General features: G+C 40.7%; 99 protein-coding genes, 1 tRNA gene, 1 other RNA gene and 1 pseudogene (1 of these 102 running past the window's edge). 45 read left to right on the top strand and 57 right to left on the bottom strand.

Annotated features, from left to right (window positions below; genetic code table 11):
* The 4 genes from ACE1B6_RS04120 to ACE1B6_RS04105 form a co-directional block, all read left to right on the top strand.
* A protein-coding gene (locus tag ACE1B6_RS04120) for a SecDF P1 head subdomain-containing protein (protein WP_413255966.1) crosses the window boundary here: on the top strand, nucleotides 1-465 show its 3' portion. It extends 207 nt beyond the left edge of the window; only the last 465 of its 672 coding nucleotides appear in the window; its start codon lies beyond the left edge, outside the window; its stop codon occupies nucleotides 463-465.
* A 61-nt stretch (nucleotides 466-526) separates the two neighbouring features.
* Entirely contained in the window at nucleotides 527-1,933 is a 1,407-nt protein-coding gene (secD, locus tag ACE1B6_RS04115; RefSeq protein ID WP_413255965.1) for a protein translocase subunit SecD, read from the top strand.
* Nucleotides 1,930-2,916, top strand: a complete 987-nt coding sequence (secF, locus tag ACE1B6_RS04110; RefSeq protein ID WP_413255964.1) for a protein translocase subunit SecF — start codon at nucleotides 1,930-1,932, stop codon at nucleotides 2,914-2,916. The genes secD and secF overlap by 4 nt, the downstream gene beginning before the upstream one ends.
* A 106-nt stretch (nucleotides 2,917-3,022) precedes the next feature.
* On the top strand, nucleotides 3,023-3,448 hold the full coding sequence (locus tag ACE1B6_RS04105) for a hypothetical protein (RefSeq protein ID WP_413255977.1): 426 nt from the start codon (nucleotides 3,023-3,025) through the stop codon (nucleotides 3,446-3,448).
* Here ACE1B6_RS04105 and ACE1B6_RS04100 read toward each other — a convergent pair.
* Nucleotides 3,429-3,938, bottom strand: a complete 510-nt coding sequence (locus ACE1B6_RS04100; protein ID WP_413255963.1) for a PEP-CTERM sorting domain-containing protein — start codon at nucleotides 3,936-3,938, stop codon at nucleotides 3,429-3,431. The genes ACE1B6_RS04105 and ACE1B6_RS04100 overlap by 20 nt on opposite strands.
* Before the next feature lie 98 nt (nucleotides 3,939-4,036).
* Nucleotides 4,037-4,204 (bottom strand): hypothetical protein, encoded by a 168-nt coding sequence (locus ACE1B6_RS04095; protein ID WP_413255962.1) that lies wholly within the window; start codon nucleotides 4,202-4,204, stop codon nucleotides 4,037-4,039.
* A gap of 130 nt (nucleotides 4,205-4,334) precedes the next feature.
* Between ACE1B6_RS04095 and ACE1B6_RS04090 the strand changes: the two genes are divergently transcribed.
* On the top strand, nucleotides 4,335-4,871 hold the full coding sequence (locus ACE1B6_RS04090; protein WP_413255961.1) for a methyltransferase domain-containing protein: 537 nt from the start codon (nucleotides 4,335-4,337) through the stop codon (nucleotides 4,869-4,871).
* Here ACE1B6_RS04090 and ACE1B6_RS04085 read toward each other — a convergent pair.
* The 3 genes from ACE1B6_RS04085 to ACE1B6_RS04075 form a co-directional block, all read right to left on the bottom strand.
* Nucleotides 4,859-5,665, bottom strand: coding sequence for a Nif3-like dinuclear metal center hexameric protein (locus ACE1B6_RS04085; RefSeq protein ID WP_413255960.1), 807 nt, complete (start codon nucleotides 5,663-5,665; stop codon nucleotides 4,859-4,861). The two genes, ACE1B6_RS04090 and ACE1B6_RS04085, sit on opposite strands and share 13 nt — an antisense overlap.
* Nucleotides 5,666-5,783: 118 nt before the next feature.
* Complete coding sequence (locus ACE1B6_RS04080; protein ID WP_413255959.1) at nucleotides 5,784-6,956, bottom strand: PAS domain-containing protein; 1,173 nt, start codon at nucleotides 6,954-6,956, stop codon at nucleotides 5,784-5,786.
* 281 nt (nucleotides 6,957-7,237) lie between these two features.
* Nucleotides 7,238-9,178: an ATP-binding protein gene (locus ACE1B6_RS04075; RefSeq protein ID WP_413255958.1), complete on the bottom strand. Its 1,941-nt coding sequence runs from the start codon at nucleotides 9,176-9,178 to the stop codon at nucleotides 7,238-7,240.
* A gap of 388 nt (nucleotides 9,179-9,566) precedes the next feature.
* Between ACE1B6_RS04075 and ACE1B6_RS04070 the strand changes: the two genes are divergently transcribed.
* Complete coding sequence (locus tag ACE1B6_RS04070) at nucleotides 9,567-9,776, top strand: DUF4327 family protein (RefSeq protein WP_413255957.1); 210 nt, start codon at nucleotides 9,567-9,569, stop codon at nucleotides 9,774-9,776.
* Between the two features lie 169 nt (nucleotides 9,777-9,945).
* Here the strand turns inward: ACE1B6_RS04070 and ACE1B6_RS04065 are convergent, their stop codons facing one another.
* The 6 genes from ACE1B6_RS04065 to ACE1B6_RS04040 all read right to left on the bottom strand — a co-directional run bounded on the left by ACE1B6_RS04065 (nucleotide 9,946) and on the right by ACE1B6_RS04040 (nucleotide 12,931).
* Nucleotides 9,946-10,137 (bottom strand): hypothetical protein, encoded by a 192-nt coding sequence (locus ACE1B6_RS04065; protein WP_413255956.1) that lies wholly within the window; start codon nucleotides 10,135-10,137, stop codon nucleotides 9,946-9,948.
* Between the two features lie 2 nt (nucleotides 10,138-10,139).
* Nucleotides 10,140-10,613 (bottom strand): type II toxin-antitoxin system VapC family toxin, encoded by a 474-nt coding sequence (locus tag ACE1B6_RS04060; protein WP_413255955.1) that lies wholly within the window; start codon nucleotides 10,611-10,613, stop codon nucleotides 10,140-10,142.
* Between the two features lie 92 nt (nucleotides 10,614-10,705).
* Nucleotides 10,706-11,134, bottom strand: a complete 429-nt coding sequence (locus ACE1B6_RS04055) for an aspartyl protease family protein (protein ID WP_413255954.1) — start codon at nucleotides 11,132-11,134, stop codon at nucleotides 10,706-10,708.
* Complete coding sequence (locus tag ACE1B6_RS04050; protein WP_413255953.1) at nucleotides 11,127-11,342, bottom strand: hypothetical protein; 216 nt, start codon at nucleotides 11,340-11,342, stop codon at nucleotides 11,127-11,129. Before ACE1B6_RS04050 ends, ACE1B6_RS04055 begins: the two co-directional genes overlap by 8 nt.
* A gap of 187 nt (nucleotides 11,343-11,529) precedes the next feature.
* Complete coding sequence (locus ACE1B6_RS04045) at nucleotides 11,530-12,669, bottom strand: restriction endonuclease, SacI family (RefSeq protein ID WP_413255952.1); 1,140 nt, start codon at nucleotides 12,667-12,669, stop codon at nucleotides 11,530-11,532.
* Complete coding sequence (locus tag ACE1B6_RS04040) at nucleotides 12,656-12,931, bottom strand: helix-turn-helix domain-containing protein (RefSeq protein WP_413255951.1); 276 nt, start codon at nucleotides 12,929-12,931, stop codon at nucleotides 12,656-12,658. Before ACE1B6_RS04040 ends, ACE1B6_RS04045 begins: the two co-directional genes overlap by 14 nt.
* A 46-nt stretch (nucleotides 12,932-12,977) precedes the next feature.
* Here ACE1B6_RS04040 and ACE1B6_RS04035 point away from each other — a divergent pair, with 46 nt between their 5' ends.
* Nucleotides 12,978-14,099, top strand: a complete 1,122-nt coding sequence (locus ACE1B6_RS04035) for a DNA cytosine methyltransferase (RefSeq protein ID WP_413255950.1) — start codon at nucleotides 12,978-12,980, stop codon at nucleotides 14,097-14,099.
* A gap of 22 nt (nucleotides 14,100-14,121) precedes the next feature.
* Here the strand turns inward: ACE1B6_RS04035 and ACE1B6_RS04030 are convergent, their stop codons facing one another.
* The 8 genes from ACE1B6_RS04030 to ACE1B6_RS03995 all read right to left on the bottom strand — a co-directional run bounded on the left by ACE1B6_RS04030 (nucleotide 14,122) and on the right by ACE1B6_RS03995 (nucleotide 22,676).
* Nucleotides 14,122-16,941 carry a molybdopterin-dependent oxidoreductase gene (locus ACE1B6_RS04030; protein ID WP_413255949.1) on the bottom strand — a complete coding sequence of 940 codons (2,820 nt, stop codon included), beginning with the start codon at nucleotides 16,939-16,941 and terminating at the stop codon, nucleotides 14,122-14,124.
* 69 nt (nucleotides 16,942-17,010) lie between these two features.
* Nucleotides 17,011-17,817 (bottom strand): FAD binding domain-containing protein, encoded by an 807-nt coding sequence (locus tag ACE1B6_RS04025; protein WP_413255948.1) that lies wholly within the window; start codon nucleotides 17,815-17,817, stop codon nucleotides 17,011-17,013.
* A gap of 13 nt (nucleotides 17,818-17,830) precedes the next feature.
* Nucleotides 17,831-18,190 carry a hydroxyisourate hydrolase gene (gene uraH, locus ACE1B6_RS04020; RefSeq protein ID WP_413255947.1) on the bottom strand — a complete coding sequence of 120 codons (360 nt, stop codon included), beginning with the start codon at nucleotides 18,188-18,190 and terminating at the stop codon, nucleotides 17,831-17,833.
* Nucleotides 18,191-18,234: 44 nt separating this feature from the next.
* Nucleotides 18,235-19,395, bottom strand: a complete 1,161-nt coding sequence (gene hpxO, locus ACE1B6_RS04015) for an FAD-dependent urate hydroxylase HpxO (RefSeq protein ID WP_413255946.1) — start codon at nucleotides 19,393-19,395, stop codon at nucleotides 18,235-18,237.
* Nucleotides 19,396-19,531: 136 nt separating this feature from the next.
* Nucleotides 19,532-20,824 (bottom strand): Zn-dependent hydrolase, encoded by a 1,293-nt coding sequence (locus ACE1B6_RS04010; protein ID WP_413255945.1) that lies wholly within the window; start codon nucleotides 20,822-20,824, stop codon nucleotides 19,532-19,534.
* Nucleotides 20,825-20,883: 59 nt separating this feature from the next.
* Nucleotides 20,884-21,276, bottom strand: coding sequence for an allophanate hydrolase-related protein (locus ACE1B6_RS04005; protein ID WP_413255944.1), 393 nt, complete (start codon nucleotides 21,274-21,276; stop codon nucleotides 20,884-20,886).
* A 220-nt stretch (nucleotides 21,277-21,496) separates the two neighbouring features.
* On the bottom strand, nucleotides 21,497-22,492 hold the full coding sequence (locus tag ACE1B6_RS04000) for a nucleoside hydrolase (RefSeq protein WP_413255943.1): 996 nt from the start codon (nucleotides 22,490-22,492) through the stop codon (nucleotides 21,497-21,499).
* Nucleotides 22,493-22,605: 113 nt separating this feature from the next.
* Nucleotides 22,606-22,676 (bottom strand) — tRNA-Gly (locus tag ACE1B6_RS03995).
* A 339-nt stretch (nucleotides 22,677-23,015) separates the two neighbouring features.
* On the opposite strand from ACE1B6_RS03995, the gene ACE1B6_RS03990 reads away from it, so the two are divergent.
* Entirely contained in the window at nucleotides 23,016-25,349 is a 2,334-nt protein-coding gene (locus tag ACE1B6_RS03990) for a hybrid sensor histidine kinase/response regulator (RefSeq protein WP_413255942.1), read from the top strand.
* Here ACE1B6_RS03990 and ACE1B6_RS03985 read toward each other — a convergent pair.
* The gene (locus ACE1B6_RS03985; protein WP_413255941.1) at nucleotides 25,346-28,933 is read right to left on the bottom strand and encodes a response regulator; all 3,588 of its coding nucleotides are present in this window, start codon (nucleotides 28,931-28,933) and stop codon (nucleotides 25,346-25,348) included. The genes ACE1B6_RS03990 and ACE1B6_RS03985 overlap by 4 nt on opposite strands.
* 523 nt (nucleotides 28,934-29,456) lie before the next feature.
* Here ACE1B6_RS03985 and ACE1B6_RS03980 point away from each other — a divergent pair.
* Both ACE1B6_RS03980 and ACE1B6_RS03975 read left to right on the top strand, forming a co-directional pair.
* Entirely contained in the window at nucleotides 29,457-30,089 is a 633-nt protein-coding gene (locus tag ACE1B6_RS03980; RefSeq protein WP_413255940.1) for a GNAT family N-acetyltransferase, read from the top strand.
* Nucleotides 30,090-30,153: 64 nt separating this feature from the next.
* The gene (locus tag ACE1B6_RS03975) at nucleotides 30,154-30,600 is read left to right on the top strand and encodes a hypothetical protein (RefSeq protein ID WP_413255939.1); all 447 of its coding nucleotides are present in this window, start codon (nucleotides 30,154-30,156) and stop codon (nucleotides 30,598-30,600) included.
* A gap of 34 nt (nucleotides 30,601-30,634) precedes the next feature.
* Here the strand turns inward: ACE1B6_RS03975 and ACE1B6_RS03970 are convergent, their stop codons facing one another.
* The 6 genes from ACE1B6_RS03970 to gor all read right to left on the bottom strand — a co-directional run bounded on the left by ACE1B6_RS03970 (nucleotide 30,635) and on the right by gor (nucleotide 35,924).
* A complete protein-coding gene (locus tag ACE1B6_RS03970) occupies nucleotides 30,635-31,780 on the bottom strand; it encodes a histidinol-phosphate transaminase (protein ID WP_413255938.1) in 1,146 nt (381 codons plus the stop codon).
* A 44-nt stretch (nucleotides 31,781-31,824) separates the two neighbouring features.
* Nucleotides 31,825-32,472 (bottom strand): YqiA/YcfP family alpha/beta fold hydrolase, encoded by a 648-nt coding sequence (locus ACE1B6_RS03965; protein ID WP_413255937.1) that lies wholly within the window; start codon nucleotides 32,470-32,472, stop codon nucleotides 31,825-31,827.
* Nucleotides 32,473-32,715: 243 nt separating this feature from the next.
* Nucleotides 32,716-33,213 carry a Spy/CpxP family protein refolding chaperone gene (locus tag ACE1B6_RS03960; RefSeq protein WP_413255936.1) on the bottom strand — a complete coding sequence of 166 codons (498 nt, stop codon included), beginning with the start codon at nucleotides 33,211-33,213 and terminating at the stop codon, nucleotides 32,716-32,718.
* Nucleotides 33,214-33,219: 6 nt separating this feature from the next.
* The gene (locus tag ACE1B6_RS03955; protein WP_413255935.1) at nucleotides 33,220-33,777 is read right to left on the bottom strand and encodes a hypothetical protein; all 558 of its coding nucleotides are present in this window, start codon (nucleotides 33,775-33,777) and stop codon (nucleotides 33,220-33,222) included.
* Nucleotides 33,774-34,349 (bottom strand): sigma-70 family RNA polymerase sigma factor, encoded by a 576-nt coding sequence (locus ACE1B6_RS03950; RefSeq protein WP_459562968.1) that lies wholly within the window; start codon nucleotides 34,347-34,349, stop codon nucleotides 33,774-33,776. Before ACE1B6_RS03950 ends, ACE1B6_RS03955 begins: the two co-directional genes overlap by 4 nt.
* Nucleotides 34,350-34,520: 171 nt before the next feature.
* On the bottom strand, nucleotides 34,521-35,924 hold the full coding sequence (gene gor, locus ACE1B6_RS03945; protein WP_413255933.1) for a glutathione-disulfide reductase: 1,404 nt from the start codon (nucleotides 35,922-35,924) through the stop codon (nucleotides 34,521-34,523).
* 46 nt (nucleotides 35,925-35,970) lie between these two features.
* Between gor and ACE1B6_RS03940 the strand changes: the two genes are divergently transcribed.
* Nucleotides 35,971-37,560: a mechanosensitive ion channel family protein gene (locus tag ACE1B6_RS03940; protein ID WP_413255932.1), complete on the top strand. Its 1,590-nt coding sequence runs from the start codon at nucleotides 35,971-35,973 to the stop codon at nucleotides 37,558-37,560.
* A 60-nt stretch (nucleotides 37,561-37,620) separates the two neighbouring features.
* Here the strand turns inward: ACE1B6_RS03940 and ACE1B6_RS03935 are convergent, their stop codons facing one another.
* Nucleotides 37,621-38,496: a HEAT repeat domain-containing protein gene (locus ACE1B6_RS03935; RefSeq protein ID WP_413255931.1), complete on the bottom strand. Its 876-nt coding sequence runs from the start codon at nucleotides 38,494-38,496 to the stop codon at nucleotides 37,621-37,623.
* A 255-nt stretch (nucleotides 38,497-38,751) separates the two neighbouring features.
* Here ACE1B6_RS03935 and ACE1B6_RS03930 point away from each other — a divergent pair, with 255 nt between their 5' ends.
* Nucleotides 38,752-40,071, top strand: a complete 1,320-nt coding sequence (locus ACE1B6_RS03930; protein WP_413255930.1) for an FAD-binding oxidoreductase — start codon at nucleotides 38,752-38,754, stop codon at nucleotides 40,069-40,071.
* Nucleotides 40,072-40,143: 72 nt separating this feature from the next.
* Complete coding sequence (locus ACE1B6_RS03925) at nucleotides 40,144-41,490, top strand: (Fe-S)-binding protein (protein WP_413255929.1); 1,347 nt, start codon at nucleotides 40,144-40,146, stop codon at nucleotides 41,488-41,490.
* 133 nt (nucleotides 41,491-41,623) lie between these two features.
* Here ACE1B6_RS03925 and ACE1B6_RS03920 read toward each other — a convergent pair whose 3' ends face one another.
* Entirely contained in the window at nucleotides 41,624-41,938 is a 315-nt protein-coding gene (locus ACE1B6_RS03920) for a hypothetical protein (RefSeq protein WP_413255928.1), read from the bottom strand.
* 126 nt (nucleotides 41,939-42,064) lie between these two features.
* On the bottom strand, nucleotides 42,065-42,193 hold the full coding sequence (locus tag ACE1B6_RS03915) for a hypothetical protein (protein WP_413255927.1): 129 nt from the start codon (nucleotides 42,191-42,193) through the stop codon (nucleotides 42,065-42,067).
* On the opposite strand from ACE1B6_RS03915, the gene ACE1B6_RS03910 reads away from it, so the two are divergent.
* From ACE1B6_RS03910 to ACE1B6_RS03890, 5 genes are all read left to right on the top strand, one after another.
* Nucleotides 42,192-43,256: a WG repeat-containing protein gene (locus ACE1B6_RS03910; RefSeq protein WP_413255926.1), complete on the top strand. Its 1,065-nt coding sequence runs from the start codon at nucleotides 42,192-42,194 to the stop codon at nucleotides 43,254-43,256. The two genes, ACE1B6_RS03915 and ACE1B6_RS03910, sit on opposite strands and share 2 nt — an antisense overlap.
* Before the next feature lie 79 nt (nucleotides 43,257-43,335).
* Nucleotides 43,336-43,950, top strand: coding sequence for a WG repeat-containing protein (locus ACE1B6_RS03905; protein ID WP_413255925.1), 615 nt, complete (start codon nucleotides 43,336-43,338; stop codon nucleotides 43,948-43,950).
* Nucleotides 43,951-44,104: 154 nt separating this feature from the next.
* Nucleotides 44,105-45,052, top strand: a complete 948-nt coding sequence (locus tag ACE1B6_RS03900; protein WP_413255924.1) for a WG repeat-containing protein — start codon at nucleotides 44,105-44,107, stop codon at nucleotides 45,050-45,052.
* A gap of 148 nt (nucleotides 45,053-45,200) precedes the next feature.
* Nucleotides 45,201-46,463, top strand: a complete 1,263-nt coding sequence (locus tag ACE1B6_RS03895; RefSeq protein ID WP_413255923.1) for a cation:proton antiporter — start codon at nucleotides 45,201-45,203, stop codon at nucleotides 46,461-46,463.
* A gap of 6 nt (nucleotides 46,464-46,469) precedes the next feature.
* A complete protein-coding gene (locus ACE1B6_RS03890; RefSeq protein WP_413255922.1) occupies nucleotides 46,470-48,674 on the top strand; it encodes an O-linked N-acetylglucosamine transferase, SPINDLY family protein in 2,205 nt (734 codons plus the stop codon).
* A 39-nt stretch (nucleotides 48,675-48,713) separates the two neighbouring features.
* Here the strand turns inward: ACE1B6_RS03890 and ACE1B6_RS03885 are convergent, their stop codons facing one another.
* Genes ACE1B6_RS03885 through ACE1B6_RS03875 form a run of 3 tightly spaced genes read right to left on the bottom strand, consistent with a single transcriptional unit; the run spans nucleotide 48,714 to nucleotide 50,785 of the window.
* Nucleotides 48,714-49,424, bottom strand: a complete 711-nt coding sequence (locus ACE1B6_RS03885) for a metallophosphoesterase family protein (protein ID WP_413255921.1) — start codon at nucleotides 49,422-49,424, stop codon at nucleotides 48,714-48,716.
* Between the two features lie 54 nt (nucleotides 49,425-49,478).
* The gene (locus ACE1B6_RS03880; protein WP_413255920.1) at nucleotides 49,479-50,645 is read right to left on the bottom strand and encodes a GNAT family N-acetyltransferase; all 1,167 of its coding nucleotides are present in this window, start codon (nucleotides 50,643-50,645) and stop codon (nucleotides 49,479-49,481) included.
* Nucleotides 50,642-50,785, bottom strand: coding sequence for a hypothetical protein (locus ACE1B6_RS03875; RefSeq protein ID WP_413255919.1), 144 nt, complete (start codon nucleotides 50,783-50,785; stop codon nucleotides 50,642-50,644). The genes ACE1B6_RS03880 and ACE1B6_RS03875 overlap by 4 nt, the downstream gene beginning before the upstream one ends.
* A gap of 36 nt (nucleotides 50,786-50,821) precedes the next feature.
* On the opposite strand from ACE1B6_RS03875, the gene ACE1B6_RS03870 reads away from it, so the two are divergent.
* Nucleotides 50,822-51,034, top strand: coding sequence for a hypothetical protein (locus tag ACE1B6_RS03870; RefSeq protein WP_413255918.1), 213 nt, complete (start codon nucleotides 50,822-50,824; stop codon nucleotides 51,032-51,034).
* 174 nt (nucleotides 51,035-51,208) lie between these two features.
* Nucleotides 51,209-51,601, top strand: a transfer-messenger RNA (tmRNA) gene (gene ssrA / locus ACE1B6_RS03865).
* Nucleotides 51,602-51,848: 247 nt separating this feature from the next.
* Here the strand turns inward: ssrA and ACE1B6_RS03860 are convergent.
* From ACE1B6_RS03860 to ACE1B6_RS03850, 3 genes are all read right to left on the bottom strand, one after another.
* A complete protein-coding gene (locus tag ACE1B6_RS03860) occupies nucleotides 51,849-53,540 on the bottom strand; it encodes a tetratricopeptide repeat-containing S1 family peptidase (RefSeq protein WP_413255917.1) in 1,692 nt (563 codons plus the stop codon).
* Nucleotides 53,541-53,594: 54 nt separating this feature from the next.
* The gene (locus ACE1B6_RS03855; RefSeq protein ID WP_413255916.1) at nucleotides 53,595-54,374 is read right to left on the bottom strand and encodes a S1 family peptidase; all 780 of its coding nucleotides are present in this window, start codon (nucleotides 54,372-54,374) and stop codon (nucleotides 53,595-53,597) included.
* A gap of 251 nt (nucleotides 54,375-54,625) precedes the next feature.
* Nucleotides 54,626-55,282: a COP23 domain-containing protein gene (locus ACE1B6_RS03850; protein WP_413255915.1), complete on the bottom strand. Its 657-nt coding sequence runs from the start codon at nucleotides 55,280-55,282 to the stop codon at nucleotides 54,626-54,628.
* A gap of 530 nt (nucleotides 55,283-55,812) precedes the next feature.
* Here ACE1B6_RS03850 and glgP point away from each other — a divergent pair.
* On the top strand, nucleotides 55,813-58,452 hold the full coding sequence (gene glgP, locus ACE1B6_RS03845; RefSeq protein WP_413255914.1) for an alpha-glucan family phosphorylase: 2,640 nt from the start codon (nucleotides 55,813-55,815) through the stop codon (nucleotides 58,450-58,452).
* A 100-nt stretch (nucleotides 58,453-58,552) separates the two neighbouring features.
* On the opposite strand, the gene ACE1B6_RS03840 is transcribed toward glgP, so the two are convergent.
* The 3 genes from ACE1B6_RS03840 to ACE1B6_RS03830 form a co-directional block, all read right to left on the bottom strand.
* Nucleotides 58,553-59,293: a DUF429 domain-containing protein gene (locus tag ACE1B6_RS03840; protein ID WP_413255913.1), complete on the bottom strand. Its 741-nt coding sequence runs from the start codon at nucleotides 59,291-59,293 to the stop codon at nucleotides 58,553-58,555.
* A 51-nt stretch (nucleotides 59,294-59,344) separates the two neighbouring features.
* A complete protein-coding gene (gene bioF / locus ACE1B6_RS03835; protein ID WP_413255912.1) occupies nucleotides 59,345-60,508 on the bottom strand; it encodes an 8-amino-7-oxononanoate synthase in 1,164 nt (387 codons plus the stop codon).
* A 113-nt stretch (nucleotides 60,509-60,621) separates the two neighbouring features.
* Nucleotides 60,622-60,849, bottom strand: a complete 228-nt coding sequence (locus tag ACE1B6_RS03830) for a hypothetical protein (protein WP_413255911.1) — start codon at nucleotides 60,847-60,849, stop codon at nucleotides 60,622-60,624.
* 363 nt (nucleotides 60,850-61,212) lie between these two features.
* Between ACE1B6_RS03830 and ACE1B6_RS03825 the strand changes: the two genes are divergently transcribed.
* Both ACE1B6_RS03825 and ACE1B6_RS03820 read left to right on the top strand, forming a co-directional pair.
* Nucleotides 61,213-63,231, top strand: coding sequence for a putative bifunctional diguanylate cyclase/phosphodiesterase (locus tag ACE1B6_RS03825; protein ID WP_413255910.1), 2,019 nt, complete (start codon nucleotides 61,213-61,215; stop codon nucleotides 63,229-63,231).
* Between the two features lie 8 nt (nucleotides 63,232-63,239).
* Entirely contained in the window at nucleotides 63,240-64,022 is a 783-nt protein-coding gene (locus tag ACE1B6_RS03820) for a radical SAM protein (RefSeq protein WP_413255909.1), read from the top strand.
* Between the two features lie 22 nt (nucleotides 64,023-64,044).
* Here the strand turns inward: ACE1B6_RS03820 and ACE1B6_RS03815 are convergent, their stop codons facing one another.
* Complete coding sequence (locus ACE1B6_RS03815; RefSeq protein ID WP_413255908.1) at nucleotides 64,045-64,701, bottom strand: class I SAM-dependent methyltransferase; 657 nt, start codon at nucleotides 64,699-64,701, stop codon at nucleotides 64,045-64,047.
* A 191-nt stretch (nucleotides 64,702-64,892) separates the two neighbouring features.
* On the opposite strand from ACE1B6_RS03815, the gene ACE1B6_RS03810 reads away from it, so the two are divergent.
* A complete protein-coding gene (locus tag ACE1B6_RS03810; RefSeq protein WP_413255907.1) occupies nucleotides 64,893-65,996 on the top strand; it encodes a tetratricopeptide repeat protein in 1,104 nt (367 codons plus the stop codon).
* A gap of 71 nt (nucleotides 65,997-66,067) precedes the next feature.
* Here the strand turns inward: ACE1B6_RS03810 and ACE1B6_RS03805 are convergent, their stop codons facing one another.
* Complete coding sequence (locus ACE1B6_RS03805; RefSeq protein ID WP_413255906.1) at nucleotides 66,068-67,546, bottom strand: aminotransferase class I/II-fold pyridoxal phosphate-dependent enzyme; 1,479 nt, start codon at nucleotides 67,544-67,546, stop codon at nucleotides 66,068-66,070.
* Between the two features lie 214 nt (nucleotides 67,547-67,760).
* Between ACE1B6_RS03805 and ACE1B6_RS03800 the strand changes: the two genes are divergently transcribed.
* From ACE1B6_RS03800 to ACE1B6_RS03790, 3 genes are read left to right on the top strand one after another with little or no spacing between them, the layout of a single operon-like run.
* Nucleotides 67,761-67,994, top strand: coding sequence for a gamma-aminobutyric acid A receptor, epsilon-like protein (locus ACE1B6_RS03800; protein WP_413255905.1), 234 nt, complete (start codon nucleotides 67,761-67,763; stop codon nucleotides 67,992-67,994).
* A gap of 44 nt (nucleotides 67,995-68,038) precedes the next feature.
* On the top strand, nucleotides 68,039-69,130 hold the full coding sequence (ychF, locus tag ACE1B6_RS03795; protein ID WP_413255904.1) for a redox-regulated ATPase YchF: 1,092 nt from the start codon (nucleotides 68,039-68,041) through the stop codon (nucleotides 69,128-69,130).
* A 39-nt stretch (nucleotides 69,131-69,169) separates the two neighbouring features.
* Nucleotides 69,170-69,946, top strand: coding sequence for a hypothetical protein (locus ACE1B6_RS03790; RefSeq protein ID WP_413255903.1), 777 nt, complete (start codon nucleotides 69,170-69,172; stop codon nucleotides 69,944-69,946).
* A 102-nt stretch (nucleotides 69,947-70,048) separates the two neighbouring features.
* On the opposite strand, the gene ACE1B6_RS03785 is transcribed toward ACE1B6_RS03790, so the two are convergent.
* The 3 genes from ACE1B6_RS03785 to ACE1B6_RS03775 form a co-directional block, all read right to left on the bottom strand.
* Nucleotides 70,049-70,972 (bottom strand): hypothetical protein, encoded by a 924-nt coding sequence (locus ACE1B6_RS03785; RefSeq protein ID WP_413255902.1) that lies wholly within the window; start codon nucleotides 70,970-70,972, stop codon nucleotides 70,049-70,051.
* Nucleotides 70,973-71,083: 111 nt separating this feature from the next.
* Entirely contained in the window at nucleotides 71,084-71,551 is a 468-nt protein-coding gene (locus ACE1B6_RS03780) for a hypothetical protein (RefSeq protein ID WP_413255901.1), read from the bottom strand.
* Nucleotides 71,552-71,616: 65 nt separating this feature from the next.
* A complete protein-coding gene (locus tag ACE1B6_RS03775) occupies nucleotides 71,617-72,555 on the bottom strand; it encodes a glycosyltransferase family 2 protein (RefSeq protein ID WP_413255900.1) in 939 nt (312 codons plus the stop codon).
* Between the two features lie 186 nt (nucleotides 72,556-72,741).
* Here ACE1B6_RS03775 and ACE1B6_RS03770 point away from each other — a divergent pair, with 186 nt between their 5' ends.
* Nucleotides 72,742-73,284, top strand: a complete 543-nt coding sequence (locus ACE1B6_RS03770) for a DUF3172 domain-containing protein (RefSeq protein WP_413255899.1) — start codon at nucleotides 72,742-72,744, stop codon at nucleotides 73,282-73,284.
* A 3-nt stretch (nucleotides 73,285-73,287) separates the two neighbouring features.
* Here ACE1B6_RS03770 and ACE1B6_RS03765 read toward each other — a convergent pair whose 3' ends face one another.
* On the bottom strand, nucleotides 73,288-73,437 hold the full coding sequence (locus tag ACE1B6_RS03765; protein ID WP_413255898.1) for a hypothetical protein: 150 nt from the start codon (nucleotides 73,435-73,437) through the stop codon (nucleotides 73,288-73,290).
* A 313-nt stretch (nucleotides 73,438-73,750) separates the two neighbouring features.
* On the opposite strand from ACE1B6_RS03765, the gene ACE1B6_RS03760 reads away from it, so the two are divergent.
* A complete protein-coding gene (locus tag ACE1B6_RS03760) occupies nucleotides 73,751-74,080 on the top strand; it encodes a hypothetical protein (protein WP_413255897.1) in 330 nt (109 codons plus the stop codon).
* Nucleotides 74,081-74,452: 372 nt separating this feature from the next.
* Nucleotides 74,453-76,978 (top strand): HD family phosphohydrolase, encoded by a 2,526-nt coding sequence (locus ACE1B6_RS03755; protein ID WP_413255896.1) that lies wholly within the window; start codon nucleotides 74,453-74,455, stop codon nucleotides 76,976-76,978.
* A gap of 242 nt (nucleotides 76,979-77,220) precedes the next feature.
* On the opposite strand, the gene ACE1B6_RS03750 is transcribed toward ACE1B6_RS03755, so the two are convergent.
* Nucleotides 77,221-81,138, bottom strand: a complete 3,918-nt coding sequence (locus ACE1B6_RS03750) for an AAA-like domain-containing protein (protein ID WP_413255895.1) — start codon at nucleotides 81,136-81,138, stop codon at nucleotides 77,221-77,223.
* A gap of 95 nt (nucleotides 81,139-81,233) precedes the next feature.
* On the opposite strand from ACE1B6_RS03750, the gene ACE1B6_RS03745 reads away from it, so the two are divergent.
* Nucleotides 81,234-81,851 carry a hypothetical protein gene (locus tag ACE1B6_RS03745; protein ID WP_413255894.1) on the top strand — a complete coding sequence of 206 codons (618 nt, stop codon included), beginning with the start codon at nucleotides 81,234-81,236 and terminating at the stop codon, nucleotides 81,849-81,851.
* Between the two features lie 75 nt (nucleotides 81,852-81,926).
* Here ACE1B6_RS03745 and ACE1B6_RS03740 read toward each other — a convergent pair whose 3' ends face one another.
* Together ACE1B6_RS03740 and ACE1B6_RS03735 are read right to left on the bottom strand one after the other, a co-directional pair.
* Complete coding sequence (locus ACE1B6_RS03740) at nucleotides 81,927-82,121, bottom strand: hypothetical protein (RefSeq protein ID WP_413255893.1); 195 nt, start codon at nucleotides 82,119-82,121, stop codon at nucleotides 81,927-81,929.
* Nucleotides 82,122-82,128: 7 nt separating this feature from the next.
* Entirely contained in the window at nucleotides 82,129-83,481 is a 1,353-nt protein-coding gene (locus ACE1B6_RS03735; RefSeq protein ID WP_413255892.1) for an AAA-like domain-containing protein, read from the bottom strand.
* Nucleotides 83,482-83,904: 423 nt separating this feature from the next.
* Here ACE1B6_RS03735 and ACE1B6_RS03730 point away from each other — a divergent pair, with 423 nt between their 5' ends.
* The 11 genes from ACE1B6_RS03730 to ACE1B6_RS03680 all read left to right on the top strand — a co-directional run bounded on the left by ACE1B6_RS03730 (nucleotide 83,905) and on the right by ACE1B6_RS03680 (nucleotide 97,538).
* On the top strand, nucleotides 83,905-84,030 hold the full coding sequence (locus tag ACE1B6_RS03730) for a hypothetical protein (protein ID WP_413255891.1): 126 nt from the start codon (nucleotides 83,905-83,907) through the stop codon (nucleotides 84,028-84,030).
* A gap of 24 nt (nucleotides 84,031-84,054) precedes the next feature.
* A complete protein-coding gene (locus tag ACE1B6_RS03725) occupies nucleotides 84,055-85,320 on the top strand; it encodes a PrsW family intramembrane metalloprotease (protein ID WP_413255890.1) in 1,266 nt (421 codons plus the stop codon).
* A 169-nt stretch (nucleotides 85,321-85,489) separates the two neighbouring features.
* A complete protein-coding gene (locus ACE1B6_RS03720) occupies nucleotides 85,490-86,302 on the top strand; it encodes a hypothetical protein (RefSeq protein WP_413255889.1) in 813 nt (270 codons plus the stop codon).
* A gap of 477 nt (nucleotides 86,303-86,779) precedes the next feature.
* Nucleotides 86,780-87,415 carry a hypothetical protein gene (locus tag ACE1B6_RS03715; protein ID WP_413255888.1) on the top strand — a complete coding sequence of 212 codons (636 nt, stop codon included), beginning with the start codon at nucleotides 86,780-86,782 and terminating at the stop codon, nucleotides 87,413-87,415.
* Between the two features lie 148 nt (nucleotides 87,416-87,563).
* The gene (locus ACE1B6_RS03710; RefSeq protein ID WP_413255887.1) at nucleotides 87,564-91,865 is read left to right on the top strand and encodes a beta strand repeat-containing protein; all 4,302 of its coding nucleotides are present in this window, start codon (nucleotides 87,564-87,566) and stop codon (nucleotides 91,863-91,865) included.
* A 106-nt stretch (nucleotides 91,866-91,971) separates the two neighbouring features.
* On the top strand, nucleotides 91,972-92,208 hold the full coding sequence (locus ACE1B6_RS03705; RefSeq protein WP_413255886.1) for a CsbD family protein: 237 nt from the start codon (nucleotides 91,972-91,974) through the stop codon (nucleotides 92,206-92,208).
* Nucleotides 92,209-92,398: 190 nt separating this feature from the next.
* A complete protein-coding gene (locus ACE1B6_RS03700) occupies nucleotides 92,399-93,679 on the top strand; it encodes a PrsW family intramembrane metalloprotease (RefSeq protein WP_413255885.1) in 1,281 nt (426 codons plus the stop codon).
* Between the two features lie 112 nt (nucleotides 93,680-93,791).
* On the top strand, nucleotides 93,792-94,217 hold the full coding sequence (locus tag ACE1B6_RS03695) for a hypothetical protein (RefSeq protein WP_413255884.1): 426 nt from the start codon (nucleotides 93,792-93,794) through the stop codon (nucleotides 94,215-94,217).
* A complete protein-coding gene (locus tag ACE1B6_RS03690; RefSeq protein ID WP_413255883.1) occupies nucleotides 94,207-95,379 on the top strand; it encodes a lipase family protein in 1,173 nt (390 codons plus the stop codon). Before ACE1B6_RS03695 ends, ACE1B6_RS03690 begins: the two co-directional genes overlap by 11 nt.
* Before the next feature lie 51 nt (nucleotides 95,380-95,430).
* Nucleotides 95,431-96,960, top strand: coding sequence for an alpha/beta fold hydrolase (locus ACE1B6_RS03685; RefSeq protein ID WP_413255882.1), 1,530 nt, complete (start codon nucleotides 95,431-95,433; stop codon nucleotides 96,958-96,960).
* Nucleotides 96,961-97,055: 95 nt separating this feature from the next.
* Entirely contained in the window at nucleotides 97,056-97,538 is a 483-nt protein-coding gene (locus ACE1B6_RS03680) for a hypothetical protein (RefSeq protein WP_413255881.1), read from the top strand.
* Between the two features lie 216 nt (nucleotides 97,539-97,754).
* On the opposite strand, the gene ACE1B6_RS03675 is transcribed toward ACE1B6_RS03680, so the two are convergent.
* Entirely contained in the window at nucleotides 97,755-99,314 is a 1,560-nt protein-coding gene (locus ACE1B6_RS03675) for a zinc ribbon domain-containing protein (protein WP_413255880.1), read from the bottom strand.
* Nucleotides 99,315-99,403: 89 nt separating this feature from the next.
* Here ACE1B6_RS03675 and ACE1B6_RS03670 point away from each other — a divergent pair, with 89 nt between their 5' ends.
* Nucleotides 99,404-101,212, top strand: a complete 1,809-nt coding sequence (locus ACE1B6_RS03670; RefSeq protein ID WP_413255879.1) for a mechanosensitive ion channel family protein — start codon at nucleotides 99,404-99,406, stop codon at nucleotides 101,210-101,212.
* A gap of 81 nt (nucleotides 101,213-101,293) precedes the next feature.
* Here the strand turns inward: ACE1B6_RS03670 and ACE1B6_RS03665 are convergent, their stop codons facing one another.
* Together ACE1B6_RS03665 and ACE1B6_RS03660 are read right to left on the bottom strand one after the other, a co-directional pair.
* Nucleotides 101,294-102,058, bottom strand: coding sequence for a carbohydrate ABC transporter permease (locus ACE1B6_RS03665; RefSeq protein ID WP_413255976.1), 765 nt, complete (start codon nucleotides 102,056-102,058; stop codon nucleotides 101,294-101,296).
* An 88-nt stretch (nucleotides 102,059-102,146) separates the two neighbouring features.
* Complete coding sequence (locus ACE1B6_RS03660; RefSeq protein ID WP_413255878.1) at nucleotides 102,147-102,731, bottom strand: 5-formyltetrahydrofolate cyclo-ligase; 585 nt, start codon at nucleotides 102,729-102,731, stop codon at nucleotides 102,147-102,149.
* A 249-nt stretch (nucleotides 102,732-102,980) separates the two neighbouring features.
* Between ACE1B6_RS03660 and ACE1B6_RS03655 the strand changes: the two genes are divergently transcribed.
* Together ACE1B6_RS03655 and ACE1B6_RS03650 are read left to right on the top strand one after the other, a co-directional pair.
* Complete coding sequence (locus ACE1B6_RS03655) at nucleotides 102,981-104,042, top strand: mannose-1-phosphate guanylyltransferase (protein ID WP_413255877.1); 1,062 nt, start codon at nucleotides 102,981-102,983, stop codon at nucleotides 104,040-104,042.
* 89 nt (nucleotides 104,043-104,131) lie between these two features.
* Nucleotides 104,132-105,778 carry an ABC1 kinase family protein gene (locus ACE1B6_RS03650; protein WP_413255876.1) on the top strand — a complete coding sequence of 549 codons (1,647 nt, stop codon included), beginning with the start codon at nucleotides 104,132-104,134 and terminating at the stop codon, nucleotides 105,776-105,778.
* A gap of 107 nt (nucleotides 105,779-105,885) precedes the next feature.
* Here ACE1B6_RS03650 and ACE1B6_RS03645 read toward each other — a convergent pair whose 3' ends face one another.
* From ACE1B6_RS03645 to ACE1B6_RS03615, 7 genes and pseudogenes are all read right to left on the bottom strand, one after another.
* Entirely contained in the window at nucleotides 105,886-106,539 is a 654-nt protein-coding gene (locus tag ACE1B6_RS03645; protein ID WP_413255875.1) for a PEP-CTERM sorting domain-containing protein, read from the bottom strand.
* Nucleotides 106,540-106,805: 266 nt separating this feature from the next.
* Nucleotides 106,806-110,630, bottom strand: a complete 3,825-nt coding sequence (locus tag ACE1B6_RS03640; RefSeq protein WP_413255874.1) for a PAS domain S-box protein — start codon at nucleotides 110,628-110,630, stop codon at nucleotides 106,806-106,808.
* A complete protein-coding gene (locus tag ACE1B6_RS03635) occupies nucleotides 110,630-111,616 on the bottom strand; it encodes a GGDEF domain-containing response regulator (protein ID WP_413255873.1) in 987 nt (328 codons plus the stop codon). Before ACE1B6_RS03635 ends, ACE1B6_RS03640 begins: the two co-directional genes overlap by 1 nt.
* 409 nt (nucleotides 111,617-112,025) lie before the next feature.
* Entirely contained in the window at nucleotides 112,026-113,552 is a 1,527-nt protein-coding gene (locus ACE1B6_RS03630; protein WP_413255872.1) for an adenylate/guanylate cyclase domain-containing protein, read from the bottom strand.
* 2 nt (nucleotides 113,553-113,554) lie between these two features.
* The gene (gene cheB / locus ACE1B6_RS03625; protein ID WP_413255871.1) at nucleotides 113,555-114,595 is read right to left on the bottom strand and encodes a chemotaxis response regulator protein-glutamate methylesterase; all 1,041 of its coding nucleotides are present in this window, start codon (nucleotides 114,593-114,595) and stop codon (nucleotides 113,555-113,557) included.
* Between the two features lie 2 nt (nucleotides 114,596-114,597).
* Nucleotides 114,598-115,131: pseudogene (locus tag ACE1B6_RS03620) on the bottom strand (response regulator); the annotation flags it as partial.
* A gap of 82 nt (nucleotides 115,132-115,213) precedes the next feature.
* The gene (locus tag ACE1B6_RS03615; protein WP_413255869.1) at nucleotides 115,214-115,336 is read right to left on the bottom strand and encodes a hypothetical protein; all 123 of its coding nucleotides are present in this window, start codon (nucleotides 115,334-115,336) and stop codon (nucleotides 115,214-115,216) included.
* Between the last annotated feature and the right edge of the window lie 7 nt (nucleotides 115,337-115,343).

Raw genomic sequence — 115,343 nt, 5'->3', positions numbered from 1 at the left:
TTACAAGTCAAACGCACTGAGTTAATCCAGTTAAAACTGCAACAAAGTGAGTTAGAACAAACTAACAATGTGGCAGAAATTGCCCGGATTTCCCAGGAGATTACCCAAAAAAATCAAGAAATACAAGCTTTGTTATATCAAATGTATGAACCTGTTGGTTTAACGGAAAAAAACGTGAAAAATGCTTTAGCTACACCAGATCAAAATAATAGTTGGAGTGTAACAATTGAATTTGATAGTGAAGGAGCAAAAAAGTTTGCGGAATTAACTAAAAGTATAGCGGGAACAGGTCGCACAATTGGGATTTTTCTCAATCAGGAATTGATTAGTACTCCGATCGTGGATGTTCAATATGCCGAAACTGGTATTATGGGTGGTAAAGCCGTGATTATGGGTAACTTTACTGCTAAATCAGCCGATCGATTGGCTGTGCAGTTGCGCGGAGGAAGTTCTGCAAAACGGTAAGTTTTTCGGACAAAATTAACAAAAGAACGCTATTATAACATTTGTTTGTGCGGGTTTTGTTATGGGCAAACAACGTCCTTTATTAGCTGTTATCTTGATTTTAGTGATCGCTGCGATCGTAGTTCTGGTGCAGTTTCCCATTCGTTTGGGGTTAGATTTGCAAGGCGGTTCTCAACTAACGCTGCAAATTAAGCAAACTGAGCAGACAAGGCAAATTACCGAGCAAGATTTAGAAGCGATCCAAAATGTGGTAGAAAAGCGGATTAATGCTTTAGGTGTCTCGGAAGCGGTGGTACAAACTGTAGGTAACAATCAGTTATTGGTGCAGTTACCAGGCGTGAAAGACCCCCAAGAGGCGGAAAGGGTTTTGGGTGGAACGGCGCAGTTAGAGTTTCGTCAGGAGACGAATAAGCCGGAAATTCAGGCACAATTACAAGTAAGACAAACTGAGTTAGCTTTGTTGCAACAACAAAAAGCTGAATTAGCTAAGATCAACGATCCGGCAGCGATCGCTGCTAATGCTGCTCAGATTAAACAAAAAGTAGCAGAAGTGCAAGCCCTACAATTACAAGTTTATGAATCTGTAGGATTGACGGGGAAAAACTTAAAAACTGCTGCGCCACAAACTGACCAAGGTAATCAATGGAATGTGGCGATCGAGTTTGATAATGAAGGAGCAGAAAAGTTCGCTCAACTAACTAAAAATATTGCCGGAACTGGAAGAGCGATCGGGATTTTCTTAGATAATCAATTGATTAGTTCCCCAATAGTTGATGCTCAATATGCCAATACGGGAATTGCGGGTGGTCGAGCGATAATTAGCGGCAATTTTGATACTAAAACCGCTTATGAATTGGCTGTACAATTACGAGGCGGAGCTTTACCTTTCCCAGTTGAAGTAGTAGAAAACCGGACTGTAGGGGCAACTTTGGGAAGAGATAGCGTGCAGCGAAGCATTTACGCTGGGATTGTCGGTTTAGTTTTAGTGTTAATTTTCATGGTAGTTTACTATCGACTACCGGGTGCGATCGCTGATATTTCCCTAATAATTTATGCTTTGCTAACCTTAGCGGCTTTTGCTTTATTAGGCGTGACTTTAACTTTACCAGGTATTGCTGGTTTCATTCTTAGTATTGGCATGGCAGTAGACGCAAACGTGCTAATTTTTGAAAGAACTAGGGAAGAATTAAGGTCTGGTAAAAGTTTATATCGCTCTGTGGAATCAGGTTTTTATCGAGCTTTTTCCAGCATTTTAGATAGTAATGTGACCACTTGGATTGCTTGTGCTGCATTATTTTGGTTGGGTACTGGTTTAGTAAAAGGTTTCGCTTTAACTTTGGCAATTGGGATAGCGGTGAGTATGTTTACAGCTATTACTTGTAGTCGCACATTGATGATGTTGGCAATTACAATTCCTGAGTTTCGTAAGCCAGAATTGTTTGCTCCTAAAACTGAGGTGGTGCGATGAAATTATATGTAAACAAACAACGGAATAAATGGTGGTGGTTGTCGGCTATTATCCTGCTTAGTGGACTAGCTGCCATGCTGATTTCTTGGGCAACTATTGGCGCACCTTTGCGTCCGAGTTTGGATTTTGTCGGTGGGACAAGGTTGCAATTTGAGTTGGATTGTTCGCAAGCTAATAATTGCGATAAACCGATTAGTGTTGCCGAGGTAAGAGAAGTTGTAGAAGCCCAAGGTTTACCAGCTTCAAGTAGTATTCAGTTGGTAGGGAACGATCGCACAGGCTTTTCGATTCGCACTAAATATTTAGATGTAAATGCGCGAACTGAACTGCAATCGGCTTTAGAATCAAAACTGGGTACTTTCGATCAGAAACAAACCTCTATTGACACCGTTGGGCCAACAATTGGCAAACAACTTTTTGCTTCTGGTTTAATAGCATTACTAGTCTCTTTCGCCGGAATTACTGTTTACCTGAGTTTTAGATTTCAGCTTGATTACGCGGTATTTGCGCTAGTAGCTTTACTGCATGATGTCTGGTTAACCTGTGGTGTTTTTGCCATTTTGGGTTTAGTTTTAGGTGTAGAAGTCGATAGTTTATTTTTAGTCGCTTTGCTGACAATTATCGGGTTTTCAGTTAACGACACGGTGGTAATTTACGATCGAATTCGCGAGATTATTACTAAAGATGGCGATCGACCCATTGGCGAAATTGTAGATGATGGCGTAAATCAAACCTTAACCCGGTCAATTAACACCACATTTACCACTTTATTAACCCTGTTTGCCATTTTCCTTTTTGGTGGTGAAAGTCTGAAATACTTTGCCTTAGCCTTAATTATCGGCTTTGGTACAGGTGCTTATTCCAGTCTTTTCATTGCTAGTACCTTGTTAGCTTGGTGGCGAGAACGTACTGGCAGAGAAATTCCTGCTGCGGCAAAAAGTAGCAAACAAACAGATACTACTTCCAGTTCAGAACAGGTTTAAATTTAGTCATTGGTCATTCATTAACAGGCATTTGTAAACTGTTGAAAATTCAATTATTACCAATGACCAATGATCGATGACCAATGACCAAATAATTAATAGAATGATGCAAAAAGATGAAGATAAATTAGAAATAATCAATGCCAAAGGAGATCCAAGTTTTGCGGTACAAGTAGAACGATTACACAAACTTACACTTTATGGCAGATGGTTATTTGTCGGATTTCTTTGGCTGACTGTTGGTATTTTAAGCTTGTGGGCATTGCGTGACGAAATAGCTTTGTTACAACAACATTTTACTTGGGTTGCTGTTAGATACGGTCTAGCATATAATCGTTTACCCGCAATGGGTTTAGGTCTATGTATCGGGATGACCGTAGCAGTAATGCTTTGGCAAAGTCGGAATATTTTAATCGGAATCTCGGCAACAGAAAGGCGACGCTTAGAACAACAAGTGTTCCGCATCCGCCAACAAGGGAAAAGTCATCCCTTATGGAATTTGGTGTGTCAGTCTAAGAAGAACGGCGATTAGTTTGACGGTAACGAGTTTTTAACATCATTCCTCCAACTAACATTAAACCAGCGATAGTTGCAGGTTCAGGAATAGAATTAGGTGTTTCATCAGTAGAAATCCTCACTTTAAAGTCATTGAAATCGATAAATTGAGGTTCTGCTAAAGAACGGTCTTCCAAAGCAACTAATACCGGATTAGCATTAGGATTATTGCCACTAAATTCTGCTTGAATTCCAAATCCTAAAGATGAGTCATTCAAAGCAGTTGTGGAATAAACGGTGGGTTGACCTTCACTTCTCACCGCCAAAGAATAGTTAATATTTTCCATGAAAGTGAAGGTAGCATTACAATTGGGAATAGCTGAAGTACCTGTTCCACAAGTGGTGGAAAAATCGTTAACTTCGCTATCGTATGGGAAAGTTTCTTGGAACAGAGAAGTAAAACTGTCACTTTCTGGATTGTAAACTCCCAAGTTTGATAAATAAGCTGTTACGCATTTAAAAGTCATATTGTAGGGTGCGTCAGATTTAGATATTTTCTTTTCTACATAGGCTTTACCGTCTGACGCACCCTACTCGTTAATAAGTGATTTAAATGCGTAACAGCTTAACTACCTTGGACACTGACAAACTGAAAATTTGCAGTAGTATCTTGGTCAAATCTAATCCCGTCAGTGCTAAATTCTAACACTGCGGCTTGAACGGGAGAAGCAATCAGAGTGAAGATACTTCCTGCTAGTACACTGAGGTAAGTAGAAATGGATTTTACAGGCATGATTTTCCATTCTGAGATTAGGTTGATGCGCTACAAATTTATAAATAACTTGATGGGTTATTCCTCTGCCTTTTGGTCGATATTTAGTTAGTTAAGTTGTTAGCTGATTGCTGATTTTTCCCTAGAGTTTATGAATAAAAAGGCGATTAGAAATGAATATGAAGCTTACAGTGTCCCAGGTTTTTATGAGAAGTTCGGGGATGAATACAGAAACCCTCATGAGGTAATAGTTAAACGGGTTATAGAAGAGTCTGTTAATAGATGGCAACTAAATTGTCAGCAAGTTTTAGATTTAGCTTGTGGGAGTGGGGAAGTTACTTTAGCTTTGCAAAGTTCGGGAGTAACTAATATTACAGGAATCGATCCTTATACTTACAATGCTTATTTTCAACGCACAGGTAAACAGGCTGAAGTTTATACTTTTGAGGATATTGCAGCCGGGGTTTTGACTGGGAGAAATTATAGTTTAATCGTGTGCAGTTTTGCTTTGCATTTAGTGGCTGAATCCCGTTTGCCTTTGCTTCTTTATCAGTTGAGTTTAGTCGGTGATACAATGCTAATTATTACACCGCACAAGCGCCCCCAGTTAAAGGCTGAATGGGGGTGGATATTGTTAGATGAAATTATCATCGAAAGGGTGCGGTGTTGGTTGTTTCAAACTCCGTAAAACCAGCGGAAATCTTCGTCTTTTTCGCTGAGTTTTACTGATTCTACACCTAAGTTTTGAAATTTTTGGACTAAGCGATCGCACGCTGGTCTTTCTGTAGCATAATGTCCGGCATCGATTAAAATTAAATGGCGATCGCGTGCTTCTTGAAATTGATGAAACTTGCAATCCGAAGTTAAATAAACTTGCGCCCCTGTTTTCACCACCGCAGAAATATAACTTGCCCCCGAACCGCCTAAAACCGCGACTTTGGTAATCTTTTGCTGCAAATCTACTGAAGGAGAAAAGATTAAATCAGGCGGCGAAAGGCGAGTTTTAATTTGCGAAAGTAACTCTTGCAAAGTTAAACTGGGTGATAAATTTCCCACTCTTCCATAACCCAATCCATCTTGAGTTGGTGTAATTGGCGTTACTTCTTTTAGCTCTAAAATTTGCGCCAAAACATCAGCCGTACCATCATTAACTTGATCGAAATTAGTATGAGCCGTATAAACACCAATTTGATGAGTAAAAGCTAATTTTATCATTTCCGAAATTGGGTTTCCGGTGCGAATAGATTTTAACGGACTGAAAATTAACGGATGATGAGCAAAGATTAAATTAATCTCAATCCCTTGATTGTGAAGAGAAATTGCTTCTTGCATAACTGCCAAAGTTGGAGTTAAACATATCAAAACCCTAGCTGGTGCATCCAAAATTCCTGGTTCAATTTGCCAACCGCAATTATCCCAATTTTCCTGCCATGCTGGATTAGCCCAATTTTCCCACCAATTGATTAATTCCGCAACTTTCATATATGTAAAGGGTAATCGATAATTTAACTTTATCAGGACAAGGAGACAATCAGAAAAGTATTAACTGAGAAATTTTCCCTTAACTCAAAACTTAAAATTCAAAACTCAAATCTTTCCCTTAAAAGTTAGGATTCTTAATTATGATATGCGATTTACAGTCAAAAGTAATCTCTCCTTGTTGCTGCAACCAGCTAAGTAAGCGGGTAACTGTGACTCTGGTAGTACAGCAAGCACTAGCCAAATCTTCATGGATTAAACGCACGGTTAAGCGTGTTCCTTCGGCTACTGGTTCACCAAATTCTTGTTGTAAAAGCCGTAAAAGATTACGCAATCTATCTTTGACTAATTTTTGACCAGAAATTGCTAATATTGCTTCAGTTTGTTTTAATCTTTGACTGATTCTAGGGAACAAACCTTGGCACAAGTTGGGGTAATTGTTCATATCCGATAAGAAAATAGAGGCTAACTCCACTGTTCTGGATAAAGCAGTTGCTTGGTAAGTTGGTAATGAGGTGAGACTGGAACCGAAAACCATTTCTTTCCCAGCAAATCCCACCAACACTTCTTCTCCGTTTTCCGTAATTGTGGTTAGTTTGACCGATCCTTCGGTGACTAACCAAATTGTGTCTTTAGATAAAGGAATAATTTTTCCTCGGTTATAAGTAAAGGGACGACGCTCAAGGTTGAAATCGCAATCTTTGACTGGTATGTTGTTAAGCGATCGCTTTTCCTGAGAAACATCCCGTAACAACCACCGCAATTCTATTAAATTAGCTTGTTCATCAAACAAAGGTGCTAACCGTAAAGCTGCCTCAAATTCTTCTCGGTGACGCGGTTGGATGCGGAATTCTATTTCTTGTACTCGGTCTTTTAGTTTCTGTCTGTTAATTTCATTACGAAATGAATAACGGTCTGATTCAACTATAAAAACGATTAAAGGTTTACCAATTAAAAACTTCTGTGGTACATTAAAAAAATTGCAAGCAGCACGATTAGCTTCCCGAATTACTCCCTGAGCATCAGTGACTAATTGAGCATCAGGCATGAAATCAAACAAATCTTCATAACGTTGGCGTTCTGCTTCTATCCTCATCCGCGTAACAGCAAGTTCTTCATTTTGAATCATCAATTCATCCACAGCTACTTGTAATTCTTCAGAAATAACTCCCAACTCTTTTAATGCTTGGGCTAGTATCTGTGATTGTGATGAGCTAACGCCAGCATCTTGGAAAAGTTGATTTAATCGGCTATTAACTGTTTCTACCTGCTTGGTGAAAAGATCTACGTTCATAATTCGGATCAACTTTAACCAACTCAGTATTGTTGGGAAGAGTATAAATTGTATTTTTTCAGCAAAAAACTAGCTAATGGTAGATGTATTGAACAAAAATTAAGCTAATGAATAAAAAGGCAATAAATAGATAGGCTCAAATCCTGCCACTGGAAGCTATCCAGCTATTCACTATCGAAAATTTCCCCGCTTTGCTTTTGCTAGGCTAATGATTTTTTTAAGGTTTTTTTAATTCATTTAGAAAAATAATTTCCCTTTACGTCATGCAAGAAATTTTTCGATTAGCTGGTGGGTAGCTCAATGAGAAACTCTGCACCTTTGCCTATTTCCGAGTGACATTCTATTTTTCCCCCATGCTTTTCTGTAATAATTTGCCTACTAATAGATAACCCCAAACCTGTACCTTTACCTAAAGGTTTAGTAGTGTAAAATGGTTCAAACAATTGAGACAAATTTTCCTCAGCTATGCCTTGTCCATTATCTGCAATCCAAATTTTTATCCATTTATCATTAACAAGTTCGGTACTAATCCAAATGGTTGGTGGTGGTAGTTCTGGATTGTTTTCTTTGATTCTTTGTTCTAAAGCGTCAATGGAGTTACCTAATAAGTTAATAAATACTTGGCTAAGTTGCCCTAAAGCACATTTGATTGGGGGGAGTGCCCCATAATTTTTAATAATTTGGATTTCTGGGCGATCGCCTTTTGCTTTCAATCGATGTTGTAAAATTAACAAACTACTCTCAATTCCTTGATGAATATCCGCGAATTTCTTTTTCCCTTCATCCATGCGAGAAAAATTCCGTAAACTCAAAGCAATTTCCCGAATCCGTTCCGAACCAGCGGACATTGCGGATATAATTTGTGGTAAATCTTCCCGGATGTAATCAAACTCAATTTCGCTTTTTTTAGCAGTTATTTCCGCTGTGTCTTCGCTCAAACTGGCAGCGTAAAGTGTTAACAATTCTAGCAAACCTTCTACATATTGAGTTAAATGAGGCAAATTATTAGAAATAGAGTTAACTGGGTTATTTATTTCATGCGCCACACCAGCTAATAATTGCCCCAAAGTTGACATTTTTTCCGTTTGAATTAGTTGAGCTTGAGTTTGTTTTAATTGATGCAAAGTTGTTGATAATTCTAATGCTTGTTTTCTCAGCCTAGTTTCTGAATAACGCAAAGCTGCTTCGGCGTGTTTGCGTTCTGTAATATCTTCAACAGTGCCTTCGTAATAAAGTACATTACCATCATTGTCATAGACTGCGCGGGCATTTTCTGAAATCCAAATAATACTAAGATCTTGACGGTAAACTTGCGATTCAAACTGTGACACAGAACCATGTTTTTCGATCGCAGAGACAAATTCAGCACGACGATTCATATCAACATAAACTTGTTGACCAATATTAGTGATATTGTGAATCATTTCCTCTGGGGACTTGTAGCCATAGATACGTACTAAAGCAGGATTAACATTAAGATATTTTCCATCAGGTGTGCTTTGAAAAATTCCATCGATCGCATTTTCAAAAATACAACGATACTTAGTTTCTGCTTGTACAAGTGCTGTTGTTAATGACTCATGAATCTCTGATTGTGCAGTCATTAAATGATGTACATCTAAGATTTTATATTTGCCTTCTTGATTTTCCACAACAATAGGTTCATACAGTAACTCTGGCGATCGTTGTAAACACTGCTTAGCAGCTTCCACAATAGGAGTATTAATTGGTAAAGTTAAAGTTTCTTTTTTAGTTAACTGATAAATAGCATTAATTGGTAGTTTAGAAAATAACTGCCAACTATGAGGACGACTCATATATTCAAAAAACAGCCGTCGGGAAATTATCCCTATAAATTTATGCTCCTGAGTAATAATAATTCCCGGAAGTACAGAGTGAGCCTTAAAAAGCTTCACTGCTTCCCCCACAGAACAATGCCACTCAATTTCAGAGGAATATAACTGTAACTCTTCTAAAGTAGACTGAGGAAGCAACATTCCTTTTTGCTGCTCCAATATATTTGCATACGTAAAAACCGACACCATTGTTTCATCATTAACTACTTCTTTCATTTCTTGGTGCCAACTAATAGGGTTTGTATATTCTAGGCTAGCGTTTTCCATCATTTGAGAATTGATTTTTTGGCTCAATTCTAATTCTTTCGGTTGCATTACCTGATAATTGTCATCTTCCTGATAGCTGTGACACAGCTTTCTTCCCATAATACACCCGAATTTTACTGAATATCCAAACAATTATTGATTTCTAAATCCTAAATTTGTGTGATCTCACTCACTAGTACGCTGTGACTTGAATCTATTTAAACCTAAAAGAACGTCATAATTTCCACCGCTACAAATTTTGGGAAATTTCCCGGATTTCATATCAAGTAAATTGAAGATAGTTAATTTACCTGCAATATCAGATACCTAAAAAATTCAGTGTTTTAGAAATAAAAACTCAAAAATTTTCAATGTTAAATTTAATACAAAAGCTAATCATCTATCACAAGGTAGATAAGCTCCTATTCTCCAAGCAATAATATGGAGCAATAAGCTAAGAAATTAAAGCCAAAGTTAAAAAATCCCTATAAATCATGTAAGGACAGCGATGATTAAAACAACTTACAACGGCATAGCTACTATCAAAAGTGAAGCTCGTAAATTAGTAAAAAGGGGAATTTTGAACCGACAGCAGCGAATTTACACTCTTTGGAAATACATACCAGCAAGAGATTGGGCATTAATTGAACGTGAGTTAGAAAACAGCGATTTCTTACTAAGGGATTGCATTGGCGATTTGATTGGCTGGGAGGAGTAAGAGACAGGAGGGTAGGTAGGATTAATTCATCCTGAACAGAGAAATTGATACTAAGTACTTCCGACTTTGATTGTATCTGATGGCGATCGATCCACCTGTGGAAATGATTTTGTTTGTTGTTGGGGAGAGGGCGATCGGATTTTTAGCTGTATAAAAACCAAGCTAACTTTCAAGCAGTTGAATGTAGTGATTTGCGATCCTGCTGTTTTGGTTGTTTAAGAGGTGCTGAAATTAATTTTCTGTCGCTCATAGCTTGCCGCTTCCGCAAATCATCACAAATTGCCTTTAAATCATAGTTAAAAGACTTAGCGTGTTCTTCACGAATTTTGTAAATTTCTTCGAGAACTTCATCTTTCCACATATCTAATCTCCCATTAGCTCGTAAGGTGTACAAATAGTTGGTAGTTCATATCCGGTATCAAAGCTAATTTGGGCTAATTTTTTTTGAATTTGAGCATTGGCAATATGTCTACAATTCCAAGTTAACAAATAATCTAAGCCGTAAACTGTAGCTGCTGCAATATGAAGCGCATCATCAGCGGCTTTGGGTGGAAGATTGCTGTTTGAGAGAAATTGATCTGCTAGATTTTGAACATCTGCACTGACTTCAAGTAAGGGAAAATCACGCAGTAGCTCAAGTCGTTTGGTTGCTATCTCTCGATCGCCTCGTGCTACTTCGTCTAAGACGACTTGGGAGATGTAGAGGCTAAATTGAGTACGGCGAGTTTCCCACCATTGTCGTGTAGCTTCTAAATTAGCCATCAGAATCAGATTATTGCTCGGTCTGGCAGTTAAATAGCCAATAATGCTGGTTTCAATATAAACTGTTTCACTCATGCACGGTTTAAGCGATTAATTTTTTCATCTTATCTGATGGCGATCGATCTACCTGTGGAAATGATTTTGTTTGTTGTTGGGGATAATTTCTCTTATTCTGAAGCTACAGATTTTAGACCGATCTCAAACTGCAATTGAGAACGGTAAAAACAAACATTAAACTCCATAAAGAAGTTGACTTGTCCTAAAATGAGTGGCACATTTGTTGCTTGTGTCCAAGCAAAGACAAGTTGTACAGGCTCAAATCGTCCTACAATGGCTTGAACAAGCACGACACGCGCCTCGTATTGCGCCAAATTTCCTGTTAATCTTAGTGCTGTTGTTTGCCGTTCCCATTCGTACCCAAGCTCAACTCCTACCGAATAGGGAAGTACGTTTACACTTGCACCTGTGTCCAATAAACCGGATGCTGTTAGGGAACGTTGTTGATAAACCAGGGTAAGAGGCAAGTATGGACGAAAACTGGCTTCGCCTAATGCTGGATCGCTAGAGACAAATGAATATGGTTCAGGGTTACTCATGATTTTGAGTTTTAGCAGCTTCTAAGACTTTTAACATCGTATCTGCTGCTTCAACTGCATCATAGGGCGACCACACTGGATAAGATTGGTCGGGTTTAATTAGGTCTGTTTCTTGTTGGGCTAGTTGTGAGATTAAAAGTTGAATTACATAAAATTTATCTGCACGACTTAGCTCTCGCAATGTTGAGATTAGTTCTGATGAAACCATGCAAAGCACTCCGGTAAGTTCAGGTTTGCTTTTTTATTTTAAAGTGCCTTGGAGGTGATTGAAGTTTTTGCGATCGATCTACCTGCGAAAATGATTTTGTTTGTTGTTGGGGGGAGGGCGATCGGATTTTTAGCTGTATAACAGTACGGTGGAGTACGTACAATTAATCTTTGATTAGTAGCTTTTATTAATCTGCTTCAACTGAATCATCAAATGGTAAGTTCGACAAAGTTTCTCTAGACTGAACAACATTTTTAATGTGTTCAAAAACTTCATCTTTAACCCGAGCGTTAGTCGCACAGTACTGAAGCTTCTCTAAAAACATAAAAAAAGAAAGTTCTGGGCATAACGCAATCATTGATCTAATAAAATGAACAAGATCTATAAAAACAACATTGACACTTCTCCTGAGCAAAACCGTCTTTGCAATCTGCTCAAGAGAGGAATTTATACACCTTCCACTTGCTCCTATAACGAACGAGATCGACTTTAAGCCATATTGACTAGCTTTGAACGCAGCATGATCAACATCCTGCTCACTGAACTGTTTGTCTTTAACCTCAACTGCTACAAAAATTTCACCGTTTTTCTTGATGTCTATATCTGCTACTTCCTTAGAGGAAGCACCACTTTGATTAACTGGATGAACAATGACCTCAAAAGACTCGAACTGATCGAAATATAAAGAGAGAACAGTCCCCGTCAGGATTGCAGCGACTTGTCCCTCGATTGACTTTTTGACAAACGTCTCAACAAATTCAAGTATTTTCAAATGGGAATCTGCCGACTCTAAAATCTGAGAGAATAGTTCACTTCGAGCAGTTTGTCTTTCGATCGCATACCGTATAGCAATACAGAGTCCGTCAAAAGCCTGTTTAAAGGTTTCTATCTCAGACAGCATTTTGTGAAGTATGAGCAGAAGTTTCCTGTCTTTGCCAGCCCTTACAGCATTTGATGGGGATATTGTGGGAAAGCGGGCGGGCTTATTGAGAAATGGCTCAGGCGAACCCCCCAGTGTACTATTCAGCAATTGACGTTCAAGTGGCACTAAAACATCATGACATAAACTTCGGGCATCATAAGCACCTTCCATATCAGCACCCGCTTGGAGAGCAAGAGCGTTGATGTCTGGATTGGTTGCTTTTCCCAAAAGGGCAGTTACAAGAATATATCTGAAAGTCAGATGTTTCCCTTGGATAATCATTTTGATCTCTGCATCCCAATCTGTTGTGGGAAGTTTGCTAGAATCACCTTGCGCGATCACTATTGCTTCTCGGAGAAGTCTCTCAGCTGCTGTCTTATCTACTATTGGTTTAGGAAGACTCATGTTCAACTCTAGAATTAGTAAACTGGGCGAAGAACTCAGAAGGATCAGCACCAGTAGCGCGAATCCAACGTAATGTTTCCAGAACATCTATTCGGCGTTCCCGGCGCTCTATCTTGGAAACGTCAGGTTGCGTCAAATTGATCTCCTGAGCGATTGCTTTCTGAGAAAGTCTTGCTTTTTCTCTTAAGGAAATGAGCGCATCAACGATCCTGTGGTATTCAGGATCATGAATACTTGAGATAGACTGCTTTTGCCTTTCCATAATTCAAATCTTGATTTGGAGAAGCAAATATGCCAAAATCGCATACATGGAAAATAAAAAGGTTCTATCAGGACTCTCTCTTTTCTCCGGGGCAGGAGGTATGGATGTTGGATTCATTCGTGCAGGGTTCAAGGTTGTTGCTGCTAATGACATTGACAAGGATGCTTGTCTCACATACGAGGCAAACCACCCTGGAACGCTTATAAAGCACGGTGATATTAATGAACACTTAATTAATATTCGTCAGTTCGAGGGGGTTGATCTGGTTTTTGGTGGGCCACCCTGTCAAGGTTTTTCTGTAGCTGGAAAGATGAACCCTAATGACCCGCGAAACCAGTTGTTATGGGTATTTATGAAAGTTGTAGAGTTAACAAAACCTTGGGCTTTTGTATGCGAAAATGTCAAAGCTTTAGCAGTTCTTGATAAGTGGTCTACGATTCGCCAGCACCTTTTTCATTGCGCTAGTCGATTAGGATATACATATAAATTAGTGGTACTCAATTCTGCTGACTTCGGTGTACCACAATCCAGAGAAAGAATGTTTTTGATTGGTTTTCGTGATATTAAAGATATTAGTGACCTAGAAGTACAGTTCGAGCTATATAAGAAGAAAGCTCCAACTGTTAGAGATATTCTTTTACCTTTAGGTGTGGCAGGCTCCGAGAAGAACCAGAGAATATGTAATGCAAAAGTTACTATCGCTGCCAAGCCCGTGATGCGACGTTCTCCCTATGCAGGAATGATGTTCAATGGTCAGGGAAGACCATTAAATCCTGATGGCTACTCCTGTGTTCTTCATGCTTCTATGGGTGGAAATAAAACACCAATTATTGATGAAGATCATTGCTATTTTGGTCAGGATAGTTGGGTTGAATGGTATCACTCTTACTTAATGAAAGGGGGAAAACCATTATCTTTAAATGCTGCACCCAAAAGGCTTAGACGATTGACGGTTGATGAAGCACTAAGAATACAGACTTTTCCACATGATTATCAATTCATTGGTGGACAAAGTTCAATCTACAGGCAAATCGGTAATGCTGTTCCCTGCGAACTAGCACAAGTTGTTGCAGCAGTTGTTCGTCATTATCTTAGCAAGGGTGAAAATGTTACATCACAACCACTTTTAGAAAGCGAAGACAAACCGTTGCAGCTAAAGCTACTTTAAGGATATTAAATCACTGAGTACACTAAATTGACATTCCATTATGCAACGCCTGTATCGCTTGCCATAATCTTTCAGGTGTTATTGGTAATTGTTTAAGCCTAATTCCGATCGCATTTGCAACAGCATTGACGATCGCAGGAGCAACACAATTAATCACAACTTCCCCTACTCCTTTCGCTCCAAAAGGCCCATAAGGATCGGATTTTTCAATCAAAAATACTTCTATTGGTGGCACATCTTTGGCAAGGGGTAAGCGATAAGTACGAAGGTTGGGATTGATGATTTTTCCTAGTTCATTAAAGTGCAATTCTTCGGTTAAAGCATACCCTAATCCCATCACTATTCCGCCAATTACTTGACCTTCACAAATGCGCGGATTAATCGCTTTGCCAATATCAATTGCTTGCACGCAACGCAATATTTTAATTTTTCCCGTTTCCGTATCTACTTCTATTTCTACTCCTAGAACGGCAAAAGTTAAGGTAGAACGTTCTGCTGCATATTCTGATTCTGCTACTAATGGTCGATCGCTAAGTTTAGCTAAATTTTCTAAGTCAATCTCTTGATTAATTGAGTGATTTTTTGATTTAACTAAAATGCCGTTTAATTCCAATTCTTCGGGAACAGCTTGCCAAATTCCGCTAACCTTATTTAATAACAATTCCCGTAACTTTTGGGCAGCTAAAATTACTGCTTGACCTGAAATATAGGTAGTAGCAGAGGCATAAGAACCTGCATCAAAAGGAGTTTCTTTGGTGTCACTAGCAATAATATCAATGTGATCAAAAGTTGTATTTAAGACTTCAGCGGCGATTTGTCTTAAAGTAGTTTCTGCGCCAGTACCAACATCTACTGCACCAGTTCTTAATTCATATCGACCATTTTCTTTCAATGCCATTTTAACTTTTGCTGTATGGATTTTGGCTAATCCACTTCCTTGCATGGCGACAGCAAAACCTACTCCTTGGCGCAAATGTCCGTTAATTTTTGGTGGTGTTCCTGGTTGATATTCTAATACTTCAGAGATTTTTGTTAATGCTTCATCTAATCCACAACTACCGACTATTTTGAAATGTCTTTCAACTCCTAATAGCAGGGAATCTTCGGTGTTAATTAAATTTTGTCGCCGGAATTCTAAGGGATCTAATTTCAACTTTTCGGCTATTTCATCTAATAAACATTCCATTGCAAAAAAGCCTTGGGTTGCTCCGTATCCGCGAAATGCTCCGGCTGGCATTGTGTTAGTATAAACTGAGCGACCGTGAAATTTTTGGTTCGGACAACGATACAATCCTAATGGCATTGTTCCGGTGAGGAAAATTACTTGTGTGCCATGATTTCCGTAAGCCCCTGTGTTGGCGATCGCATTCATTTCCACAGCAGTTAAACTCCCATCTTTCTTCACCCCAATTTTTAGGTGAACCTTCATCGCATGGCGACTATTTGTAGCAGTAAATTCCTCATTGCGGGTAAACGCCCATTGCACAGGACGACCTGTTTTTAATGTTGCTAAAACACAGAGGTCTTCGGTTAAAATTTCTTGTTTATTCCCAAAACCTCCGCCAATATTTGCTTTATAAACTCTGACTTTCTCTTTAGGTAAATTGAAAAGTTGTGCGAGGAGTCGTTGACAGTGAAAGGGAACTTGTGTACTAGATCTAACGACTAATGTGCCATCTTCTTCTAACCAAGTCGTGCTAATATGAGGTTCTAAATGTGTATGTTGGACTGCTGGTAAGTCGTAGGTATTTTCTAATATTAAATCTGCTTCTGCGAATCCCTTAGCTAAATCACCTTTTTCAATCAATACTTCCCCAGAAATGTTATGTTGTGCGTCGTGAATTTGATAAGATTCCGGTTCATCATGAATAATAGGAATAGGAGATTTACTTAACTCCCCAGTCCCCAGTCCCCAGTCCCCAGTCCCCATTTCTTTCACCTTTTCACCCATTGCCAAAACTGGGTCAATTACATGAGGTAAAATTTCATAATCTACTTCAATTAATTGGCAAGCTGTTTCGGCAATTTTGGGTGTTTCTGCGATTACAGCGGCGATGCGATCGCCAATAAATCGTACTTTATTATCTAACAAATAATGATCGTGAGGATCGGGTACAGGTTCGGCGTGTCCGGCAGTTGTGTAGGGAATTCTGCTAACATCTTCATGAGTAAAGATTGCGTGAACTCCGGGTAATTCTTTAGCTTTAGTGGTGTCAATTTTGCGGATTCTGGCGTGGGGGTGGGGCGATCGCAAAACCTTTAAATGCAGTGTTCCTTCTGGTACCCAATCTGGGGTATAAATTGGTTTTCCGGTAACAATTTCATAACCATCTTGTTTGGGAATACTTTGTCCTATTTGGGGACTGGGGACTGGGGACTGGGGACTGGGGACTGGGGAATTATTTAGATTTTTGCCTTTTTTGATGCTTTCAACTATTGCTTGATATCCGGTACAGCGGCAGAGATTTCCATCCATTGTAGCACGAAGTTCTTGTTCTGTGGAAAAGTTCAATTTTTCGGCGGACATAATCATTCCGGGCGTACAAAATCCGCATTGAAATCCTTGTTCGTCGATAAATGCTTGCTGCATTGGGCAAAGTTTGCCGTCTTTTGCTAGTCCTTCGATGGTTGTAATTTGGGTGTTGTTAATACGATGGGCGGGAAAAATGCAGCTATGAATAGGGGTTTGGTTTATCCAAACTGTACAGCTTCCACAGTCTCCTGTTTCGCAAACTTTGTGAGTTCCCATCCATCCTTGTTGGCGAATTAAGGTTAATAAGCTAGTGCCGGGAGGACAATTAATGTTATAGTTTTGATTGTTAATTTGGAATTTTAAAGGCATTTTTTGAACCACGAAGACACGAAGGACACGAAGAAGAAGAAGAAGAAAGAGAGAGTTATATAATAAATTTTAAAATTGTAGCGATCGCTTCATCAAAATTTGGGTAATATGTTGGCGATAGGTGTTGGATACGGTTGTATCGTTGAGATAATTGGTTAATGGAATTGTTTCGTTAAGTTTTTGGGTTATTTCAGTTTGTGTGGGTATTTGTGGAAATTCAATTAATTTGGGTGAGGGTATACAACCGCTAATTGCAAATTTGATTTTTTGGGTATTTGGATTGTAAGCGGCGACTACTGTTGATATAGCAAGTCCGGCGGAAGTTAGACAAATTCTTTGGTAGTTAGTTTGTAGTTCTAAGTTTTCTTTGGGAATGAATATTTTTCGCAAAACTTCTCCTGGTTTGAGGATTGTTTGTTTGATTTCCGTTTGGAATTCTAAGGCGGAAATCCAATAAGGTTCGCCTGATAAAGGGAGGATTTGATATTTCGCATCTAAGAGTATCATTACTGGCGCAAAGGTTCCTGCTGGTATTGCTAAACAAAGGTTTCCTCCGACTGTGGCGACGTTTTGAATTTTGAAAGATGCTAGTTCATTAACGGCGCTTTTTAATGCTTTTACTGATGTCCAATTTTCGGGGAAGTTGTAGTTTAATAATTGACTCATTATACAAGTTGCGCCAATTGTTAAACCTTCGGAGTTAATTTCTATTTCTGACCATCCGAGGTTTTGCAAGTCAACTAAAGTGGTAATTTCGGGTTGCGGTTCGCTGAATAACCAAGTACCACCAGCTAACCAACTCCATCCATTTTTCCAGTTAGTAATTTCTGCTAAATTTTGGGGGATAAGATAAGTTTCTACGTTTGGTAAATCCATCTTGCGATTTAAATTAACTTCCTCGATATGTGCTGTAAGACCAAGGTGATGTTAGCAGCGGAACGTGATAATGTGCTTGGGGATTTGCGATACCGAAACGGATGGGAATTTTATCTAAAAAAAGCGGGTTTGGTAAGTCTTTTAAGTGGTGATTGAAATATTCGCCAACGTGAAAGACTAATTCATAAATTCCCTGTTGAAGTTCGCCCTCAATTAAAGGTGAATCTGTGCGTCCGTCTTGGTTGGTACGAGTGGTTTTTAATAGGGTTTTTTCGTTGGTTTCAGGTGTTATTGACCAAAGTTCGATCGCCAAATCTCGCGCCGGACAACCTTGTGCTGTATCTAAAACATGAGTAGTTAATTTACCTGCCATATCATCTGTGTTTATCTGTGTTCATCTGTGGTTTAAAAAATTCATTAATGCAACGGCCCTCCTAAAATAGTTTTACTAATAGCATTAGTAACATCTAAAGGACTTTCTTGCCGTAATTGTTGATACCATTGCTGCGTAACTTCCGGTTCTTTCCCATGAATTTGATCCGCACGTTTTCGGGCTTTTAAAACAATAGCATTAGCCCGTTCTTTCCGTTCATTTTCATATCTTTTTAGCGCATCTTCCACACTAATATTTGTTGTTAAAAGATAGCGAGTTAACACTTCTGCATCTTCCATTGCTTGACAACCTCCTTGTCCTAAGTCAGGTGTGGTAGTATGGGCAGCATCTCCTAATAAGGCAACTCTACCACGCACAAAAGTTTCTAAAGGGCCGATATCATGGATTTCTAAACGATTAGTTTCTAAGGGATTAATCTGTTTAATTAAGTTTTGCACAACTTGAGGCCAACCTGCGAAAAAATTAGCTAATTCTTTTGATATTGCTTCGGGTGGGGTAGATGTTCCTTTTGGTAATGGTACATCGAAAAAGAAGTAAAATCGATCGCCCCCCACTGGCATCATTGAAGCACGTTTGTTTTCGCCAACGTAGATTATCCAAGTGTTTTTCGGTGCTAAATCTTCACTCGCTTTTACTAACCCATTCCAGTTAACATATCCAGCATAACGAGGTTCAATTTCTGTTCCTAAAATGTAAGGGCGCAAGGTGGAACGCACACCATCAGCAGCAATTAATAAGTCTCCTGTTGCTGTATTTCCATCTTCAAAAATTGCAGTAACGCGATCGCCTAAATCTTCAAATCCTACACATTTGCTACCTAATTTAACTGTGCCGGGAAATGCTTCTAACAGCATTTGTTGTAAGTCTGTTCTGGCGACTGGGTAAGGGCGTTGTCCAACTTCTTCTATTAATGGTTGCAGGCTAATATCATTGAGTAATTCATCTTTATAACTACGATATTGCATCTGATTCATTTGTCCGCCAATGGCAGCCATTCGATCGCCAAGTCCTAATTTATTGAGAACTTTTACACCGTTTGACCAGAGGGAAATTCCGGCACCTGCGGGGCGTAGTTCTTTTACTTTGTCGTATATTTCGACTTGGTAGCCAGCTTTTTTTAAGGCTATTCCTGTTGTTAATCCGCCAATACCAGCGCCAATAATTACAATTTTCAAATCATACATATTTTTTTGAACCACGAAGACACGAAGGACACGAAGGAAGAGAAGAGAGTTATTTTTTAGTTGAAATTGTACATTTTATTTGTTGAATTTAGCTCTTGCGTCTGTTGTTTTAGTCCACTTCAGTGGACTTTCGCTATTAGCCTGCGAATTGATTCGCAGGCGGGTGTTGGGACTGATGCAAAATCTGAGTTGAATAAATTCGATCTAATTGTAGAAATGTTTGTAGTAATACGTTTGTTCCTTGGGTACATTGTTCGGGTGTGGTGTGTTCTTTTGGGGAGTGACTAATTCCTTCGATGCTAGGAACAAATATCATTCCCATGTTGGTGAAACGTCCGATTTCTTGGGCATCGTGTCCGGCGCGACTGGGTAAAATATGATGGGATAATTTTAGTCGATCGCAAACATCTGCGATCGCCTTTACAATATCACTAGCTGCTAAGGTTGGTTCTACCCACAAGTAAGGTTTTAAAGTGATTTTAGTTTGGGTATTAGCGGCAATTTCTATCAACTGTTGTTCTAATTTTGCGATCGAGTATTTAATCCGATCGGCAGATAGATCTCGGATATCAACACTCATTTCTACTTGTCCTGGTACAATGTTGGTAGCATTAGGAAATACGTTAAATTTGCCGACAGTTGCTACTTGATTTCCCGGCTTTTCGTTGCCTAAATTGTTAACTTGTAGAACAATTTGAGCCGCTGCAACTAAGGCATCTTGGCGCATTTCCATTGGCGTAGTTCCAGCATGATTGGCTTTTCCAGTAACAGTAATTATTCCTCTATATGCGCCAACAACGCCTTCAACTACTCCAATTTGTTTGTTGAGATTCTCTAAAATTCCTCCTTGTTCTACGTGCAATTCTATGTAGGCGGCTATTTGCGATCGATCGCGTTTTGCCCTCTCCAACTCATCCCAATTTCCCCCGATTTTCCCTAAACTTTCTCCAATAGATTTACCATCAGCAAGGCGATAATTTTCCAGATTATTTTTAGCTGTTCCCGCCATCGCTTTACTACCAATCATGGTGCTTTCTTCGTCTGTGAAAACAATTACTTCGATCGAATGTTCCAATCTAATATTATTCTCCTTAAATGCTCTCACTATTTCAATTCCCGCTAACACACCTAAAGCGCCATCATAAGGACCTCCATTAGGTACAGTATCAATATGGGAACCTGTTGCTAATGCCGGAAAATTTGCCTGTTTTCCCTGATAACAACCAATCATATTTCCTGCTGCATCAATGCGAACATTCATCCCCGCTTCCCTCATCCAATTCTGCACCAAATTACGCGCAGCAATATCTTCTGGACTAAAGGCAATTCGCGTTACTCCACCATCAGCAACTTGACCAATTTGGGCAAGTGTTTCTATACTTCGGTTAAGGCGATCGCTATTAACAAACAACGGGGAAACTATCATCATTATTGTTACCTGCAAAAAGTAAAACTAAATGACAAATGACCAATAAGTAATAACACTTTTTAACCTGTTACTTTCCCACTATCTTGTTTATATACCGCCCAACCGCCATAATGAGAAATATCAGGCCAATTGTATTTTTTGACTAATTCTTGAGGATAAAGCATCGCAGTTAAAGTTTCGCCATCTTCCAATATTACATCCCCCGGATACATATTTTCTGGTTCATTAACCAAAAGATATTCATATTCCGCTTCTGTCATTTCATAAACTTCCCCCGGAATACTAATTCCCCCCGTTTCCACTTCGTAAATTGCCGGATGCCAACCATTACCCGCTGCGTGTAAACGATACAAAGCTTGGGTTTTTGCAGGTTTAATAAACTTCGCGTTTTGCAAATTCCCGTGATCCGGTTGTCCCCTTAAAGCAGAACCACAAATAAAAATTTTCTTCATCTTACTATTACTTTGAATCATTAACAATTCTCAGTTTACTTGCTATATACAAATTTAGTTTAATAATTTTTGTAATTTATGATACTTTTTTCAGAGACGCAGAGAACACAGACGAAGAAATGAATACTTAAGAACTTTCTAGAGACATTTCTAGATGTTACTAAATCTCCCTCTTCCTCTTTCCTTCGCGTCCTTCGCGTCTTCGCGGTTAAAAAAATTACTAAGAAATTAGAACCTTTAAATCTTCCATCATCACCGCTAAAAGATTAACACTATCAACCTCCATTGCTACCCAAGCATTAGCACCAAATTTCGTCTTATTCCGACTATCAAACAAAGTTTTTCCTCTCGTCCATTTCCCCTGAGTTTCAATCACCACCTCAGCGCGACGAAACAACAAAGTTTCAGGATAAAACAGATAAGCTAAAGTCGCAGCATCATGCACCAAAAAACCTTGTTTTCCTTGCGTTTCTCGAAAAGCAAGGGCAGTTTTAGTCATAAACTCACACAGAGAAACTATAAACTTAGAAATCTCACTTTCCAGGTTAATTTGACTAACTTGTTCAGCCATTTCATTAGTAAAAATTAGCTGTTCAGTCACATCAATTGGAATCACTACAATATCATCTCGACTAGCAAAAACTGTCGCCGCAGCTTCCACATCATAAGCAATATTAAATTCTGCTTCTGGTGCAATATTTCCCGGAACTTTAAAAGCACCTCCCATAATAATAATTTCCTTAGCTTTTTTGAGAATCCCTGGACATTTTTTTTCGGCAGATGCTAAGTTGGTTAAAGGTGCGATCGCCACAACAACAATCTCCCCCGGATTAGCTTGCAACTTCTCAATTAAAATATCATCAGAATCAACCGCATCTTCATAACTAACATCAATTTCTGGCAAAGTATGCGAAAGATTTCCCATCCCATCATTACCATGAATACCCGCTGCATCTTCCAGATCGCTTTTTGATCCCCCAATCACACCTTTGCCAACTTCTATTGCTGCAAAACCTGCTAATTTCAATAGCTTACTTGCCCCAACAAAAGTGTATCTTGCATGAACATTTCCATCAACCGTAGTCACAGCAACTAGTTCCGCAAAACCCTGTTTTACTAAACTCAATAACCACAGCAAAGCGAAAGAATCATCACCACCAGGATCGGTGTCGAGAATAATTTTAGGTTTAGTTTTTTGATTAATTGTCTTTGACACAATACTCCTCTAAACCATTTAGAAACGGTTATATCCTAACTAAGCGACTTACTTTCAAAGCAAGCAACATTTAATTGGTCAAGATGACATTAATGCGGCAAAGATGAGGAAAAAGCGGGCGGCGGGAATCGAACCCGCATTAATAGCTTGGAAGGCTATAGTTTTACCACTAAACTACGCCCGCATTGCGACTGACAACTGAAAAGCTCAGTTTTTTCATCGCTCTAGCTAGGATAGCACAACTTTCAACAACTAGACAATTAATTCGATCGAAAAAAGCAGAAAAACTTCCGGGATAAGTTTCTTATCTGTTCCCCATTCCCTACCCTGACAAAATTTCCCTCCTGAGACTTATAGTCCAAGTGTACTCAAAAGCGGTACTTTCGGCTATATAAGAGTTAAGAGGGAAAAAGTTTTGCCACATCTAGTTTTTCCCGATTAAGATCGGCTTTTCCCCAAACCACTTTGATCGAGACTAAATAGGCGATCGCCGATCGATTCCTGAGCACGCTAGGTGAAAGAGTTGCCGAAAATAAACACGAACCAAACTTCAAAAACTTCTAGCGAACGGGCGCTTTCCCTGCGGTGGCATTTAATTCTACTCATAGCAGGGTCTTTGCTTCCAGTAGTTTTGTTTGCCGTAGCGATCGTCTATAAACTCTCGCAGCAGGAACAAGCAACCTCAGAACGCCGCACCCTTCTAGCTGCCCGTAATTTAGCAGTGACAGTAGAACGGGAAATTGCTAGCACATCTCGGACACTTCAAGCTTTGGCAACATCCGAACAACTTGACCAAGGCGATCTGAAAACCTTTTATAGTCAACTAAAGCGGGTAACACAGACACAACCTACTTGGTTAACTGCAATTCTCCTATCTCCCGACGGTCGCCAGCTGGTTAATAGCAAAAGACCTCTGGGTGAACCATTACCCCCGGCGATCGATCGAGACAGCCTGCGACGATTAACCCGAAAGCGCCACACCGTAGTTGGCAACCTCACCACTGGACCGCAAGGAAATCTTGCCTTCCCAGTCCGCGTTCCCGCAATGCGTAACGGCAAATTGCGCTACATCCTCACTGCTGTAATTACACCAACAGCACTAGCTAGCATCATCGAAGAACAATCTCCCCTAGAAGGAGAATGGACTCGGACAGTGGTTAACCATCGGGGTGTAGTCGTGGCTCGCACTCGGAATCCCGAACTTTTTGTGGGAAAGCAAGGAACACCATCTTTCCTGAAACGGACTGGAGAGAGTAAAGAGGGAGTGTACCGAGATACTACTCTGGAAGGAGAGCAGGTATACGTCGCCTTTAGTCGCATCGAGAAATTGGGCTGGACGGTGGCGGTGACTGTCCCAGTTAAAGTCATTCAAGGGCCTTCGCAAGCAGCAATGTGGCTGGTGATGGGGTCTGGTTTGGTATTGTTATTAGTTAGTGGTACGGGTGCGATCGTCCTGGCAAGGCAGATTTCTCGCAGCATTACTTTATCTGCCGCTGCTGCCGAAGCTTTGGCTAAAGGAGAACAGCCTCAAATTCAGCCTTCACCGATCAAGGAAGTCGCTTTATTAGGTAAGTCTCTGGAATTTTCCGCTAACTTGCTATCTCAACGAGAACAGGATTTAGCAGAAAATTTGCTGCGAGCAGAAGCTGCACGAGAGGAAGCTGAGGCCGCTAATCGCATCAAAGATGAGTTTCTCGCTGTCTTATCTCACGAGTTGCGAACACCTCTTAACCCCATTCTCGGCTGGTCTAAATTACTTCGTAGCGGCAGATTAGATGCCACAAAAACTAATTACGCTCTGGAAACAATTGAGCGTAATGCTAAATTGCAAACTCAACTAATTGAGGATTTGTTGGATGTTTCTCGCATCTTACAAGGTAAGTTAAATCTTCAGATGTTGGTGGTTGATTTAGCTTGGACGATTAATGCTGCACTGGAAACGGTGCGTTTAGCAGCACAAGCTAAGTCTATTCAAATTGAAGTTTTGCTCGATCCGATCGATGGCAAAGTTCTAGGAGATGCTGGTCGTTTACAACAAGTAGTTTGGAATCTGGTTTCTAATGCTGTAAAATTCACTCCAGAGAAAGGACGAATAAAAATTAGATTGCAGCAAGTTGAGAAAAATAAAAATAATTACCAAGATTCTGACTCGTCTGTTCAATCCTACGCTCAAATAACTGTTAGCGATACTGGCAAAGGTATTTCTCCTCAGTTTTTGCCTCATGTATTTGAATATTTTCGTCAGGCAGATTCAACCACAACTCGAACATTTGGTGGATTGGGATTAGGATTAGCCATTGTTCGCCATTTAGTTGAGTTACATGGGGGTACTGTTCGCGCAGATAGTCCTGGTGAAGGACAAGGTGCTACCTTTACAGTTCAGCTACCTTTGTTGGAAAAGAAGGAATTATACGAAGAGATGGAAGATCCATCTGGGCCGTTATCGATTGCTGATTATCCACTTGCTAAAGTGACGGTTTTGTTAGTAGATGATGAAGAAGATGCACGGGATGTGGTTGAGTTCACTCTGCAACAAGCAGGGGCAAAGGTGATAATTGCTCAATCTGCTAGAGAAGCTGTAGAACTTTTTTCGCAATCAAAAATAGATGTACTAGTAAGTGATATTGGAATGCCTTTGATGGATGGCTATATGCTAATTCGGCAAATCCGAAATATGCCAGTAGAACAGGGGAGTCAAGTACCTGCGATCGCTCTGACGGCTTATGCTGGAGAAGTCGATCGACAACAAGCATTTTCTGCTGGTTTTCAACAACATATTTCTAAGCCTGTTCACCCAGAAAAGTTGATCAAAGCGATCGTTAATTTAACTAAAATGTCCGCAAAAGTTCATTTCTAAATATCAACGACAAAAGTCAATACTGTTTCATCTACTCCTTTAAGTTGTAGAGGACTACCTTTGGTAATTTCGGCTTCATCTAAATAATCGGCGACGGCTGCGGAAACTAAGATTGAGTTAGGTGCGGCTAAAGCTTGGAGTCGGGAGGCAATGTTCACCGTGGGTCCGATCGCAGTATAATCGGCTCGTTCGGAACTGCCAAACATTCCTACTACTGCGGTTCCTTGATGGATACCACAGCGAAACTGAATTTCCGGGATACCTTGTTCTCGCCAACGTTGATTAAGTTGATCTAAGTAGTGGTGCATTTGTCTGGCTGTTGCGATCGCACGTTTTACCTGTTCATTGGGTGTCAACTCTTCCGGTGCTCCATACATCGCCAAAACTGCATCACCCATAAATTTATCCACAGTACCACCATTGGCAAATACTGCTCTAGTCATATAATCCAAATATTCATTCAACAACTCAGCAACGCGCCGACTTCTTAAAGTATTAGAAAGTTGAGTGAAACCAACAATATCGCTAAACAAAATTGTGACCAATTTTGGTTCCGGGCGCAAATCTAAAGATAATTCTCCTGTCGCTGCCTTATTCACTAACGATGGTGGCAAAAAGCGTTTTAATACTGATTCGGTGAGATATTTATTTAACTCGCTCAACTTTTGTTCGTTGGCTTTTAGTGCTAATAAATTTCGCACTGCGGCTAAGAGTTCGCGATCGTTAAAAGGTTTAGCTAAATAAATATCTGCCCCTTGTTCTGTGCCTTCAATTCTGGTATCCTCATCAACTTTTGCGGTTAACAAAATAATTGGAGTTGCTTTCACTTCTGGCAAATCTCGAATTCTCCGAATCATATCTAACCCAGAGACGATCGGCATCATTAAATCAGTCACAATTAAATCAGGATGCCTTTCTATAGTGATGCTTAAACCTTCTGCACCATGTCTCGCTGTTAACACTTCAAAACCAGAAGCACGCAAAACTTGAGAAACGTAAGCCCGTAAATCACGATTATCATCTACTACTAAAATTGTCGGGGCGGAAGAATTTGCCCCAGCAGCAGCACCAATTTCTCCGGTTATCTGTTCTAGGCTATTTTCCTCTACTTCTGAAACTTCTAAAATCTCTAAATCTGCTAATTCTACAGCAGCCCGACTAGCTTGAACTTGGGTAGGTACTTCTAATACTTGATCTAAAGGCAAATGGGCGGTTCCTGTTTGTAACCAAACTGTAAAAGTACTCCCTGCGCCATAAATTGATTCTACAGAAATTTGTCCTCCGTGAAGTTCAACTAATTCTTTAACTAAAGCTAAACCTAAACCGCTACCCTCGTAAGAGCGATTAACGGAACCTTCAGCTTGGCGGAAACGTTGAAATAAATGGGGGATTTGTTCGGTACGAATGCCAATTCCCGTATCTTTAATTTGCAGCCGAACATGATCGCCAGCTGGTTCTACTTTAATTGCGATCGCACCTCCATTTTCCGTAAACTTCATGGCATTAGATAACAAATTATAAATCACCTTATCAAATCTTTCTGGGTCTAGATAAACTTTGGGACAGGAGTGAAATTCTGTCACCAATCGCAAACCTTTTTTATCACAATAAGGACGGAAAGATTCGACAATTTGACCTACCATTACCACCACATCGCAAGGGCGAAAACTTGCTTGCATTCTTCCAGCATCAATTCTTTGAATATCCAACAATTGATTAACTAAGCGCAGTAAACGACGAGTATTTCTTAAAGCAATTGCTGCTTGTTCGTAGGGCAGGTCACTTTTTTGAGCTACTGCTGATTCTAACGGCCCCATCATTAGAGTTAATGGAGTGCGAAATTCATGGGAAATATTTTGGAAAAATTCAGTTTTTTGACGGTCTAATTCTAATAATCTTTCGGCTTGCTGGCGAGTTTTCTGATATAGGCGAGAATGTTGAACTGCGATCGCTGCTTGTGCTGCTACAGCCAAAGCTAAATCAATTTCTAGCTGTTGCCATTTTCTTACAGAACTTGCTTCTCGCAGCGTAATACTGCCTATTAATTGCCCATCACAAATCAAAGGTACCATCATTAAAGCCCTTGCCGAAGAGCGCAAAGGTAAATCAAAACCCTGCATTTCTGGCATGGATTCTAAATCATCAATTACTACAGGTTGTTGAGTTTCAATTAACCTTTGTAATACTGGATTTGCGGCAATTGGGACTAAAGATTGTGGCAGTTGAGAAGAAGATGTAAATGTTGAATCCTGGTTATTATTATTTGGGTAATGGGGATTGGGTAATGAAGATTGGGCTGTAGAAGTTGAGGAATTTATCGTAGATATTTCGGTAATTCCTTCCCCATTTTCGATTACCTTTATTTGTCTTTTGTTGTGGTTGTTTTCTAATTCACCAAATTCCACATCGAACACTTGTAAACCCAATTCATGAGCATCATATAATCCCACACATTGAACATATTCATCATCTGGTGTCCATAAAGAAAGAGCGCAACCATCCACATTTAATGCTTCGCCAAGTTGTTTTGTGATGGCTGAGAAAATATCTTTTGGATCGAGACTGTAACGAATGGCATTAGTAATAGTATTAACCAAAGCTTCTCGTTTAGCCATTGCGATCGATCTTTCATAAGCCCTAGCTTGTGCGATCGCCAAAGCCGCTTGATCTGCCACCATAAAAACTAGTTGTACTTCATCATCTTGCCAATGACGAATTTCTGTACACTGATGCAGTGCCAAAACTGCGGTCAATTCTAATTGACAAATTAAAGGTACTACCAAAGAAGAACGAATTCCTACAGCGGCAAAAGCTGCCGATCTTTGTTGTTTTTCTAGACTATCCCCTTGAATTTGCTGATCTTTTGCCACATCCTCAATAACGTGAACATCGAATGTTTCCCAAACAGTTTGAGCCAAAACATCATCGGAAGAGGTAGTAAGTAATGCGTCGTTAGTTGCTAGTGATTTTTCTCCGGTAGCTCGCTTATGATAGACAAAAGATTCATCAGCGATCGTATTATCATGACAAGGACGAATAATACAAATATCTGCCTCCAGCATATGTCCAACTGTATTCACAATTGTTTGCAGGATTTGCCGATGATCGGTACGAGAACGAATAGTATTAGTAACAGTATTAAGTAAAGACTCTTGGCGCAGAGTACGACACAATTCTTGAGTTCGCGCTTTCAAAACATTATGGGTATCTAAAGCTTGTCGCACTACTATTTGCAACGCTTCCGATTCCCAAGGTTTAGTGACGTACTTAAAAACCTTACCACTATTAATAGCTTCTACCAAGTCTTCGACATCAGTATAACCAGTCAAAATAATACGGATTGTGTCTGGGTACTGAGTAGCGGTTAAACTCAAAAACTCAGTTCCACTCATTCCCGGCATCCGTTGATCGGAAATGATGACTGCCACATCTCCTTCTTTGGCTAAAATTTCCAACGCCGCTGTTCCTGATGTTGCTTTCAGGACTTTGTATTCTCGATAAAAAGTGCGATACAGCAGGTCGAGATTATCTGGTTCATCATCAACAACCAGAAGCTTTGGTTTATTAGTGTTTTGGGACTTCATATAATACTCTCCTGCCTCAGCAAGTCATCCCAGAAGGAAACGGTATGATTACAGCGTGCATTAGCTGGTGACAATTTTTAAAAGCTGCAAATACCAAATCTGTTTTATTTTGCCCTTCATTAGCTCTCAACTCACTACTCACCACCAACTACTTTGGGTTCTGGGTGTCCTAACTCAGATATGGGGTGTCAAGAGAGTTTCCTGAAACCGGAAGCTTGAGATGGGAACCCAGTTTACTAACTATTACTTAACTATAAGGAGAAAACACATTAACATTGGTAAGCATTAGGCTATTTTAAAGAAATACTAAGTTTAACATTGCCAATCTCAACTTAACTAGGCAGATTGCCTGTATCCTACTTTGACAATTCTATACTTAGTCTAAGTTATACACCCTTTGTATAATCCTAATGCAGTTGACGGTGACAATCACTAATTTTAGTTACATAAGTGATGATTGTTGCCCTTTAAACTTAAGCATAACTTGGCTTTAGCTTAAGTAAATGTCAAACCCTAAACCGTTGTGAAGCTCTTGTTCTGGTTTCTGAAAAACTTCCAGCAAGAACCGGAGGTAGTTTTGTCTGGTTCTTCTCCTTTACAAATCCGTGCGGCTAAACCCGAAGATTTAAGTTATTTGGCGGATATTCTGGCTAATAGCTTTCACTCTCGCGGGGGTATTGGTGGCTGGTTGTATCCCCTGTTTCGCTTGGGGATATACGAAGATTTGCGCCATCGCTTGCAATCTAGTTCACCGCGTTATGTTTGTCTGGTGGGTATCTACAAGGATTCTCGACTTGAGGATAGTCAAGAGATGAGAAGGGATTATTTGGTGGGAACGGTGGAAATGTCGTTGCGATCGCCTAGTCCTTGGCAGTTCTATAATTCCTCTGGATATCCCTATTTGTCTAATTTGGCAGTGCAGTCTGAGTATCGTCGTCAGGGGGTAGCTCGGCAATTATTACTTGCTTGTGAGCAAACTGCTTTAAATTGGGGTTATCAAGACCTTTATTTGCACGTATTGGAAAATAATTACAAGGCAAGAGGGCTTTATTCTCAGTTAGGCTATCGATTACACCAAGTAGATTCTAATTGGGCTTGTTTGTTGTTGGGAAAACCTCGACAACTTCTGCTACATAAACGTTTGATTAGACGCTAGTCCTCAAAGGCAAAGGGCAAAGTTATACTAAAAACAATTGTTGAGCGTTGAGGACACAGGTATTATGGCTGAAGAATACGAAAATTTGTCTGGCGCTGAAATTACTGAACATTTGCAAAAAGGTAATTTCCTGATGGTTAATCGCTGTAAGCGCAATGGTTTAATTCTCTATAAACCTCACCATACGGAGTTTGCTGGACCTGGGGCTGCTGTTGGTGGTAGGTGTGATTTAGATTGCCAAAGTGTGATTCCTGTGGGTAATATTTCTTTGATTGTTCCAGACAATTTTGAAGAGCGCCAAACTGCTTATAAAATTCGGATTCAGTGGGTCCGATTAATGAAAAAGTCTACGGAATATGACGATCCTTTACAACGGGCGGAAAAGTTAATGTTTCAGTTTGAAAACTTTTTTGATTCTCAAACTTTGGAACAATTACCTGATGAGGCTTTCGCTAGTTTGGTGGGGGTTTTGCCTCAAACTATTAAAGAAATCAGATATCGGGAAGATTAGGAAGGCAGAAGGGATCTAGGGGCAATTGTTTCATTTAAAATTCCCAAGTGTCTAAGGTGGTTTTTAGTCTTTGAATCGATCGCTGATTTTCTTCAGGTGTACCTATAGTAATTCTTAGTCCTCCGCTAATTTGTCGGATTAATGTTCCTTGAGATTTTAGTTTTTGAGTTAATGCGGTTAGTTTAGCGGTTCGATCGCTGTTTGTTGGGGCGAGACGGAGATAAATAAAGTTAGCGGCACTCGGCCAAATTTTTAAGGCTGGATGCCCCGATAAACTGTTAATTAGTTGTTCTCTTTCTGCTAAAATTTGCGGAATTGTTGCCAATAATTCTTGGCGATAATTCATGGCAAACAAGGCAGCTGCTTGGGAAAAACTGGGTAAATTGTAGGGGAGGCGAACTTTTTCTAGGGCGGTGATTAGTTGGGGATGAGCGATCGCATATCCAACCCGATGGGCAGCTAAACGAAAAGCTTTGGAGAAGGTTCTTAAAATCATCCAATTAGGACGTTTTGCTAATTCATTGGCGACTGTAGTTTGACTAAATTCAAAATAAGCTTCGTCAATAACTACTAAAATATTTTCTGGCAAACTCCGCAACCAATCTAATTCTTTCGCTGTTAAAGCGTTGGCGGTAGGTGAGTTAGGATGAACGACAAAAACGAGGCGAATTGGTGGATTTTGGGTTTGATTAATTGCTTCTTGTGCTGCGGATAAATCTATGGCAAAATCAGTTTCGGAACGTCCAACTGTAACTACAGGAATTCCTAATGTTTGGGCGATAATGCCATACATGGAAAAGGTGGGATTGGCGATTAAAACGGCACCTTCTCCTTTTAAACAAGTGGCAATTAAAACTGAGCGAATTAATTCATCGGAACCGTTGCCTACAGAAATGTTATTTAAGTTAATTTCGGTAGTTTGTGCGGATTCGTTGACGTATTGAGCGATCGCATTTTTCAGCGCCACATAACTACCGTCAGGATATCGGTTATTTTCAATAATTTGCTGATAATTCCAAGCAAGTTTTTCTTTTAATTCGCTAGGTAAATCAAAGGGACTTTCGTTAGAATCTAAGCGATCTATGGTAATGTCTGATTTGACTGGTTCGCCAGATGTGCCTCCTGGGTGGGGTTGATAAGCTGTGAGTTGCGCTAAGTCAGAACGAATAAAGTTAAGCATTGGTGGGAAACTGGAAATTATATGTTTAGGTTTAAATTTTACCTCTAAAAGTTGCTGAGTTGGCAAAAGGTGGAAATTTCTTGCCAAATTTCTGGGAAAACATTGGCGAGGGAGTGATCGCTGTCTAGTTCAATTAATTTTATCCAAGGGCGAGAGGCGGCGAAGTTTCTACTAGCTTGTATCGGGATGACTCCATCATTTATCCCGTGAATAATTAAGGTGGGAATTTGGCGTTTAATGTCGGTTTCTGAGTATTGTTTTAAGTCGGTTACGAAGTCGTAGCTTAGAGGGAGCGATCGCTTTTCTCCATAATGATAAACTGGCAAAAATCCTTCAGTATGCCAACTTTTAACTGTTTTCTCTCCCAAAGCAGAAAGCCACAGAGAAAGAAAAGTAAAAGCTGGGGCTAGCAAGACTAATTTTTGACATTGTAGTTCTGTTTCGCCTAACCAAGCTGATGTTAATCCCCCAAAACTAGAACCAATTAAAGTTACTGGCGTTGGTGAAGGAGGAAAAATTGTTCTGACTTGGTGCAGTTGGCGAGTCATTGTTAAATGAGTAAAATCAGATTGATTTAAGTCAGGAATAGTTAAGGGAATCTGGATTTGGTTAAAGCGATCGCGCAAATAATTAGCTTTAGCTGAATTAGGGCTAGAAGCAAAGCCATGCAAATAAATAAACTCAGAAGACATTAGTTTTAAATTTACCTAAATCAAAACGCTGAGATAGAAAATGTTCGTAAGCTGTTACGCATTTAAATCACTTATTAACGAGTAGGGTGCGTCAGACGTTAAAGCCTATGTAGAAAGGAAAATATCTAAATCTGACGCACCCTACAATATGACTTTTAAATGCGTAACAGCTTAGTAGCGACTTTAGTCGTACAGACCTAAATCAAAGGACTGAAGTCCTCACAACGAACCAAAAACAATAGCTTATCTTTGTGGTGGCTGCATTTCTGAAAAGTGAGAATCCCGATATTTGCGCCTTTTGACTCTATTTTGTAAATTTTGTGCTACCTGACGACGTTGTTCGGTAGTCAAAACTTCCCGCATTTCTAAAAGGCTTTCAAAGCGCAAACTTCCTACTTTTTGTTTCAAGGCTTCGACTTGGCGATGTTTTTGCCGTAAGCTATCTATATTAGCGTCACCTCCAAGCATTTGACCTAATTCAAATTGAGCTTGGCGCAAAGCTTTTGATGATGCGGAAATTTCGCCTCTGTACTTATTACTAATTGTCTGCATTCGTTGAGTTTGTGATGCAGTGAGATTGACTCTTTGAATCCATTTAGGAACATCTTGATTAGAACGGTTATTATCTACATTAGAATTTTGGGAAGTAGTTTGAGAAAGCCAAGGTTTAGGACTAGCAATGGCAACTGCGCTAATCGATAAAGTTAAAAACGTAATCACAGACGCACGGCTGAGTAACATGATTTTCTATCTCCTTCTAGTAACTAATTTTGTGCTTCTAGTTGCAGAATAAGCTTTAGCTTCAGCCAAATCAAAGTACTCTTTTTGGATAGTTTCTACTGAGATTTCTGGGGGAATATTATTAACAACTCCATTCCAGTTATTTTCTAAAAAATTCTCTATCTTGACGAGTTCTTGATAATTTATACTCTCATTTCTCTCAAAGTAATAATTGTAATTTTTAGCCTGAAGATTAGAAGATGCAGAAGTTGTATTTAGGTTAGGAGTAGCAGATTGGATGAGAGAATCATTATTAGTAATAGATTTAGTCAACAAGTAATTTTCTCGCCATAAATTACCAGTCCATGCTAAAGCTAAACTAGCAGCTATAGCGGGAGGAACTAACCATAATTTACGAAACCGAGATGAATTATTCGAGGAACGATCGTGCAGTTGTGGGTGGGGAGAAGATGCGATCGCTTGAAAAAGTTTTTCTTCCAATTCCGGGTTGGTAGGGGGAATTTCGGGGCGATTTTGCCTTAAAAACTCTACTAAATTTTGGTCATCATTAGGTAACTTACTCATAGCTGAACTCCTTGTTTTTGGAGAAATTGCCGCATAGCAGCACGGGCATGAAAGAGGCGAGATTTAACTGTTCCCACCGGAATACCCAAGATTTCAGCCACTTCTTTTTGCGGAACTTCTTCTAAGTCATGCAAAACAATTACAGCCCGATGTTCTAAACTTAACTGTTCTAGTGCGCGTTTAACTAAATCCTGATAATGTAATTGCATCAAGTCGGGCGCTGGCGATTGTTTTGGGTCTTGGTTTTCTAATTTGTTATTAAAATTGCGTTGTTGAGCAAATTGCCGTCGCTGATCGCAAGCTACATTCCAGGTAATTCGATACAGCCAGGTAGAAAATTGCGCTGTTTGACGTAGTTGCGGCAAACCTTTCCACGCTCGCAGGAACACTTCTTGCACTAAGTCATCGAGCGCGGATGTTCCGCAAAGTTGGTACAGTGTGGATCTGACTCGCTGCTGATAGCGTCGATAAAGTTGGCGAAAGCTTTGTCGATCGCCTTGCAAGCACTTTTCTGCTAAGTCCGAGTCGGATATGTCTTCAGTTGGCACACCTACACCTGGCACAAGATACACCAATGGTTTCTCCCTCACCCGCTGTTATATATTCAGTTTAGACTGAGGAAACGCGATCGAGGTTCAAAGTTGGGGAGTGGGATGGGGGATTAACTAACGAGAAAAAGCAAATGTAGAGACATTTTGTGAAATACCTCTACATTAAATGCTTATTGATTTTACCAAAAATAGCTAGCGCAGGGTCACAAATTCTTCCGCTGTGGAAGGGTGTATTCCTACAGTAGCATCGAAGTCTTTTTTGGTTGCTCCCATTTTGAGTGCGATCGCCACACCTTGAATAATTTCAGCGGCATTTTCCCCAACTATATGAGCACCTAAAACTTTGTCAGTGTTGCTATCAACTACTAATTTAACCAGAACTTTTTCATCTTTTCCAGTAAAGCTATGGTACATGGGACGGAACCTAGCTCGATAAATTTTGATTGCATCGCCGTACTTTTCTTTAGCTTCCGATTCATTTAAGCCAACTGTAGCGGCTTCTGGTTGAGAAAACACGGCAGATGCTACAGTTTCATGGCTAAAAACTCGCGGATTATCGCCAAATTCCGTATCAGCAAAAGCTCTACCTTCATTAATAGCAACTGGGGTTAAATTAATCCGGTTGGTGCAATCTCCCACTGCAAAAATGTTTGCTTCTGTAGTGCGGCTATATTCGTCAACTTTGATGGCACAATTGGTTGTATAACCATGCAAATTGGGTAAGCTTTGATTATCTTCACATTGGACAATTTCCACATTAGTATTTTCTAAACCGAGAAATGCTAAATTAGGAGCGCGACCAATGGCAAATAGTACTGCATCTACAATGATTTTCGATTCCGTATTTTTTTCTTTGTCCAAATAGGTTACTTCTAAACCGTCTGATACTTTTTCGATTTTGGGCACATAGCTATTGGGGACAACATTAATCCCATGTTGAATCATGGCATCCTGAACATTACTGCGGATTTCTTCATCGAAACCTCTTAAAAAGCGATCGCCACGAATAAACTGAGTGACTTCGCTACCGAGTGCATTCATAATACAGGAAAATTCTACAGCAATGTAACCTGCGCCAATAGCAGCAAAACGCTTTGGTTGTTCTGGTAAAAGAAAGATTTCGCGAGAGGTAATGGTGTATTCTTTGGCTCCCGGAATATCAGGTTTGATTGCTTCTCCACCCACAGCAATTAAAATTTTATCAGCTGTTACTTTGCGATCGCCTACTTTGATGGTGTGAGGATCTAATAAACTGGCATCTCCGGGAATTAATTCCACTCCAGCTTTTTCTAGTAAACTAATATGTAGTTTACTCAATCTTTTAACTTCATTATCTACCCTAGTAACCAGCTTTTGCCAATCAAAACTAGGTTGAACTTCACTCCAACCATAACCAACTGCATCTTCATAATAGTGAGCAAATTTGGAGGCGTAAACCATGAGTTTTTTAGGTACACAACCGCGAATAACGCAGGTACCACCAACGAGATCTCGTTCAGCTATGGCGACTTTTGCGCCGTAGCTAGCTGCACGTTTGGAAGCTGCTAGTCCTCCAGAACCAGCACCAATGACAAAAAGATCGTAATCGTATGACATAAATTGTTATGCTCCCTAAATGAACATTTGGACAAGTTTTATCGTTATGAGTTGGTTGATTCGTTTTGGCTTGAGAAAAATTAGATCTCTGAAGATAATTACCCTCAGTTTTATTTTGGGTTGTGTTTTGTCTGTAATGCCTGTTCTAGCACAACAAAATGCTACTGCTCCTGTTACTCTTGATGGACGAGAGTTATTTAAGCTTAGCCAATTAAATGAGTTTGATGCACAACAACGAGCTAATAATGCTAATCAAATCCTAAATCAAGCTGTGGCATCAAGCAACCCAGTGGAGGTTGGTGTAGAGAGAATAAATAACTTTCCTGTTATTCAGGTGAATGGTGCTAATTTAGTCACAGTTACGGATAAAGATGTCCCAGTTGGAGTTACTAAAGAGGAGCAAGCTGAACGCTGGCAAAAAATTTTACAAGCGGCGATTAACCAAGCACAGAAAGAAAGAAGACCGGGATATAATCGTTATGCAGCTTTGGTTTCTTTGGGATGTGTTTTGGTAGCAATATTTGTTACTTGGTTGTTAAATTGGTTCTGGAAAAATTGGTTAATTCCGTTACTTCCTGCCCCAGAGAGAGTGAGGGAAACTGCTGCACCGCCGAAAGTTCATTTGTTAGCAAAACTAGTTTTAGGGTTATTGCGGCTAGGAATTTGGTTATCTACTTTGCTCTATATTGCTAATTTGTTTCCGCCCACAAGAGTATGGAGTCAAAGAATATCTAATTTTATAGTTTACTCTTTGGCGGAACCGATCGTTAATTTAGGGAATAACTCTTTTTCAGTTATTCAAATTGCGATTCTCGTCGGGTTATTTTTGGGTCTTTTGTCGTTGACTAAAGTGGTACGAAATTTGTTGCGATCGCGTATCCTCCATGTTACCGGAATGACCCAAGGAGATCAAGAGACGATCGCCACAATTGCCAATTACACTTTAGTTTTTATTGGCACAATATTATTGCTGCAACTTTGGGGATTAGACCTTGGCTCCTTAACAATTTTCGCCGGAGTTTTAGGCGTTGGTATTGGTTTAGGCTTACAAGGAATAGCCAGAGAATTTGTCAGCGGTTTAGTAATAATTTTTGAACGACCTATTCAAGTCGGAGACTTCATTAACGTCGGAGAATTTATGGGAACAGTCGAACGAATTAGCGTCAGAAGCACTGAAATTCGCACCTTAGAAAGACTTTCCATTATTGTTCCTAATTCCCATTTCCTGGAAAAAGAAGTAATAAATTGGAGTCATGGAAGCCCAATTGCTTTAATTAAATTACCTGTGAGAATTGCCTACCATGCTGACTTAAAAACAGTGCGTCAAGCCCTACTTGATGCCGCTAAAGACCATCCTGAAATAGTCAGCGATCCACCGCCAAACGTCCTTTTCAAAAGTTATGCCGAAAACTATTTGAACTTAGATTTAATTGCTTGGATAACCGAACCGAAAAGACAATTTTTAATTAAAAGCGATATCTACTTTCGCATTGACGAAATTTTCCGAGAACGGAACATAGAAGTTCCCTACCCCCGACAAGAACTACATCTCCGTTCCGGCAATTTACCAGTAGAACTTTCCCCAGAATTAGAAACATATTTAACTAAACTACTAGACAACAAAGCTAATAGTTAATACGTAGGGGTGCGTTAATAACGCACCATTAAACAATCGGGCAAGAACTGAATTTTTAGTTCACGGAATTTGGCGAGGAACAGGACTAGGAGTAGGAGTAGGAGTAGGATTAGTACGAGGAACGCAAATATTCGGACGAGGCGCACATATATTTGGTCTTTGAGTACAGATATTCGGACGAGGAGCGCAGATATTCGGACGAGTTACACAAGGGTTGGGACGCAAATTATCGCGTTGATTTTGTTGATTCTGAATCTGAGAAATTTCTGTGTTGATTTGTCCTAAAGCTACAGCTGCACCTTTACGAATTAAAGGATTTTTATGCTGTAATGCTTCCCTAAGTGCTGGAGTAGCTGTTGCACCAATTCCCCTTAAAGCTACGCTAGAATTTAAGCGCACTTGTTCGTCATTATCCGCAAGCATTTCTATTAGTATGGGAATAGTTTGTTTAGCTTCCGCACCAATTCCCGCTAAAGCAAAACTCGCACTTCTCCGAACTAGAGTGTTCTCACTTTTTAATGCTTCAGTAAGTGCAGAAACCGCAGGCGAACCAATTCTTCTTAAGGCAACAGTAGCATCTAATCTTACCTGTTCATCTTCATCTTTTAACATAACAATTAATTGGGGAATTGCGGTTCTTGCTTCTGCGCCAATTGCACCTAATGCGAAAGCTGCACCACCGCGCATTTGTTGTTCTTTGTCTTGTAATGCTGCGGTGAGTACAGGAATTACAGAAGCACCCATTTTTCGCAATTCTCTGACAGTTTCTAAGCGTTTCGTTTTGTCTGTATTTCTGAGTTTTTCTACTTGGGAAATAACTTCACTGTTGATGGTATTTTGTGCTTTGACATTGCCAATTAATGGCAGAATTACTGAAAGGCAAATAAAGGCGATTTTGGGTGCAAGAATTAGTTTTTTGCGGGTATTGTTATCCATGAGATTTCCTCTATTGTTTGAGGTATAGACGAAGTAGTTGGCAAAATGTTCTTTAATTGAAACCGCAGAGGCACAGAGAACAGGGAGGAAGAGATGAGAGGAGATTGCTGAACAAGGGCGAAAAGCTGGAATAGGAGGGAGGAACAGGCTAAGGAAAAATTAAACATTATCAGAATGGCTATTTCGAGTCCATAATCAAGGAGAATTAGTAGAGTAGGAAAATTTACCACCATTTTTCTAAAGGGGATTCGATCCTTGATAGCACAAAGTTCGATCGCACAACAACTAACATCTATCCTTAACCCAAGCGCAATTTGTAGCTGGGAAGAACTAGAAGCAACTCAACAAAAAACCATACTAAACGTCACCGAAAATACTAATCCTAGTTGCATTATTTATCCCAATACGCAAGAGGAACTAGGCGAAATTATCACCTGTGTGCATAAAAATCGCTGGCGGGTTTTAACTTGCGGGAATAATAGCAAACTTACTTGGGGCGGATTAACCAAAAATATCGATTTAATTATTAGCACTCAACGCCTAAATCGGATTGTAGAACACGCAGTTGGTGATTTAACCTTAACCGTAGAAGCGGGGACAAAATTTGCTGATATTCAAGAACTTGTTGGCAAAGAAAAACAATTTCTCGCTTTAGATCCAGCGTATCACCAAACAGCAACGATCGGCGGCATTGTCGCTACAGCTGATGCTGGTTCCTTGCGTCAACGTTTCGGCGGCGTGCGAGATATGCTATTAGGAATTTCTTTTGTTCGTTATGATGGCAAAATAGCTAAAGCTGGCGGTAGAGTAGTCAAAAATGTTGCCGGATACGATTTAATGAAGTTGTTTACTGGTTCTTTTGGCACTCTGGGAATTATTAGTCAGGTCACTTTTCGACTTTACCCAATGTCGGAAGCTTCCCAAACTGTCGCGTTAATTGGGGCAGCAGATTCTATTGCTGAAGCTAATAAAATTTTACTAGCTTCGGCTTTAACTCCGATCGCGATCGATCTATTATCCACCGCATTAGTAAATCGTTTAGAATTGGGTAAAGGAATCGGTTTAATTACTCGCTTCCAAAGTGTTAGCGAAAGTGTGAAAGAACAATCCAACCGACTGTTAGAAGTGGGGGAAAAGTTAGGTTTACAAGGTAGGGTTTTCTCGGATAATGATGAAATAAATCTATGGCAACGATTACAAAATTCTATGTGGGAAGTTGACATGGAATTGGCGATCGCCTGCAAAATAGGAGTATTACCTACCAAGGCTATCAACACCCTGACTCAACTGGATAATCTTGCCCCGGAAAGTATGGGTTTAATTCATGCTAGTAGTGGGGTAGGCTTGTTAAAGTTTGATAGCTCCAAGTTGTCATCGGAAACAATTTTAAAAATGCGAAATTTTTGTCAATCAAACAACGGTTATCTCACGGTTTTAGAAGCACCTTTGCCTTGGAAAAAACAGCTAGATATTTGGGGTTATAGTGGCAATGCTTTGGATGTAATGCGGAAAATTAAGCAGCAGTTCGATCCTGATAATATTTTTAGTCCTCATCGGTTTGTGGCAGGAATTTAGTTTTAATTGAACCGCGTTAGCGCAGCGAAACGCGCTAGCGTTTTAGACGCGAAGAGCGCGAAGGAAGAGAAGATGCAGATTTCTGAGAAAGTAGTTACAAATAATGAGGATTTGCAGGGATTCGATCCGCAGAATCCGCCTAATCCAAAGTTAATTGATACTTGTGTACATTGTGGTTTTTGTCTTTCTACTTGTCCGAGTTATCGGGTGATTGGTAAGGAGATGGATTCTCCGAGAGGACGCATTTATTTAATGGATGCAATTAATGAAGGTGAAGCGCCACTTGCTGAAGGAACGGTGCAACATTTTGATAGTTGTTTGGGTTGTTTGGCTTGTGTTACTACTTGTCCTTCCGGGGTACAATACGACAAGTTAATTGCGGCAACTCGTCCCCAAGTAGAAAGAAATTATTCCCGCAGTTTGCCGGATAATTTGTATCGAAAACTGATTTTTAATTTGTTTCCTTATCCCCAAAGGTTGCGGCTGTTTTTAGCACCTTTGTTAGTATATCAAAAGTTGGGATTTCCTAAGTTTTTTCGGGCTACTGGATTACTCAGTAAAATCTCTCCCCGCTTGGGTGCGATGGAGTCTCTTTTACCCGATGTCACTGTTAAGTCTTTTGTGAATACTTTACCGGAAGTTATCCCAGCAAAAGGGCAAAAAAGATATCGGGTAGGGGTGATTTTGGGTTGTGTACAACGGCTTTTCTTTTCTAAGGTAAATGAAGCAACTGTAAGGGTTTTAACTGCTAATGGTTGTGAGGTGGTAATTCCGAAATCTCAAGGTTGTTGCGCTGCTTTACCGGAACACCAAGGACAAAGGGAACAAGCCCAAACTTTGGCGCGACAAATGATCGATAGTTTTGCTGAAAGTGGCGTTGATTATATCATTATTAATGCTGCTGGTTGTGGACACACTTTGAAAGAATACGGTCATATTTTGGCTGACGATCCTAACTATCGGGAAAAGGCGAAAGCATTTGCAGCCAAAGTGAAAGATGCCCAAGAATTTTTAGCAGAAGTGGGTTTAACTGCACCACTTTCGCCAATAAGTGAAAATGAATTAACGATGGTTTATCAGGATGCTTGTCACTTATTACATGGACAAAAAATTAGTATGCAACCTCGTCAATTGTTAAAGCAAATTCCAGGGGTGAAATTGCGGGAACCAATTGATGCTGCTTTATGTTGTGGTAGCGCAGGTGTTTATAATATGCTGCAACCAGAAGTGGCGGAAGAATTGGGACAACAAAAGGTTACTAATTTGTTAAATACTGGGGCACGTTTAATTGCTTCGGCTAACCCTGGTTGTAGTTTGCAAATTAATAAACATTTGCAAATTCAAGGGAAGGAAATTCCGCTTATGCACCCGATCGAATTGTTAGATTATGCAATTCGCGGTGTGAAAATCGACGTATAACTTGTCAGGTAGTAAACTTCTGGTAAAAGTTGTCCTTTTTAGCTTTTAAACCGCAGCTAAAATCGGCTTTTGCCAGAAGTTCAATTGCTAAAAATCCGAAAATATTCGGAACAAAAATCTAACTGTACCATCTTTACAAACAAGGTACAGTGACGTAAAATTTAGCTGGGCCTTCGGAAGTTACTCGTAGCTTACAATTTACACCTGTTCGATCGCTACACACCCGCGCAAATTCTCCGGCTATTTGCAACTCGTTAAACCAGACTTCTGCCACATATCCTGAAAAAGATCGATCGCTAATCCTCCAAAAGCATTCTAATGCCCCTGTCACCTCTGCAAATCTTCTCACGACTTCGTAAATTAAAGCTTTTCTAGTCTTTGTTAGTAAAATTATTTTGTAGTCTAAATTACTGTGCGATCGCTTTTTCAATAACATTTTGATTGACATTTAACAGCTTTTACGGTATTAACATGGAAAGGAAGCGATCGCCTATAGTAAAAACACTTACCTCTGGAAAGCTTCTTCCATGATGATTAATAGACAAGCAGAAGATTTTTCCTAAGCAAATAAAAATTATTCGGCAAAATCCAGAGTAGAGTTTAGTGATTCCGCTTTTTTCCCGATCGGCTTTCCGGTAATATGTAAAGCCACACAAGTTTTGCACCATAAACCATTTCTCAGCAGCGCACTTTTCCTAAACATGAACAAAATCAACCAATCAGTTTTTATTTTGCTTTGTTTTGCCTTTTTGGGTTTAATAGCCTGTACGCAAAAAACTCAACCTGAAGAATTAAGCACTACTGAACAGCAAGCACAAGCAGCTAGTTCTACGCCACAGCCAAAGCAAACTCAAAAACCTCCCAGCCAACTTTTCCCCATTACTAAAAATGGTAAAGAAGGCTTTATCGATCGCACCGGAAAACTTTTTATTCAACCTCAATATGAGTTAGCTTTCGGCTTTTCAGAAGGTTTAGCACCAGTCAGTTTAAACTCCAAATGGGGTTATATTAACCCGATGGGAAAAATAGTAATTCAACCACAATTTGAGGAAGCGAGTGTTTTTTCTGAAAAATTAGCCGCTGTAAAAATTGGCGATAAATGGGGTTATATTAATCAAACCGGAAAAATCGCCATCAAACCTCAATTTGCTGAAGTAGAAGACTTTTCTGAGGGATTAGCTGCTGTCAAAATTGGCAACAAATGGGGTTATATTAATCCCAAAGGACAAGCAGTAATTAAGCCTGTTTATGATGAAGTCACTCTTTTTTCTGAAGGACTAGCAGCAGTCAAAAGTGGGAAAAAATGGGGTCATATAGATAAAACTGGAAAAGTAGCAGTTAAAATCATTTTTGACGATAATAGTGTTTTTTCTGAAGGTTTAACTTCAGTTAAAATTGGCAATAAATGGGCATTCCTTGACCGAAAAGGAAAAATAGTAATTAAGCCTATATTTGATGAAACTAGCATATTTTCGGAAGGATTAGCACCAGCCAAAATGGGGAGTAAATGGGGATTTACTAATAGAAAAGGCTTTTTAGCTATTAAACCGCAATTCGATGAGGTTAACGTTTTTTCTGAAGGATTGGCAACAGTTAAAATCGGTAACAAGTGGGGATTTATTGATAAAACCGGGAAAATGGTAATCAAACCTCAATTTGATGAAGTAGATGGTTTTTCTGACGGACTGGCAACAGCGATCGGCAATGATGGTAAAATCGGTTATATCGATCGAACAGGCAAATTTGTTTGGCAACCAACTAACTAATTGTGGTATAAACATAAAGAACAAAATGGCAACAAAAACTTAAGTGAAGAGAATTGTTGCCAAAAAACTCAGTACATCTATGAGAAAAATTCACCAAGCTATTCCCGTTTTTGTTTGCTTAACTATTTTGGGTTTAGTATCCTGCCGCCCTGTCGAACAAACCCAAGCATCAACAGCTGTAACTCAGCAAAATCAAATAACTAATAAACTATTTCCTGTTAAAAGTAATGGCAAATATGGCTATATTGACCAAACAGGTAAAGTAGTAATTACTGCTCAATTTGATGAAGCTTTTGACTTTTCAGAAGGCATGGCAAAAGTAAAAATTGGCGGCAAGTTTGGTTATATTGATAATACAGGAAAAACAGTTGTTTCCCCACAATTTGAGGACGCTGATGATTTTTCTGAAGGACTAGCAGGAATAATGACTGACGGGAAAATGGGCTTTATTGATAATACCGGACAAATGATTATTTCACCCCAGTTTGATGATGCGGAAAACTTCTCCGAAGGCATGGCAGAAGTAAAAGTTGGTGATAAGTGGGGTTATGTCAATAAAGTAGGAGAAATAGTTGTTTCGCCACAGTTTGAAGACTCGCACAATTTTTTACAAGGATTAGCAGCCGTCCAAATTGGCTCAAAGTGGGGTTATATCGATAAAACCGGAAACTTTGTTTGGAATCCTACCGAATAAGCTGTTACTTTTATTACTGAAAATACACTAAAAAAGCGGCTATTCGTACCGCTTTTTTTAGTGTAGTTAAGTACCTGAATATTAATATTAATTTATTGACAAACATTTGCGATCGGCTAAACTATAATCAGAAAAATAATTAGGTGTATGAGAAATGAAGTCAAATTTAAATAAAATCTTTCTATTAACTCTTTTAGCGGCTTGCTTCAGCATCATTAGCTATAAATTACCAGTAGCAAAAGCTTCGGATACTCATAATACAACCCACGAATCTAAACCAAACCCCTCAGTAGTTCCCACCGATCGAAACAGCAATAATCAAAATAATAGTGCTTTAGTTCCTATCCAAGAAAATGAAAAATATGGTTATGCCGATCGCACTGGCAAAATAGTTATTCCTCCTCAATTTGATGAAGCCAGAAAGTTTTCTGATGGCTTAGGCATGGTAAGAATTAACAACAAATACGGCTATGTAGCCGAAACAGGTAAATTAGTTATTCCCGTAAAATTTGATGATGCCTTAGAATTTTCTGAAGGATTAGCAGCAGTAAAAGTTAATGATAAATGGGGTTATATCGATCGAACTGGAAATGTAGTAGTCCCCCCGCAATTTGATGAAGCAAAACACTTTTCTGAAGGATTAGGATTAGTAGGATTAGACGGAAAAACTGCTTCACATAGTCACTCAGCTAATAGCAAAGAACCTACTAGAAAATATGGGTATGTCGATCGCACTGGGAAAGTAGTAATCCCCATCAATTTAGCTCATGCTTTTACTTTTTCTGAGGGATTAGTGCAAGTAATAATTGATGAAAATCCCAATATTCCAAATAGTGGCAAATATGGTTATATGGATAGAAAAGGCAAAATTGTAATTGCGCCACAGTTTGGCTGTGCCGATCCATTTTCGGAAGGGTTAGCTAGAGTATCTATTAATAATAAAAATGGTTATATAGATCGAACTGGAAAATTTGTCATCCCTCCACAGTTTGACGTTGCTGCGAGTTTTTCTGGAGGGTTAGCAGAAGTCAGACTCGGTGATAAATCAGGATATATTGATAAGACTGGTAAGTTTGTGGAAAATCCCAATCAACCAAAATAATTGCAGAAAAAGCGATCGCACTTCCCCAATTTCACCCATTAGATAGAGATAGCGAAGTATCACTAAAAAATCTTCCCAAAGGTGATTTAGAGAGCCAAGCATAGCCTTGTAAAGTCAAGAAGCTGCTCTAATTATATTTGCGATCGCTATGGTAGATATCTACATTCTTGACCTATTAGTTATTGGTTTACTATTACTAATTGTCACTTTATGCTCAGGCTGGATTACCAGATTACCCCTTTCTTTCGCCCTAATATACTTAATTTTTGGTGTATTTCTTGGACCTTACGGCGTAAATTTAGTTCAATTACGTCCTAACGCCGAATTTTTGGAAAGATTGACAGAATTTGTCGTCATTGTTTCCCTATTCAGTTGTGGATTAAAAATGAATCGTCCCTTAAATCCTGTGGCATGGAGTTCTACAATTCGGCTGATTGGGTTTTTAATGCCGATTTGTATTTTTGCGATCGCATTTGTCGCCCATTTTATCCTAGAAATAGACTGGGGTCCAGCCATTTTATTAGGCGCAATTTTAGCACCAACTGACCCAGTTTTAGCCTCAGAAGTCCAGATTTCCGACCTAGAAGATAGAGAAGAATTACGTTTTGGTTTAACCTCAGAAGGCGGCTTAAATGATGCTTTAGCCTTTCCCTTCGTCTATTTTGGCATTCACGCTTTAAAAGATACTAATTGGAACAACTGGTTTAAACAGTGGGTAGTAGTTGATTTAATATGGGCAATTGCTGCGGGTATTATTATGGGTGTTTTAGTCGCCAAAGCAATAGTTTGGATTGATAAAAGGCTACAAAACCGCCGTCGAGTTGATGAATTAATGGAAGATTTTGTCGCACTTAGCATCATTTTAATCACCTATTCATTAACAGAAATTGTCAACGGATATGGATTTTTAGCCGTGTTTGTTGCCGGAATTATTGCCCAACGTAGCTATCATGATAACGAAAAACATCTGTCTCAACTAGAATTTACAGAACGCATAGAAAAACTCATGGAAGTTGGCACTATTTTATTACTTGGTTCCCTCTTAAGATTTCCTCAAATGCTCCAATTCCTTAGACAAGGATTATTAGTAGCAACACTGTTAATTTTTTTAATTAGACCTATAGGAGCTTGGATTAGTACAATAAAAAGTGGTTATCCACAAATTACCCGTTACTTATTTGGTTGGTTTGGTATTCGTGGCGTTGGTTCATTGTATTATTTATGCTATGCTTTAGGTGAAGGTTTAAAGAATGATTTAGGCGAACAAATTGCCTGGATTACTTATATAACTGTCGTAGTTTCTGTAATTTTGCATGGCGTTACTGCTACACCATTAATGAAGTTATATCAGCGAAATTTAGCAACTCGACGTGAAAAAATAGCTAGTACTATTGGTGTTGATGAAAGTTGATTTTTTATGAACCGCAGAGGCGCAGAGGACACAGAGGGAAGAGAAGGAGAAGTTGACAGTATTATAGATGTCTTATGGAGTGAAGCTTTAGAATTTCACACTGCTGGTTATTGGTTGGAAGCAGCAAAAAAATATCAGGAGATTTTACAAATAAATAACGATTGTTCGGAAGCTTTACATGGTTTGGGAATGGTGTATTTTTACCAAGAAAAATATCAAGATGCACTCGAAATTATCTCTCAGGCTTTAAGTATCGATTCTGTTAATTCTAACTTACATTACAGTTTAGGTTTAGTCTTAGAAAAAATTGGTTATCTTGCGGAAGCAATTACAGCTTTTCAAAAGGTTTTAGAACTTTCTCCTCAGTGGATTGAAGTTTATCATGTTTTAGGTAGACTGCTGGCGGAAATACGTGATTTTGTGCAAGCTGAGACTATTTATCTGCAAGCAATAGAGCTAAACAGGAATGATTACCTGACTTATTTATATTTAGGTGATTTGTTGATGATGCAGCAGCAGATTGAAAGAGCAATTAACGCTTATCAAACATCTTTACAAATCAAACCTTATGACTCTGTAATTCTCAATAATTTAGGCATCGCTTTTACTACTAAGAATGAATCAGCAATAGCATCTTTCTACTTTGGTTATGCAGCTTACTATCAGGGAGAATATCCCCAAGCAATTACCCATTTTCAGAATTTCCTCAACGCTGAAACAGGAGAAACCGATCTTTATTTACACTTATCCCTTGCTTTACAAGAATGTGGGCAAACTCAGAAAGCCATTCAAGTAATCAATGATGCTTTAAAGTTGTTTCCTGATGATTTAAGATTAAAGTTAGAAAATGCACGAATCTTACCTATTCTCTATAAAGATCGGCCAGAAGTCGAGCTTTACAGACAAAGATTTAGCGAAACTTTATCAGAGCTAATTCAATCAACAAATTTAGTAACTAATGAAGCTAAAGAAAACGCTTTAAAAGCTATTAGCTGGCGAACTAACTTTTATTTACAATATCAAGGTTATAACGATTTAGAGTTGCAAAAACTCTATGGTAGTTTTGTCCATCAAGTAATGTCAGCAAACTATCCCCAATGGGTACAAATTAACCCAATAGAAAAAGCTAGCAAAATTCGCGTTGGATATATTTCTGATAGCTTTCATTGGCATACCGTTGGTATGGTCTTTCTTGGTTGGATAAAACATTGGCAAAACCCGGATTTTGAAATTTATTGTTACTACATAAATAATCAAATAGATCGAATTACCGAAGAGTTTCAAAAATATAGTAATTACTTTTATCATATTCCCTATAACTTAGAAGCTACTTGTCAACAAATAGTTGCAAATAAATTAGATATTCTCGTATTTTTAGATATTGGGATGACACCGAAAATGACGCAGCTTGCAGCGTTGCGACTAGCGCCTATTCAATGTGCAGCATGGGGACATCCAGTAACTACAGGATTGCCCACAGTTGATTATTATTTATCAGGAGATTTGCTAGAACCAGAAAATGCTCAAGAGCATTATTCCGAGCAATTAATTCGCTTACCTAATATTGGCATTTCCTACAGTAAACCACTAATTTATCCACTAACAAAGACTCGCGCTGATTTTCAATTGCGGGAAAATTCAGTTGTTTATTTATCTTGTCAATCTCTTTTTAAATACTTACCGCAATATGATTATATTTTTCCGACTATCGCCCAAAATGTCCCCAAATCTCAATTTGTTTTTATTGCTCACCCAATAGATGAAATTACCGAGCAATTTCGCCAACGCATTCAACAAGCATTTACTAAGTTTGGGTTAAATATTGAAGATTATTGTGTGATTTTACCCAGACAAAATCAACAAGATTACCGCCAACTTAACTTATTAGCTGATATTGCCTTAGATACTATAGGATTTACTGGGTTTCTCACTACATTAGAGAGTATTTCTGCCAACTTACCCATAGTTACTTGTTTAGGTGAATTAATGCGATCGCGCCAAACTTCCGGTATCTTAAAAATATTGGGGATTACCGAAACAATTGCCAAAACACCTGCCGAATATATCCAAATAGCTGTAAAATTAGGCTGTCAACCCGAATGGAGAAAAAACATTGTAGAGCAAATTAAACATTACCAAATATCTCTTTACAACGACCAAACACCTATAACAGCACTCGCAGAATTTTATCGCCAAGTAACATTTAAATAAAATTTGCTGGAAAAGTCATGTAAATCAATAAATCCCGATTTAAGTGGCTGATGATTTTAGACGAGGCTGGTAATGTTCTTTTCCTAGAATTAATACCTGACCATTTTCATCAGAAATGCCACATTTACCGACTCCATGCACTGCTATTTTACCTCGGCAAATTGTTCTACTATAATGTTCGTGGTGATGACCATGAAACATTATATTTGCGCCAAGTGCTAAAGCTAATTCGTCTAATTCTTTAAATCCGAAACGATGGGAAGATGGCGCTTCGTGGGTAACTAAAATGTCTGCTTTTTGTTTCCAAAGTGCAGCATAATCTTGCCAGAAAATTGTGACGTGATGTTTGCGAGGAATGCTATCACGCCAGCGTTGTCCTTTACCACAAGTACGAAGTAAGTCTTGGCGAGTGGGAAATCTAGGTTTTGTAGGCGGTCGCCAAATTTTTTCGCGGAAAACTCCGCCTAGTCCTGCTATTCTTCTACCATCAATTTCTACTACTCTGCCATGTAAGTTGCGATCGCTCAATTTCGACCCAAACAAGTTATCATACCAATTGTCTTGATCGCCATCATGATTACCTGGAATAAACCAAACTTCGGTTCGATCGAGAATTTCCCCAAGTTCTTCATCAAGCGATCGTTCTAAATCACAATCACCTAATAACACAACAGCTTGGGGAGAGTAAGTTTTTACACCCCGAATAATTGGTTCAAAATCACCGTGAGGATCTCCAGCAAATAAAATCATTTCCCAAGACTGGCGACAGCAAACTATTAAATAAAATACATAAAAACTAAATCATTAAAAGAAATCTGCCATCCAAGGTACAGAACCAGCAAAAATTTCTGTGGCAGTAGCAATAACTCGATCGGTAGCTTCTAAAAAACCACTAAATTGTAATTGGTGGGGTGTATAAAGTCCCGTGTAAAGCGGTGAAAGTCCACGGATATTTAACCGTAACTCACCTTTCCCTCCTCTCGTTACTTCGCCACTTCCACCAGACACCCTGAGAATAAAATTCCCGTTATTATCGGTCAACAAATCATCTTGAACTGCTAAGTGTAACTCAGCTTCTACCCCTTTTGGATAACCACGTTCTGAAAGTGCTTTCGCTACGTTAACTATTCGCAACATCCAGATCGTTGAATTTTTTACCTTCGCTGTTTGTTCGGGTAAAAATAATAGTAGTGGGTGAACAGTTGAACCACGCCAAGTAGCTGTTTCAATTTGCGAACGATGATCGGCGATAAATGTCCACAAACGTTTCGCCGCTGCGGTGGTCAAAGCTACCCAATCTAAAATGAGTAATTGGGATTCTTTGCCGTTCTGATGGAAAATAATATAGCCTTCTGGTTGGCTTAGAGCACCAACTAAGTAAGCATAAGTTACTTCCTGTTCTCGCGGCTGGATAATTGTCTCCCAAATTGCTTGGTTCCGATCGAGATTGCCATTTATTTTAATAGCTGATTGACAATAAATGTCAGAAAAAATGGCGGAATTAATCGAAGTTACTGGTTGAATGGGGAGAGTGCGATCGCTCAATCCTATACTATGAGTGGGAATCTCCAGCCGAGCAAAATTTCCCCCCTGTTCATAACCCACTTTGCGATACAATCTTTGGGTCGCTGGATAAAGCCCGGAAATCGGTACTTCCCGTTCCTGGAGTTCCCGCAGCGTTTGGGATAGCAACTCAAAAGCTACCCCCGTTCCCCGCTGTTCTGGTGGTACTCCCACCGCTGCTAGTCCCGCCATTGGTACGCTTTTCCCCCCAAACCATTGTCCCATTTGGTAGATAGCCAAACCACCAACTATTCTTCCCCCTTCCCTGACTACCCGGAAGTTCTCTAAACCTAAGCGACGAAAGTATCTTTCCGTATCTGCAAAAGCAAAGCATTGACCAAGAATAGCTGCTAGTTGTTTAGCGTCCTCTTCTTGGGAAAGTAAACCAAATTCCCAGTCAAGTTTCATAGAATCTCATCCTTAGAAGTGCAAAGAAGTTTAAACAACCACCCGGCAAATTTGATGTTTCTCAACAATTGAGCCAGAGAAACGTTAAAGTTCATTACAGAAGTTACCGATCGCAAAACCGTCGTGATACCTTCATTCATGTTGACAACCAACACCGAGAAAGCTGAGATTAAAGTATGGAGAACACTTTGAACTTGCAATCCCTTGAATCCCACCACAATACAGTTCGTGAAGATTTTAGCGAGTATGTAGCCCATCTTCAGCTTCACATGGCTTTACAAGCACGCAACTTAGTTCCAACTCTAACTCAAGCCGCAGACAGCCGAGAACAACTGTTACATCAGACTCAGGCGGAGTTGGAAAAAATGATTTCCCGACAAATGCGCTAAAGGTATGTTTTTCTAGGTAGTAATACGGAGAAGGTGCGATCGCCCTAAAAGAACTTTCGGTTAATACCCAGATGACAACAGCCGCTACCTAACTTTACTAGATAATTGAAAAATCTTTATAGATTTTTTACACACAGCACTGAGAAAAACACTATAATAAAAAGTGTGAGACATGGGGCTGTAATGGTTTCGACAGGTCGGCGAACATTGTCTCGTGATACAGGTCGAGAGTGAGTCTTCTCTCGCTAATACCGGGCTCAAAAAAAAGTAAAGGCGAAAAATAACATCGTTCCTTTTGCTCGCGCAACAGTTGCTGTTGCTTAATAATCTCTAAAACAGGTTACGAGCATCTGTAAACCGACTCCGTTAAGGAATACAGAAACAACCCCAACGGATGCGTTAGTAAGTTGTCTCTGGTAGGCTTACTAGCAAAGAACTCACCAGAGAATCCTATCGTCCGGGATAATGGACGATTCCCGCCTTGAGGATGAGATAGGCTAAACCTGTGAAGGAGCGGGAGGTAAATACCCGGTTTGGACAGCCGTTCGATTCGGCTCAGCTCCATTTTATACCGAAAGCCCTATACGGAAGCTCTATGACCACCCCTTACCGGGTGGTCTAAAATTTTTTAGGGAGATGGGGAGATGGGGAGACAAGGGGACAAGGAGGAGTTTTGAGTTGTAGGGGCGGGTTTAGCAGAAAATTCCCTGGTGACAGCAGAAAAGTTGACAACAAAACCCGCCCTTACAGAGTTTTGAGTTTTTTTGCCCCTCTACCCCCTGTACCCTCTGCCCTTAGAGTATTCTACCTTCTGTTAATAGCCGTCAGAGTCTTCAGTTTCTTGAGTTGCGGGCGGGTTTTGGTTAAACTGATTGGAGTCAGCACTAGGCTGAGAAGGTACAGATTGGGGATAATTGGGAGTTATGGGCATTGCTTGAATGCTTTGGATTTTTTGCTGTACCCGTTGATAATTGTTCTGGTCGCCTTGTTGTTGGAAGAGACTAGCGGCTGTTTGTAAATCTTGCAGAGCACCGGATCGATCGTCCACTTCATTTTTAATCACACCCCGGTTATAGTAAGCAGAAGCTTCGCGGGAATTGATGCGGATAACTTCGTTTAAGTCTTGAATCGCTCCTTGACGATCGCCCTCGCGACGACGCAGACTAGCACGGTTAGTGTAAACTGTAATTAAATTCGGCCCCAAGCGGAGAGCAGCGGTTAAATCTGCGATCGCACCTGGTCGATCGCCCAAAGCCGACTTAGCAACTGCTCGATTATTAAAAGCAGCGGGATCTGTATTATCTAAACTCAACACTTTCTCGTAATCTGCCAACATTCCCTGATAATCTTTCAAAAGTTGGCGAGCTAAACCTCGGTTAAAATAAGCGGAAGCATAATTAGGAGATTGAGCGATCGCTTGGGTAAAATCTTGATTAGCTCCTTGATAATCTCCTTGGTTGTAACGAACCACACCGCGATTAAAATAAGTTATAGCATCATTAGAACCTAAGCTAACGGCGCGATCGTAATCAGCCATTGCACCTTGTCGATCGCCACGTTCTTGACGAATCGAACCTCTAGCAACATAATCATTAGCAGACTGGGGATTACTTAATCTTTGTTGGGGATTATCTGTGCTGCGAGAATTATCCAAAACTACATTATTAGTTTGATTGATTTGCGATCGCATTGCTAAAAAAGAATCGATCGGAATCGCCCCATTAAAACCCGTTTTTGCATCAAGTCCTAAAGAAGTTCCTGTATACTTTATCTCACCACTTTCACTAGTTTGGGCTTCATTTACCCCGACTCGATCTCTGTCCGATCGCCCATGAATCGCCACAACTCGACCATCCACATCAAACACCGGACCCCCACTCATACCCGGGAGAGTAACAGCAGTGTAGCGTAAATTATAACCATTAGCACGATTATTAGTTCGGCTCGAAACAAAACCAGCCGAAAACTCAAAATTTCGCTCTTCTCCTGCTACCATATCCCGATTTCCCATTCCCGTAACCATTGTCACCGGAAAACCAGAAACAAAAATTTGTGCCCCTTCCGTCACATCATCAGCTTTTGCCAAAGTAGCAATTTCATAATTACTTTGACCATCAGTAGTAAAAGTCAACAAAGCCAAATCTACCTCAGTAGGACGATTTTTCCAATCATTACTTCCTAAAGATTTCTCCTCAGTTACCCGATAACTTTTACCATCGGAAGTGCGAATAGTCGCCCCATTCTTACCCCCCGTAGCACTTCTGACATGATCGCAAGTTAACACTGTATAAGTATTACCTTGCTTAGCAACAATTACACCAGAACCGCTGCCATTTTGGGGAGTAGCTGGATTAACTTGTACTGTAACTGACTTAGCAAAGCGACCAATTTCTTGAGTCGTTTTCGCAGCCAAAGCTGTAGTTTGAATTGTCAAAACTACGGCGGCGCTGGCTGTAGTTGCTAACAAGCCAGGAAGCAAATCAAAGCGAGAAAATCCCAGACTCATAACTTAACCTTTAAGTAAAAATATCATTAGTTTGATGGGTGATAAATTGCACCTTCAAAGTGCTTTGTGAAACTTGGTAATTGGAACTGCCCAACTCAAGCTTTGCATTTGGTTAAAAAGTTCATCTGATGGAGTAGTACCATCAGCAAAGATAAAAGCATTAATGCCTTGAGGGGGATATTTTAACCGTCCATTAATGCCAATCAATCGACCGAAACGATCTAAGACTGGCCCACCACTCATTCCCTGCTCAATCTCGTTGGTATAACCGATTTGATAGCCATCTTGTAAAGATTTTTCTGGTAACATTGCTACCTCACCGCTAGTTAATTGAAAAGCTTTTCCTCCCCAATCACGAGTGGAATCAATTGTCTGAGAATTAGACCAATGCCAATTAGGAAATCCCGCAGCATACACAGGATCGCCAATAGTAAGAGTTTGCGGATCTGCGATCGCTGCCACCTGATAATTACTCACACTATTGAATTGCACCAAAGCTAAATCAGTATTTCCGAATTGCTGAGAATTTAACAGCCGACCTTCATAAATTTTGCCATCAGGAGTCAAAATAGAATAGCGATTATTGGGACTTTCTGCCACTACATGAGCACAAGTTAAAACAGTGTAAATTTTTCCCCGTCGCTCTACAATTACTCCCGATCCCACTATGCGATCGTTAAAAATTCTCACCGTTACTTGCTTAGCAATTACTGACACCGATACATCTTCAGAGATCGGTGTCAAAGCTTGAGATTTTGGCTGAGAAAAAACATTCTCCCGTAAACCAAAAACCAAAATTACTAAACAACAAAGAAGAACTACTCGTAATACCACAATTAGATTCCACCAGCATTAGGAAAAATCATCTGGAGTGCGAACTTAGAAATTTTTGAATATTTCTAAGTTCGCGTTATCAATTAACTATTAACTCAAGTTGCTAGTTATTAATTTTGAGGCTGTAGGGTGCGTCAGATAGCAGAATTTTGGTTAAAATAGCTAAATTTATCGGTCTGACGCACCCTACGGGATATAACTAGCAACTTGCGATATTAGTTAAACCTCGATCGGAACTAATATTTCTGAAATTACAATCCCCCGTCATCTGTTGTATTAGAGTTAGAATCAGGTTGATTGCTGGGGTTTTGCATTGGCGTATTTTGCTGAGCACCTCCAGACTCATCAGTAGTACCAGCAGCAAAAGCATTATCTACCGCTTCTTCTAAACTGACAACAGCACCTTCGCCACTATCAGTAGCCCCTCCAGCTTCATCAATAGAAGCCCCAGAACCATATTTACCAAAACGCAGTAATCTGGCGAGAACATCACCAGAATTTCTGGCATTTCTGGGGTTAACTAAAGTAAACAGAATGTTATCATTCCGGCAACGTTCTTGATTATTGACGAAACAAATTACAGTCTGACCATTTACACGCCCACTAGTCAGTAATAAGCCAGACAAACGCCCACCATTTTGAGCCACAGCATTAGTTAATCTAGCCGAAACTGCCTCACAGCGATCTTGTTGTGAATATTCTGCTACAGCTGTTTTCCAAGTAATGATTGGCGCTGATGGTGGTCTGTTTCCTCTTTGAGCAACTGTTACCCATCGGCCACCCGATCTTAGGCAAAGAAAGACAGTAGTTTGGTTATTTGGCTGCGCTTGCACTTGAGTAGGAAACATAGCAGCACTAGATAAAGCAAGGCTACTAACCAAAACTGGAATAGAGAACTTAAATTTCATCTTCAATCCTTTATATTTTGAACATTAAAAATGACAATCACTGCGCTGTACTCGGACAGCGCAAATACTTTAACTCTTGCCAAAGTCAATAGTAGATGTTGAGAAAATGTAAAACTTTGCAACTTTTTCAAGCTCAGCAAAGTTTGCGATCGACCCATCACCCTTTACTGTTATTTTTGCCAGCCGTCCAGGGAAAAGTTTAAAAATTGTAACCACACCAGGGAAAATCTATCTTTTCAGAGATGCGATCGTTTAACTAGTTCCATTATGTAAGATTCTAGACTGAATGAATAGAGTAATCTTTTCCGCTAAACCAAATCTTCATAAAAGTTTTATTCTCTGAAGTAAATTCGTTTTGCTGCTATAGTGGCAGGTCTTTTTTCAGTACTTACACTGAAGAATTTCTCAGGAAATTGCTCAGTCTGTTCCTCAAACAAATGCTATCTCCCAAGAAACTGTTAAGATATCGTGACTTTACGCAGAACTGAGGTAAAAATAACCTTAATGAGACTATAGAGGTTCTGCTCAAAATGCAGCCAATACGGACATTTAATGTTACACCTTCCTTACCGCCGCGCTTAGAACCCTTGCGGCAGTTAGCTTATAACCTGCACTGGGATTGGAACGTCGATGCTAAAGATTTATTTCGTCGTTTAGACCGAGACTTGTGGGAATCTAGCCGCCACAACCCAGTTTTAATGCTGGGGACAATCTCCCAAAGCAGATTGCAAGAAGTCGCAGAAGACGAAGGCTTTATTGCCCAAATGGAAAGGGCGGCTCAACAATTAGAAGATTACCATCATCGATTAACTTGGTATCACAAAAACCGCAAATTAAGCACTGATTCAAAAGTAACAAGTAGTGGGGAAGATTCAGAAGGTTTACCTCATGGCTACCACTCATTACCTACTAACCAAACCGAATGCTACGCTTACTTTTCTATGGAATTTGGGTTAACAGATTGCTTACCCATTTATTCCGGTGGTTTAGGGGTTTTAGCAGGAGATCATTTAAAATCTGCCAGTGATTTAGGATTACCTTTAGTTGGGGTAGGTTTACTTTATCAAGAAGGTTATTTTAGCCAATTTCTTAATGCTGATGGTTGGCAAACCGAACATTATCCAATCAATGATTTTTACAATATGCCTTTACATCTGGAACGCCATCCAGATGGATCAGAAATCCAAATTGAAGTAGATTATCCGGGGCGAAAAGTTTATGCGCGAATTTGGCGAGTACAAATAGGAACTGTGCCTTTGTATTTGCTGGATACTAATATTGATGCTAATCCTAGTAAATACGATCACGATATCACTGACAGATTATATGGTGGTGATATGGATATGCGGATTCACCAAGAAATAATGTTAGGAATTGGTGGAGTTCGTGCTTTAACGGCTTTGGGATTAAAACCAACTGCTTTCCATAAGAATGAGGGTCACTCTGCCTTTTTATCTTTGGAACGTATCCGGGTTTTAATTCAAGAACAAGGTTTAAGTTTTGTCCAGGCAAAACAGGTGGTTACTGCGAGTAGTATTTTTACGACTCATACTCCTGTACCAGCAGGAATTGATTTATTTCCTCCTGATAAAATCCTTTATTACCTGGGTTACTATGCAGATATATTCGGTTTACAAAAAGAAGAATTTTTGGCTTTAGGAAGGGAAAATACTGGTGATTTAAGTGCGCCATTTAGTATGGCAATTTTGGCAATTAAAATGGCATCTTTTGTGAATGGTGTTGCTAAATTGCATGGTGCTGTTTCACGGGAAATGTTTCATGGGCTTTGGCCTAGTTTACCTGTGGATGAGGTACCAATTACGTCAATTACTAATGGTGTTCATGCGCGGAGTTGTGTTTCTCCGGTAATGCAGGGTTTGTACGATCGCTATTTAGGCCCACGCTGGGAAAGGGCATCCAGCAGCGATCCTTTGTGGGAGAAAGTAGCAGCAATACCGGATGAAGAATTATGGCGATATCATGAACGTTGTCGCGCCGAATTAATCGTATTTGTTCGGGAAAGATTGGTCAAGAAATTGCGGGAAAGAGGTGCTTCAGTAGACCAAGTTTCCCAAGCAGCAGAAGTTCTCGATCCAAGTGTTTTAACTATTGGATTTGCCCGTCGATTTGCTACTTATAAACGGGCGACTTTGTGGATGCGAGATCTGGAACGGATCAAGCGAATTATGTTAGCAAATAAGTCGCAACGATTGCAATTTGTGATTGCGGGAAAAGCACACCCTCAAGATATTCCGGGTAAAGAGTTAATTAAAGCAATTAATCATGTAATTGGGGAAGAAAATTTGAGTCGTAATGTGGTTTTTATTCCTGATTACGATTTGAATGTTGCCCGACACATGATAGCAGGTTGCGATGTGTGGTTAAATACTCCGAGAAGACCGAGAGAAGCCTCTGGTACTAGTGGCATGAAAGGTTCGATGAATGGTCTTTTAAACCTCAGTGTTTTGGACGGTTGGTGGGATGAAGCTGATTATGTCCGCACTGGTTGGCCTATTGGTCACGGGGAAGATTATGATGACCCAAATTATCAAGATGAAGTGGAAGCAAATGCACTTTATGATTGCATTGAAAAAGAGGTAGTACCGCTATTTTATAGTCGGGATGCTGAAGGTACTCCTCGCGGTTGGGTAAGCAAAATGAAAAATGCAATTCGCATCAATTGCCCTTATTTTAATACGGCAAGAATGGTGCGGGAGTATGCTTCTAGGGCTTATTTCTTGGCTAGCGATCGCTACTCTACCATGACTTCGGAAAACTACGAACCTGCCAAAGAATTAGCTGACTGGAAAAACAAAATGTTTGACCAGTGGTACAACATGAAAATCGAAAGTGTAGATGTATCAGAAGGAGAACAAATACAAATTAATCAAACAGTTCATGTGAAAGCCAGAATTAATTTAGCCGGAATTAGTTCTAATCATGTGCGTGTAGAACTTTACACTGGTTTGTTAAATGCTAATGGAGATATTGTCAACGGAATGCCAACAGAAATGGATTACCAAGGTGCCGATTCTCACGGAATTAGCATTTATACTGGCAAGATTACCTACACTTCTAGCGGTTTGCAAGGAATGTCTTTAAGGGTTTTACCTAAGCATGAATATCTTAGCAATCCTTATGATTTGGGATTGATTCTTTGGGCACAATAAACCCAACCCCCAACCCCCTCTCCCTGTACGGGGAGGGGGCTAAATTTTATCTGTGTTCATCTGTGTTTATCTGTGGATATCTGTGGTTAAAAAAAGATCGTCAAGTTAATTTTAATGGATTATGTAAAGAATTGGGAATAACTATATATCCTGTAGAATTATCACCTAAAACTAAATTTCTTTCTATTCCCCAATACCACCAATAAGCACCAACATAAGCACAAATCAAACTATCAAGTTGGTCTTCTATGTTTTTCATTGCTAAACCTGTCAGGGGAATTTCTGGTAATTCAGGTAAGTTAAGTTTTGGTTGAAAAGTTGGTAAGTAATTTAAAATGTAATGGCGTAGTTTAATTAGTTCGCTGCGTCTTTCTGCTAATTTACCTTTTTTGTATTTCAAAATGCGTTCTAAACCGAATAAATTTACAATGGCGGGATGGGGGAATACTTCAATTTGATATCTGCCTAATTTTTGCGGTTCTATTGTTGCGGCGTGGGCAAAACCTTTGGTTTCTAAACTTAAGCCAAATTCAACTGTTCTTTGAGCGAAAGGTCGCCCTAAGTTTGCGGGATAACAAGCGGCGTGATAGCGATGGAAATATTTGTGGGTGAGTTTATCTGGGAGGCGCATTCCTGTAGCGTTGGGAATTAAAGTTGGTGCGTCTACGGCGATAATTGCGGGGTTTTTTTGGGGGGCGAAGGTGTCTACCCAGGAGAGAATATCAGCGATCGATTCGCGACGTTCTAAGTTGAGTAGTTGCAGTTGGTTATTTTGCCAATTTAAGCAGCATAAACCACTTGCGCCTGTTTTCCAACCAAGGTCTATTCCGAGAAAGTTCATTAGTTTGAGGGTTTTTAATGGACAAATGATTCACTACGACTGAAGTCGCTACTACGAACTTTTTAAGGCTGTTACTAGTTTTTCTAGGTGGGAGATTTGGTGAGTTGCCATTAGTGAGATGCGAATTCTGCTGGTGGGAACTGTTGGGGGGCGAATTGCGGGGGCGAAAATTCCGGCTTCTTTTAATTTTATGGCTGTGGTTAATGCTGTTGCTGTGTCTTTTAGTTGTAGGCACAAAATTGCTGATTCTGAGGGTAGTAGTTTTAAGTTAGGTAATTCTTGGGAAATTAGCTGTTTTAGTGTGTCTATGTTGTGCCATAGTTGGGTGCGAAGTTCTGGTTTTTTTTGGACTATTTTAATTGCTTCTAAGGCGGCTGCGGTGTCGGCTGGTGATAGTCCAGTGGTGTAAATCCAAGTTGGGGCACGATTACGTAAAAAGTCAATTAAGGTGGATGAACCTGCTATGTAACCGCCTAAACTGCCTAATGCTTTACTTAATGTGCCGATTTGAATTAATGGGCGATGAGTGCTGTGAAAATGTTCTACGCATCCGGCTCCTTTTTTGCCTAAAACTCCGGTGGCGTGTGCTTCGTCAACTAATACCATGCTGTGAAATTTTTCGGCGATGTCTAATATTTCTGGTAGGGGGCATAAGTCTCCGTCCATACTAAAGACTGTATCGGTAATAATTAAGCAACGGCGATATTTTTCTCGCTGTTGTTTGAGGTGATTTTGTAGTTCTATGATGTTGCAGTGGGGGTAATCTATTATTTTGGCTCCGCTGAGAATTGCACCGTTTTTGAGGCTGGAATGATTGTATCGATCGCTAAGAATTAAGTCTCTTTTTCCGACGATGGAGGCGATCGCACCTAAGTTAGCTAGATACCCGGAACTGAATACAAGAGCATCTTCTGTTTGTTTTAAGGAGGCGATCGCTTTTTCTAATTCTCGATGTAGTTGTCGATGTCCACTCAGCAAACGTGAGCCAGTACTTCCGGTGCCGAATTCTTCGGTTGCAGCTATAGCAGCGGCAATTACAGAGCGATCGCTTGCTAAACCTAAGTAATCATTACTGGCAAAGTTAATTACTGTTTTTCCTTCTAGTTGGACAACAGCACCAGGAAGACTGGAAATAGTTTGTGCAAAACGATACCAATCTGCTCGATGAATTGTGGTTAGAGATGGTTCTATCCAAGCGTAAGGATCGATCGACATTCGTTTGAAATTTAGGGTTTTAGGGTTCAGATTGTCAGAGTGGAACCCACCGATCAATCAGGGGGTTTAAATGAATTTTATGGTATCGTAAATTACTAAGTGGTAAACATCTACTAAGGCTGGTTTTTTGAAGAGTCAGGTGGGTTTTTAACTTGCTCACTCTTGCCTTTAACTGGGGGAAGTTGTTCCACTAAACCCATTTCAAAGGCGATATCAGGTAAGTCTCCCACAATGTACTTCCCCGGCTCAAACACTCTTCCCGGAGTGAAACAGTACTGCTTTAGTACCACCTCTTGACCAGGAAGAAACATTTCTCTGGACATTCTTCTTTCGAGTGGCATGACGGATTCTCCAAAAAGTTCTTAGTATTGTTCAATGATAGTAAAAGGTAAGAATAATATCTATAGATGTATTTTTCAAAGAGATGTATAATATTAAAAATTAATTAAGGCTAATAAATTGCAAAAAACATACAGAAATATTCTGTTTACACATCTAATCGTGTAGAAGAGTAACTTTTTCTTACATTGAAACCCTCTCACCCGAACTTGGACAAACATACCTCGAAACACAACTTAATTAATTCTCTGCAATACATTTCTCAATTCCTTAGTGTTGCAGTTTTTATATTAGGATGCTTGGTTGGCTTAGGCTGGGTATTTGATATCAGTATATTTAAAAGCGGATTGCCGCAATTAGTAACAATGAAAGCAAACACAGCGATCGCTCTGATTATCGGAGCTATTTCTCTATGGCTGTTGCATCAAAAAGCAAAAAGCAAACTAAACAAAAAAATCTTAATATTGATAGTTAATTTACTATCTTGTTTAGTTATATTGATTGGTTCGCTCACCTTAATTCAAGACATATTCCAGATAAACTTGGGCATCGATCAATTGGTTTTTCAAGAAGTAAAAGCTGAAGGTGTTCCTGGGGTTCCGGGTAGAATGGCTCCCAATAGCGCCGTGGCTTTTATTTTGCTTGGTGCGGCGATATTTTTCCTGAATAAAAGATTCTATTTGTTAGCTCAATTATTGAATATTATTGGGTTTTTACTGGGATTTTTAGGATTATTAGGTTATCTTTATGGCATTACAGAATTTTATGGAATTGGCGCTAATACAGCAATGGCATTGCATACAAGTTTAGCGTTTATTTTCCTATTTATTAGCAATTTATTTGTTTACCCAAACCGAGGCTTGATGTCTGCAATTACTAATGAATTTGCAGGCGGAATTATGGCTAGGCGTTTGGCATTGGCTGTGATTAGCGTGCCACCTTTTTTAGGTTGGTTAGTTTTACAGGGAAAAAGAGCAAGGCTGTACGACAGTGAAGTGGGAATAGCACTTTTGGGGGTATTGAATGTTTTAGTTTTAGGAATTATCATTTGGTGGAATGCGAAAACTTTAGGGATGATAGATTATCAAGCTTGCCATGATTCCTTGACAGGTTTACCTAATCGGAAAATGTTTAGTGATTTGTTATCTGCTTCTTTGATAAATGCTTCCCGTCGTCAAGGAAAGGTAGCGGTAATGTTTTTGGATTTAGACCGATTTAACAAGATTAATGATATTTTGGGTCATGATATAGGCGATCGCTTATTAAAAGCAACAGCACAAAGGCTGACTAGTTGTTTTCGGGAATATAACACAATTGCTCGTTGGGGAGGAGATGAATTTACTATTCTATTGCCCTACATTAGCAATAGTGAATATGCGGCTAAATTAGCGCAAAAAATTCTGGATATTTTAAAACCACCTTTTATTATTGATAATCATTATCTTCATATTACTTGTAGCATTGGTATTGCCATTTATCCTCAAAATGGTCAAGATGGTGATACCTTAATTAAAAATGCTGATGTAGCGTTATATAATGTGAAAAGAAACGGGAGGAATAATTATACTTTTTATAATCCAACTATTAATCCCGAAGACTCGGAACTATTAATTTTAGAAAATCGCTTACACCATGCTTGGGATAGAGGAGAGATTTTACTTTATTACCAACCGAGAGTGAATATTACTACAGGAAAAATTACTGGAATTGAAGCTTTAGTTCGTTGGCAATCTCCAGAGTTAGGTTTGGTTTCTCCGGGAAAATTTATTCCGATCGCAGAAGAAACCGGATTAATTATACCGTTAGGGAAGTGGATACTCCAGAGTGCTTGCCAAGAAATAAAAGATTGGATCGATCGGGGTTTGTCAGGAATTAGGGTAGCAGTTAACCTCTCAGCAAGGCAGTTTCAAGAATCAGATTTAGTGCTAATGGTAAGTCAAATATTAACAGACACTGGGCTAAATTCCCAATTTTTAGAGTTAGAAATTACTGAAACAATTGCTATGCAAAATGTGAAATTGACCAAGGAAAAACTCAATCAATTATCGGATATGGGAATACATATTTCGATGGATGATTTTGGTACAGGTTATTCTTCTTTGAATTATTTGAAACAATTTCCGCTGCATTCTTTAAAAATCGATCGCTCCTTTGTCAGCGATATTACTTTCGATCCTTGCGATTTAGCGATCGCTTCGGCAATAGTCGCTTTAGGAAAAGGATTAAACATTAACGTAGTCGCAGAAGGCGTAGAAACTGAAGCACAATTAGAATGTTTGCGCCAACTGGGATGTATGGAAATTCAAGGTTATTTCTTTAGTCCACCTTTACCAGCTAAAGATACAATTGAATTGCTTAAAGAACATCAATCTGTTTGTGGTTAAAAATAAATATGTCATTTCATTATGTATATGGCCCGGTGAATTCTTGGCGTTTTGGTCGATCGCTTGGTATCGATCCAATTGGTACTATTTCCACCTGTTCCTTTGATTGTGTTTATTGTCAATTGGGAGCAATTGAAAGGTTACAAATTCAGCGTCAAATCTTCATTCCTACCGAGCAAATTCTGCAAGATTTACAACTTTTTGCCCCTTGGGATGTAGATGTAATTACCCTGAGTGGTAGCGGGGAACCAACCTTAGCATTAAACTTAGGAGAAATTCTCGCTAAAGTTAAAGAAATGACTGCTAAACCGTTAGTAGTATTAACTAACGGTACATTATTGAACGATCCTGATGTGCGTGCAGCGTTAGCATTAACCGATCGCGTAGCAGTCAAATTAGATGCGGTTTCAGATGAACAATTGCGGCGAGTGAATCGTCCTGTAGCTGAGCTAAATTTAGGGGAAATTTGGCAGGGAATAGAACAATTTCGGGCTGAGTATCCAGGGAAATTAGCAGTACAAACAATGATTTTGTCCGCTTGGAATTCCCAAGTTCAATCGGATTATATCAACCGAATTAAACAATTAGTTCCTGATGAAATTCAACTCAACACACCTTCGCGTCCTAAACCGTTAACTCGTCAATTAGATGGTAGAGGGAACAACCAAATAGCAGATTGTGCTTATCCAGTAAATACCCTCAAGTGCGTTGATGCTGATTACTTGAAAACATTTGCCGATCGCATTCAGCAACAAACAGGTGTTTTAGTTCGCTGGAAAATTTCTCAGTAAAAAAGGCAGAAAGCAGAAAGGTTCAACCAAAACTTCTTTCTGCTGTCCAATGTCTGTCAGAAGATTGATATATTTTTACATCTGATAAACCAGCTTGAAAAATTAGTCGATCGATCTCCTGAAGCGTAAAAGCAGCATGGAGAGAATCAGCGAATAACTGTTTTTGGTGTCTGTCGTATTCTGTGCCGATACTTTCTACTAAACTCTGCAAAGTTTCTTGATTTACAGGTCGAATTAAATCACGAATTAGGAGAGCACCTTTGGGTTTTAAAACTCGATTAACCTCCCGCAAAAAAGGTAAAGGATCGGGTAAATGATGAATCAAACTATTAGAAATTACCAAATCAAAATGTTCGTTAGGATATGGTAATTGTTTGGCATCAACCAATTCTAAAGTTATCTGTTGTTGTAAACCTGCTTTTTTTATATTTTCTGCACCAATTTTTAACATATTTTCTCCTAAGTCGATGCCAGTTATTTGCCATTGGGGACGTTGTTGAGAAAGCAATAAGGGAATTCTAGCGGTACCAGTACCCGCATCTAAAACTTTTGCTAGCGTTGGTGCTAGTGCGATCGCCCTTTGAGCAAAAGCAGTATTTACCTCAGTAAAATCCATTGCATCATAAGCTACAGCTTCTTCCCAACTATCCATAACTTCCGGTTCTAAAACTCGCTGCATTGGCGATGCTCCTAAAATTAATTTGTTTCAGTTGCTAATTATTGCTCAAAATTAGGGAATGATAAAATTAGGAGTGCGTTTTTGATACGGAAATCGAACCAAGTTAACTTTTACTCAGTGATCTCTGTCATCCACATATAAGTAAAAGATGTGCATACTGCCAGGAGAAGAAGTTTTTAGAGGTTGGAGATATGGATAGCCAGGGGTATCGGATATACCAAGAAGAAAACAAAATGTGTATTCCGAACGGCGAGAGAACTACGATCGCTCACCCGCTACCTGAAGATTGGCAGGGTAAGGAAAAGGAAACGCTAGAAAAACAGCCGAAATGTGCTAAGGCAGTTCAATTAGTCGCCCAAGCAACTGATTGCCATCAAAATCAACAATTTAATGCAGCGATTAAGTTTTTTCAACAGGCGCTTACTATCTACCGGGAAATAAAGTATCGTTCCGAAGAGGGAGTAGTACTGGGGAAAATTGGCAATGCTTTTTACGGTTTGGGTGATTATGTCAAAGCGATTAATTATTACCTGCAATGGTTGGATGTAGTTAGGGAGCTCAAAGATCTCCGCGCCGAAGGATTAGCATTAGGAAATTTAGGGAATGCTTATCGCCATTTAGAAGATAATGTGAGGGCAATTGAATATCAACAGCAAAGTTTAGCGATCGCCAAAGCGGTAAATGATACTCGCGGAGAAGTAGCAGCGTTAAATAATTTGGGATTGGCGTTTAAAGCATTAGGAAATTACGAAAAAACTGTAGAGCATCTGCAACGAAGTTTGCTGTTGATGCAGAAGTTAGAAGATCGCCAAGGAGAAGCGCAAGTTCTGCGAAATTTAGGCAATGTTTTTTATGCTTTAGGAAATTATGCTCAAGCGATCGCGGCTTATCAACAGCGGTTAGCGATCGCTCAAGATATCCAAGATGGGAGAGGAGAATTACAAGTACTGAGAAATTTAGCTAGTGCTTGTTATGCTGTTGGTGATTATTCTAGAGCAATTGAATATTACCAAATGCGCTTAGAAATTGCCCGACAAATTGAAGATCATCGGGTTGAAGAACAAACATTAGGAAATTTGGGAGTTACTTATGAAGCAGTGGGGAATTTTGCTAAAGCAGTAGAATGTTATGAACAGCGTTTAACTGTAGCTATTTTTATGCAAGATAGCCGAGTGGAACAGCAATCTTTGGGAAGTTTAAAAGTTGCTTGCTATGCAATGGGTGATTACGGCAGAGCCTTTAAATATCAAGAAATGCGGAATAGTCCATCGCAAAATTTTATCGGTAATCGCTAGTGTCAACAGAGCAGAAGTAAAAAAGTTTTCTGTTCAACTGTTTTCAACTGATTATTGATTTTTGCTTGACATTATTCGGATTTTACGACTTTTAAATTTCTCAGAGTTGCATCTGCACAACCAGTAATTTCGCTGCCAATTGCTTGCATATTTAGCAAATATTCAAGAGCATCTGGAGTAATAATTTCTCCCGGCATTAAAACTGGAATTCCTGGTGGATACGGGCAAATAGTTTCGGCGCAAATTCTCGCTACTGCACAATTTATTGGTACTGTTTCTGTTGCTGCGAAAAAAGCTTTTCGGGGGGAAATTTTTGGCGTTTGATTGTCCAAATAAACTCGCGAATTATACATTGGTTCGGGTAATTTAGCAAGTAATTTTTCTCCTTGATGCTCTTGAGTTAATTTCTGAAAAGATTGGACTAATTTTTCTATATCTGCTGAGGTGTTGCCGAAAGTAATAATAAAAGTTAGATGTTTTCTAGAGGAAAATTCAGGTATTACACCCAGTTGAGTTAAGAAATCTTCAGCGGCGAATCCGGTTAAATTTAAGTCGGAAAGAATCACAGTTAATCTAGTACGATCGAGATTGACAAACCCTGCTGAAGGATACAATTCCAAAACCGATAATTGCGGAATTTCGCTGATTTGATTTCTCGCTATTTCAGCCAGTTGTAAAGTGTGAGTCATTAACTCTTTGCCAGACAAAGCCATTTGTTGTCGCGCCGCATCCAAAGAAGCTAATAACAAATAACTCGGACTTGAAGATTGAATTAATTGTAAAGCTTTGCTGAGACGATCGCGATCGATCCTCTCACCTTGAACGTGCAAAATAGAAGCTTGAGTTAAAGCACTTAAAACCTTATGAATTGACTGAACAGATAAATCAGCACCTTTGCTTAAAGCAGCGGGAGGCAAATCTGGATGAAAAGCAAAATGTGGCCCGTGAGCTTCATCAACTAACAGTGGAATGTTATATTGATGAGTGAGATTAGCAATTCCTTCCACATCACCACAAACACCATAATAAGTAGGATAAACCATCAATACCGCTTTCGCATCAGGATGTTTTTTCAACGCATTAGCAACAGCTTCTGGCGTAATACTGTGAGCAACATCTAAATTAGCATCATATTCAGGTTGGACAAAAATTGGAATTGCACCCGAAAGAATCAACCCAGAAATAACCGATTTATGCACATTCCGAGGCAAAATAATTTTTTCCCCATCCCCACAAGTCGCCAAAATAGCCGCAATAATTCCCCCCGTAGAACCATTCACCAAAAACCAAGATTCCTCTGCCCCAAACGCCGCAGCTGCTAGAGTTTGTGCCTCCTTAATCACACCTTCAGGACCCGACAAATTATCTAAATTTGCCAACTCCGTCAAATCAGCTTTAAACACCTGAGAACCTAACAAATCCCGCAACTTTTGCGAAACACCTTTACCCTGTTTATGCCCCGGAGTAAAAAATCCCGCATGAGAAACTTCAACATAAAAATTAATCGCATCCAACAAAGGCGTTTCTGCCTGAAAATTCCGATCGAACATTCAACATCTTTCCTTTAAAACCACAATAATCCTAAATCAACGGAAAAACTTCTTCTTCTTCTTCTCTTTCTTCGCGTCTTTCGCGTCTTACGTACTACGCACACGCTACGCGAACGCGGTTCAAAAAAAACCAAAATCAAAAGACATAACTAATAAGAGAGATGAAAAAAAAGCCAAAATTTCCTACTTTAAGATTGTCGAACTAACAAAGTTTATGGTCAATCCTACTCCCAACCCAATCCCCCCACCAGGCATTCCCAACCCTATACCCGAACCAGTGCCAGTACCAGAACCAACACCAGGGCCAGTTCCCCAACCAACACCGGGGCCAGCACCAGAACCAGTACCGGGACCAATTCCCCAACCAACACCAGGGCCAGCGCCAGAACCAGTACCGGGACCAATTCCCCAAACAGTGCCAGCGCCAATTCCCCAAACGGTTCCCTAGCGTTTAAAATCGAATTTGCACCCAGTTTTTAACCTTGGATTAAGATGCTAAGAGCCGGAATCGTCGGACTGCCTAACGTTGGTAAATCTACATTATTTAATGCTTTAGTGGCAAATGCTAAAGCAGAAGCCGCCAATTTTCCTTTTTGTACAATTGAACCGAATGTCGGCGTGGTTGCTGTGCCCGACGAAAGGTTAAATGTGTTAGCCAAAATATCAGATTCAGCGCAAATTATTCCGGCAAGAGTCGAGTTTGTAGATATTGCGGGTTTGGTGAAAGGTGCGAGTCAAGGTGAAGGTTTGGGAAATAAGTTTTTATCCCATATTCGAGAAGTTGATGCGATCGTTCATGTAGTCCGCTGTTTTGAAGATGATGATATTATTCATGTTGCGGGTTCTGTCGATCCAGCCAGAGATATTGAAGTGATTAATTTAGAGTTGAGTTTAGCAGATTTAGATCAAGTTGAACGAAAGATCGATCGCACTCGCAAACTAGCACGCACCAGCAAAGACGCACAAGTGGAATTAGAAGTATTAGAAAAAATCAACGCCGTTTTAAACGAAGGCAAATCAGCCAGACAAGTTAGTTTAACCGATGAAGAAGAACAAGCAATTAAAGGCTTAGGTTTACTCAGTAGAAAACCGATAATTTACGCTGCAAACGTCTCCGAAGATGACTTAGCCAGCGGCAACGAATATGTAGAAAAAGTCCGCGAAATTGCCTCCCAAGAAAACGCCCAAGTCGTAATTGTTTCCGCCCAAGTAGAATCAGAATTAATTGCTTTACCCGAAGAAGATCGAGCCGAATTTTTAGAATCTTTGGGAGTAGAAGAAGGCGGATTAAAATCTTTAATTCGTGCAACTTACGAACTTTTGGGATTAAGAACTTACTTCACCACCGGGCCAAAAGAAACTCGCGCTTGGACAATTCACGCCGGAATGTCCGCACCCCAAGCAGCAGGTGTAATTCACACCGATTTTGAGCGGGGTTTCATTCGTGCAGAAACCGTTGCTTACAAAGATTTGGTAACAAATGGATCGATGAATGCTGCCAAGGAAAAAGGTTTAGTTCGCAGTGAAGGGAAAGAATATGTAGTGCAAGAAGGTGATGTAATGTTGTTTAGATTTAATGTTTAGGATAATTACTTTTCTTGCAAGTAAAATAAAGGTAATTTGATGAATGCTGCCGTTATTGTTGCGATTATTTCCGGCTTGGTTGCACTTGCAAGTGCAATTTTAAGCCTTTATGGAGTTTGGCTTCAAGAACGGCAAAAACATCGACTAATTGCACTACAACACCAGCTAGAACAGGAACGTCAAAAGTATAACAAAGAGCAATTAGTAAGGGAATTGATGAGCAAGTATCGGGAACCTTTACTAAGAGCAGCTTTTGATTTACAGAGTAGAATTTACAATATTGTCGAAATATGTTTTCTCGAAAATTACTATACAGAAGGTACTCCTTTAGAAAAGGAATATGCCTGTGAGAATACTTTATACGTTATAGCAGAATATTTGGGTTGGGTTGAAATTATGCGTCGTGAAGTACAATTTCTAGACTTAGGCGATGTCAGTGAAAACCGTAAATTTGTTGATTTAATCGATCGGATTACTCAAACATTCTTAGAAGGTAGGTTAGAAGAAATATTTCGTATATTCAGAGGAGAACAGAGAGCTATCGGAGAAATTATGATGAATTCGCTATCTGTTAATAGTAATTCTCCGAGCCGTGAGTGCATCGGCTATGCAAATTTTGTATATAAGCAAAAAGATCCTAATTTTAGCCGTTGGTTTGACAAACTTCGTCAGGATATTGAAATTTTAGCAAATAATCCTGGTAAGTATTACCAAAGGCTGATTAAATTACAGCACGCTCTCGTAGATCTAATTGACTTTCTCGATCCTGATTATGTTCGTTTTCCTAAAAAAAATCGCTCTAAAATAAATAGGTAATTACAAATATAATATATATATGTTTCGCTACTAGATAAAATAATAAATAACTGCTAGATAATAAACGATCGCTTTTATTAATTACTCTCAATTAAAACATTATTAATTACCATTAGGCATATACAGCCAAGAACCCATATTTTCATCATCTGTACCGACAATTATGCCACCATTTGCGCCGGGAACAAGTTCGATCGCTTCCACCTTATGATAATCTAACCGATACAAAGGAAAAAGATCCGAATTTTCCCGAAATGAAACCTCATTTCCATTCACCACAAACACACCCGCAATATATACCGCAGATGTAAATGGCCCATCATTTCCCGGATCGATTGTCGAACTAATGAAAACTGTTCCCAAACGGTCTATTTTTAAATCAGAAATATGTCGCAAATGTGGAGAATTAGGCCAAGGAACTGTGAAACTTTTACTACCTTTTAACTCAATCTGAAAACTCGATAAATTCAGAATTCCCCAATAAATTATTCCAGGTTTTTCCCCTTCTCCTCTTTCCGCCCAAACAGCTAATAACTTATTATCAATTTCCTGTACAGCAAATCCCTCAAAATTAGGTTTCTCTGGCAAATTTGGTAAATCAAATACTCTCAGTAAAAAACTCTCTCCCTTTCTCTTACCCAAGCGGAAATAATATACTTTACCTTTACTACTTAAAGCCATAAAAGAACTAGGCGCAGTCGGAACTGCGGTGATAGCTTCTAAGTCTGAACCAAAATATAACTCATTTAAATCACTAGCAGAATTCCAAGGAAAATATTCTGGTTGTTGTCCATCTTTAATAGTAACAATTGCTAAACGACCTTGATCTTTGCCTTTATTATCATGGACAACCAAAAAATCTAAAGCATTATCTTTTCTATCAATCAACGCCATCCCACTAATACCAAAATTGATTCCACCTTTGACAGGTCGCCATTGTTCCGCTACAACTTGCTGGGAATTTAGTAATAAACTTACTATCAATACTATAATCATCAAAAATAATAAAGTAACTAATTTTTTCATTTAATTTAAAGTAATTGAACTGATTTACTTGTCATTAGTCATTGGCTTTTTGTATAGCGATGAGCAATTAGTAAAAAGCCAATGACCAATGACTAATGACTATTAACCAACTTAAAATGATGCAGCGTAAGTCAATTCAAATTCACGAAAAATGGTTATACAACAAGAGTTATTCGGTTGATCTCCTGTTTGAAAATCAATCTTACCATCAACCGTTGTGATTGGTCGTCTTAAGGGCTTATTGTCGTATTGACTACGTTCGCGAGTACTCCAATCCATAATGGTAGCGTCGAGATTATTTTGAATTTCTGCTGCTAACATTAACAGTTCAAATTTGTCTTTAGTTAGCCCAAGTATCGGAAATTTCATGATAATAAATTGGGAAATAATCGGTCTAGCGTCGTTAGCCGTAACGTGAGTTTGGCAAGTCCCTAATTCCAGATCGTAATGCTCAAAGTGGAAAATTTCTTTGTACTCGGTAAAACTGGTTTGGATATCTTTAATCGCTTTGTCAATCTGGGGGAATAGCCCTAAATTTGGATCGGATAGTAATTTACGAATGTTGGAAATTTCACTCATGGTATTGTTTGCCTATTTAGGATATTGTTAAGGACGTTCATCTGGATTGCTAGTACTAATTACGATTATTCATCACTAGCTAGTTCTAGTTTTGTGACTAAAGCCTCTGTCAGTAACTCCTTAACTTTCTGCGCTTGATACCATCTTAATAATATGATGCTTTTTGCTCCTTTAATTAAGAGAATTTTTATTAGTTCCTGTCTGAGATTTTGTCGTAAATCTTGGGGTAAGGAATGATAAGTTTTATTAAAAATAATTTTTAGCCATACTTTATAAATCTCAAACAATGTGGCGATGCGATCGCTCTCTAAATTCCGACTAGTTGTTTGTGTAGCATGAATGCGGAAACTTGCCAACTCCTCATCAATAAAACCGATGTGATAATCAGCCATAATTCGCCACCACATTTCCAGATCGCATAATTGCTTAAAAGCCGGATCGAACAAACCAATTTGTTGGAAAACTTGGCGGCGAATTAACACATTCGTCGGTTCGCCAATTTTATTGTAGGGCGGCTGAAAAAACTTGCGATCTCTAAGTAAAGTTAGACCAGATTGAATGGATTGTAGCCGAGTCCAGCGTTTATGTAAATCTTGCATTCCTCTGACAAAATTGGCATCGATCGACCGATCGAAAACTAAGCGCCGCGGACAAAAAACTAAACCAATTTCCTCATCTTGTTCCGCTAACTCTACCATTTTAGTAATGCAGTTGGGAGCGATCGCATCATCCTGAAACAAAAACTTGACATACTTACCTTGAGCTTGGGAAATACAAAAATTCCAATTCTCCACCAACCCATATCTAGGATGAGTAAAAATTCGGCAATTCGGTAAATTAGCTGACTGCAACAACTTTAAAGAATCATCCTCAGACGCATCATCAGAAATAATAATTTCCCGATTCGGATAAGTAATACTTTGCAGACACTCAATGAGTGAAGCAATAAATTCACCCGCGTTATAAACAGGAATACAAATACTAACTAATGGATAACTAAGCATTTACTAGTAATCAGAAGCATTTTTTCCTAGCTAACCCAAACTTAGCCTGATATAGTAACAGTTAGCACTTAAGTTCAGGTTGCAGGTAAACTTTACCACAGAACTTAAAATTAAGGGCATACTGGAAGCAGTAACACCTGTGCAACCTACTCCCTACCTAACATTGGTAAAACTTGTCGAGTAATTATGAGACGTAAACCCACCTCTGTCGCCAACAGACCTTCACCATCATCCACCAGCAAACCCTCGTTGTTTAACTACACATCATTAGCAATTATTGCTGGCGTTTTTATTTTGGGAATAGGAATTGGTCTAGCCTTTAGTTCTACAGTAAGTTCTGATTCTGGCAGTAACGTCTATTCTCGTGAATTTATCGATCGCAGCGCCCCCAACGCCGCCCTTTGCGCTCAATTTGGTGCTAGCGCCATCGTCACCGACACCCGGATATTTGTCACCCTCAACCCCTTTAGCGTTTACGTCACTCAACCAAGAATGCAGCCCGGGTGCGTCTTGCGTACCAACAACTGGTCAATTTTAGAGCAGAGAAAACTAGTCACCGGAGATCAAGTACGAAGTTGTAAACAGCGGATGAACACCTTCGGTTATACAGGTGCCTTAGAAAGTTCACCCCAAATTGACTGCGTATACCGCAACGACAACGATCAAAACCGCTTTAACCAAATCCCAGGTGCAGGTGGTCCACCTCCCGCAGAAACCAGCGAATTCTAACTTTCACTTTAATTCTTTCAAGCACGCCGAAAACGCCTCATCCACTGACGGCGTTTTTTGCTGGTGTCCCACCTGAAACCAATAGACAAAATTATTTACCGACAACAAAGTACGATAAGATACAAAGTTTTGGCGATCGAAATTACTTAACATGAAATTTTACAGTTCATTATTTAAAGATATTGTGAAGTCAACTAAATTAGCTCGAAATCCTGAAACTAGTACAAGTATAGTGAAAACACTTAGAGTTACAATCAAACAAGTGAGGCTTTAACGAAAAATTTCCCAAAAATTATCAATAGAATGCAGAAAGCTACATATTTTCACGGAGGAGGAAACTTCTATAGTCAAAATATTCACCGTCAATTTCTAGACCTCACCGCAGCTTAATTCCCCCTTCAGAGCATTAGCTTAAATAGGAGGAAATTGCGGAATTCAACACCCTGTTAGTCTTGGCAGCCAAATCATGTATACTACCGAATTTGACCAGAAAGACACTACCTCCCTAAACGAACTGATTCGTTTTAGTTCTCAGGCTGGCGAATCACATTCTCGAAGTTATCGTTATTTACGAAAACTTAATCAAACAGACAACCAGGTAAGTAAAACAACCCAAATTACTCATGCCGCCCCCCTATCTTCCCTGAGAGAAAGAGATTTAGAAGCCTTAGCCGAAATGTTTGAACCAGAGGATATCGCAGAAGTAGAAGCCGACCTCATCCACTATCTGAACTTAATGTGTCCAGAACCTTGTTGGGAAGAAGACCCGTTTGACTTTCTTAGCGATTACCTTTAATTATTTGGTAATTAATCGAGTTAGCATAACTTTAGAGAAATAAAATAGTAGATAGGCTAATGGTCGATCTTCTGCTAAACTTCCCATAAGGTAGGGATCAACGGAAAATTAGCGATCCCACTACTATGCGGTCGATCGCCCTAGCATCTGTTTTGGATAAATCGCTGATACTGCCTATGCTAGTGATTCATCTAAATTTAAAGATTAGATTAACCGCTGGAGAAGCACATCTTTCCTACTCTTCAGCATTATTGCCATTTTTTATACAACCATCGATAGAGCGCCGTTTTTCAATTAACCTTCTATAATAACCAAATGAGTAACACTTTGTCTCACTTCTATATTGAGTTCAGGGTGTACCGCCGCTCTTAGATGAAAACGCTTTATTCGTGGACAAAACAGCTTAAGCAATGGCGGAGAATTGCCCCCAGCATGGCTCATCTAAAAACATTCAACAACCTATACCGTTCGTCAAAACCTAAACCCGACCAAGAGATTATCTCTTCGCCAAAGGCACCCGAACGGCATCAACTTATTTACAAGCTTGTGCAGAAACACCTGCGGAATTTGCTTTTAGAAACCAATCCCTGCCAAACTCAAGCACTCAACTGTCGGCGCTCCAAAACCGGAAAACGCCCAAAAGTCGCCTTAATCATGGCAGTGATTTCCCTAACCAGCGCAATGGGTCATCGCTTCTACAATCAGCCAAAGCTAGATGTCGGCACCATAGCCCCCACAACCATCCGCGCTCCACGAGACGCAGCAGTTGAAGATCCAAAAACTAGAGAAGCCAAACAAAAAGCAGCCCGTCGGGGATTAATCCCAGTATTAATGGTCGATCCTGCCGTAAATCATCACATTTATCAAGATTTACAGCAAAAAATCGACCAAATTAACCATTCTCGCCGGATCGCTGGACAATTTCCCTTTACCTCCGTTTTATCCACTACGACCCAAATTTACTTGCGGAGTTCCTCAGAATCAGAATGGGAAGCAATTCTAGCCACATTAAAAAACAAGAGTGAGAAAGGACAGAGTGCTAATCAACTTCCCGCTTCTGCTGCTCTCTCACCAGTTAACTCTCCCCAACTCCAACAAGCTATTAACGAACTGAAAGCCTATCGTCGCATTAACCCAGAAGGATTACCAACTTTAATCAACACAATTTCCCAAGTTCGTCAGCGATACGCCCAAGCATTAGCCAATTTGTCCAGTAACTTGGCTGAACAAGAGGAAATTTCGCCAAATTTATCCTTTTTAAAATTGGCAGAAGCCGATTGGCGCAAAACTCAAGCCGGAATTCCCGAAGCACTAGAACGCATTCTCACTCAAGGTATCGCACCCGGTTTACCTTTGGCGTTGAAACAGCAAACGGTAAGAATTCAGGTGAAAAATTTAGTTCCAGACACCGCCCAACCTATAGTTACTCAGCTAATAGTTAGTGTTTTAAAACCAAATTTAATTGAAGATGCAGAACAAACCAAGCTGCAAGCTGAACAAGCTGCACAGCAAGTCAAACGAGAAATCGTGGAAATACGGAAAGGTGAAATAATTGTCGAAAGACACCAGAAAATTACCCAAAGAGAATTTGTTCTGCTCGATCATTTTAAATTAAGCCGTCGAGAAGTTAATTGGTGGGCTTTGATTGGCTGCGGTGTATTGGTTAGCGGTGGAGTCGGCTTTTTTTGTTGGGTAGAAAGGCGGTTTCATCCCGGTTTGCGCCAACGCGACCACATTTTAATCCTGCTTTTGGCTTTAAGTACTCCTGTGTTGGTCAGTTTTGGCGTGAATTATAGCAGTCTCCCAGCAGTGGGTTTGCTGGTGGGCAGTTTTTATGGCTCGGCTTTAGGCTTAACTACAGTTGGTTTACTGACTCTGGGTTTGCCAATTGGCATGGAGAATATTCTTTGGGATCACCTGTTGGCTAATGCGGCTGGGGCGATCGTCGGGAGTATAATGGCGGGGAGATTGCGATCGCGCGAAGAACTCGCCTTACTAGGAATCGGTGTCGGTTTAACCGAAGGAGCCGTTTACCTCACCCTGAATTTAATCCTCAGCGCCGCCGCTGGTTCCATCTGGTTAGCTGTACTCCAAGAAGCAGCTATCTACAGTCTCACAGGCGTAGCTTGGAGTGTCGTCGCATTGGGAATTAGCCCCTACTTAGAACAACTATTTGATTTGCTAACTCCCATCCGTTTGGCAGAATTAGCTAACCCCAACCGTCCACTTTTAAAACGTTTGGCGGAAGAAGCACCCGGAACTTTTCAACATACTTTATTTGTGGCAACTTTAGCTGAAGCTGCTGCTAAAGCATTGGATTGCAATGTGGAATTAGTTCGCACCGGAACCCTTTATCACGACATTGGTAAATTGCATGACCCCCAAGGATTTATTGAAAATCAAATGGGAGGGCCAAATAAACACGACCAAATTAATGACCCTTACTTTAGTGCCGCAATTATTAAAAAGCACGTCACGGAAGGGGTAGTTATGGCACGTCGCTATCGCTTACCAAAAGCAATTCAATCATTCATTCCTGAACATCAAGGCACCATGCAAATTGCTTATTTTTATCATCAGGCACAGCAAGAAGCAAAAACACCTGTAGATGAATCTTTCTTCCGTTATGCAGGGCCAATTCCTCAATCAAGAGAAACTGGAATTGTCATGTTAGCAGACTCTTGCGAAGCAGCTTTAAGAAGTTTGAAAGATGCCACTTACGAGGAGGCTTTGGCAATGGTTAACAAAATTCTCAAGGCACGTTGGCAAGATAATCAATTAGTAGATTCCGGTTTAACCCGCCGAGAAATGTCTCAAATTGCCGAAATCTTTGTCCAAGTTTGGCAACAGTTTCATCATAAAAGAATCGCTTATCCAAAAGCAGCAACTAAGGGATAAGGGACTGGGGACTGGGGACTGGGGACTGGGGACTGGGGACTGGGGACTGGGGACTGGGGACTGGGGACTGGGGACTGGGGACTGGGGACTGGGGACTAGGAAAGTTTTGAGTTTTGAGTTTTGAGTTAGGAAGAGTTTGGGGAGTTTTAAGTTTTAAATTCTCCCCTGCCCTCTGCCCCTCTGCCCCTCTGCCCCTCTGCCCCTCTGCCCCTCTGCCCCTCTGCCCCTCTGCCCCTCTGCCCCTACTCCCTACTCGTTTGCTGATAATCTCTTGTCCAACTTTTGCCAAAATTTAATATTTGGTTAATGTCCAATACTCGATCGATCTCCCAAACAATCACCACATCATCCAACCCCGTCGAAGCTAACATTGCCCCTCTGTTCTCAGTCGCCGGATAAAAAGCTACATCCAGCGCCCTTTCCTCATGTCCTTCTAGGGTTGCAAGTGTTGTTCCGTCTAGTTTCCAGAGTTTAATGGTTTTGTCCCAACTGGCAGAAGCTAGGACAACACCCCAGGTTTTTGGGAGTCCAGAGTTTTTGGGAATGAAGGTGATAGAGTTGACGCGATCGCGATGTCCCCGCAAAGTCCGAATCAGTTTCCCCTCCAACGACCAAAGTTTAATCGTTCCATCCTCACTCGCAGTAGCGAAAATCTGACTATCTGGACTAAAAGCAACATCCCAGACATTATATTCATGAGCTTTCAAATTAAGTTGAAGTTGAAACTTTCCTGTTCGGTCCCGTTGCCAAAGTTCAACTTTTCCTTCTCCACCAGCAATCGCTAACCATTTTTGATCCAAGCTAAAAGCAACCGCATTCCAATGACTTTTTTGCTGAGTCAGAGATTGGCGTAAAGTGCCATCTCGATGCCAAAGTTTTGCTGTTCCCTCCCAACTTACAGAAGCTAGAACAGTTCCATCAGGACTAAACGCCACATCAAACGCTTTATCATTATGCGCCTTGATAGTTCGCACTAACTTACCATCAGCAGTCCATAAACGGAGAAACCCATCATTGCTAACAGATGCCAAAGCTTGACCATCAGCACTAACATCCACCGCCCACACCTCATCATCACCCGAATTTAGAGTTTGCTGAAGTTTTCCCTGACGACTCCAACGCTTAATCGTACCATCAGCACTTGAGGAAATCACAGATTTGCCATCAGGCGCAAAAGCCACATTCCACACCGAAGCGCGATGTCCCCGCAACACCGTCAAGAAATCTGACGAAAGTTGCCAGTTGCGAACTAGCTTATCTTCTCCACCAGAAATTAGGCTTTTTCCATCGGGGCTAAATACCACTTCCCAAGTCCCACTAGGATGACCTGACAAAGTTTTAGTCACCGCAGCAGATGGATTCCAGATTTTGATTGCGTCATCCCAACTACCAGAAGCCAAGGTTTGCCCATCTGGACTGAATGCTAAACTGACGATGGCGCTATGGTGTTCTGATGCTTTGTGCAGAAGAGTTCCCTGCATATTCCACCACACAATATTGCCATACCAATCTCCTGCCGCTAAGGTTTGACCATCGGGGTTAAAGGCTACACTGATTAAGCGATTTTGTCCTTTTTCTGAGGGAATGGGGTTTTTTAGCGTCCGAATTTTGGTGCCATCGAGATTCCACAGGATTATTGTATTATCCCAACTGGCAGAAGCGATCGCTTTACCATCAGGACTAAACGCCACATCCCAAACGAAATCACGATGTTCATTTAAGGATCTAACCAAAGTTCCATCACTGCGCCAGAGTTTTACTAGGTTGTCTTCTCCCGCTGAAGCAATCAATTGTCCAGATGGACTGACGGCGATCGATCGCACTACTCCCTGATGAGCTTTCAGAGTTTTTAACAGCTTACCATCCCGATTCCATAACCGAACTGTGCCATCATCCCCAGCAGAAATCAAGGTTTTTCCATCGGGGCTAAACACCACATCCATCACCGCACCTTGATGACCTTTGAGAGTTTTCCCCAAAGTACCATCGTTTTTCCAAAGTATAATTGTAGATTGTTGATAAGTGGAAGCGATTGTTTGCCCATCTGGACTAATGGCGATTCCGTACACTCTCCCTTTTTGTCCATTTAACCGATTGCGTTCAACTACCTGAAACGCAGCACGACGCAAGTTTTGATTGACAGATCTAACTAACTCAGAAGGAACTCCCAGTAAGGTTTTCAGGCGAGTCTCAGCTTTCATCGCCGTGACTAAAGCATCTAAGCGATTTCCAGAAGCAAATTCAGCTTCGGAGGCGTTAGCGATCGCTTCTACCTCACGCCAGTTAGCTTTTTGTTGTTGAGTAAAAGCGTAAAATCCCAACCCACTGGCAATTACAAACGCCAAACTCACAGTTCCTAAAAGCCATCTTTGCAAACGACTCGCCCGTTGTTCTTGCACTAGTCGTTTTTCTACTTCTTGCAATCGTTTGACTTCTTCGGCTTTTTTCAGGTTATCTAGATCGGTGCTAACACCAAACCATTTGATAATTTCATTGCTGCTATCTCGAATGGGAATTGCCCGATTTAAAAACCAGCGGTGTTTCCCTTCTCCATCTTGCATTCGCAATTCTACTTCATAAGGTTCTCCGGTTTCTAGGGAGTGTTTCCAAGCGGTGAGACTGGGCGATCGATCTTCAGGATGCACAATATCTAAGCGTTTCCAATCAGTAATCCCATCCAGGGAACGCCCCAAAAATACCTCACCTGGTTGATTAATATAAGAAAGTCTACCATCCGGCTCAACAATCCAAACCATTTGGGGCACCGCTTCCGCAAGTTGTCGAAAGAACCTTTCGCTTTCCTGTTGGGCGATTAATTGTTGTTCGATCGAGAGTCGTTCTAGTTCCTGACTCGCAGCGAGAAATTGATAATCCAAATCGCTCAAACTTTTTTCCTGTGCCCAGCGTTGCGCGTCGAGGAGAAATTCTCCCCGCAACAGTTGGGAAACATCGCTGCGCCCGGAAGTTACCCATTTATCGATCGCATCCGCATAAGGACGAAGATAGCTTAATTGCTGTTTTACCCAATTTAAATCAAAAACTTGTTGATAAATCGGATTTTTGATCGCCAATCGATCGCCCTGACGCACCACCAATCCTGACAATAACAATTCCATCTGTTCCCGACTATCATCAACAAGAACAATTTCCCCTTGCAAAAGTTGTTGATAGATTCCCAGCAATCTTCCCGTGCGATTTTGATTCCAGAATAAGCGATCGCGAATCGTCCGCAAATGCACAGGTTCATCATGCGTTTCCCAATTCTCTAAAACATGAGTTTTCACCAACTCTTCCACCCAGTATGACTCCATCCCTGGCGGAATTTGCAATAAAGTAGGGGCGGGTTTTGCGAAACTAGAATCATTGCTAAATCCGCCCTTACTAGCAATTACATAAATCACCAATTGACAAAGTTTTTGGGTGAGAAAAGGTTGTCCGCCCGTCCAGTGTAAAATTGCTTTTAGGGTGGTGAAAGGTTCTTCCACCACAGGTTTAAGTCCTTCTGCTAAAGGCGTTGCTTCCGTTGCAGTGAAGCCATCTAATTGAATCGCCTGTCCAATATTAAAAGGTGTGCGTTGTTTATCTGCAATTAAATCTGAGGGAGTTGTTACGCCGAATAATGCTATGTTGAAGCGTTGATAGCGGGAGTCGTGCGATCGCTGATTATAACAAGAACGAATCCAAGCAAAAAAATCATCCGTTGAGAATTCTAGACTCAACAAACTATCAATTTCATCAATAAAAATATAAATTGGATTTGTGGGAAATTCTCCAAATAAAATCTCTTCTACAAACACTGTCAGACATTGAATTAAAGATAAATCTTGATATGTTTTGAAGAACTCCCGATAATTTACCTTTGCCAATAATCCAAAACTTTGCCACAAACTCACGATGATGCCACGATACCATTGTTCGGGGGTGATGCGATCGCTCCCCAAGCGAGTCATATCAATATAAGCACAATGAGCCCCTTCTTGCTGAAGTTGTTCTTTCACCCGCACCAACAACGATGATTTTCCCATCTGTCGCGCATTGAAAACATAGCAAAACTCCCCAGCTTGAAGAGTCTGATAAAGTTCCTTATCAGCTTGTCGCACCACATAATTAGGTGCATCCGCCTGAAGACATCCGCCAACTTTGTATCGAAAAGAATTCATTGATGATCGATCGCGCCAGCAAAGATACATCTAGAATAAAGTAAAATCAGAACTTTGCTGTTCATCTCAATCACATTTAATATTTTTTCAAATATATGACTCAGCCCAAAATTCTCGATCCAGAACAATCTTATACTTTTCGTTCCTATTATGAATTGCCTTACGATACCGATCGCATCTTAGCCGAATTTGGCTACAGTTATGTTAACCAACGCTTGAAACTACCGCAATCTTCTCGAAAAAGCGATCGTCTTCCTGCAATCAAACAACAAATTGAAGAAATTTTGCCTTTAGTAGTCCTCTCCAGCGAAACAGCAAAACGAGAATTGTTAGTTGCTCCCTTATTAATAGAAGTTGCCCGCTTTTCTCAATGCCAGCTAAGAATTGAATATTCTCTCAAAGTTAATAACTGGATGAAAGGAGAATTAGATTATTTACTAAAATTGAATCAAGAATTGGTAGTAATTGAAGCGAAAAAAGATGATTTGTCGAAGGGATTTACTCAATTAGCTGTTGAATTAATTGCGATCGCTCAAGCCGAAGAAAAAAACTATGTTTATGGTGCAGTTACGATCGGTAACGCTTGGGTTTTTGGCTACCTGAATCAAGACAACAAGCACATTATTCAAGACATTACACTTTACCGAGTTCCAGATGACTTAGAAATATTAATCGCAATTATTCTCGGAATTCTCGAAGCCGATTTAGACTAACACAAAATCCCCTAATACCTTCTCCCTCCTCTCTCTGCGTCCTCTGTGCCTCTGCGGTTCCTTATCAACCCAAATTCAGGATAACAAACCAATCCCAGACAAGGTAGCCGTATTTCGCATTTCGTAATAGATACTCCACTCAAAAAAATCTATTGAATCTCCCAGTTCACCTGCTTGGAATCGCTGGTAAAAACTCTCAGACAGCATTTGATACTTTTGCTCAAAAGTTTTCAGAAAACGCTCTAAATCAGCAATTTGTTCATAATTCATAACAACTCTAATTAAACAAATAAGCTTGAAAAAACGATCGATAAAGTTCGCAACTCAACTCCCATCCATTTGGATTAGGCTTAATCAATCCCATTCCTTCTAATTTATAAGCGAGAATCGAGTCAATAGCAATTGCAGTTTCTCCATTCGCCAAAAGTTTTAAACAATCAATCCATTGAGAATTTTGGTTAATTTGTGCCAGCATCCTTTGTAAAGGATTGTGATAAATTCCTTTCAGGCTACAAGCAGATTCTAATAGTTCATTTAATGTCATCCCCTGTTGTAAATGATAGAGGGCAATTGCCACTAGAGAAGGATTACCACCAGTCAAGGAAAGGACGCTTTTGCAGTTATCTACATCATTATCGATCGCACCATAAACACTAGCCAAACTCTCGACCTGTTCTATATTAAACTCCGGTAACGGTACAGGCAACCCAATATTAAAAGGTGATTGATTAATATCCAAAGGTAAATAAGCATCTGTGGAATAAGCAACTACCAACCGGAGTTTTTTCCAAACTGGATCTTGCTGTGCTTCTTCGTGCCACGATCGCAACAACGGTAACAGATTTTTTGCTGTATCATAACACTCAAAAATCCGTTCAACTTCGTTAATTACTAATACCAAAGGAGCGTCAAGTTGCGCCAGAATCGACTCCCGCATATACAAAGTCGTACTCAATTTACTTCCCAGTAGATCATCCCAATATTGATTAATGTTGGAATCTAATTTTAACTTGAGAGAAATTACCTTACAAAACCATTGCAAAAAAGTGTGAGTATTTGCTAAAGTTTCGCTATCTGCTTGTTGCAGATCGATCGCCACCGTCGCATATCCCAACTGATTACCATAATTGAGAATTCGCAATACCAAAGAACTTTTCCCAAATCCGCTAGGCGCTTTAATCCGAATCACACAACCTGGTTGTTGGATTTCTTGAAAAGTCCGATCGTCCACCCCAGAACGACTCACATAAAGGTTAGAATCAATTGGCACAGGCCCACTAGGATAACGTATTTGTGTAGTCGTAGGAAATGACTCCCTTTCTGTTATCAACTTACCATCTTCCGCCTCTTCACCCACCTGTTGAAGATCGCTTTCCCACAAATCTAAATTAAATGCGCTAAATAACAGGTGTAAAGTACGACGATCGACCCCCGTTTTTCCTGTCCATAATCGACTTAGTGTACTGGTTGAAATACCTGTGCGATCGCTCAACTCTTCCGCTGTAAACTGTTTCCCTTGATTATCTTCACATTCAACAACACGAATTGCTTGATTCAGACGACGCAAACCACTATTACTGAGTCCAACTCCCCGTTTCCGCTTCATTTGAGATTTATTTACTTGATTCATGGTCGTAATATTTTCTGGCTACCCTAAAAAATTAAATCAGTTAACCAAAACCTTAACTGGCTTAAATGATGGCTATTTTAGCAGAAAATAAATAAAATTCTAGATTAACATTTGTGTTCTCAACTTAAAAAAGTTGGCAGATACCTAAAATGACTTATCTGGGTTAAATTATCCAGATCGCTTAGCTTATTTGACCTTTCCAGCTTAAATAACAATCAAAAATTCTACTTATAAAAAATTAATTTATTATCTGACTTAAGTGAAAGAAAATATCAATTCCAAGCCAGATTTCTCACCTAGATTTTTAGAAATATTTCTATCTTTATTCACACTTCTTGCTATATTCTTAAAGCGATGAAATAAAAAATAATTCACTCCTAAGTCAGTGTACAAATAGCGTATTTCATGTTTATGGAGTAACTTGTGAAAGCCAACTTGAAAAACAAACTAATAGCATCTGCCAGTATTGGTTTAGCGATCGCCTCTCTAAGCCCAATCCTTCCCGCCCAAACCGATACCGTTCAAGCGTTATCCAAAAGCGATGAATAACTTTGAACAGCGATCGAGGTGCTTATGCCATTAACCAACCGAGCCCGAATCCTCTATGATTCACCGTTAAGTCACCCCCGCACGGCGATACCGATCGTTCTCTTTCTGGCAGTGCTGGTGATTATCAGTGCGCGAGTCCTGATTCGCAACTTTTTCGGCGGGATGACTCCTGCGGGTTTTCAAATCTTTTTCCTTAGTCTGGCAGGAACACTACTAATATCAATTATTCCTTTGGCAATTTTGTGGTTTTTAGATCGGCGCGAACCAGAATCAAAATGGCTTTACCTGATTGCCATTCTTTGGGGTGCCTTAATCGCAACTGCGTTGGCCTACCCAATTAACACCTGGATATTTGAAAATATTGCCAATCTGGTAAAAACAACCCCCATCCTTCAGACTATTTATGGTTCTGATGCCAAAACAATTATTGGCGCACCTTTAGCAGGTCCAATTGTCGAAGAAACCACCAAAGGATTAGGGATTTTGCTTTTATTCTGGCTTCTCAAATCCGAATTTGATGGAGTGCGGGATGGGTTTATTTACGGTGCGCTAGTAGGGATTGGCTTCAATCTGCTGGAAGCGCCGTTTTATGTGGCGAAAGGATTTATCGCTACAGGGGATGTGCCGCTGTATTTTCAAATGGCCGATCGCTTTGCCCTCTTTGGTTTAGCCGGACACGCACTGTATTCAGGTCTATTTGGCATGGGGCTTGGTTTAGCTCGCCAAACAACTCGTCAATTGCTGCGGTATGCGGCACCCGTAACTGCCTGGTTATTGGGTTTTGTAGGACACTTCCTCAATAATGCGATCGGTCTAATTCTTTTCTCAGTAGCCTATCTGGTGACAGGTAAATCGATCGCCACACAAGAATCTGCCAAACCAGCCGTTTCTGCGGTTGTTGAACCTTTTCTCAACCAGTGGTTTCAGCATAGTGCCATCAGAGCGATCGGCTTTTTCCCATTTTTTCTGATAGTGGGAGTAATGCTCTGGCAGAGCGGTAATTGGGAGTTGCAGGTGATTCGGGATGGGCTAGCAGATGAACAAGAACCAGTGATTACAAAAGAGGAATATGAGGGGGTGAAGGGCGATCGGCAATTTGCCACTCGTCGCATTCCAGGGTTGAATCGACGCACATCAAATGCGATCGTCCGGGCACAGAACGAACTAGCAATTCGTAAATGGCGCGTTAATCATGACGGAAAAGATGTAGAAACCGATCCTCTAGTCGCCTCCTGGCGCGAGGAGTTGGCGCGGTTGCGAGAGCGCATCAAGACTGCGGTTATTTCATGAAAAAACCATTAGTTCGAGCCATTTACGATCGCGCAGCATTGCCTAGTTGTAGGGTGCGTCAGAAGCCGAAATTTAGCGATCGAATCCAAAATTTTGCCATCTGACGCACCCTACTAAACGTAACTAGCAACTTGAGTTAGTATCACTTTTTTTTCGTGAGGAGTAACCAATGAAAATTAACTTGAACCAAAAATTGACCGCATTAGGAACTGTAGGATTAACCATTGCCACTTGGCTTTTACCCTTCGTTCCCACAGCTTCAGCCGAAACCCTTGCCAGAGCACAGGGACGTTGCAAACTAACCGAAGAAAGTTCTCAATATCCTAGATTTGACGGGTATTGTGTCATCAAACAAAAACAACAAGGCAGCACAATCATCTTCGTAGTTGAACTAGACGACGGATCTCAGTATCGGTTTTTTGGCCCAGATAGAGAATCGCTGCAAGTAGAAACCCACGATGAAGTCCACAACGTCCGCTTTAGAGATGAACCTGACAGAGGAGTATTTAGCTGGGAGGAAGATGGAGCCAGACACCGTTTATCTGTCAAGCTAGACAGTCAACATTCTCCCAACGTTTCCCACGATAGTAATCATGGCTCATCAGTAGGTGAAGTGGTTGCAGGTGCAGCGGTTGGGGCATTAATCGTCGGACTGATTAGCAGCAGTAATCATAATCGTTCCTCTTCCAGAAATAACTCAAATTCCAGAGATACCTCAAATTTCCGAAATACTTCAAACACCGCCCAAGTTCGCGTGGGTGAATCTGTATCAAACTTAGAAGATTTGGTAGGCGCAAGAGCCGGACAAGCTGAAAATACTTTGCGCGATCGCGGTTACGTTTGGGTGAAAGCAACTCAACAAGCAGACAGCGCCTATAGCAACTGGAGAGAAACCCGCACCGGAAACTGTGTCGCCATTAGAACCACCGATGGACGGTATGCAGCTATTGTTTATGCTCCCAAGGCAGATTGCGATCGCTAACCCCCAGAACCTTCAAGGTTAATAGATAAGGCATAGCATTAATCCCTTCTAACCCCCCGCTTCGATCCCCCCTAACCCCCCTTAATAAGGGGGGAACCGGATTCCCAGTCCCCCTTATCAAGGGGGCAACCAAATTCCAAGTCCCCCTTATCAAGGGGGGAACCGGATTCCAAGTCCCCCTTATTAAGGGGGATTTAGGGCGATCGAATTCCCAGTCCCCCTTATTAAGGGGGATTTAGGGGGATCGAATTCCCAGTCCCCCTTATTAAGGGGGATTTAGGGGGATCGAATTCCAAGTCCCCCTTATTAAGGGGGATTTAGGGCGATCGGATTCCCAGTCCCCCTTATTAAGGGGGATTTAGGGGGATCAGATTCCCAGTCCCCCTTAACAAGGGGGCAACCAAATTCCAAGTCCCCCTTATTAAGGGGGATTTAGGGGGATCTCCAAATTTGAAAACACACCCGTAAAAAATAACCATGAAAATCAAAACCATTGTCCTAGCATCTATTCTCTCCATCACATCCCTGGGCATCACCCTTGCTGCCAAAGCCGACACCGTAACCGCCCGTTGCGATGTTTACCCCAAAGGCGAAGATCGGGCCACTTCTACAGGCCCCTGTACCTTTTCCCAAAGACAAGGTTTTGTCAGCATTCAACTGCAAAATGGCAGACGCTACGAACTAACTCCAGTAGGCAATCAACCCAGTAACTATCGAGACCAAAATGGTCAACGCGCCTTTCGGGAATCAGGAGGATTAGGCGACAAAGGACAGATTTTTCGCCTTGCCAATCAATCAATCTACGTTTACTGGGATACCGCTTCTGGCAATGATAATCAGTCCAATCAATCTACATCCAGCAACTCTTCCCCCACACCAGTCACCGTCATCACCAGAAAAACTCCTAACCAAATCACTGTTCGGATCACCGAAGGAGAATTCAAATATTCAGGAGTACTTAGACGGACATCTGGCAGCACCTTTATTGGATCGGATGGACGAGTGCGAGTGATTTACGATCGCAAAGCCGCCAGAATCACCATCATCAACGTCGCCACCGGAGACGAATTCTACAACTACACATTCACCGATGTAGATGAAGGTCGTTTATAGAATCCGTAGGGTGAGTCAGACACTACATTTGCTTGGGAGAATCAGGATTTGAACTTCTGACGCACCTTACTCATCGTGATAACAATTCTTTTTTTTCACAGTAAAGTAAATTATTTCTGCAATTCTTCATTATTCAAAGGAGTTCACAATGACTGAAGTTATTTGGGCAAAAGGTTTCGGTAGTACTGGGCCCGATACAGGCAACGACATCGCCACCGACAGTAGCGGCAACCTCTACACCACAGGCAGTTTCTCTGGCAGCGTCACCTTCGGGACTACGACCCTGACTTCCCAGGGAAACCTTGATTCATACATCACCAAACAAGACAGTAGTGGCAATGTAATTTGGGCAAAAAGTGTCTCCTCTGGAACTACCAATATTGCCCAGGCTATAGTCACTGACAGTAGCGGTAACATCTACACCACAGGCAATTTCTCTGGCAGCGCCACCTTTGGGAGTGTTACCCTGACTTCCCAAGGTGGCACTGACATCTTCGTAACCAAACAAGACAGCAGTGGCAATTTTACTTGGGCGAAAAATTACGGGAGTAATGCTACCGATCAAGGCTTCAACATCACCACCGACAGTAGTGGCAACCTCTACGTCACAGGTATTTTGAGTGGCAGCGCTTACGTCACAGGAGGTACTTTGAGTGGCAACGATACTCCTGGGAGTACGAAACTAACTACCGTTGGTGGCGGTGACATCTTAGTAACTAAACTGGACAGCAATGGTAGTGTCGCTTGGGCGAAAAATTTTGGTTCTACCGCTACGGATCGAGGCTATAGCATCGCCACCGACAGTAGTGGCAACATCTACACCACAGGTTCTTTCACTGGCAACGCCACCTTTGGGAGTGTTACCCTGACTTCCCAAGGTGGCACTGACATCTTCGTAACCAAACAAGACAGCAATGGTAATGTCGCTTGGGCGAAAAATTTTGGTTCTATCACTAACGATACTAGCTATAGCATCGCTACTGACAGTAGTGGCAACCTCTACACCACAGGTAATTTCGCTGGCAACGCCACCTTTGGGAGTGTTACCCTGACTTCCCAAGGTGACAATGACATCTTCGTAGCTAAACTGGACAGCAGTGGCAATGTTGCTTGGGCAAAAAGTTTTGGTTCTATCGGTAGTGACGTAGGTGACAGCATCGCCACCGACAGTAGTGGTAATGTCTACACCACAGGTTTTTTCGCTGGCAGCGCCACCTTTGGGAGTGTTACCCTGACTTCCCAAGGAGCCAGTGACATCTTCGTAGCTAAACTAGACAGCAGTGGCAATGTGGTTTCGGCGATCGGTATGGGGGGTAGTGGTAACGATCAAAGCAGAAGTATCACCACCGACAATAGCGGCAATGCTTACATCACAGGCGGTTTCAATGGCAGCGCCAGTTTCGGAACTAAACTTCTAACTTCTCAAGGAACCAATGACATCTTCGTAGCCAAACTTAGTCTGTTACCTACTGTTACCCTTGGTCAAACTACAATTTCTAAAGAACAGGGTCATGTCAACGGTACCTTTACGATTACCTTAGACGAACCAGCACCTCAAGGCGGTCTAGTTGTCAACTATAACCTTGGCGGAACTGCTACCAATACCACTGATTACACCTTAGCTACAGGCACGAACATTACTGCGGTTACACCCACCAGTTTTACCATTGCTGCCGGACAAAAAACTGCCACTTTAAATGTTGTCCCGGTTGACGATACTTTAGTTGAGCCAACTGAAGCTGTCCAACTCACGTTAACCAGTGGTAGTAACTATAAGTTGGATACCTCAAAAAGTGGAGCGATCGTCCCTATTATCGATGATGATGTTCCCCCTACCGTTACTCCCACCATCTCGATTCTTCCTGGCATCAACCCCAGTGAAACAAACAGCAGCAAAGGCACCTTTCTCCTTACCCTAGACAACCCCGCCCCTTCAGGCGGTCTGACTATCAACTATGCTGTAGCTGGAACTGCTACCACCCCCGCTGACTACACTTTAGCCACAGGCAACAACATTACTGCTGTTACATCAAGTAGTTTTACCATTGCTGCCGGACAAACCAGCGCCACCATAGATATCAACCCCTTTGATGACAACATAGTTGACCCCAATGAAACCATCCAACTTACCTTAAGCAATGGAACTGGCTATACGGTTAGTGCTACTAAAAGTAACGCTTCTCTGACCATTGCTGATAATGATGTTACTTCCTCTACTAACCCAACTCTTCCTACTCTCCCTACTATCACTATTGCGCCTGGGACAAATCCTAGTGAAAGAGGTACGATCGACGGTACTTTTCAAATTACCTTAGACAACCCTGCCCCCGCTGGTGGTTTAACTATCAACTATAGTCTCGCCGGAACTGCTACTCGTACCACTGACTACACCCTCGCCACAGGCAACAACATCACCGCTGTTACCACTAACAGTTTTACCATTGCTGCCGGACAAACCACCGCTACCTTAAACGTTACTCCTGTTGACGATGCGGTGCAGGACCCGAATGAAACCGTCCAACTGACTTTAAATACTGGTACTAATTACAATGTCGGTGCTGTGAATAATGCCACTCTCACCATTGCCGATGATGTCCGCACTGTCAGTATTGCCCCAGGTACAAATGCCAACGAAAGCGGCACTCTCAACGGCACTTTTATCATTACTGTGGACAACCCCGCCCCCGCTGGTGGTCTAACTATTACTTATAAAGTGGGAGGAACTGCTACCGAAACCACTGATTTCACTCTCACACCAGGCCCTAACATTGCCAATATTGCGGCGAAAACTTTTACTATTGCCGCTGGACAAACCACTGCTACTATCAGTGTCAGTCCGGTTGACGATGCAGTATTTGACCCTAATGAAACTGTTCAACTGACTTTAGAAAAGAGCACTCAGGATAACTATTCCCTTGGCACTAATGCTCAAGCTAGTATCATCATTAACGATAATACACCGACTGTTAACGTTACCTCTCAAGGATATGCTTCCGAAAGAGGTTTGGTGAATGGCACTTTTATTATTACCTTAGATAACCCCGCCCCGGTAGGTGGTCTAACTATCAACTATGGTGTGACGGGAACTGCTACCCAGAACGTTGATTACAACTTAACCACAGGTAATAATATTACCAACTTAACTGCTAATAGTTTTACGATTGCGGCAGGACAAACTACTGCTATTTTAAATGTCGCCCCACTTACTGACTCTGTATTTGATCCCAATGAAACTGTTCAACTGGTTTTAAATAATGGTAATGGTTATAACCTTGGTAGTGCTGTTAATGCTAGTGTTGCGATCGCCGATCTAGAAGATTGTTTCTGTGATTATATTACGGTTCCCGATCTGAATAATTTGCCTGGTGTATCTATCAATTTAAATCCATTTGACGATCTCCTAGATGGTGATGATAACTCTAATTTTCTGGTGGGCAACTTTAGAAATGATGAGATTTTTGGTTTTGCTGCCAATGATTTTCTCCTTGGTGAAGGAGGTAATGATAATTTAGTTGGTGGAACCGGAAATGATGAAGTTTACGGTAGTACCGAAGAAGATTGGGTTGCTGGTGGTGAAGGCGACGATTTTCTCAATGGCAACCAAGATCAAGATTACGTTAATGGTAATGAAGGTAATGATACGGTACGCGGTGGTCAAGATACTGATTTCGTGCGTGGCGGTCAAGGTAATGATATGGTCTACGGCGATAAAGGCGATGACATTTTAGCTGGTGATAAAGGCGACGATACTGTATTTGGCAATGGTGCTGATAATTTATCAGGAAGTACCGATGATGATATTATCTTTGGCGGTGAAGGTAATGATTTGCTCTTTGGTAATACAGGTTTCGATTTGATTTTTGGTGAAGATGGGAATGATTCGATTTTTGGTGGTCTAGATATTGATCTTTTGTTTGGAAATACCGGGAACGATTTAGTTTTTGGCAATAAAGGTAATGATTTTCTTTGCGGTGGCGAAGGGAATGATACCCTAATTGGTGGGAATGGAAATGACCTTTCCGATCCTGATGTTGATGAAATTTGTGGTGGTGAAGGTGATGATTTAATTTCTGGGAATTTAGGGACAGATTGGCTGAGTGGTGATGCTGGTAATGATTCGATTTATGGGGGTAAAGGTGATGATACTTTAATTGGTGGAGATGATAATGATTTCCTCAGTGGCGATCTAGGTAATGATTCGATTTCTGGTGGTAATGGTAGCGATCGATTTGTGTTAGCTTCTGGCAAAGGTAGTGATGTAATTGTTGATTTCCAAGATGGGGTAGATTTCTTAGCTTTATCTGGTGGTTTAACTTTCCCACAACTAGCGTTTACCCAAAGTGGAAATAATACGATTATTACTCAGCTTGGTAGTAATGAATTGTTGGCAACTTTGAATGGAATTGCTGCTAATTTAATTACTCAGGCTGATTTTGTTTCTTTGCCTTAGTTTGGTACGTGGTTGCGCTTTAGCGAAGACAGCGCAACCACGTACTACTTGACATTTTTTCCTGGTTCATATAGCTTGATAATCAATTATATCTTGGAGAAAAATTATGAGCATTGAAGACAAAATCAAAGCGGCTGCTAAAGATGCCGAAGGCAAATTACAAGCAGCTGCGGGTGAGTTGACTGGGGATCAAAAAATGAAAGCGGAAGGAGAAGTAAAACAAGCGCAAGCGTCAGCAATGAATGCAGCAGCAGATGTTAAAGATAAAGCCCAAAATTTGCTGGATGGGATTAAGAATGCGGCTAGTGATGCGATCGATAAAGTCAAAGAAAAATTGGATTAATTGTAAACCAATTTTGACTGTTTTGAGTTAACAGCTTTGGGGGATTACTTAATTATAGTTAACTAATTCTTGAATTAGTCTATTGAGTGAGCTTAAAAATCCCCTTATTTGGCAACTTTATTAATCACTTATCCAGGTAAAAGAAGTTTTTGTCCAAAAAAACTTCTTGGTCTACTGATTAAATTATTCCATGAATAAAATAACATCTACTAAAATTACCCACATTCTCTACGGTTCGCCCTTGAGCCGTCCTAAAAATGCGATCTTTGCCATCATTGTTCTGGTTGTGCTGTTACTAGCCAGTACGTTTTCGTTATTCCGTGTCTACTTTTCGACCCTCTCCCCAGCGGCTGTTCAGGTTTACATTATTGGCTTGCTTGGGACGTTCCTGGTGACGCTGTTCCCCCTTGCCATTCTGTGGTTTCTCGATCGACGTGAACCAGAATCTCGCTGGCTTTATCTGATTGCCTTACTGTGGGGGGCGCTGATTTCCTCTGGAATTGCCTTTCCCACTAACAACGTTTTCTTCAAGAGTATAGGTGATTTTGTGGCGCTTCACCCTGATATCAAAGGCGTTTTGGGCGAAGATGCCGTGATGCTGCTGACGGCTCCAATTGCAGGGCCACTGGTGGAGGAAACAGCCAAAGGGCTGGGAGTTTTGCTTTTGTTCTGGCTATTCCGAAGTGAGTTTGATAATGTGCGCGACGGCTTCATTTATGGAGCATTGGTCGGCATTGGCTTTAATTTGCAGGAAACTCCGTTTTACATCACCAAAGAATTTATCAGCACAGGAGACATACCTCTGTATTATCAAATTGCCGATCGCCTTGCGATATTTGGGTTTGCGGGTCATCCCCTATTTACAGGATTGTTTGGTATGGGGCTGGGGTTAGCCCGTCAAACTACCCGTCGCTGGTTGCGCTATGCCGCTCCGGTGGGAGGCTGGCTGCTGGGGTTTTCGGCTCATTTCCTCAACAATATGATCGGGTTGACGATCGCACTAGTCATCTATTTTCAGACGGGCAAACCTGTGGCTGATACGCCCGCGACTGTCACCCCGGCTTTGGTGGCACCTTTCCTCAATCAGTGGGTACAGCATAGCGTTATAAAACTGGTGACTTATTTCCCGTTTTTCTTGATTGTGGGCGTGATGCTCTGGCAGAGCGGCATTTGGGAGCGAAACGTGATTCGAGAACAGCTTGCTGATGAACAAAACCCCGTGATTACGCCGGAAGAGTATGAAGCCGTGAAGAGCGATCGCATCTTCCAGACTCGCCGCATTCCGGGATACAATCGCCGCACTTCTACCGCCATTGTGAGAGCGCAGAATGAACTGGCATTTCGCAAATGGCGGGTGCAGCATCAGGGTCAGGATGTAGAAACCGATACCCTGGTGACATCCTGGCGAGAGGAATTGCTGCGTCTGCGTGATGCGAAAATGCTGAACCAGCCCAGTAGTCAAACAGTTTAGTGGAGAGGGTGTATGTTCACCGCAGTCCTAATACCAAATCCGGGTTAGCTAACCCCGTTATCCTTTTCTTCTTCTTTCTTCGTGTTCTTCGTGTCTTCGTGGTTCCCTCCAAATGGATCATCCCGCTAAAGTTAACTTAAAAGCCCGCAACTTAATTCTGGATTATGCGCTGGGTGCGGCGATCGTTGCTCTGCTGCCAATTCCCAACATTGGTTTATTGCAAGCGATCGTCCTGGTGCTGCTCAACGTTTTGCTGGTGATTGGGATTGCCCGCCTCTGGCAGTTCCAGAAAGGAGGCGGGCTCTTAGCCAGGGTTGGCATTCTGTTTGGGATCGCTGGCGCAGTTTTGATGGGGTTCCTGGTCTGGTTATTGACAGTGGCAGTGGGAGTCACTGTGCCGCTGATTGGGGCGTTAGCACCGGGAATGTTTGCCTTCTCTTATTTTTGGGGTGTGGGGCAAGCGGTCAATCATTTCTATGTCAGCAAATTGTCTTTCACCTCAGATCGTCCTCAATCTGGTAAGCAAGATGAGATTTAACCGCCGATTTTTACTCTGGTCTGGATTAGGCACTACGATCGCAGCAGTATTTGGGCGCGAACAGTTGCAGCAGCAAGCGTTGCAAGCCGAACAAACTAAATTGCGGCAATTGTACGATCCAACGCAACTGGTTGAATCTGCCTTTGGCGCTGACCTGACTGCAATTGAAGATTCGGTCGCTGTGCAACAGAGTGCTAAACTGCGATCGCCGACCGTTCCCTACAACCGCGAGTGGTCTAAGCTGTTGATTACTGGCAGCAAGCTCTGTACCCAGCAATATCTCAAGGGTAAATATGACGCGAATTATGACGGTAGGATTTCAACCTTACCACTCTATACAACAGGCTTTAAACCCTTTCGCCAACTTACATCCTTTAAAGCAGCCGAACGGGTAGAAGAGGCGATTCCCTTTGAAGTGCCGCTTGCAAATTTAGCAAACACTCCTGACAACCTGAATGAATTGGGCGATCGCGTTAACCAAACAAAAGATATCATTCAGAATCAAGTCAAGCAGGTGGTAAATTTGAAACAACAAATCCCGGTTTACTACGGGTTTTTGTTGTCTTCTCCCAAGATGAATATCCTGATGTTTCGAGGGACTCAGCGCCAACTGGAATGGTTAGAAAATATCCTGGCGATTCAAACAAACTACGTTCATCCAGTAAAGGGAACGGTCATTGGTAAAGTTCACTCCGGCATTTATAACTTTTATCAAACGCATTTAGCCGCAGCCGTCAAGAAAGCAGTTCAATCCTTAGATCCTAAGAAACCGCTGATAATTTCTGGACACAGTTTGGGGGCGGCTTTGACGACCTTTGCCGCGATCGATCTAGCTCTGATTTTCCCAGAGTTGCGACCCAGTATTCAGGTTTATGCCTACGCAGGTCCCCGGTTAGGCAACAAGGCTTTTGTGGAAGCCCACAGCCAGTTGCTTCCCAATCACTATCGCATCACCAATCTGGCAGACATGATTCCCATGCTGCCCCTGAGTAAACTACTCACGGATGACTTTGTGCATCTGGGAGAGTCATGGTCGTTTCTTTCCCAACAGGGCGACATTATGCCCAATCATTTTGTGGAAACTTATCGCCAAGCCATTGAGCAAGGAGCAGAAACCCGCTCAGATAAGGGCTTTGATAATTTACGAGTGCGTTTGTCGTAGAAAACTGGATTTGCGATCGGGTAAAGAGCGATGATTTTTTAGGAGCGATCGATGAAGTTTTCTCTAACACGGTTGGGTCAATTTACAGCCATTGTGGTGACGGCGATCGCCACCAGTGTTGCCGCCACAGCTAGCAACCGCAGTCCGTTTGGCCCTGCCTGGGAGCCAGCCAACTGCTCGACGTTTGGACTGGTGCCACTGGTCGCCGCCTTGTCAGACTGTGGCTATGTCACCGTGCCTGAGCACCACAGTCAGCCCAACGGTCGCACGATTCAACTGGCTGTCGTGCGGACTCGCAGCATTGGTGACAACCCGGCCCCAGACCCGCTGATGATGGAACAGGGTGGGCCGGGCGGTTCAACGATTGGATTATTCCCCAGCAAAATCGTACCTTTCACCAACGTTGGGACAGCGATTTTGCAGCAACGGGATATGGTGTTTGTGGAACAGCGCGGCACGCAATTTTCCCGTCCGGCGTTGACCTGTCCAGAGAGGGTTGATCACAACGTTGCGGTTGCCAAGGGTGAACTGGAATTTACTGATCCAGGCTGGATTACAGCCTGTCGCGATCGCCTCGCCGCTACGGGAGTAAACTTTAGTGCCTTCAATAGCATCGAAAATGCTGCTGATTTGTACGTTGTTGCCGAGGTTCTGGGTTACGAGCAGTTTAACTTTTATGGCGCTTCCTATGGGACGCTGCTGGGGCAGTATGTGCTGGCGCAAGCCGACCAGCACAAGGCAAAACTCCGTAGTGTGATTCTGGATGGAGTAGTCAGACCTGATGTTGACTTTAATTTGGGGAGTTCCTACTCCATCAGTCAGGCGCTCCGCAATGTGTTTGCCGCCTGCGCCCAGGATGCCCAATGCAACCAGACCTACCCCAACCTGGAAAGGGTTTTTTCGTCATTGATCGATCGCCTCAACCAGCACCCCATTCCTGCCAAACTCACCATTCCCAACACCCAAAAAACCTTTGACGTTTTGTTGGATGGCAAAGACCTTGCCTATGCCATTGTGCCTTACTTATACAGCACAGAAGACAGTCGTTTCCTGCCCCGCAACCTTTATCGGGCAGCAAACAGCAATGATTTTGCCTGGGCTGAGGAGAAGCTTTCGGCAGGGTTGGTAATGGATGAGGCCGAAGGTATGTATAGCGCAGTTCTCTGTGTTCGGGCTGCTTCTGTCACGGTCGATCCGGCCACGTTGTTTCCACCCCCCTATCCCCAACTTGCTTTTTTTGGTTCCCAGGAAAAAGCCCTCGTCGATCGCTCCTGTGAAGTACTCCAGGTCGAATTGGAGCCTCCCTTTGCCTACAAAAACACCGCGATTCCAACGCTGGTGTTTAACGGTCAATTTGACCCGGTTACGCCCGAAGTCTATGGCAAAGCCGTCGCTAGCAACCTGAAAAACTCCTACGTCTATACCTTTTCGGGTGTCGGTCACGTTTCTCTGGTGGCAAAAGCCAACACGACCGGTGCCGCCTGTGCCCAGGCGATCGCCCTCGCTTTTCTGACCAATCCCAACCGTCCACCTGACTCTCGCTGCCTTGCCGAGGTCAAACCTGTTTTTGAGTATGAATGAGGAAAAACGAGCAGAATTACCAGAAAGAGTCGCTGCTAAATAGACTCTAAGCCACTCAACAGGAACTGTACTGGACATAAAACCCTCTGAGAACTATGAACCCATCCCCTCTCCCATCTAACTACACGGATCTTGTTAACCTCTACGGGCAGCCAAGTCAGGCGGGATTTGGCAGTGCCGTGTTTGATGAAATCATTGAACCAGGAACAGATCTAGAACCTATTGCGTTGCGATATTATCAACACTTTGTCGGTAAGCTCTGGGAGCAGTTTGGCGCAGATGCCTGGATGAGTACCTGGAAACAGGTCTATGCCCGGACTGGCGGTGTCACGCCAGATATTGTGGCAGAACTGAGGGCGATCGCCGATCCAGCAGCGGCTCAGTTTGTCCCCGTCTTGCTGCTGGCAGACACTGACGATCGCACCAAAGCAGAGCAAGCATTGGCAGCCGTTTTTGATAATCCGCAGGTCAGTGACTTGAGGGTATATGCGATCGGTGATGGTGCCGCCCTATCCGGCTTGCTTGTGGCTGGATACCGTCCAAACGAAATCACGATTCTGATTTCTTTAATAGATTGAAGTTAGTAAGTTGGGTTGAAGCACGAAACCCAACCTCCGCAAGGGTTACGCTACGCTAACCCACCCTGCAATGAAATTATCCTTTCCTAACTGGAGATCGTCAATGGATACACAAACCGATTCCAAAATCCGCCTGTTACTACGCATCTTGCGTTTCCCGCTTACCCGCCTGCTGCTGCTATCCTACATCCTGTTCTACCTGAAACCACCCCACGCTTAGAAAGCGGGGGGTTCAAAATGTTTTGATGCCTCTACTTGGCTCTCCCGAATTGGTACAACATCCAAGTCCTGAGCATCAACATTTTGAACTTTTGCTGCGACTCGCTCCGACTCAGGGAATTTCCCAAAGGAAGAAGAAACTCGTCCTTCTAATCGCAAGTTAGTTTGGGTCGCCTGTCTCCAAGCCGCATACAGGAGCGGTTCCGCACCCAACCAAGCATTTTGTGCTTGATTCGCTTGAAGTAGTTCTTTTTCATCAACAAATTTGGCAAGAAACGCCGAATATAAATCTCTTTGACAATAGATTCCGCAATCACATTGATGGATTCTGTCAGAGAGATTTTTCTTTTTTACACTTCCACATTGATGACAAGTTTGCGACAATTTAGTTGTTTTAGTGGAGAATTCCATCACAAGAGCGTCAGCACTTTCAGCCTTACGCTTTAAACGTGAAACAAATTCCCCTGGCGCACGTTTCCCTACAGATTTTCCATAATTCTTTTGAAATGATTTGTAGGATAACTTTTCTAATTTAACGGTATTACCTAGAGCGAGAATTTCATTAACTAATTTGCCATGTAACGATTTTCGATGAGCCGCTAATTTTCGTTCTAGATTAGCTTTAGCTGTCCTAATTTTCTGATAATTACGGGAATTATTCCAAGTCTTACAACCTTTCTTAATTGTCCCTTTCTTCTTCTGCCCCCTTTTGTCAACAAAGTCAGGATTGTAGTTTTTTGGATTATTCACCCTTCTAGACCGCTCCATTTTTCTTTGTAGTTGACGAATCTTACTTGAATCCAACTTTAATTCGGATGCAAATAATGTTAGTTTCGCGGATTCATCACCAACAATAGCAATGGTAGATGGCCCAATATCCAACCCAACAGTCCCTTGACCAATTTGGTTTTTGGGTTTTTGAAAAGGCTTACCTTCACAAACCAATTGAGCGTAATAGAAGGTTTTACCATTAATCCGACGACGCACTAATCTGACATATTTAACTCGGCTCTTTAATCCATGAGTTATCACTGGGTCGTAGGTTGTTAGATATGGTTTTAACTGAAGATTACCCCAAACTAAAGTCTCGTTAACCCATCTAATCCCAGTTTTGTTTGTCTTGCCTTCTAAGGAATCCAGTTGGTTTTTGCCTTTAAATCGAACTTTCTTAGCTTGACCAAATGCCACCTTAATGGAAGCATTGAAAGCACGAGTTGCTAATTTTTGAGCGGTGTTCGAGTCAATATGTTTTTCAATCCAAGAATTGCGAATAACAGTGCAATAAGAATGCAGGTCGTATTCGCTATAGCCGTAAGCTTGATTTACTTCTTTAAAAGCTACTGTTCTTGCCTTGCTTTTTTTGATCGCTCTTGCTTCTTGGTATTTCTTGGATTGCTTAACCAACTTTTGTCGGCGCATTGCCTCACCTAAGCAGGCATTATAAAGTTGCCTGCCTGCTTCAAATCTAGACGACAAAACCCCAGCATCTTTGTTCGATACCACCAGGGGCATCTCAACAATAAATGATGGGGTTTTAGTTTGATTTTGGCGAGGCATTGACTTACTGATTAACTGATGCCACTATTATATGGAAAGCGAGTGAAAATTTGGTAATTCACAATAGACTAATTTGATTTTTTTTGCTCATGATTAGGCTCATATCTTATCGTTGGTTTCAAACAGTAATCCGCTATTTCTTGATTGGTGTATTCACATTTAGTTTGTGCATCGGCTGGACTGTTCCTGCTCAGAGTCAAATCCCTTCTTTACCAACAGCGGCTTCTAATAATCCAATGCAGCCTCCAGAGGGAGTTAGCCGGGTAGGGGAATTTGAAATTGCTAAAGTTAAGTCACCTCTGGACAATAAAATTTTGTTTGAAGTGACATCGCCAACGATTTGGAATCGGGAAAATGTACCAGAGGGACAACTTCCAGTTGAGACTAGGGCACAAGAAATTACCGATCGACTTTGGCGAGTTATTGGTCGAACTATAAAAGCAAAAGAAACGCCGATTGTTTCTACTGCGATACTCAATAATCGCCTGATTATTCAGATTAGTGACGATCAAACTTCCCGCCCAGTTCGATTAGTTACGGTGACAGAACCTGATGCTGATTATAGTGGCAAAACTTTGGAAGAGTTAGCCCAAGAATGGCAAAAGATTATTCAAGAGGAAATAGTTCGCATGAAGCAACTATTGTCCCCAGAAGTTTTGCGGGAACGTTTATGGCAAGCAACACAAATCTTGTTGGGACTTTTCATTACTAGTGCTGTAATTTGGCTGTTTTGGCGAATATTGAGTCGCCGGATAATAAGTTTGGAAGCTCGCTATCAAAAAGAATTGGAACTTGCTGCCGCAGCAGCGGAAAAAGCTCAGAAATCGCCGGATATCGCTGATGAGAATATGGAGGGAGAAGAGGCAGAAGCTAGGGAAATTGCCCATTTGCGATCGCAATTTCTCGCCAATATGCCACAGCAATTCACCGTGAAAAAACGCTTAGAATTTGACAAATTTCTCAAGTGGTTGCTGTTCTGGACTTTTATCTTAATGTGGTACATTGGGATTTCTTTCATTTTCTCCCAGATTCCAATTCTGATGCAATGGAGTCTAAATATCTGGGCAACACCATTAGTATTACTTTTAATTTGGTTTGTAATTAGTTTGGCGATTCGGATCTGTAGAAGTTCGATCGATCGCTTCGTTCATCCCTGGAAACTTAATCCAGCAATTTCTTGGGTAGAAGCTCAGCGGATTGCCCTGCGAACTAAAACAGTTTCGGGAGCTTTAAAAGGACTAATTACTTTTGTTTTGATAGTTCTGGGAATTATCTGGACGTTAAGTTTATTCAATGTTCCAACTAGTTCAATTTTGGCAGGTGGAGCGATAATTGGTTTGGCGATTTCTTTTGGTTCTCAAAGTTTGATTAAGGATCTCGTTAATGGTTGTCTAATTTTATTGGAAGATCAGTTTGCTGTGGGAGATGTGGTTCAAATTGGCGATCGAAGTGGATTAGTAGAAAATTTAAACTTGCGGGTAACTCAATTACGAAATTCCGAAGGAAAACTAATTACTATTTCTAACAGCAACATTATTGATGTGCAGAATTTAACTCGCCTTTGGTCACGAGTTGATTTTTCGATAATAGTAGCCTACGAAAATGACCCAGAAAAAGTGTTAAAAATTCTCAGAGAAGTCGGGCAAAAACTTTATAGCGAACGGGAGTGGCGTGATCGATTACCCGAACCACCAGAGGTTTTAGGAATTGATGATTTATCCCACACCGGAATGTTAGTCAGAGTTTGGATTAAAACTAAACCGATGGAACAATGGAGTGTAGGACGAGAATTTCGCTTGCGAGTTCGCCAAGCTTTTGCTGCAAATAATATTCAAATTGGTAGACCGCAATGGATTAGTTATAACACGCCTTTGGAGAAAGCTAATATTCAGAATTAGCCTCTATGCGTAGGGTGCGTCAGAAGTTCAAATCCTGATGTTCTCATTCAGATCTAGGTTTGACGCACCCTACAGGGAAATCTAACCTTTAACGCCACTGCCTAAATCGCTGGGAACAATGTATTTTTGCACGATAATAAATAATAGCAAAATTGGCAGAATAGAAATTACTGAACCAGCAGCAATTAAGCGCCAATCTAAGGAAAATGTCCCCGCTAATCTGGCTACACCTAAAGGTAAAGTGTAGTATTCTGGTTGGTCAATTACTATTAAGGGCCAGAGGAAATCACTCCAAGAACCGATAAAGACAAAAATTGCTAAAGTTACCAATGCTGGACGAATTGCGGGTAACATAACAAACCACCAAATTCCTAATTCTGAGCAACCATCCATTCTGGCGGCTTCTTCTAATTCTTTGGGTACTCCTTGAAAGGCTTGGCGTAATAGAAATATGCCAAATGCTGAGGCTAAACTGGGAAAGATAATTCCTAAATAACTGTTTTTTAAACCTAATTGTACCGTTAAAATATATAAGGGAATCATCACGATTTGAAAGGGAATCATGATGGTAGAAACGATGATGGCAAAAATGATGTTTCTGCCTTTAAATTCTAATCTGGCTAGGGGATAAGCTGCTAAAGCACAAAATAGTAAGTTGAAAATAACTGTTAATCCAGCTACTAAGGTACTGTTAAATAAGTATTGAGCAAAAGGGTTTGTTTGCCAAACTTGAATGAAGTTATTCAAGGTTGGTTGGTTGGGGAAAAATTGGGGAGGAAATTGAAAAATATTTTCGCTTGGGGATTTTAAGGAAGTGCTGATTAACCAGAATAAGGGAAAGAGCATGATTATGGCGATCGCACCCAGTAAGCCATAAATCAAAACATCTTTTCCCCGTACCCATTGCAGTTTAGATTTAAAAATCTGCTGTTTATCAAACATTATTCAGCTGCTCTCCCAGAAATTTATTGATAATTTTTACCCCTGTTTCTGTACAAACTCCGGTTAAAGATCGATCCCATTGGTCGATCGGGATTTCTACCAAATAAGTAAATTCAAACACCACCCCAATTGTGAGTTTATTTGACCATTCTGGCAGAGTTAATAAGCGATCGTAAAATCCCGCACCGTAGCCTAATCGATATCCTCGCACATCACAAGCGACAGAAGGAACTAAGATTAAATCTACTTGACTGGGATCTAAAATGGGAGCATTGGCAAGAGGTTCTAAAATGCCAAACTTATTTGTTTCTAACTCATCTCCCGGTTGCCACAGATGCCAAGCAAGGGAATCATCTACACAGCGAGGAAATCCCCAACGTCGGGAAAAGTCGTTAAACAAGGGTTTTAAGTCTGGTTCTTGGCGGAAACTAAAGTAAGCTAAAACGGTTTTTGCTTCCTGAAACAGGGAGGAGGATTTTAAGTGGGTGCAAATGCGATCGCTTTTTTCCTGCCACTCTGATTTCGGTAGCATTTGGCGGATTTTCAGAAGCGATCGACGTAAATTAGCTTTTTCCATTCGGTTAATGATTCGTTTGTCAACTAAAAGACCTGAAATTTTTAAGTTTTCCAGACATAAAGATTACCATAGTAATGTTGACGGTTCAGATACTTGACCACAAAACTAGGTTTCCGCAGATTTCGGTATTGACTACAAAATAAATCATCGAATTTTTAAACTTCCTTGTTCAAATGTTTAAACTTGACCTGGAAAAAACCTAGTAGGATCGAGCCAAGTCGCAAGAGTACTTATATTTACGGAAGACCAATGACTAACTCGTTAATCCCCGTAATTTTAGCAGGTGGTAAAGGCGAACGCTTTTGGCCCCTCAGCCGCAAACAACGTCCGAAACAGTTTTTAAGTTTAGATGGTAGTGGCAAAAGCCTTTTACAAGCAACGGCTGAAAGATTATTATCGGTTGCAGGTGGTTGGGATAAATTGTGGGTTTGTACTTCTAAAATTTTGGCGGAAGGTGTGAAGGAACAACTCCCCGAATTGCCAGAGGAAAATTTATTAGTAGAACCAGAAGGAAGAGATACGGCACCAGCAGTTGCTTGGACAACTTTAGAAATTGCCAAACGTTATGGTAATGATACGGTAGTTGGTTTTTTTCCTGCCGATCATTGGATTGCAGATGAAGCAGCTTACAAACAAACTTTAGAAGATGCTGCTAAATTAGCTACAGAAAAAGAGGCGATCGTCACTTTAGGAATTCAACCAAATCAGCCTTCTACGGGTTATGGTTATATTGAACAAGGAGAGGCAGAAGGTACTTTTGGTAAGTCGTTAGTTTATCGGGTAAATCGATTTACAGAAAAACCCGATCGCCAAACAGCAGAAGAGTTTTTGGCTACGGGTAGATTTAGTTGGAACAGCGGAATGTTCGTGTTTCGGGCGGGAGTTGTGATTAAAGAATTGGCAATTCACGCTGAGGAAATTCTCACTCCTTTAAAAGACAAAGGTATCGCAGCTTATGCGGAGTTACCGAAGAAAAGTATTGACTATGCTTTGATGGAAAAAACTAATTTGGCTTATGTAATTCCGGCAGCTTTTGGTTGGGATGATTTGGGGGATTGGAATGCGATCGAACGTTTGTTAAAAGGCGATAATCCAAATGTAGAATTAGCAACTCATGTAGGAATGGATACTCAAGGAACGGTGCTTTATGCTGAAGGTGAGGATGAAGTAATTGTTACTATTGGGTTAGAGGATTTGGTGGTAGTGCGCGATCGTAACGTCACTTTAATTGTTAAAAAAGAACGTACCCAAGAAATTAAGCAAGTCCTGAAAAAAATCCAAGAAGATCCTAGATTTACTCATCTTTTGTAAAATCTAAAACTCTCGACAGATGCAAAATTTTCCAGCTTTGGCTACAATAAACCAAAGCTTTTTTGTTTTATTTAAACCGATTACCAATTATGTTTTTAACTCAAACTGTTTCCCGTCAAAGAGATATTGCCGAAATTGTCTTCCGCAACGGTTGGGGTTATATGCGGGGGTTGTTGACTGGTGGTAGTGTGGATAAACCGCAGTTGCCAACTCCGGCGGTTTTAAAGAAAATTTTCATAGAATTAGGGCCAGTTTATGTTAAATTGGGACAGTTATTAAGTACTCGTCCTGACCTTTTACCAGCATCATATATTGAAGAATTATCGACTTTGCAAAGTTCAGTACCGCCTGTTTCTTGGGGAGATATTGAAGTTGTTTTGCGAGAAGAATTAAAACAACCTTTAGAAGAGATTTTTGGTTTTGTGAATCCGCAAGCGATCGCAGCTGGATCGATCGCCCAAACCCATCGTGCTAAATTATTAGATGGTAGAGAAGTAGCTTTAAAAATTCAGCGTCCCGGAATTAGTGCAATTATTGAACAAGATATATTTTTGATTAAGGGTTTGGCGGAATTGGTCGATCGAACCGAAATCGGACAAACTTACGACATCAAAGGTTTAGCTGACGAATTTACTAAAGCATTAAGAGATGAATTAGACTTTATCTTAGAAGCCAGCTACACAAAACTATTACGGGAAAATATGTCTACTAGTCGCTGGTTCGATCCCCAGCAATTAGTCATTCCCGAAGTTTATTGGGACTTAACAACCCGGAAATTATTAGTATTAGAATGGTTGGACGGAGAACCACTGTTAACCGCAAATCTTAGTCAAACAAATGGCGTTTCTCCCGAAGTGAAAAAAAGGGAAATTACTAGACTGATATTTCGGGCTTTTATTCAACAATTGTATGTTGATGGATTTTTTCACGCCGATCCCCATCCCGGCAATTTCTTCTATTTAAAAGATGGTCGAATTGCCTTACTAGATTGTGGTTTAGTTGGGAGATTAGACCCTCGCAGCCAACGCATTTTAACCGAAATGATATTAGCAATTGTTGATATGGACGCGCAACGTTGCACCCAATTAACTCTACAATTAGCTGATTCTGCTGAACCGGAAAACTTAGCGAATTTGGAAATTTCTTATGAACGAGTGTTGCGGAAATATTACAATTTAAGCTTGTCCAAAATCAGTTTTGCTCAAGTATTTTATGAAGTGTTACAAATAGCCAGGGAAAATAAAATTAGATTGCCTAGTAATATGGGTTTATATGCAAAAACTATTGCTAATTTAGAAGGTTCGGCGCGAATTTTTGACCCCGAAGTGAATTTGTTAGATGAAATTAAACCATTAATGACAGATTTATTTCAACGGCAATTGTTTGGAGAAAATCCCGGACAAACATTGTTAAGAGCAGCTTTAGATATTAAAAGTTTGTCGTTAGAATCTCCCCGACAAGTAGAGTTACTTTTAGATCGAGTTACTTCGGAATCTTTGAAGTGGAATTTAGCGATTAAAGATTTCGAGGGGTTGCGGCGAAGTTTAGATGATTCAGCTAATCGTTTGTCTTTTAGTATTGTAGTTGGTTCGTTAATTATTGGGGCGGCGATTATTTCTTCTAACGCACAAACAAGTCAGTTTTCGGTTTTAAGTAATGCTTTATTTGGAGTGGCGAGTTTTTTGGGTTTGTGGTTGATTATTAGTATTTTGCGATCGGGGAAATTGCGATCGTAGATCGGACTGGGCGGTTGAAACCACGTCTACACAAACAAAGTCCGCCTACGCGGACTAAAGAAGGATATTATGGTTGGTTAACCGGACAAGATGTTAAACTTTCACATCTACGCTTTTTGCTGTTTGCGCTTTAGTAGCGAACTCGCACCAAAAGTGCCTAAAGCTAATAAACCCAAAGTAGAAGTAGGTTCAGGAATCGAAGCAGCATCAATACCCATTACGGCAATAGCATTAACATCAAAACCATCTCTACCCGATCCTCCGGGTGAGTTATCGACCAACTTAACATACTTATAAGTATTGTTATTATTAATTTCCAGAGAAGCACCCAATGGGTTTTTAAAGGCATTATTAGCAATATTTGCGATCGTACCAATCTCCAACCAATCATTACCGCTTAAATAATTTCCCACAAAAACTTTTACCTTCTCATCGTACTGTGACTGTTGGGTGTGATTTCCCCAAGTAGTTTCCCAGAGAGTAACTTGACCGGAAAAAAGCGTTCCAAAACTGAAAATTGCTTCCCCTTTAATCCCCAAACTTAAAAAGTCTTGATTGCTGTTGTTATTAGCATCTAATTGAGGCGCACCCAAAGCATTAGAAGTATCTTCTCTATAATCATCCATTGAAGTACCCTTATTATCGTAAGACTCTACTTTCGTTGCATAGGTTAGAGTTCCTGCAATTGAAGGTACAGCTGCCAAAGCTGTTACAAATAAGGAAACTGGAATTGCGAAAGCCGCTTTAATCGAAGGTTTCATAATTTATTCCTTTCCTATCTAAACTTTTAGTTCCTCGTGATTACATGGTGGCACATAATATCAACCAATTTGAGAACTATTTGAGAATTTTATAAAAAAAATATACTTAACAAAATAATATAAAAATTCTGTAAATTATCTATCAAATATTCTGTTTGAGAAATTCTGTTTGGGAAATAATACTAAATCCGGGCTACTTACCCCCGATATCTCCTCCCTCTTTCCTGTGCGTCCTTTCTGCGTAAGTGCTAATAATGTGACAAAGCCTAAAAATTCGTCAATTCCATAATCTTGTCAAAATCAAAATCTTGATTAAATTGCTCTAAACCTTTCGCTAAAAATAAATATTCAGTGGGAATTTGTGTAATTAAATACTTAATTGCTTTTTGATTACAAGCTCTAGAAGCTTGATGTAGTTCAACTATCCAATCATGAGGCATAACTGCGAGATGTTCCCGCGTTAGTTTTTCTGCCACATCTAACTTCTCTTGATTGGGTGCTAGTCCTATTACTTGTTGCTGTGGTGGCACAGGAGATTCTGTAGTTTCTTGGACTGGGATGGCGAATCCAAAAGTGCTACCCTCCCCTAAAGTGCTGCTAACAGTAATTTCTCCACCCATCAACCTGACTAATTTACGACTAATTGCCAACCCCAAACCCGTACCTTCCTGCGTTTGTTTACCCGCCTGAGCTTGAGCAAAAGCATCAAAGATGATCTGCAAATCTTCTTGGGCAATGCCAACGCCAGTATCTTGCACCTCAAAATTAAGAGTAATGTGGCAGTCAGAGGTAGGGGAATTATTTTCCTGGCTACTGACTCGCAAAGTTACGCTTCCTTTGTTGGTAAACTTAATTGCATTACCAATCAAATTAATTAGTACTTGCTGCAATTTTTGCCCGTCAGTAATGATATATTGCGGCACTTTTGAGAGAATTTCTAAGTAAATTTGTACTTCTTCTTGGTTTACTTGTTGACTAAAATTAGTGTGCAATGATTGAAGCAGATCGAATAAATCGATCGCTTCTTTTTCTAAGGTTAGTCTTCCTGCTTCGATTTTTGATAAGTCAAGAATTTCATTAATTAACTTTAGGAGATAATTTCCTCTGTCTTCAATGATTTTGATATACCTTTGGTAATCAGAATTTAAGCTGGTGTCCCGGTGCATGAGTTGAGCAAATCCGAGAATTGCATTGAGTGGAGTGCGAAGTTCATGGCTCATATTTGCCAAAAATTCACTTTTAGCTTGATTTGCTGTTTCTGCGGCTTTTTTTGCTTGTTGAAGTTCCTGTTCGGCAAATTTCCGATCGCTAATATCAATCAACAATCCATCCCAAACTACACCATATTGTGTATTTTGGGGACGGGAATTACCTTGAATCCACTTAAGTTTTCCCGATGGAGTAGTCAATCTACCTTCCCATTGCCAAGAGGAACAGTTCTGCACGGCGCAGGTAACAGACTGTTGCAGAGATGGGAAATCTTCTGGATGGATCAAACTCCAGAGAGCATTGGCATCTTGTAAAATTTGCTCAGGTTGTAGTTCTACTAACTCGTAAGACCCAGAACTAACATAAGTAAATAGCCCAAAACGATCGTGATTACCGGGGAAATATCGATAAATCATCCCTGGCATATTCTTGACTAAAGTTTGGAATCTTGCCTCACTTTCCTGTAAAGCTGCTTCGGCTTTTTTGCGATCGCTAATATCCGTCAAAGTGCCAATATAACCAACCAATCTACCAAAAGAATCGATTTCCTGCACCACCTGAACGTAATACCAATTAGTAGTGCCATCAGGTCGAAGATGTCTCCCTTCACTTTGATTGAGAATGAAACCTCCGGGAACTAATTGAGTCAAACCTTCAGTCCATTTAGTGATAAGTTGCTCTCGTTCTTCAGGATGCAAAGCTTCCATCCATCCCCTACCCAAAGCTGATTCCTTCGTTCTGCCTGTCATTTCGCTCCACCGATCGTTAACATAAACACAATTCAAAGGTCGATCGAATCGGAAAATTGCCACCGGACAGATTTCCGAGAGAATTCGATAACGAGCTTCAGTTTCTTGAAATGCGATTTCTGCGATTTTTCGATCGGTAATATCGATTGTAATTCCATGCCAGACAAATTCGCCTGTCTCCCGTCGTTGAGAACGACTATTCACACTTAACCACTTAGTCTTACCAGAAGGAGTAATAATACGGAATTCACATTGAAATTGTTCTCCTGTTTCCCTGGCATGATGCGCCGCTTCTTGATAGCGAATCAAATCCTCTGGGACGATTTGATTTAAGATTAACGAACCATCCCGAAGCAAATCGGCGATCGGGATCTCATGAATTTCCTGGGCCGCCGGACTGAGATATTCAAATTGCATACCTTCTCGATCGCTGACCAAAAGAGTATAAATCACAGCCGGAGAAGCCGCTGCTAGTTCGCTGAACTTAGCCTCACTTTGTCGCAAGGCTAATTCGGTTTTTTTGTGATCGCTAATATCCCGCGCGATCGTAATTACCGCATCCAGCCCTTGCAAATTGCACAACTTTGCCGAAAGCAGCACTACCTTCAATTCACCAGACTTTGTAGAAAAAGTCACCTCTAAATTGTCAACTCTACCCTGCTTCTGAAACAGTTGTGTAAACTGTTGACGCACTGTCAAACTTGCCCACAAGCCAAGTTCCGTAGCCGTTCGACCAATGAATTCTTCGCGAGAATAGCCATAGAATTCAACCATTCGATGATTAACTTCTAAAAATCGTTCCTCAGCCAAACTGGTAATCGAGATCGGATCGGGACTAGCCCGAAAAATAGTTGTAAATCTTTCCTCTGATTCTTGCAAAGCATTTTCAAATCGATCGAACAAAGACTGCAATTGATCCGCCATCAAATTGAAAGATCGAGCCACACTTCGCACCTCTACCACTGGGCTATCAGCTGGCAACCGGGCGCTCAAATTTCCCGCGGCTATTGCATCACTCAGCTGATTGAGTCGATTCATCCGAAAAGAAAAGCGACTTGCCATAAAGGTTCCTGATGCGATCGCCACCCCCAAAATCAGCAAGCAAAGCAAAATCGTCACCCGCCTACTAGCCTGGATTTCTGCCATAAAATCCGACTCTGGAATCACCGTTACCACTAACCAATCCAACCCATAACCATCCCGAAAAGGTGCAACTTGAGCCAAGAGTTTCCTACCCTCAACCCATAAATCAAAATGTTGAGGAGCTTGAATTTGATTTAGATCGTGCCATTGATTAAACAAGTATTGCCCCAACAGCCGATTTACCTGATTCTGGCTATCAGTTATCCTTAATCGAACTAGAGAATTATCTGTAACACTTCTGGCAAATACTTGCTCTTCAGTGGAACTCGCTACTAGATCTCCCGATCGCTCTATAATTAACACCTGACCAGTAGATGAAAAACGCAAAGATTTCAATTTTCGACTCAAGTCAGAAAGCAAAATACCTGAAGTCAACACTCCCTGAAACTTCCCAGTTTGATAAACAGGTGTTGAGAAGTTCATTCCCGGTAGAGAAAAAACTGCATCGGCAGAGATCGGAGTCCAAGTTTGTTTCCCAGTTTTGGCTGCGGCTTGATACCAGGAAGAAGACGCTGCACGGTTTTCTAAAATAATTAAGGATTCAGAAGGTGCAAGATTTCCCGTTTGATTTCTGATGGGATGCTTTAGCGAGTTGCGGATCGCAAATACCTGTTTTCCTTGGACGTTACGCCAGCCAAGGGAGGTTAAGGCGGGGAAGGTTTGAATTTGTTGCCGAAAATATTCTTTTAGTTGGTTAGAGTTGTTAAGATTCAGGGATTTTTGCTCGATTGTCAATCGATTAATTTGCACAAACTGACGTGGAATATTTAGATAAACATTTAGTTGATCCTGAATCCGATCGCTTTTCTCATCCATCAATCGATCGATTAAAGCTATTACCGTTCGCTCTCCAGAACCGTAAGACAAATATCCCACTAGCGCCGCTGCTCCCACGGTTTGCAGCACGAAAGGAATCACCAACACCCACCGCAAAGGAAGACAAGGAATCCGACAACACAGAAAATGCCATATCTCAAATCTCGATCTCATTAATAGTTATTTCCTTGTATGCAAACCTTATTTCGTCCCTGAGCTTTTGCTTTGTAGAGTAGTCGATCTGCTGCTGCAACTAAAGTATCTACGGAATCATCCAGAGAAGGAATAACACTAGCAACACCCAGACTAATGCTCACTCGTCCCGGAGAAGGTTGCGGTACATCGGTAATTATCAGTTGCTCCACCATCAAGCGGATTGTCTCAGCTAGTTGAGCCGCTCCTGTCAGGTCTGTGTTTGGTAGCAAAATGGCAAATTCTTCTCCCCCATAGCGAGCAGCTAAATCGCTTGGTCGCTTCACTGCATTATGAATAGTTTTCGCTACCTTTTGCAGACAGCGATCGCCCGCTATATGACCATATAAATCGTTATATTGCTTAAAATGGTCAATATCAGCCAAAATCAACGACAAAGGCAATTTCTCCCTTGCCGATCGATTCCACTCCTGAGTCAGACAGCGATCGAAATGACTCCGATTAAAAATTTGTGTCAGTCCATCCACATTTACTAGACGTTGTAGTTCCTGGTTCGCTCGTTCTAAGGCATCAATTAATTCTTTGCGCTGTTTTTGTAAGTTGCGAATCGTCAATTGATGCTTGACTCTGACTAAGACTTCCTCAAACTGAAACGGTTTGGTAATATAGTCTGCTCCACCTACCTGAAAAGCTTTTACTTTGTCTACAGGTTCGCCCAGTGCACTTAAAAAAATTATTGGTATTTCACAGGTTTGAGAATTTGCTTTCAACTGCTCACATACATCGTATCCATTCATTTCTGGCATCCGAATATCCAACAAAATCAAATCTGGTGGTGCCGCTTCTACTCCAATCAGCGCCATTGCACCATTTTTAACGCAGCGAACTTCGTATCCTTCGTGAGTTAGAGCTTCAAATAAGATATGCAGATTATCGGGAGTATCATCAACAATAAGAATGGCTCCTGACTGAGATTGGGAAGGGGCGATCGCTAAATTAGTGTCCATATTTAATTATGGGATTCCAAGTGAATAGAACAGATAAGATTAAAGTTCAGGAAGTTGAACTTTTTTTAAATGTGTTCACCACTAAAGTTATATTTTTTTAGCATTAATTTAGTAACTGTTTCAATAGGTGAATATAAAAATTATAGTGCCACACTATTACAAATAGTTCTTTAATTTTCTTGATTTTCATTATGTCGTACTTGCGACATCCTACCCGAATAAATCAAAAATTAGGGTGATTATACTGAGTTTTTTAAGTCCTCTGCTTTTTCTCTAAGGAGTTGTTCTAGATATTTGCGATCGGTAATATCTACGAGAAACTACAAACAATTCTGACTTCCTTAATGAAAATTTCCCGATCGACTTTGCTAATACTTAAGAATGGGAAATCGATGCTAAACTGCAAAAATCACTTTTCAGTAAAAGTCCAAACCCCATTCCAATTATTAGGTACGCCTTGTTTTTTGAGAAAATCAATTCGTTGCAGATAGAGTTGCGCCGTTTTATCTTTAGGATTTACACTTAAGACTTTTTCAAAACAAAGTTTTGCCTTTGCCAACCCTTCTTTTGCAGAGAAATATTTTAATCCTTGCTCAAAGTCTGGTTTAGTAATTAACTTCAATTTTTTTACTTCTTCTAATTCAGCATCCAGAACTTCGTAAACTGCTAAAGGTTCCTTCCTACCCTTGACAATAGCTCGATCTAAACATCTGATTTGGTATGCTTCTGGATTAGTTAAATGCTCATAAGTTTGTTGAGAAATTAACAAAGAAACGCCATAAAATTTAGTTAAACCTTCTAATCGAGCCGTTAAATTAACATTATCTGAAAGTGCATCTCCTTCCATGCGATTTTCTTCACCAACCATGCCCAACATAATCGAACCCACATGAATACCAATACCAATTTTAATCGGTTCATTTCCCATTTTTAATCGTTCTTGGTTGTAATCCTCCACAACTCTAAAAGTTGCCATGCCAGAAGCTAAAGCATCATCAGCACCATCGGGAAAAACAGCCATAACACCATCTCCCAAAAATTTGACAATTAAACCATGATTGTTACGAATTTGGGGACTAACTCTTTGCAAATAAGAGTTAACAAAAGCAAAGCTTTCTTTGGGAGTCATCTTTTCTGATAAGGTAGTGAAGGAGCGAATATCAGAAAACATTACAGCCATTATTTTACTAACATGATCGCCTAACTGAACATCGGTAATGCTTTTTTTACGGAGAAATTGCAGATATTCGTGAGGTACAAAACGTCCGTAAGCTTGCAATAAAGATTCTAATTTAGTATTAGCGTCAGTTAGCTCTCTTTCTCTGGTTTTAACAGTTTTCACCATTTTAGTAAAAACTCGTGCTAATTGTCCGAGTTCATCACTACGGCTGGCAACTTCTGTTAAAGAATCTGGTTGAAAAACATCTCTTTCTACTTGAGAAGCTGCTGTAGTTACTTTACTGACTTGCTCAATATATGCTGCTTGATGTAAGATTTTAGCTTTTAAAAGTGCTTCGGCTTCTTGACGTTTTAAAAAGTTAGTGTAAGCTTGGGAATGATAACGAATTCTGGCGATTAATTCCATGCGATCGGGCAATTTCACCAAGTAATCATTCGCCCCTAATTCAAATGCTTTAGCTTTAATTATCGGTTCTTCTTTACTAGATAAAACAATTAAAGGAGTGTGGCAAGTTACAGCATCTTTAGCACGGAGAAATCTTACTAATAGCAATCCATCCATTTGGGGCATTAACAAGTCTTGCAAAATTACTGTTGGTTTGTAGTTTTCGGCAACTTCTAAGGCTTCTGTGGGATCGCTACAATAGTGAAAGATAATATCAGTTTCTGGGGCTAACATTCGACGAACTGCTTCACCAATAATTGATTGATCGTCAATTAATAAAACAGTTATTTGCTCGTTTATTGCAGTAGCCATAATTAAAAATTGCGGTTTGAAAGTGAATTTTTCAGGAGTCGAGAGGCGATCGCATCCGGTGATAAAACTTCTACAGCAGCTTGTAACTCAATAGCTGCTTTCGGCATTCCATAAACTACACAACTTTCTTTATCTTGAGCAATTGTATGCCAACCTTTAGAACGTAAAACGCTTAATCCTTCAGCGCCATCTCTGCCCATTCCAGTTAATAAAATTGCCGTTCCTTTGCGAGTCCAATGTTCAGCTAAACTTTTAAAAAATACATCAACTGAAGGACGGTAAGGATAATTAATGGGATGTTGGGTATAATTTAAAGTTAGGTCAGATTGCAAATATAAATGATCGTTAGTTCCGGCAACTAAAACTGTGCCTTTTTCTAAGCGATCGCCCGCCACCGCAATTCGCACAGGTAAGGCACATTGTTGCTTTAACCAATCAACAAAACCTTCGGAAAATTGAGCATCTACGTGCTGTACGATCGAAACTGCGGCATCAAAATTTGCCGGAAGTTGTGAGAGGATTTTTGCTAGTGCTTTTGGCCCACCAGTTGAGGAACCAATTGCTACTAATGGGACGATCGCAGAAAATTTGTTGCGGGTTGCTATGGGTGCTGAATTAACCGATTCCTTGGTATTTTTACTAGTAGATATTCGCATCAATTTGCCAATTCTGGCAATTTTCACGAGTAAATCATTAGCAGTTTTACTGCTATCTCCTTGCTGTAAAACTGGGGTATTTACTACATCCAACGCCCCATATTCCATTGCTGTATAAACTTCTGGCAAATTGCGATCTTTGTCACTAGTTACGATTAAAATAGGACAAGGAGAGTTTTGCATAATTTGCCGAGTTGCTTCTACGCCATTCATTACAGGCATGAGCAAATCCATTAAGATTATATCTGGTTTATTTTGGACGCATTTTTGTACTGCTTCGGCTCCATTTCTAGCTGTCCAAATTACCTGGTAATCTGGAACTGTTTGTAGAACTTTTTGCAATGCTGCTTGTGCGATCGCCAAATCATTAACAATAGCAATTCTCATAATTATCGCCCTATTAAATTTACCACAGCATCAATTAACGTTTCATCATGAAAACTACTTTTTGTTAGGTAGTAATCTGCACCAGCTTCTAAACCTTGAATGCGGTCTTCTTCGCGATCGCGATAAGAAACTACAATCACTGGTGTGGAATGTAATCGAGGATGACTTCGCATTTGTTTTACTAACTCTATCCCATTCATGCGCGGCATATCAATATCACTGATGACCAAATCATAGCGATTGCTGCGAAGTGCATTCCAACCTTCCACACCATTAACCGCCACATCAACAAAATAACCGCGATTTTCTAATAGTCGGCGTTCCATTTCTCTAACAGTAATTGAGTCATCAACCACTAAAATTTTCTTCCGTTTATCTATAGTAGTTACTGTTCCTTCAACTCCAACTTTTGCCAGTTTTCCAGTATTCAGAATTGCATCCATCGATCGCACCATATCCGACACATCAATAATCAGAATTGGTGAACCATCTCCCATTAAAGAAGTAGCACTAATATTTGGTACTTTACCTAATTTGATCGATTCTCGCTAACGGAACTGCGTAAGGTAATAGGTTTTAAATCTGTAAATAATCTGTCTAAATCTATCCTTTGTTCCCCTATTTAGTAGTAATAGCATCAAAATTCAGAAAATTTTCATCTAAATAAAACTTTACATCAAACAAGTTACTTAACTGCTGGCGTAGTTCTGGAACATTCGGAAAAAGAATCTGAGAAGCCATCAAAATT

Origin of the sequence: Floridaenema fluviatile BLCC-F154 (assembly GCF_041929135.1) — a bacterium.
In the GTDB taxonomy this organism is placed as follows: domain Bacteria; phylum Cyanobacteriota; class Cyanobacteriia; order Cyanobacteriales; family Aerosakkonemataceae; genus Floridanema; species Floridanema fluviatile.
This window is presented reverse-complemented; position numbering and strand designations above follow the sequence as displayed.

Bases quoted from the DNA above. Each gene is read 5' to 3' on its own strand.
- secD (WP_413255965.1), top strand. From the start codon at position 527: ATGGGCAAACAACGTCCTTTATTAGCTGTTATCTTGATTTTAGTGATC.
- secF (WP_413255964.1), top strand. From the start codon at position 1,930: ATGAAATTATATGTAAACAAACAACGGAATAAATGGTGGTGGTTGTCG.
- ACE1B6_RS04105 (WP_413255977.1), top strand. From the start codon at position 3,023: ATGCAAAAAGATGAAGATAAATTAGAAATAATCAATGCCAAAGGAGAT.
- ACE1B6_RS04100 (WP_413255963.1), bottom strand. From the start codon at position 3,938: ATGACTTTTAAATGCGTAACAGCTTATTTATCAAACTTGGGAGTTTAC.
- ACE1B6_RS04095 (WP_413255962.1), bottom strand. From the start codon at position 4,204: ATGCCTGTAAAATCCATTTCTACTTACCTCAGTGTACTAGCAGGAAGT.
- ACE1B6_RS04090 (WP_413255961.1), top strand. From the start codon at position 4,335: ATGAATAAAAAGGCGATTAGAAATGAATATGAAGCTTACAGTGTCCCA.
- ACE1B6_RS04085 (WP_413255960.1), bottom strand. From the start codon at position 5,665: ATGAAAGTTGCGGAATTAATCAATTGGTGGGAAAATTGGGCTAATCCA.
- ACE1B6_RS04080 (WP_413255959.1), bottom strand. From the start codon at position 6,956: ATGAACGTAGATCTTTTCACCAAGCAGGTAGAAACAGTTAATAGCCGA.
- ACE1B6_RS04075 (WP_413255958.1), bottom strand. From the start codon at position 9,178: ATGGGAAGAAAGCTGTGTCACAGCTATCAGGAAGATGACAATTATCAG.
- ACE1B6_RS04070 (WP_413255957.1), top strand. From the start codon at position 9,567: ATGATTAAAACAACTTACAACGGCATAGCTACTATCAAAAGTGAAGCT.
- ACE1B6_RS04065 (WP_413255956.1), bottom strand. From the start codon at position 10,137: ATGTGGAAAGATGAAGTTCTCGAAGAAATTTACAAAATTCGTGAAGAA.
- ACE1B6_RS04060 (WP_413255955.1), bottom strand. From the start codon at position 10,613: ATGAGTGAAACAGTTTATATTGAAACCAGCATTATTGGCTATTTAACT.
- ACE1B6_RS04055 (WP_413255954.1), bottom strand. From the start codon at position 11,134: ATGAGTAACCCTGAACCATATTCATTTGTCTCTAGCGATCCAGCATTA.
- ACE1B6_RS04050 (WP_413255953.1), bottom strand. From the start codon at position 11,342: ATGGTTTCATCAGAACTAATCTCAACATTGCGAGAGCTAAGTCGTGCA.
- ACE1B6_RS04045 (WP_413255952.1), bottom strand. From the start codon at position 12,669: ATGAGTCTTCCTAAACCAATAGTAGATAAGACAGCAGCTGAGAGACTT.
- ACE1B6_RS04040 (WP_413255951.1), bottom strand. From the start codon at position 12,931: ATGGAAAGGCAAAAGCAGTCTATCTCAAGTATTCATGATCCTGAATAC.
- ACE1B6_RS04035 (WP_413255950.1), top strand. From the start codon at position 12,978: ATGGAAAATAAAAAGGTTCTATCAGGACTCTCTCTTTTCTCCGGGGCA.
- ACE1B6_RS04030 (WP_413255949.1), bottom strand. From the start codon at position 16,941: ATGCCTTTAAAATTCCAAATTAACAATCAAAACTATAACATTAATTGT.
- ACE1B6_RS04025 (WP_413255948.1), bottom strand. From the start codon at position 17,817: ATGGATTTACCAAACGTAGAAACTTATCTTATCCCCCAAAATTTAGCA.
- uraH (WP_413255947.1), bottom strand. From the start codon at position 18,190: ATGGCAGGTAAATTAACTACTCATGTTTTAGATACAGCACAAGGTTGT.
- hpxO (WP_413255946.1), bottom strand. From the start codon at position 19,395: ATGTATGATTTGAAAATTGTAATTATTGGCGCTGGTATTGGCGGATTA.
- ACE1B6_RS04010 (WP_413255945.1), bottom strand. From the start codon at position 20,824: ATGATGATAGTTTCCCCGTTGTTTGTTAATAGCGATCGCCTTAACCGA.
- ACE1B6_RS04005 (WP_413255944.1), bottom strand. From the start codon at position 21,276: ATGAAGAAAATTTTTATTTGTGGTTCTGCTTTAAGGGGACAACCGGAT.
- ACE1B6_RS03985 (WP_413255941.1), bottom strand. From the start codon at position 28,933: ATGAAGTCCCAAAACACTAATAAACCAAAGCTTCTGGTTGTTGATGAT.
- ACE1B6_RS03975 (WP_413255939.1), top strand. From the start codon at position 30,154: ATGGCTGAAGAATACGAAAATTTGTCTGGCGCTGAAATTACTGAACAT.
- ACE1B6_RS03970 (WP_413255938.1), bottom strand. From the start codon at position 31,780: ATGCTTAACTTTATTCGTTCTGACTTAGCGCAACTCACAGCTTATCAA.
- ACE1B6_RS03965 (WP_413255937.1), bottom strand. From the start codon at position 32,472: ATGTCTTCTGAGTTTATTTATTTGCATGGCTTTGCTTCTAGCCCTAAT.
- ACE1B6_RS03960 (WP_413255936.1), bottom strand. From the start codon at position 33,213: ATGTTACTCAGCCGTGCGTCTGTGATTACGTTTTTAACTTTATCGATT.
- ACE1B6_RS03955 (WP_413255935.1), bottom strand. From the start codon at position 33,777: ATGAGTAAGTTACCTAATGATGACCAAAATTTAGTAGAGTTTTTAAGG.
- gor (WP_413255933.1), bottom strand. From the start codon at position 35,924: ATGTCATACGATTACGATCTTTTTGTCATTGGTGCTGGTTCTGGAGGA.
- ACE1B6_RS03940 (WP_413255932.1), top strand. From the start codon at position 35,971: ATGAGTTGGTTGATTCGTTTTGGCTTGAGAAAAATTAGATCTCTGAAG.
- ACE1B6_RS03935 (WP_413255931.1), bottom strand. From the start codon at position 38,496: ATGGATAACAATACCCGCAAAAAACTAATTCTTGCACCCAAAATCGCC.
- ACE1B6_RS03925 (WP_413255929.1), top strand. From the start codon at position 40,144: ATGCAGATTTCTGAGAAAGTAGTTACAAATAATGAGGATTTGCAGGGA.
- ACE1B6_RS03920 (WP_413255928.1), bottom strand. From the start codon at position 41,938: ATGTCAATCAAAATGTTATTGAAAAAGCGATCGCACAGTAATTTAGAC.
- ACE1B6_RS03910 (WP_413255926.1), top strand. From the start codon at position 42,192: ATGAACAAAATCAACCAATCAGTTTTTATTTTGCTTTGTTTTGCCTTT.
- ACE1B6_RS03915 (WP_413255927.1), bottom strand. From the start codon at position 42,193: ATGTTTAGGAAAAGTGCGCTGCTGAGAAATGGTTTATGGTGCAAAACT.
- ACE1B6_RS03905 (WP_413255925.1), top strand. From the start codon at position 43,336: ATGAGAAAAATTCACCAAGCTATTCCCGTTTTTGTTTGCTTAACTATT.
- ACE1B6_RS03900 (WP_413255924.1), top strand. From the start codon at position 44,105: ATGAAGTCAAATTTAAATAAAATCTTTCTATTAACTCTTTTAGCGGCT.
- ACE1B6_RS03895 (WP_413255923.1), top strand. From the start codon at position 45,201: ATGGTAGATATCTACATTCTTGACCTATTAGTTATTGGTTTACTATTA.
- ACE1B6_RS03890 (WP_413255922.1), top strand. From the start codon at position 46,470: ATGAACCGCAGAGGCGCAGAGGACACAGAGGGAAGAGAAGGAGAAGTT.
- ACE1B6_RS03885 (WP_413255921.1), bottom strand. From the start codon at position 49,424: ATGATTTTATTTGCTGGAGATCCTCACGGTGATTTTGAACCAATTATT.
- ACE1B6_RS03880 (WP_413255920.1), bottom strand. From the start codon at position 50,645: ATGAAACTTGACTGGGAATTTGGTTTACTTTCCCAAGAAGAGGACGCT.
- ACE1B6_RS03875 (WP_413255919.1), bottom strand. From the start codon at position 50,785: ATGAATGAAGGTATCACGACGGTTTTGCGATCGGTAACTTCTGTAATG.
- ACE1B6_RS03870 (WP_413255918.1), top strand. From the start codon at position 50,822: ATGGAGAACACTTTGAACTTGCAATCCCTTGAATCCCACCACAATACA.
- ACE1B6_RS03860 (WP_413255917.1), bottom strand. From the start codon at position 53,540: ATGAGTCTGGGATTTTCTCGCTTTGATTTGCTTCCTGGCTTGTTAGCA.
- ACE1B6_RS03850 (WP_413255915.1), bottom strand. From the start codon at position 55,282: ATGAAATTTAAGTTCTCTATTCCAGTTTTGGTTAGTAGCCTTGCTTTA.
- glgP (WP_413255914.1), top strand. From the start codon at position 55,813: ATGCAGCCAATACGGACATTTAATGTTACACCTTCCTTACCGCCGCGC.
- ACE1B6_RS03840 (WP_413255913.1), bottom strand. From the start codon at position 59,293: ATGAACTTTCTCGGAATAGACCTTGGTTGGAAAACAGGCGCAAGTGGT.
- bioF (WP_413255912.1), bottom strand. From the start codon at position 60,508: ATGTCGATCGATCCTTACGCTTGGATAGAACCATCTCTAACCACAATT.
- ACE1B6_RS03830 (WP_413255911.1), bottom strand. From the start codon at position 60,849: ATGCCACTCGAAAGAAGAATGTCCAGAGAAATGTTTCTTCCTGGTCAA.
- ACE1B6_RS03825 (WP_413255910.1), top strand. From the start codon at position 61,213: ATGAAAGCAAACACAGCGATCGCTCTGATTATCGGAGCTATTTCTCTA.
- ACE1B6_RS03820 (WP_413255909.1), top strand. From the start codon at position 63,240: ATGTCATTTCATTATGTATATGGCCCGGTGAATTCTTGGCGTTTTGGT.
- ACE1B6_RS03815 (WP_413255908.1), bottom strand. From the start codon at position 64,701: ATGCAGCGAGTTTTAGAACCGGAAGTTATGGATAGTTGGGAAGAAGCT.
- ACE1B6_RS03810 (WP_413255907.1), top strand. From the start codon at position 64,893: ATGGATAGCCAGGGGTATCGGATATACCAAGAAGAAAACAAAATGTGT.
- ACE1B6_RS03805 (WP_413255906.1), bottom strand. From the start codon at position 67,546: ATGTTCGATCGGAATTTTCAGGCAGAAACGCCTTTGTTGGATGCGATT.
- ACE1B6_RS03800 (WP_413255905.1), top strand. From the start codon at position 67,761: ATGGTCAATCCTACTCCCAACCCAATCCCCCCACCAGGCATTCCCAAC.
- ychF (WP_413255904.1), top strand. From the start codon at position 68,039: ATGCTAAGAGCCGGAATCGTCGGACTGCCTAACGTTGGTAAATCTACA.
- ACE1B6_RS03790 (WP_413255903.1), top strand. From the start codon at position 69,170: ATGAATGCTGCCGTTATTGTTGCGATTATTTCCGGCTTGGTTGCACTT.
- ACE1B6_RS03785 (WP_413255902.1), bottom strand. From the start codon at position 70,972: ATGAAAAAATTAGTTACTTTATTATTTTTGATGATTATAGTATTGATA.
- ACE1B6_RS03780 (WP_413255901.1), bottom strand. From the start codon at position 71,551: ATGAGTGAAATTTCCAACATTCGTAAATTACTATCCGATCCAAATTTA.
- ACE1B6_RS03775 (WP_413255900.1), bottom strand. From the start codon at position 72,555: ATGCTTAGTTATCCATTAGTTAGTATTTGTATTCCTGTTTATAACGCG.
- ACE1B6_RS03770 (WP_413255899.1), top strand. From the start codon at position 72,742: ATGAGACGTAAACCCACCTCTGTCGCCAACAGACCTTCACCATCATCC.
- ACE1B6_RS03765 (WP_413255898.1), bottom strand. From the start codon at position 73,437: ATGTTAAGTAATTTCGATCGCCAAAACTTTGTATCTTATCGTACTTTG.
- ACE1B6_RS03760 (WP_413255897.1), top strand. From the start codon at position 73,751: ATGTATACTACCGAATTTGACCAGAAAGACACTACCTCCCTAAACGAA.
- ACE1B6_RS03755 (WP_413255896.1), top strand. From the start codon at position 74,453: ATGAAAACGCTTTATTCGTGGACAAAACAGCTTAAGCAATGGCGGAGA.
- ACE1B6_RS03750 (WP_413255895.1), bottom strand. From the start codon at position 81,138: ATGAATTCTTTTCGATACAAAGTTGGCGGATGTCTTCAGGCGGATGCA.
- ACE1B6_RS03745 (WP_413255894.1), top strand. From the start codon at position 81,234: ATGACTCAGCCCAAAATTCTCGATCCAGAACAATCTTATACTTTTCGT.
- ACE1B6_RS03740 (WP_413255893.1), bottom strand. From the start codon at position 82,121: ATGAATTATGAACAAATTGCTGATTTAGAGCGTTTTCTGAAAACTTTT.
- ACE1B6_RS03735 (WP_413255892.1), bottom strand. From the start codon at position 83,481: ATGAATCAAGTAAATAAATCTCAAATGAAGCGGAAACGGGGAGTTGGA.
- ACE1B6_RS03725 (WP_413255890.1), top strand. From the start codon at position 84,055: ATGCCATTAACCAACCGAGCCCGAATCCTCTATGATTCACCGTTAAGT.
- ACE1B6_RS03720 (WP_413255889.1), top strand. From the start codon at position 85,490: ATGAAAATTAACTTGAACCAAAAATTGACCGCATTAGGAACTGTAGGA.
- ACE1B6_RS03715 (WP_413255888.1), top strand. From the start codon at position 86,780: ATGAAAATCAAAACCATTGTCCTAGCATCTATTCTCTCCATCACATCC.
- ACE1B6_RS03710 (WP_413255887.1), top strand. From the start codon at position 87,564: ATGACTGAAGTTATTTGGGCAAAAGGTTTCGGTAGTACTGGGCCCGAT.
- ACE1B6_RS03705 (WP_413255886.1), top strand. From the start codon at position 91,972: ATGAGCATTGAAGACAAAATCAAAGCGGCTGCTAAAGATGCCGAAGGC.
- ACE1B6_RS03700 (WP_413255885.1), top strand. From the start codon at position 92,399: ATGAATAAAATAACATCTACTAAAATTACCCACATTCTCTACGGTTCG.
- ACE1B6_RS03695 (WP_413255884.1), top strand. From the start codon at position 93,792: ATGGATCATCCCGCTAAAGTTAACTTAAAAGCCCGCAACTTAATTCTG.
- ACE1B6_RS03690 (WP_413255883.1), top strand. From the start codon at position 94,207: ATGAGATTTAACCGCCGATTTTTACTCTGGTCTGGATTAGGCACTACG.
- ACE1B6_RS03685 (WP_413255882.1), top strand. From the start codon at position 95,431: ATGAAGTTTTCTCTAACACGGTTGGGTCAATTTACAGCCATTGTGGTG.
- ACE1B6_RS03680 (WP_413255881.1), top strand. From the start codon at position 97,056: ATGAACCCATCCCCTCTCCCATCTAACTACACGGATCTTGTTAACCTC.
- ACE1B6_RS03675 (WP_413255880.1), bottom strand. From the start codon at position 99,314: ATGCCTCGCCAAAATCAAACTAAAACCCCATCATTTATTGTTGAGATG.
- ACE1B6_RS03670 (WP_413255879.1), top strand. From the start codon at position 99,404: ATGATTAGGCTCATATCTTATCGTTGGTTTCAAACAGTAATCCGCTAT.
- ACE1B6_RS03665 (WP_413255976.1), bottom strand. From the start codon at position 102,058: ATGCTCTTTCCCTTATTCTGGTTAATCAGCACTTCCTTAAAATCCCCA.
- ACE1B6_RS03660 (WP_413255878.1), bottom strand. From the start codon at position 102,731: ATGGAAAAAGCTAATTTACGTCGATCGCTTCTGAAAATCCGCCAAATG.
- ACE1B6_RS03655 (WP_413255877.1), top strand. From the start codon at position 102,981: ATGACTAACTCGTTAATCCCCGTAATTTTAGCAGGTGGTAAAGGCGAA.
- ACE1B6_RS03650 (WP_413255876.1), top strand. From the start codon at position 104,132: ATGTTTTTAACTCAAACTGTTTCCCGTCAAAGAGATATTGCCGAAATT.
- ACE1B6_RS03645 (WP_413255875.1), bottom strand. From the start codon at position 106,539: ATGAAACCTTCGATTAAAGCGGCTTTCGCAATTCCAGTTTCCTTATTT.
- ACE1B6_RS03640 (WP_413255874.1), bottom strand. From the start codon at position 110,630: ATGAGATCGAGATTTGAGATATGGCATTTTCTGTGTTGTCGGATTCCT.
- ACE1B6_RS03635 (WP_413255873.1), bottom strand. From the start codon at position 111,616: ATGGACACTAATTTAGCGATCGCCCCTTCCCAATCTCAGTCAGGAGCC.
- ACE1B6_RS03630 (WP_413255872.1), bottom strand. From the start codon at position 113,552: ATGGCTACTGCAATAAACGAGCAAATAACTGTTTTATTAATTGACGAT.
- cheB (WP_413255871.1), bottom strand. From the start codon at position 114,595: ATGAGAATTGCTATTGTTAATGATTTGGCGATCGCACAAGCAGCATTG.
- ACE1B6_RS03615 (WP_413255869.1), bottom strand. From the start codon at position 115,336: ATGGCTTCTCAGATTCTTTTTCCGAATGTTCCAGAACTACGCCAGCAG.